Source organism: Aminobacter sp. LjRoot7, from assembly GCF_964252895.1.
Lineage (GTDB): Bacteria > Pseudomonadota > Alphaproteobacteria > Rhizobiales > Rhizobiaceae > Aminobacter > Aminobacter aminovorans_B.
Map to the genome: position 1 here is coordinate 1,057,486 of NZ_CAXUPX020000001.1, position 111,750 is coordinate 1,169,235.

General features: G+C 64.6%; 106 protein-coding genes (2 of these 106 cut by a window edge). 48 read left to right on the forward strand and 58 right to left on the reverse strand.

Annotation, left to right across the window (positions count from 1 at the left end):
- Positions 1-260, reverse strand: partial view of an N-formylglutamate amidohydrolase gene (locus ACSQ3E_RS05120; RefSeq protein ID WP_436121847.1) — the beginning only. 562 nt of this gene lie to the left of the window's left edge; the window shows 260 of its 822 coding nt (coding positions 1-260); it begins with the start codon at positions 258-260; its stop codon lies off the left edge, out of view.
- Between the two features lie 159 nt (positions 261-419).
- Between ACSQ3E_RS05120 and ACSQ3E_RS05125 the strand changes: the two genes are divergently transcribed.
- The 6 genes from ACSQ3E_RS05125 (at position 420) to ACSQ3E_RS05150 (ending at position 7,528) form a co-directional block, all read left to right on the forward strand.
- Positions 420-1,247, forward strand: coding sequence for a MurR/RpiR family transcriptional regulator (locus tag ACSQ3E_RS05125; protein ID WP_310322486.1), 828 nt, complete (start codon positions 420-422; stop codon positions 1,245-1,247).
- A gap of 227 nt (positions 1,248-1,474) precedes the next feature.
- Positions 1,475-2,635, forward strand: coding sequence for an efflux RND transporter periplasmic adaptor subunit (locus ACSQ3E_RS05130; RefSeq protein ID WP_436121848.1), 1,161 nt, complete (start codon positions 1,475-1,477; stop codon positions 2,633-2,635).
- A gap of 14 nt (positions 2,636-2,649) precedes the next feature.
- Entirely contained in the window at positions 2,650-5,778 is a 3,129-nt protein-coding gene (locus ACSQ3E_RS05135; RefSeq protein ID WP_436121849.1) for an efflux RND transporter permease subunit, read from the forward strand.
- 134 nt (positions 5,779-5,912) lie between these two features.
- Entirely contained in the window at positions 5,913-6,398 is a 486-nt protein-coding gene (locus ACSQ3E_RS05140) for a MaoC family dehydratase (RefSeq protein WP_269441453.1), read from the forward strand.
- A 107-nt stretch (positions 6,399-6,505) separates the two neighbouring features.
- Positions 6,506-7,156, forward strand: coding sequence for a TetR/AcrR family transcriptional regulator (locus tag ACSQ3E_RS05145; RefSeq protein ID WP_436121850.1), 651 nt, complete (start codon positions 6,506-6,508; stop codon positions 7,154-7,156).
- A gap of 123 nt (positions 7,157-7,279) precedes the next feature.
- Positions 7,280-7,528 carry a DUF680 domain-containing protein gene (locus tag ACSQ3E_RS05150; protein ID WP_310322495.1) on the forward strand — a complete coding sequence of 83 codons (249 nt, stop codon included), beginning with the start codon at positions 7,280-7,282 and terminating at the stop codon, positions 7,526-7,528.
- A gap of 492 nt (positions 7,529-8,020) precedes the next feature.
- Here the strand turns inward: ACSQ3E_RS05150 and ACSQ3E_RS05155 are convergent, their stop codons facing one another.
- The 6 genes from ACSQ3E_RS05155 to ACSQ3E_RS05180 form a co-directional block, all read right to left on the reverse strand.
- On the reverse strand, positions 8,021-8,236 hold the full coding sequence (locus ACSQ3E_RS05155) for a hypothetical protein (protein WP_436121851.1): 216 nt from the start codon (positions 8,234-8,236) through the stop codon (positions 8,021-8,023).
- 92 nt (positions 8,237-8,328) lie between these two features.
- Positions 8,329-8,877: a sarcosine oxidase subunit gamma gene (locus ACSQ3E_RS05160; protein ID WP_436121852.1), complete on the reverse strand. Its 549-nt coding sequence runs from the start codon at positions 8,875-8,877 to the stop codon at positions 8,329-8,331.
- Positions 8,870-11,863, reverse strand: coding sequence for a sarcosine oxidase subunit alpha (locus ACSQ3E_RS05165; protein ID WP_436121853.1), 2,994 nt, complete (start codon positions 11,861-11,863; stop codon positions 8,870-8,872). Before ACSQ3E_RS05165 ends, ACSQ3E_RS05160 begins: the two co-directional genes overlap by 8 nt.
- Positions 11,863-12,243 carry a sarcosine oxidase subunit delta gene (locus ACSQ3E_RS05170; RefSeq protein ID WP_310322504.1) on the reverse strand — a complete coding sequence of 127 codons (381 nt, stop codon included), beginning with the start codon at positions 12,241-12,243 and terminating at the stop codon, positions 11,863-11,865. The genes ACSQ3E_RS05165 and ACSQ3E_RS05170 overlap by 1 nt, the downstream gene beginning before the upstream one ends.
- Positions 12,244-12,254: 11 nt before the next feature.
- The gene (locus ACSQ3E_RS05175) at positions 12,255-12,689 is read right to left on the reverse strand and encodes a hypothetical protein (protein ID WP_310322507.1); all 435 of its coding nucleotides are present in this window, start codon (positions 12,687-12,689) and stop codon (positions 12,255-12,257) included.
- On the reverse strand, positions 12,689-13,942 hold the full coding sequence (locus ACSQ3E_RS05180; protein ID WP_055979858.1) for a sarcosine oxidase subunit beta: 1,254 nt from the start codon (positions 13,940-13,942) through the stop codon (positions 12,689-12,691). The genes ACSQ3E_RS05175 and ACSQ3E_RS05180 overlap by 1 nt, the downstream gene beginning before the upstream one ends.
- 234 nt (positions 13,943-14,176) lie before the next feature.
- Here ACSQ3E_RS05180 and ACSQ3E_RS05185 point away from each other — a divergent pair, with 234 nt between their 5' ends.
- The 3 genes from ACSQ3E_RS05185 (at position 14,177) to ACSQ3E_RS05195 (ending at position 16,601) form a co-directional block, all read left to right on the forward strand.
- Positions 14,177-14,935 carry an SDR family oxidoreductase gene (locus ACSQ3E_RS05185; protein ID WP_436121854.1) on the forward strand — a complete coding sequence of 253 codons (759 nt, stop codon included), beginning with the start codon at positions 14,177-14,179 and terminating at the stop codon, positions 14,933-14,935.
- Between the two features lie 143 nt (positions 14,936-15,078).
- A complete protein-coding gene (locus tag ACSQ3E_RS05190) occupies positions 15,079-15,705 on the forward strand; it encodes a flavodoxin family protein (RefSeq protein ID WP_436121976.1) in 627 nt (208 codons plus the stop codon).
- Positions 15,706-15,716: 11 nt separating this feature from the next.
- On the forward strand, positions 15,717-16,601 hold the full coding sequence (locus ACSQ3E_RS05195; RefSeq protein ID WP_436121855.1) for a sigma-70 family RNA polymerase sigma factor: 885 nt from the start codon (positions 15,717-15,719) through the stop codon (positions 16,599-16,601).
- A 36-nt stretch (positions 16,602-16,637) separates the two neighbouring features.
- Here the strand turns inward: ACSQ3E_RS05195 and ACSQ3E_RS05200 are convergent, their stop codons facing one another.
- A complete protein-coding gene (locus ACSQ3E_RS05200; RefSeq protein WP_436121977.1) occupies positions 16,638-17,801 on the reverse strand; it encodes an MFS transporter in 1,164 nt (387 codons plus the stop codon).
- 147 nt (positions 17,802-17,948) lie between these two features.
- Positions 17,949-18,776, reverse strand: coding sequence for an AraC family transcriptional regulator (locus ACSQ3E_RS05205; protein ID WP_436121856.1), 828 nt, complete (start codon positions 18,774-18,776; stop codon positions 17,949-17,951).
- Positions 18,777-18,867: 91 nt separating this feature from the next.
- Here ACSQ3E_RS05205 and ACSQ3E_RS05210 point away from each other — a divergent pair, with 91 nt between their 5' ends.
- A complete protein-coding gene (locus ACSQ3E_RS05210; protein WP_436121857.1) occupies positions 18,868-19,278 on the forward strand; it encodes a DUF2000 family protein in 411 nt (136 codons plus the stop codon).
- A 47-nt stretch (positions 19,279-19,325) separates the two neighbouring features.
- On the opposite strand, the gene ACSQ3E_RS05215 is transcribed toward ACSQ3E_RS05210, so the two are convergent.
- The gene (locus ACSQ3E_RS05215; protein WP_436121858.1) at positions 19,326-20,519 is read right to left on the reverse strand and encodes a glycoside hydrolase family 5 protein; all 1,194 of its coding nucleotides are present in this window, start codon (positions 20,517-20,519) and stop codon (positions 19,326-19,328) included.
- A 237-nt stretch (positions 20,520-20,756) separates the two neighbouring features.
- On the opposite strand from ACSQ3E_RS05215, the gene rpsU reads away from it, so the two are divergent.
- The 5 genes from rpsU to ACSQ3E_RS05240 all read left to right on the forward strand — a co-directional run bounded on the left by rpsU (position 20,757) and on the right by ACSQ3E_RS05240 (position 24,003).
- Positions 20,757-21,023: a 30S ribosomal protein S21 gene (gene rpsU, locus ACSQ3E_RS05220; protein WP_067958156.1), complete on the forward strand. Its 267-nt coding sequence runs from the start codon at positions 20,757-20,759 to the stop codon at positions 21,021-21,023.
- A gap of 149 nt (positions 21,024-21,172) precedes the next feature.
- Entirely contained in the window at positions 21,173-22,012 is an 840-nt protein-coding gene (locus tag ACSQ3E_RS05225; RefSeq protein WP_409014602.1) for a tetratricopeptide repeat protein, read from the forward strand.
- Positions 22,013-22,034: 22 nt separating this feature from the next.
- On the forward strand, positions 22,035-22,628 hold the full coding sequence (locus ACSQ3E_RS05230; RefSeq protein ID WP_436121859.1) for an NAD(P)H-dependent oxidoreductase: 594 nt from the start codon (positions 22,035-22,037) through the stop codon (positions 22,626-22,628).
- Positions 22,629-22,696: 68 nt separating this feature from the next.
- Positions 22,697-23,173 (forward strand): DUF992 domain-containing protein, encoded by a 477-nt coding sequence (locus tag ACSQ3E_RS05235; RefSeq protein WP_436121860.1) that lies wholly within the window; start codon positions 22,697-22,699, stop codon positions 23,171-23,173.
- A gap of 197 nt (positions 23,174-23,370) precedes the next feature.
- Complete coding sequence (locus tag ACSQ3E_RS05240) at positions 23,371-24,003, forward strand: LysE family translocator (protein ID WP_436121861.1); 633 nt, start codon at positions 23,371-23,373, stop codon at positions 24,001-24,003.
- On the opposite strand, the gene ACSQ3E_RS05245 is transcribed toward ACSQ3E_RS05240, so the two are convergent.
- The 12 genes from ACSQ3E_RS05245 to ACSQ3E_RS05300 all read right to left on the reverse strand — a co-directional run bounded on the left by ACSQ3E_RS05245 (position 24,000) and on the right by ACSQ3E_RS05300 (position 39,296).
- The gene (locus ACSQ3E_RS05245) at positions 24,000-25,058 is read right to left on the reverse strand and encodes a hypothetical protein (protein WP_436121862.1); all 1,059 of its coding nucleotides are present in this window, start codon (positions 25,056-25,058) and stop codon (positions 24,000-24,002) included. The two genes, ACSQ3E_RS05240 and ACSQ3E_RS05245, sit on opposite strands and share 4 nt — an antisense overlap.
- Positions 25,052-25,495: a hypothetical protein gene (locus ACSQ3E_RS05250; protein WP_436121863.1), complete on the reverse strand. Its 444-nt coding sequence runs from the start codon at positions 25,493-25,495 to the stop codon at positions 25,052-25,054. Before ACSQ3E_RS05250 ends, ACSQ3E_RS05245 begins: the two co-directional genes overlap by 7 nt.
- 131 nt (positions 25,496-25,626) lie before the next feature.
- Positions 25,627-27,024 carry an NAD(P)(+) transhydrogenase (Re/Si-specific) subunit beta gene (locus ACSQ3E_RS05255; protein ID WP_310322543.1) on the reverse strand — a complete coding sequence of 466 codons (1,398 nt, stop codon included), beginning with the start codon at positions 27,022-27,024 and terminating at the stop codon, positions 25,627-25,629.
- 1 nt (position 27,025) lies between these two features.
- Positions 27,026-27,448, reverse strand: a complete 423-nt coding sequence (locus tag ACSQ3E_RS05260; RefSeq protein ID WP_432288986.1) for a proton-translocating transhydrogenase family protein — start codon at positions 27,446-27,448, stop codon at positions 27,026-27,028.
- Positions 27,448-28,785 carry a Re/Si-specific NAD(P)(+) transhydrogenase subunit alpha gene (locus ACSQ3E_RS05265; RefSeq protein WP_436121864.1) on the reverse strand — a complete coding sequence of 446 codons (1,338 nt, stop codon included), beginning with the start codon at positions 28,783-28,785 and terminating at the stop codon, positions 27,448-27,450. Before ACSQ3E_RS05265 ends, ACSQ3E_RS05260 begins: the two co-directional genes overlap by 1 nt.
- Positions 28,786-29,075: 290 nt before the next feature.
- Positions 29,076-29,324, reverse strand: coding sequence for an aa3-type cytochrome c oxidase subunit IV (locus ACSQ3E_RS05270; RefSeq protein WP_310322547.1), 249 nt, complete (start codon positions 29,322-29,324; stop codon positions 29,076-29,078).
- Between the two features lie 417 nt (positions 29,325-29,741).
- A complete protein-coding gene (locus tag ACSQ3E_RS05275; RefSeq protein ID WP_436121865.1) occupies positions 29,742-31,055 on the reverse strand; it encodes an ABC transporter substrate-binding protein in 1,314 nt (437 codons plus the stop codon).
- Positions 31,056-31,102: 47 nt separating this feature from the next.
- On the reverse strand, positions 31,103-31,882 hold the full coding sequence (locus ACSQ3E_RS05280) for an N-acyl amino acid synthase FeeM domain-containing protein (RefSeq protein WP_310322551.1): 780 nt from the start codon (positions 31,880-31,882) through the stop codon (positions 31,103-31,105).
- Positions 31,883-32,038: 156 nt separating this feature from the next.
- The gene (locus tag ACSQ3E_RS05285) at positions 32,039-34,348 is read right to left on the reverse strand and encodes a putative bifunctional diguanylate cyclase/phosphodiesterase (protein ID WP_310322553.1); all 2,310 of its coding nucleotides are present in this window, start codon (positions 34,346-34,348) and stop codon (positions 32,039-32,041) included.
- A 139-nt stretch (positions 34,349-34,487) separates the two neighbouring features.
- Positions 34,488-37,964, reverse strand: a complete 3,477-nt coding sequence (locus ACSQ3E_RS05290; RefSeq protein ID WP_436121866.1) for an indolepyruvate ferredoxin oxidoreductase family protein — start codon at positions 37,962-37,964, stop codon at positions 34,488-34,490.
- 206 nt (positions 37,965-38,170) lie between these two features.
- Positions 38,171-38,704 (reverse strand): hypothetical protein, encoded by a 534-nt coding sequence (locus ACSQ3E_RS05295; protein ID WP_436121867.1) that lies wholly within the window; start codon positions 38,702-38,704, stop codon positions 38,171-38,173.
- Positions 38,697-39,296, reverse strand: a complete 600-nt coding sequence (locus tag ACSQ3E_RS05300) for a CGNR zinc finger domain-containing protein (RefSeq protein WP_310322561.1) — start codon at positions 39,294-39,296, stop codon at positions 38,697-38,699. Before ACSQ3E_RS05300 ends, ACSQ3E_RS05295 begins: the two co-directional genes overlap by 8 nt.
- Positions 39,297-39,389: 93 nt before the next feature.
- Here ACSQ3E_RS05300 and ACSQ3E_RS05305 point away from each other — a divergent pair, with 93 nt between their 5' ends.
- The 4 genes from ACSQ3E_RS05305 (at position 39,390) to ACSQ3E_RS05320 (ending at position 43,665) form a co-directional block, all read left to right on the forward strand.
- Positions 39,390-40,298 (forward strand): branched-chain amino acid ABC transporter permease, encoded by a 909-nt coding sequence (locus ACSQ3E_RS05305; RefSeq protein ID WP_310322562.1) that lies wholly within the window; start codon positions 39,390-39,392, stop codon positions 40,296-40,298.
- A 200-nt stretch (positions 40,299-40,498) separates the two neighbouring features.
- Entirely contained in the window at positions 40,499-41,083 is a 585-nt protein-coding gene (locus tag ACSQ3E_RS05310; protein WP_310322565.1) for a TRAP transporter small permease subunit, read from the forward strand.
- On the forward strand, positions 41,080-42,813 hold the full coding sequence (locus ACSQ3E_RS05315) for a TRAP transporter large permease (protein ID WP_436121868.1): 1,734 nt from the start codon (positions 41,080-41,082) through the stop codon (positions 42,811-42,813). Before ACSQ3E_RS05310 ends, ACSQ3E_RS05315 begins: the two co-directional genes overlap by 4 nt.
- Positions 42,814-43,299: 486 nt before the next feature.
- Positions 43,300-43,665, forward strand: a complete 366-nt coding sequence (locus tag ACSQ3E_RS05320) for a VOC family protein (RefSeq protein WP_436121869.1) — start codon at positions 43,300-43,302, stop codon at positions 43,663-43,665.
- Positions 43,666-43,728: 63 nt separating this feature from the next.
- Here ACSQ3E_RS05320 and ACSQ3E_RS05325 read toward each other — a convergent pair whose 3' ends face one another.
- A complete protein-coding gene (locus ACSQ3E_RS05325; protein ID WP_310322577.1) occupies positions 43,729-44,838 on the reverse strand; it encodes a TRAP transporter substrate-binding protein in 1,110 nt (369 codons plus the stop codon).
- A 297-nt stretch (positions 44,839-45,135) separates the two neighbouring features.
- Here ACSQ3E_RS05325 and ACSQ3E_RS05330 point away from each other — a divergent pair, with 297 nt between their 5' ends.
- A complete protein-coding gene (locus ACSQ3E_RS05330) occupies positions 45,136-45,909 on the forward strand; it encodes a gamma-glutamyl-gamma-aminobutyrate hydrolase family protein (RefSeq protein WP_310322579.1) in 774 nt (257 codons plus the stop codon).
- Positions 45,910-45,964: 55 nt separating this feature from the next.
- Here the strand turns inward: ACSQ3E_RS05330 and ACSQ3E_RS05335 are convergent, their stop codons facing one another.
- The 5 genes from ACSQ3E_RS05335 to ACSQ3E_RS05355 all read right to left on the reverse strand — a co-directional run bounded on the left by ACSQ3E_RS05335 (position 45,965) and on the right by ACSQ3E_RS05355 (position 50,556).
- Positions 45,965-46,948 (reverse strand): 2-hydroxyacid dehydrogenase, encoded by a 984-nt coding sequence (locus ACSQ3E_RS05335; protein WP_436121870.1) that lies wholly within the window; start codon positions 46,946-46,948, stop codon positions 45,965-45,967.
- Complete coding sequence (locus ACSQ3E_RS05340; protein ID WP_115730826.1) at positions 46,945-47,979, reverse strand: LacI family DNA-binding transcriptional regulator; 1,035 nt, start codon at positions 47,977-47,979, stop codon at positions 46,945-46,947. The genes ACSQ3E_RS05335 and ACSQ3E_RS05340 overlap by 4 nt, the downstream gene beginning before the upstream one ends.
- 64 nt (positions 47,980-48,043) lie before the next feature.
- On the reverse strand, positions 48,044-48,982 hold the full coding sequence (locus tag ACSQ3E_RS05345; RefSeq protein WP_436121871.1) for a DMT family transporter: 939 nt from the start codon (positions 48,980-48,982) through the stop codon (positions 48,044-48,046).
- Between the two features lie 131 nt (positions 48,983-49,113).
- Positions 49,114-49,626 (reverse strand): MarR family winged helix-turn-helix transcriptional regulator, encoded by a 513-nt coding sequence (locus ACSQ3E_RS05350; protein ID WP_310322585.1) that lies wholly within the window; start codon positions 49,624-49,626, stop codon positions 49,114-49,116.
- Between the two features lie 198 nt (positions 49,627-49,824).
- Complete coding sequence (locus tag ACSQ3E_RS05355) at positions 49,825-50,556, reverse strand: intradiol ring-cleavage dioxygenase (RefSeq protein ID WP_436121872.1); 732 nt, start codon at positions 50,554-50,556, stop codon at positions 49,825-49,827.
- 184 nt (positions 50,557-50,740) lie between these two features.
- Here ACSQ3E_RS05355 and ACSQ3E_RS05360 point away from each other — a divergent pair, with 184 nt between their 5' ends.
- Both ACSQ3E_RS05360 and ACSQ3E_RS05365 read left to right on the forward strand, forming a co-directional pair.
- Positions 50,741-51,829, forward strand: a complete 1,089-nt coding sequence (locus tag ACSQ3E_RS05360; protein ID WP_436121873.1) for a CobW family GTP-binding protein — start codon at positions 50,741-50,743, stop codon at positions 51,827-51,829.
- Positions 51,830-51,997: 168 nt separating this feature from the next.
- The gene (locus ACSQ3E_RS05365; RefSeq protein ID WP_310322594.1) at positions 51,998-52,972 is read left to right on the forward strand and encodes a WD40 repeat domain-containing protein; all 975 of its coding nucleotides are present in this window, start codon (positions 51,998-52,000) and stop codon (positions 52,970-52,972) included.
- 55 nt (positions 52,973-53,027) lie between these two features.
- Here ACSQ3E_RS05365 and ACSQ3E_RS05370 read toward each other — a convergent pair whose 3' ends face one another.
- Complete coding sequence (locus tag ACSQ3E_RS05370; RefSeq protein WP_436121874.1) at positions 53,028-53,480, reverse strand: hypothetical protein; 453 nt, start codon at positions 53,478-53,480, stop codon at positions 53,028-53,030.
- Between the two features lie 74 nt (positions 53,481-53,554).
- Here ACSQ3E_RS05370 and ACSQ3E_RS05375 point away from each other — a divergent pair, with 74 nt between their 5' ends.
- Positions 53,555-53,986, forward strand: coding sequence for a MarR family winged helix-turn-helix transcriptional regulator (locus ACSQ3E_RS05375; protein ID WP_436121875.1), 432 nt, complete (start codon positions 53,555-53,557; stop codon positions 53,984-53,986).
- A 46-nt stretch (positions 53,987-54,032) separates the two neighbouring features.
- Here the strand turns inward: ACSQ3E_RS05375 and ACSQ3E_RS05380 are convergent, their stop codons facing one another.
- Positions 54,033-54,485 (reverse strand): hypothetical protein, encoded by a 453-nt coding sequence (locus tag ACSQ3E_RS05380; protein ID WP_436121876.1) that lies wholly within the window; start codon positions 54,483-54,485, stop codon positions 54,033-54,035.
- A gap of 154 nt (positions 54,486-54,639) precedes the next feature.
- Here ACSQ3E_RS05380 and ACSQ3E_RS05385 point away from each other — a divergent pair, with 154 nt between their 5' ends.
- The 4 genes from ACSQ3E_RS05385 (at position 54,640) to ACSQ3E_RS05400 (ending at position 60,242) form a co-directional block, all read left to right on the forward strand.
- Complete coding sequence (locus ACSQ3E_RS05385) at positions 54,640-56,022, forward strand: aspartate aminotransferase family protein (RefSeq protein ID WP_436121877.1); 1,383 nt, start codon at positions 54,640-54,642, stop codon at positions 56,020-56,022.
- 30 nt (positions 56,023-56,052) lie between these two features.
- Positions 56,053-57,441 (forward strand): glutamine synthetase family protein, encoded by a 1,389-nt coding sequence (locus ACSQ3E_RS05390; RefSeq protein WP_436121878.1) that lies wholly within the window; start codon positions 56,053-56,055, stop codon positions 57,439-57,441.
- A 114-nt stretch (positions 57,442-57,555) separates the two neighbouring features.
- The gene (locus ACSQ3E_RS05395; protein ID WP_436121879.1) at positions 57,556-58,791 is read left to right on the forward strand and encodes a putative DNA modification/repair radical SAM protein; all 1,236 of its coding nucleotides are present in this window, start codon (positions 57,556-57,558) and stop codon (positions 58,789-58,791) included.
- The gene (locus ACSQ3E_RS05400; protein ID WP_436121880.1) at positions 58,791-60,242 is read left to right on the forward strand and encodes a UdgX family uracil-DNA binding protein; all 1,452 of its coding nucleotides are present in this window, start codon (positions 58,791-58,793) and stop codon (positions 60,240-60,242) included. The genes ACSQ3E_RS05395 and ACSQ3E_RS05400 overlap by 1 nt, the downstream gene beginning before the upstream one ends.
- A gap of 39 nt (positions 60,243-60,281) precedes the next feature.
- On the opposite strand, the gene ACSQ3E_RS05405 is transcribed toward ACSQ3E_RS05400, so the two are convergent.
- From ACSQ3E_RS05405 to ACSQ3E_RS05420, 4 genes are all read right to left on the reverse strand, one after another.
- Entirely contained in the window at positions 60,282-61,547 is a 1,266-nt protein-coding gene (locus ACSQ3E_RS05405) for a glycerate kinase type-2 family protein (RefSeq protein WP_436121881.1), read from the reverse strand.
- An 18-nt stretch (positions 61,548-61,565) separates the two neighbouring features.
- A complete protein-coding gene (locus ACSQ3E_RS05410) occupies positions 61,566-62,072 on the reverse strand; it encodes a heme-degrading domain-containing protein (protein ID WP_436121882.1) in 507 nt (168 codons plus the stop codon).
- Between the two features lie 57 nt (positions 62,073-62,129).
- On the reverse strand, positions 62,130-63,446 hold the full coding sequence (gene guaD / locus ACSQ3E_RS05415) for a guanine deaminase (RefSeq protein WP_436121883.1): 1,317 nt from the start codon (positions 63,444-63,446) through the stop codon (positions 62,130-62,132).
- A 108-nt stretch (positions 63,447-63,554) separates the two neighbouring features.
- Positions 63,555-64,775 carry a urate hydroxylase PuuD gene (locus ACSQ3E_RS05420; RefSeq protein ID WP_436121884.1) on the reverse strand — a complete coding sequence of 407 codons (1,221 nt, stop codon included), beginning with the start codon at positions 64,773-64,775 and terminating at the stop codon, positions 63,555-63,557.
- Positions 64,776-64,922: 147 nt separating this feature from the next.
- Here ACSQ3E_RS05420 and ACSQ3E_RS05425 point away from each other — a divergent pair, with 147 nt between their 5' ends.
- On the forward strand, positions 64,923-65,843 hold the full coding sequence (locus ACSQ3E_RS05425) for a LysR family transcriptional regulator (RefSeq protein ID WP_310322625.1): 921 nt from the start codon (positions 64,923-64,925) through the stop codon (positions 65,841-65,843).
- A 27-nt stretch (positions 65,844-65,870) separates the two neighbouring features.
- Here the strand turns inward: ACSQ3E_RS05425 and ACSQ3E_RS05430 are convergent, their stop codons facing one another.
- Together ACSQ3E_RS05430 and ACSQ3E_RS05435 are read right to left on the reverse strand one after the other, a co-directional pair.
- Entirely contained in the window at positions 65,871-67,217 is a 1,347-nt protein-coding gene (locus ACSQ3E_RS05430) for a serine hydrolase domain-containing protein (protein WP_436121885.1), read from the reverse strand.
- 43 nt (positions 67,218-67,260) lie between these two features.
- Entirely contained in the window at positions 67,261-67,734 is a 474-nt protein-coding gene (locus ACSQ3E_RS05435; RefSeq protein ID WP_310322631.1) for an SRPBCC family protein, read from the reverse strand.
- Positions 67,735-67,855: 121 nt separating this feature from the next.
- Here ACSQ3E_RS05435 and ACSQ3E_RS05440 point away from each other — a divergent pair, with 121 nt between their 5' ends.
- Together ACSQ3E_RS05440 and dps are read left to right on the forward strand one after the other, a co-directional pair.
- The gene (locus ACSQ3E_RS05440; protein ID WP_436121886.1) at positions 67,856-68,371 is read left to right on the forward strand and encodes a winged helix-turn-helix transcriptional regulator; all 516 of its coding nucleotides are present in this window, start codon (positions 67,856-67,858) and stop codon (positions 68,369-68,371) included.
- A 91-nt stretch (positions 68,372-68,462) separates the two neighbouring features.
- Positions 68,463-68,966 (forward strand): DNA starvation/stationary phase protection protein Dps, encoded by a 504-nt coding sequence (gene dps / locus ACSQ3E_RS05445; RefSeq protein ID WP_436121978.1) that lies wholly within the window; start codon positions 68,463-68,465, stop codon positions 68,964-68,966.
- 28 nt (positions 68,967-68,994) lie between these two features.
- On the opposite strand, the gene xdhC is transcribed toward dps, so the two are convergent.
- The 4 genes from xdhC to uraH are packed head-to-tail and all read right to left on the reverse strand — an operon-like array spanning position 68,995 to position 74,097.
- Positions 68,995-69,888, reverse strand: a complete 894-nt coding sequence (gene xdhC, locus ACSQ3E_RS05450) for a xanthine dehydrogenase accessory protein XdhC (RefSeq protein ID WP_436121887.1) — start codon at positions 69,886-69,888, stop codon at positions 68,995-68,997.
- Positions 69,885-72,245 carry a xanthine dehydrogenase molybdopterin binding subunit gene (xdhB, locus tag ACSQ3E_RS05455; protein WP_436121888.1) on the reverse strand — a complete coding sequence of 787 codons (2,361 nt, stop codon included), beginning with the start codon at positions 72,243-72,245 and terminating at the stop codon, positions 69,885-69,887. Before xdhB ends, xdhC begins: the two co-directional genes overlap by 4 nt.
- Position 72,246: 1 nt before the next feature.
- The gene (gene xdhA, locus ACSQ3E_RS05460; RefSeq protein WP_436121889.1) at positions 72,247-73,728 is read right to left on the reverse strand and encodes a xanthine dehydrogenase small subunit; all 1,482 of its coding nucleotides are present in this window, start codon (positions 73,726-73,728) and stop codon (positions 72,247-72,249) included.
- A gap of 3 nt (positions 73,729-73,731) precedes the next feature.
- Positions 73,732-74,097: a hydroxyisourate hydrolase gene (uraH, locus tag ACSQ3E_RS05465; protein ID WP_436121890.1), complete on the reverse strand. Its 366-nt coding sequence runs from the start codon at positions 74,095-74,097 to the stop codon at positions 73,732-73,734.
- Between the two features lie 180 nt (positions 74,098-74,277).
- Between uraH and puuE the strand changes: the two genes are divergently transcribed.
- The 11 genes from puuE to ACSQ3E_RS05520 all read left to right on the forward strand — a co-directional run bounded on the left by puuE (position 74,278) and on the right by ACSQ3E_RS05520 (position 85,538).
- Positions 74,278-75,711: an allantoinase PuuE gene (gene puuE / locus ACSQ3E_RS05470; protein WP_436121891.1), complete on the forward strand. Its 1,434-nt coding sequence runs from the start codon at positions 74,278-74,280 to the stop codon at positions 75,709-75,711.
- A 6-nt stretch (positions 75,712-75,717) separates the two neighbouring features.
- Positions 75,718-76,563 (forward strand): bifunctional allantoicase/(S)-ureidoglycine aminohydrolase, encoded by an 846-nt coding sequence (locus ACSQ3E_RS05475; RefSeq protein ID WP_436121892.1) that lies wholly within the window; start codon positions 75,718-75,720, stop codon positions 76,561-76,563.
- Between the two features lie 22 nt (positions 76,564-76,585).
- Positions 76,586-77,086 (forward strand): ureidoglycolate lyase, encoded by a 501-nt coding sequence (locus ACSQ3E_RS05480; RefSeq protein WP_436121979.1) that lies wholly within the window; start codon positions 76,586-76,588, stop codon positions 77,084-77,086.
- Between the two features lie 4 nt (positions 77,087-77,090).
- The gene (locus ACSQ3E_RS05485; protein WP_436121893.1) at positions 77,091-77,684 is read left to right on the forward strand and encodes a nucleoside deaminase; all 594 of its coding nucleotides are present in this window, start codon (positions 77,091-77,093) and stop codon (positions 77,682-77,684) included.
- 91 nt (positions 77,685-77,775) lie between these two features.
- Positions 77,776-79,776 carry a CocE/NonD family hydrolase gene (locus ACSQ3E_RS05490; protein ID WP_436121894.1) on the forward strand — a complete coding sequence of 667 codons (2,001 nt, stop codon included), beginning with the start codon at positions 77,776-77,778 and terminating at the stop codon, positions 79,774-79,776.
- Positions 79,777-79,918: 142 nt separating this feature from the next.
- On the forward strand, positions 79,919-81,502 hold the full coding sequence (locus tag ACSQ3E_RS05495; protein WP_436121895.1) for an ABC transporter substrate-binding protein: 1,584 nt from the start codon (positions 79,919-79,921) through the stop codon (positions 81,500-81,502).
- A gap of 15 nt (positions 81,503-81,517) precedes the next feature.
- On the forward strand, positions 81,518-82,477 hold the full coding sequence (locus ACSQ3E_RS05500) for an ABC transporter permease (protein ID WP_436121896.1): 960 nt from the start codon (positions 81,518-81,520) through the stop codon (positions 82,475-82,477).
- 10 nt (positions 82,478-82,487) lie between these two features.
- Complete coding sequence (locus ACSQ3E_RS05505) at positions 82,488-83,318, forward strand: ABC transporter permease (RefSeq protein WP_436121897.1); 831 nt, start codon at positions 82,488-82,490, stop codon at positions 83,316-83,318.
- Positions 83,311-84,966 carry an ABC transporter ATP-binding protein gene (locus ACSQ3E_RS05510; protein WP_436121898.1) on the forward strand — a complete coding sequence of 552 codons (1,656 nt, stop codon included), beginning with the start codon at positions 83,311-83,313 and terminating at the stop codon, positions 84,964-84,966. Before ACSQ3E_RS05505 ends, ACSQ3E_RS05510 begins: the two co-directional genes overlap by 8 nt.
- Before the next feature lie 40 nt (positions 84,967-85,006).
- Positions 85,007-85,252, forward strand: coding sequence for a type II toxin-antitoxin system ParD family antitoxin (locus ACSQ3E_RS05515; RefSeq protein ID WP_310322666.1), 246 nt, complete (start codon positions 85,007-85,009; stop codon positions 85,250-85,252).
- A complete protein-coding gene (locus ACSQ3E_RS05520) occupies positions 85,242-85,538 on the forward strand; it encodes a type II toxin-antitoxin system RelE/ParE family toxin (RefSeq protein ID WP_436121899.1) in 297 nt (98 codons plus the stop codon). The genes ACSQ3E_RS05515 and ACSQ3E_RS05520 overlap by 11 nt, the downstream gene beginning before the upstream one ends.
- Position 85,539: 1 nt before the next feature.
- Here the strand turns inward: ACSQ3E_RS05520 and ACSQ3E_RS05525 are convergent, their stop codons facing one another.
- The 6 genes from ACSQ3E_RS05525 to ACSQ3E_RS05550 form a co-directional block, all read right to left on the reverse strand.
- Positions 85,540-86,481 carry an alpha/beta hydrolase gene (locus tag ACSQ3E_RS05525; protein ID WP_436121900.1) on the reverse strand — a complete coding sequence of 314 codons (942 nt, stop codon included), beginning with the start codon at positions 86,479-86,481 and terminating at the stop codon, positions 85,540-85,542.
- A 250-nt stretch (positions 86,482-86,731) separates the two neighbouring features.
- Positions 86,732-87,514, reverse strand: coding sequence for a carnitinyl-CoA dehydratase (locus ACSQ3E_RS05530; RefSeq protein WP_436121901.1), 783 nt, complete (start codon positions 87,512-87,514; stop codon positions 86,732-86,734).
- Between the two features lie 12 nt (positions 87,515-87,526).
- Positions 87,527-89,734 (reverse strand): acetate--CoA ligase family protein, encoded by a 2,208-nt coding sequence (locus ACSQ3E_RS05535; protein ID WP_436121902.1) that lies wholly within the window; start codon positions 89,732-89,734, stop codon positions 87,527-87,529.
- 81 nt (positions 89,735-89,815) lie between these two features.
- A complete protein-coding gene (locus ACSQ3E_RS05540) occupies positions 89,816-90,979 on the reverse strand; it encodes an acyl-CoA dehydrogenase family protein (protein ID WP_436121903.1) in 1,164 nt (387 codons plus the stop codon).
- 3 nt (positions 90,980-90,982) lie between these two features.
- Positions 90,983-92,074 carry a carnitine 3-dehydrogenase gene (locus ACSQ3E_RS05545; protein WP_436121904.1) on the reverse strand — a complete coding sequence of 364 codons (1,092 nt, stop codon included), beginning with the start codon at positions 92,072-92,074 and terminating at the stop codon, positions 90,983-90,985.
- Between the two features lie 36 nt (positions 92,075-92,110).
- Positions 92,111-93,028, reverse strand: coding sequence for a 3-keto-5-aminohexanoate cleavage protein (locus tag ACSQ3E_RS05550; protein ID WP_436121905.1), 918 nt, complete (start codon positions 93,026-93,028; stop codon positions 92,111-92,113).
- A gap of 79 nt (positions 93,029-93,107) precedes the next feature.
- Here ACSQ3E_RS05550 and ACSQ3E_RS05555 point away from each other — a divergent pair, with 79 nt between their 5' ends.
- Entirely contained in the window at positions 93,108-94,088 is a 981-nt protein-coding gene (locus tag ACSQ3E_RS05555; RefSeq protein ID WP_436121906.1) for a GlxA family transcriptional regulator, read from the forward strand.
- On the opposite strand, the gene ACSQ3E_RS05560 is transcribed toward ACSQ3E_RS05555, so the two are convergent.
- The 4 genes from ACSQ3E_RS05560 to xylA form a co-directional block, all read right to left on the reverse strand.
- The gene (locus ACSQ3E_RS05560) at positions 94,085-94,855 is read right to left on the reverse strand and encodes a TIGR01458 family HAD-type hydrolase (RefSeq protein WP_436121907.1); all 771 of its coding nucleotides are present in this window, start codon (positions 94,853-94,855) and stop codon (positions 94,085-94,087) included. The genes ACSQ3E_RS05555 and ACSQ3E_RS05560 overlap by 4 nt on opposite strands.
- A gap of 50 nt (positions 94,856-94,905) precedes the next feature.
- On the reverse strand, positions 94,906-95,139 hold the full coding sequence (locus tag ACSQ3E_RS05565) for a hypothetical protein (protein WP_436121908.1): 234 nt from the start codon (positions 95,137-95,139) through the stop codon (positions 94,906-94,908).
- Positions 95,140-95,250: 111 nt separating this feature from the next.
- The gene (locus ACSQ3E_RS05570; RefSeq protein WP_436121909.1) at positions 95,251-95,736 is read right to left on the reverse strand and encodes an N-acetyltransferase family protein; all 486 of its coding nucleotides are present in this window, start codon (positions 95,734-95,736) and stop codon (positions 95,251-95,253) included.
- Between the two features lie 123 nt (positions 95,737-95,859).
- The gene (gene xylA / locus ACSQ3E_RS05575; protein ID WP_436121910.1) at positions 95,860-97,170 is read right to left on the reverse strand and encodes a xylose isomerase; all 1,311 of its coding nucleotides are present in this window, start codon (positions 97,168-97,170) and stop codon (positions 95,860-95,862) included.
- A 151-nt stretch (positions 97,171-97,321) separates the two neighbouring features.
- Between xylA and ACSQ3E_RS05580 the strand changes: the two genes are divergently transcribed.
- Positions 97,322-97,681: a nuclear transport factor 2 family protein gene (locus ACSQ3E_RS05580; RefSeq protein WP_154386397.1), complete on the forward strand. Its 360-nt coding sequence runs from the start codon at positions 97,322-97,324 to the stop codon at positions 97,679-97,681.
- Positions 97,682-97,692: 11 nt separating this feature from the next.
- On the opposite strand, the gene xylB is transcribed toward ACSQ3E_RS05580, so the two are convergent.
- Positions 97,693-99,144: a xylulokinase gene (gene xylB / locus ACSQ3E_RS05585; protein ID WP_436121911.1), complete on the reverse strand. Its 1,452-nt coding sequence runs from the start codon at positions 99,142-99,144 to the stop codon at positions 97,693-97,695.
- A 331-nt stretch (positions 99,145-99,475) separates the two neighbouring features.
- Between xylB and ACSQ3E_RS05590 the strand changes: the two genes are divergently transcribed.
- A complete protein-coding gene (locus ACSQ3E_RS05590; RefSeq protein ID WP_436121912.1) occupies positions 99,476-99,847 on the forward strand; it encodes a hypothetical protein in 372 nt (123 codons plus the stop codon).
- A gap of 14 nt (positions 99,848-99,861) precedes the next feature.
- Here the strand turns inward: ACSQ3E_RS05590 and ACSQ3E_RS05595 are convergent, their stop codons facing one another.
- Positions 99,862-101,184, reverse strand: coding sequence for a tetratricopeptide repeat protein (locus ACSQ3E_RS05595; protein ID WP_436121913.1), 1,323 nt, complete (start codon positions 101,182-101,184; stop codon positions 99,862-99,864).
- A 10-nt stretch (positions 101,185-101,194) separates the two neighbouring features.
- The gene (locus ACSQ3E_RS05600) at positions 101,195-101,818 is read right to left on the reverse strand and encodes a LysE family translocator (RefSeq protein ID WP_436121914.1); all 624 of its coding nucleotides are present in this window, start codon (positions 101,816-101,818) and stop codon (positions 101,195-101,197) included.
- 178 nt (positions 101,819-101,996) lie between these two features.
- On the opposite strand from ACSQ3E_RS05600, the gene ACSQ3E_RS05605 reads away from it, so the two are divergent.
- The 3 genes from ACSQ3E_RS05605 to ACSQ3E_RS05615 all read left to right on the forward strand — a co-directional run bounded on the left by ACSQ3E_RS05605 (position 101,997) and on the right by ACSQ3E_RS05615 (position 104,771).
- Positions 101,997-102,728 carry a L,D-transpeptidase gene (locus ACSQ3E_RS05605; protein WP_310322701.1) on the forward strand — a complete coding sequence of 244 codons (732 nt, stop codon included), beginning with the start codon at positions 101,997-101,999 and terminating at the stop codon, positions 102,726-102,728.
- 154 nt (positions 102,729-102,882) lie between these two features.
- Entirely contained in the window at positions 102,883-104,049 is a 1,167-nt protein-coding gene (locus ACSQ3E_RS05610; RefSeq protein ID WP_436121915.1) for a diphosphate--fructose-6-phosphate 1-phosphotransferase, read from the forward strand.
- Positions 104,050-104,099: 50 nt separating this feature from the next.
- Positions 104,100-104,771 (forward strand): MBL fold metallo-hydrolase, encoded by a 672-nt coding sequence (locus ACSQ3E_RS05615; protein WP_436121980.1) that lies wholly within the window; start codon positions 104,100-104,102, stop codon positions 104,769-104,771.
- Positions 104,772-105,049: 278 nt separating this feature from the next.
- On the opposite strand, the gene ACSQ3E_RS05620 is transcribed toward ACSQ3E_RS05615, so the two are convergent.
- On the reverse strand, positions 105,050-106,498 hold the full coding sequence (locus ACSQ3E_RS05620; protein WP_436121916.1) for an aldehyde dehydrogenase family protein: 1,449 nt from the start codon (positions 106,496-106,498) through the stop codon (positions 105,050-105,052).
- Between the two features lie 295 nt (positions 106,499-106,793).
- Between ACSQ3E_RS05620 and ACSQ3E_RS05625 the strand changes: the two genes are divergently transcribed.
- Positions 106,794-108,038, forward strand: coding sequence for a TCR/Tet family MFS transporter (locus ACSQ3E_RS05625; protein ID WP_436121917.1), 1,245 nt, complete (start codon positions 106,794-106,796; stop codon positions 108,036-108,038).
- Between the two features lie 6 nt (positions 108,039-108,044).
- Here the strand turns inward: ACSQ3E_RS05625 and ACSQ3E_RS05630 are convergent, their stop codons facing one another.
- The 4 genes in view from ACSQ3E_RS05630 to ACSQ3E_RS05645 are tightly spaced (at most 60 nt apart) and all read right to left on the reverse strand, a layout consistent with a single transcriptional unit that may run on beyond the window.
- On the reverse strand, positions 108,045-109,040 hold the full coding sequence (locus ACSQ3E_RS05630) for an LLM class flavin-dependent oxidoreductase (RefSeq protein WP_436121918.1): 996 nt from the start codon (positions 109,038-109,040) through the stop codon (positions 108,045-108,047).
- Positions 109,040-109,813 (reverse strand): ABC transporter ATP-binding protein, encoded by a 774-nt coding sequence (locus tag ACSQ3E_RS05635; RefSeq protein ID WP_436121919.1) that lies wholly within the window; start codon positions 109,811-109,813, stop codon positions 109,040-109,042. Before ACSQ3E_RS05635 ends, ACSQ3E_RS05630 begins: the two co-directional genes overlap by 1 nt.
- A complete protein-coding gene (locus tag ACSQ3E_RS05640) occupies positions 109,810-110,913 on the reverse strand; it encodes a FecCD family ABC transporter permease (protein WP_436121920.1) in 1,104 nt (367 codons plus the stop codon). Before ACSQ3E_RS05640 ends, ACSQ3E_RS05635 begins: the two co-directional genes overlap by 4 nt.
- 60 nt (positions 110,914-110,973) lie before the next feature.
- A protein-coding gene (locus ACSQ3E_RS05645; protein WP_436121921.1) for an ABC transporter substrate-binding protein crosses the window boundary here: on the reverse strand, positions 110,974-111,750 show its 3' portion. The gene runs 273 nt beyond the window's last position; only the last 777 of its 1,050 coding nucleotides appear in the window; its start codon lies off the right edge, out of view; its stop codon occupies positions 110,974-110,976.

Here is a 111,750-nt window from a genome sequence, read left to right on the forward strand (position 1 = left end):
TCGATGGCGAGCCGCGACACGCAGGATTCGACAAGCGTGGCGTCGAGGCCCTCGGCCATTCGCCGCGATACAGGCAAGGCGCCCGGATCCCAGGCGATGTGGCGCAGCATCTCGGACGCGTCGAGACCGAGCGTGCCGTAGCCTGCGGGGAGCTGATTGGAGGCGTGGTCGCACAGGATGACAAAGGGGCTGCGCCCGGCCCGGTTTGTCACCCGGACGGCATTCGACATTGCACGCGCAGCGGCCTGGCCCGTTCCCATTCAGTCATCCCCGGGGCCGTATCGTATGTTACGTATTTTTGTTCATTGCACCCCTGTGGATGATTTCATACACTTTGCGAGAGTTTGTCAAATGTCATTTCAGGCCTGAACCAGACCGAGCGCTGGGCCAGTGCGGCAACCGATAAAGCAGGGGATGAGATGGTTTCGAGCGTTGCCGAACTGATCACCGAAAAGATCGACACCATGCCGGCAGGCGAGCGCCGGGCGGCACAGACGCTGATCGCCTCCTACCCGCTGATCGGACTGAAGACGGTGGCCGAATTCTCGCAGCAAGCCGGCGTGTCCTCGCCCACCATCCTGCGCTTCGTCGCCAGGCTGGGTTTCCAGAACTATCCCGAATTCCAGTCCGCACTGCAGGACGAGCTGGCCGCCCAGCTGCAATCGCCAGCGTCGCGCACGACGACGACGCCATCGCTGCTGCCCGCCTCGACAGCACCCATTCTCGAAGCCGTGCTCGAAAACATCCGCGAGACGTTCCGGCACATCTCCGACCGGCAGCTCGCCGACATCGTTACCCAGCTGGCCGGGCCGAAGGGGCATGTCTACCTCGTCGGCGGGCGCTTCACCGACCCGCTGGCGCGTTACATGGCCGCCCATCTCAATCTGATTCGGCCCGACGTCACCCATCTGGTCGGCCAGGAAAGCCTGTGGCGCGACAAGCTGATCGACATGAGCAAGCGCGACACGCTGCTGATCTTCGATATCAGGCGCTACCAGGACAGCCTGATCCGTTTCGCCGAGAAGGCCCATGCCAGGGGCGCCACCATCGTCCTGTTCACCGACCAGTGGCTGTCGCCGATCGCGCGTTTCGCCCGCCATGTCATTGCCGGGCGCACGGCGGTGCCGTCAGCCTGGGACTCGTCCTCAGCACTGTTCGTCGCCGCCGAAACGGTCATTGGCGCGTTGACCAGCAAGCTCGAGACGGAAGCGGCAAGACGCATCCGCGCCATCGAGGACCTGCGCTGAGCGCGGCCAATCCTGCAAATATTACGCAGATTTAATGTGCTAGGCGCCGAGAATTGCCCTAAGCCTCGGCTGACGAACTAGGCTATACTGGCGCGCCCTTGCGGGCTTGCGCCCGGTTGCCGACGAACGATCACTTGGCGAGGTGCGGCGACGGCGCAGTGCTTTGCCAGCGATGAGAAGCCACGTGTTCCCGAGCGGAACGAAAAACGCAGCAGACCGGAGTACGCATGGCCGCCTGGAAGCAGATTGTCTTGGCAATTGTCATTGTACTTGCGGCAGCCGCCGGATGGGTGCTGCTGGTGCCAAGCTCGCGCACGGTTCTGGCCAGCTGGGGTATCGACTGGGCCCAGGCTAAGACAGAACAGCCGCAAGCGGCAGCGCGTGGCGGCAGCGGCGGCAACCGCCAAGGCGGCAATCGCGGCGGCCAGCCGCAGACGCCTGTCGTGACCCAGACCGTGGCGTCGGGCACGATCAACGACAGGCTGTCGGCGATCGGTACCGGACGGGCGCTCAACTCGGTCGTCATCAACCCATATGCCTCCGGGCGGCTGACCGAGATCTCGGTCGCTGCCGGCGAGAAGATCACGGCGGGCACCGTGATTGCCCGGCTCGATTCGGATTCGGAAGAGATTGCGCTCGAACGCGCCCGCATCGCCCAGGGCGACGCCGAGGCCTCGCTGGAGCGCATCAAGGCGCTGCGCGCCACCAACACGGCGACGACTGTGCAGCTCAAGGAAGCGGAACTCGCCGTCGAGAATGCGCGCCTTGCCGTGCGCGACGCAGCGCTTGCACTCGACCGCCGCACCATCACCGCACCCATTGCCGGCATCGTCGGCATCCTGCCCGTCGAGGCCGGCAACTACGTCACCAGCCAGACCACCATCGCCACCATCGACGACCGCTCCAGGATCATCGTCGACATCTGGGTGCCGGAGCGCTTCACCGGGCTGATTTCAGTCGGCGCGCCGCTGACCGCAAGCTCGGTCGCGCGGCCCGGCCGGGTGTTCGAGGGTGAGGTCAGCGCCGTCGACAACCGCCTCGACGAACAGAGCCGCACGCTGCGCATCCAGGCGCGCATCGACAATGACGACGACGCGCTGCGCGCCGGCATGTCGTTCCAGGTCGCGATGCAGTTTCCCGGCGACACCTATCCCTCGGTCGATCCCTTAGCGATCCAGTGGGGCGGCGACGGCGCGTTCGTCTGGGCGCTCGACAACGGCAAGGCCAAGCGCGTGCCGGTGCGCATCATCCAGCGCAATACCGACAGCGTGCTGGTGCAGGCAGCACTGACATCAGGCGACAAGGTGGTTACCGAAGGCATCCACACAGTGCGCGAAGGCGCCGAGCTTTTGATCGCCGGCCGCGAAGCCGCCGGCAGCGGCTCCTGAGCGGGGGCGCCGACATGAGCACCATGCAGAACGAGAACGCAGAAAAAGGCATCACCGCACTATTCGTGCGCCGGCCGGTGCTGGCCTTCGTCATCAACACGCTGATCGTTGTTGCCGGCCTCGCTGCCTTCTACGGCGTCGAGGTGCGTGAGCTGCCCGACGTCGACCGGCCGGTCATCACCGTGTCGACCACCTATTCCGACGCGGCCGCCGAAATCGTCGACCGCGAGGTGACGGCGGTGGTCGAGGGTGCTGTGGCGCGCGTCACCGGCGTCAAGTCGATCTCTTCGAGCTCGTCTTACGGCAACAGCCGCGTGACGGTCGAATTCAACGACGGCGTCGACCTCAACGTCGCCGCCTCCGACATGCGCGATGCCGTCGGCCGGGTGACCAATTCGCTGCCCGACGACGCGGACGCGCCGCGCATCGTCAAGGCCGACGCCAACGCAGATGCGGTGATGCGGCTGGCGGTGACCTCCGACACCATGCCTGTCGAGGACATGACCATCCTGGTCGAGGACCAGATCGTCGACACGCTGGCCGCCGTCGACGGCGTCGCCGACGTGCAGACCTATGGCGACCGCGCCAAGATATTCCGTGTCGACATCGACCAGGCCAAGGTGGCAAGCCTCGGCCTGACACTGGCCGACATCTCGAATGCGCTGGCGAGCGTCTCCTTCGACGCACCGGCAGGCTCGCTGACCGTCGGCAACCAGGACCTGATCGTCCGCGCCAGCGCTGCTGTGACGACCCCCGAGGCCTTCGAGAGCATCATCATCAACGGCAAGACCAAACTTGGCGACGTCGCCACCGTCACACTCGGCGGCGACCCCGGCTCGACCTCACTGCGCTCCGACGGCAAGACCGGCATCGGCATCGGCATCGTGCGCCAGGCGCAGTCGAGCACGCTCGACATCTCAAAGGGCGTGCGCGCGGCAGCAGAGAAGATCCAGACCACCCTGCCCGCAGGCATGACTATCCGCGTCACCTCCGACGACGCGACCTTCGTCCAGGGCGCCATCCACGAGGTCGAGATCGCGCTGATCCTGTCGGTGACGATCGTGCTGATCGTCATCTACGCCTTCCTGCAGGACTGGCGCGCGACGCTGATCCCGGGCTTTGCCATGCCGGTGGCGATGATCGGCACCATCGCCGGCATCTATCTCGCCGGCTTCTCGGTCAACATCCTGACACTTCTGGCGCTGGTGCTGGCGACTGGCCTTGTCGTCGACGACGCCATCGTCGTGCTCGAAAACATCGTGCGCCGCCGCAATGAAGGCATGGGCCCGCGCGCGGCTGCCGTGCTCGGCACGCAGGAGGTGTTTTTCGCGGTGGTGGCAACGACGGCAACGCTTGCCGCGGTGTTCATCCCGATCTCGTTCCTGCCCGGCCAGACCGGCGGCCTGTTCCGCGAGTTCGGCTTCGTTTTGGCGATCTCGGTGCTGCTGTCGTCGATCGTGGCGCTGTCGCTGTGCCCGATGCTGGCCTCGCGCATGCTGACCGAAAAGAGCATAGAGCACAGCCATGGCGGCGTGCTCGGCAAGGTCGGCACCAAGCTCGCCGCGCTCTACAAGCGCTGTCTGCATGCCTGCCTCAATGCGCCTGCCATCGTCATCCTGGTGTCGCTGCTGTTTGCGGGTGCTGCCTATGTCGCCTTCGGCAGCGTGCGCCAGGAGCTGACGCCGACCGAGGACCGCTCGCTGGTGATGCTGCGTGTTTCGGCCCCGCAGGGCGTCAGCCTCGACTACACCGCCTCGCAGTTGCGCCGCATCGAGAGCCTGATCGAGCCGCTGCGCAAGTCGGGCGAGATCGAGAGCACTTTCGTTAGCGCCGGCATGGGCAATAACAACAATAGCGGCTTCATGGTGCTGTCGCTGGCACCGTGGAGCGAGCGCAGCCGCACCCAGCAAGAAATCGCTGCCGACATCCTGGCCCGCACCAGCCAGGTGCCCGGCGTGCGCACCACCGTCGGCCAGCCCAACAGCCTGGGCATCCGCGGCGCCGGCAACGGCCTGCAGTTCGCCCTGATCGGCAACAGCTATGCCGACCTCGGCACCGCCGCCACCAAGGTGCTGGCCGAGATGGAGAAGGATCCGCGCTTCCGCCAGCCGCGGCTTTCGACCGACGCCAACCAGCCGCAGCTGTTTGTCACCGTCGACCGCGAGCGCGCCTCCGACCTCGGCATCGACATCAAGGGGCTGTCGCCCGCCCTGCAGGCCATGCTCGACGGCCGCAAGATCACCAGCGTGTTCATCGAGGACCGCAGCTACGACGTGAAGCTGGTCTCGACCACCAACCCGATCAACGATTCGACCGACCTCGAAAATATCTTCATCCGGACGACCGACGGCCGCTTCGTGCCGGTGTCGACGATCGCCACGCTCAGCGAACGCGCCGTGCCGCCGTCGCTGTCACGCGAACAGCAGCAGCGCTCGGTCGCCATCACCGCCGGGCTTGCCGATGACTTCGCGCTCGGCGACGCGCTGAAGGAGGCCGAGCAGATCGCAGCGCCGGTGCTGCCCGCCGGCAGCCGCCTGCTGCCGCTCGCCGAGGCGGCGACGCTGAACGAGACCAGCGGCAGCATGCTGACGATCTTCGGCTTTGCGATTGTCATCATCCTGCTGGTGCTGGCGGCACAGTTCGAGAGTTTCGTTTCGGCGGTCATCATCATGGCGACCGTGCCGCTCGGCCTCGCCTGCGCCGTCTTCGCGTTGATCCTGACCGGCACCTCGCTCAACGCCTACAGCCAGATCGGGCTCGTGCTGCTTGTCGGCGTCATGGCCAAGAACGGCATCCTCGTGGTCGAATTCGCCAACCAGCTGCGCGACCGCGGCATGGGCGTGCGCCAGGCGATCGAGGAAGCGGCGACCATCCGCTTGCGGCCAGTGATGATGACGATGATCTGTACCGTGCTCGGCGGCCTGCCCTTGGTGCTGGCGCAAGGTGCCGGCGCGGAAGCCCGCATCGCGCTCGGCTGGGTGATCGTCGGTGGCCTCGGGCTTGCCACGCTCTCGACCCTGTTCCTGACGCCGGTGGCCTATCTGCTGCTCGGCCGCTTCATCACGCCCAAGGTTGCCGAGGAGAGCCGCCTCAAGCGTGAGCTCGAGGAAGCCGCCTACACCGGCGTGGAACCGGCCGAATAGCAAAATCATCTGCTGATACTGGCCAATCTGCGACTGATTTGCCGCCGCAAGCGATGACATGGCGTGTCTGATTCTGTATCAGTCCTCGCAGTTAACAGCGCCGCATGACTTTTTCTTATGCAGGACAGGATGCAATGAGCCTGAAATCGATCACCCTCGACGAACTTCAGGCCAACCTCGGCAAGGAGGTTGGCGTCTCACCATGGCGCACCGTCACCCAGCTGATGATCGACCAGTTTGCGGACGCCACCGACGACCACCAGTTCATCCATTGCGACCCTGACCGCGCCGCAGCCGAGACGCCCTTTGGCGGCACCATCGCGCATGGCTTCCTGACCTTGTCACTGCTTTCGGCGATGACCTTCGACACGCTGCCCTCGCTCGAAGGCGGCAGCATGGGCATCAACCAGGGTTTCGAGGAGCTGAAGTTCGTCGCTCCTGTGAAGACCGGCTCGCGCATCCGCACCCGCTTCGTGCTGTCGGGCCTGAAAATCCGCCCGTCGGGCTGGATCCAGGCGACGCATGACGTGACGATCGAGATCGAGGACCAGAAGAAGCCGGCCCTCACCGCGCGCTGGCTGACGATGACCTTCGTCGAGCCCAAGCGCGAAACAGCCTGACCCCTCCGTTTTAGTCCCGATGAGCTACGTCGTCGCTCGCCTTGCCGCATCATGGCGCGGCGTATAGACTCGTTCGATCAGATCACGGGAAGCAGTAGGGCGGTTTCTTGTCCAGCAGTGCAGCACAGCGACGCGAACTCCAGAAGGCTGAACTCAGGGCCGAACTGGTGGCGGCGGCCCACGCGCTGGTGCGCGAAGAAGGCTATGAAGGCCTGACGATCCGCAAGCTCGCCACGCGCGTCGGATATGCGCCGATGTCGGTCTATTCCTATTTCGCCGACAAGCAGGAAATCCTGATGGCGCTGGCCGAGGATGCCTTCGTCGACCTGGCACAGCGGATGCGGCAAAGCCAGTCCGACGATCCCATCAAGGCGTTGCGCGCAGCGCTCACCGAATATGCCAAGTTCGGCCTCGGCAATCCGAATGAATACCGCACCGTGTTCATGACCGAAAAGCTGAAGCACCCGCCCGAAGAGTCGTTCGACGAGATGGAACGGGAGAACCCGGCGTTCCAGATCATCATCGAGCTGGTGCGGGCTTGTCTCGCCGCCGGCGTGCTGAAGGGCGACGCCCGCGCCATCTCCACGGCGCTGTGGACCGTCGCCCATGGCTCGGTTTCGCTGCTGATCACCTTCCCTTTCTACCCCTTCGGCGATCCAATGGCCTATGTGATGCGGATGGGCGACCTTGCCCTGGCCGGCCTTGCCGCCAGCGAGACGCCGCCGCTCACCGACGAACCCGGCAAGTGCCCTGGGTAGCAGTGCAGTCAGTGCATCCAAATTAATTTCGTACGCGTACGGTTTACCCCTTGCAAAACGCAAGGTGCGGCCGTATCTGTAAGTTGTATCGTACATGTACGGCAAAAATTTACGGAGATGACAATGCGACGGACTATTCTGGCGCTCGCGGCTCTCGCCGCGACGAGCGGCTTTGCAATGGCAAACGACACCCACAAGACGACGCACGCCCCGGCTGCGTGCACCCAGACCATCTCGGGCCAGAAGCTCGACTGTGGTTCAACCGGCTCCATCAAGGCCGACAAGGGCCCGCAGACGACCAACTCGATCAGCGCGGACAAGCCGCGCATCGGCATCGACGTCAATCCCTGGATCGTGCCGACCTTCAACTGAGCGTTCTCTCAGGACCTCCAGAAAAGCCGCCCATCCCAGGGCGGCTTTTTCGTTTGTGGGGGGTGCTTGTCGGGTACGCAGCTGAGCGGGATCTTCGCTGAGGGGGTTGCAGGCTTTGCTTGGACCGACGCCGCGGCTCGAACGTCACGGCATGGATCCTAGGGTCTCCGCGACGTCGCTGCGCTCCTGCTTCGCCCTAGGATGACGAAGGCATGGAAGCTTGCGGCAGATCTCCAAGGTTTGCACCTGGCAGAAACGCCCGAAGGCTGTTGCCAAGACGATCACCGGCCAAGATGGGTCATCGACGCGACGGGATGATACACTAACGCTACTTGGCAATCTCCGACGTCGGCGACTAGCCGAAGGCCCTCACGCATTCGTCATCCTAGGGCGGAGCAGGAGCGTAGCTCCGTCGCGGAGACCCTAGGATCCATGCCGTGACCTAGCCGCCAGTTGGGTGGTTCGGATGGCGCGCAGCATGGAAGGCAGACCCTAGTGCTTCCCGCCCTTCTCATCGCCAACAGGCGAACCGGAAATCGTCGTCGAGGTGACCGATACGGGATCGCTGGCCGGAAAGCTGTCTTCCAGGCCCTCGTCGAGCTCTTCCTGCAGGACGTGCTGGTCCTTGGGCCGTTCGTCGCTGCGGCGCGCACGCCTTTCGCGCTTGGGCCGCATCTGGCCTGGGCTTGATACGGGCGTGGATGGCATTGCTTTGTCCTCTCGTCAACGTCGAGAACAAACGCCTGCCCTGCCCCGAGGTTCCGGGGCAAGGCGTGTCTTCTGCTGACGGCTCGCGCGGACTAGCCGTCGCGCGCGGCTTCGGACAGGAAGCCCCAGACATAGTCGGAGAACGAGCGCCAGCACTCGACGCGGAAGGCATCCTCGCCGGTCCTGAGCAGCACCATCTCGACCTTGCCGAGCACGGTGCGCGAGGCGGCACCCACAGGGAAAGCCTGAAGCGACAGGTCCTGCGGGCAGCCGGCATTGATGGTGGCAGCGGCATTGGGGCCGACAACCGCGATGCCGACATTGCGGTGCGAGACGTCGACCGCCGAATGCAGGCCCTTGACCGAAGCGCAGTCGGCAACCGGATCGCCGCCGGCCTCGTCGATGACGAGCCATTCGTCCGGGCCGAGCCAGAGCACGGTGCGGCCGGCTTTGGCGGCCGAGCTCTTGGCCTTCTCCGGCAGGGCTATGCCGAGCGCCTTGGACAGCGCGGCGATGGCGGCCGGACGGGCGCGCAGCGACATGCGGTGTGCCGGCTCCAGCACCTTGAGCGAAACACCGTGCCCGCCGAGGCTCTTGCCGGCATGGGCCAGCTGACGGGTTGCGATTGCGACCTTAGCCATTGAGGCGGTCTCCCTTCTCGTCGAAGAACACGGTTCCGGTGACTTCCACCTCGATGACCCCGTCGGGCATCGGCACGTAGAGCGTTTCGCCGATGCGGTCACGCCCACCCAGGACAAGACCCATGGCGATCGAGCGGTCGCAATTGGCCGACCAGTAGCTCGAGGTGACGTGGCCGATCATCTTCATCGGGATGGCCTGCTTGGGGTTCTCGACGATCTGGGCGCCCTCTTCGAGCACCGTGCGCGGATCCTTGGTCTTGAGGCCGACGAGCTGCTTGCGGCCCTTGGCGACGAGGTCGGGACGCATCATGCCGCGAATACCGACGAAGTCGGTCTTCTTCTTGCCGACGGCCCAGTCGAGGCCGGCGTCATTGGGCGTGACGGTGCCGTCGGTATCCTGTCCGACGATGATGTAGCCCTTCTCGGCGCGCAGCACGTGCATCGCCTCGGTACCATAGGCGCAGGCGCCGTGCTTCTGGCCTTCGGCCCACAGCGCTTCCCAGACGGCGCGGCCATAGTCGGCCGGCACGTTGACTTCGAAGCCGCGGTCGCCGGTGAACGACATGCGGAACAGCCGGGTCGGCACGCCGCAGATCTTGCCCTCACGCACCGACATGTGCGGCATCGCCTCGTCGGACATATCGATACCCTCAACCAGCGGCGCGATGATATCGCGCGAGTTGGGGCCCTGGACGGCGATGACCGCCCACTGCTCGGAAACAGAGGTCAGCCAGACGTCGAGATTGGGGAATTCGGTCTGGAGATAGTCCTCCATGTGGTTCATGACGCGGGCAGCACCGCCGGTCGTCGTGGTGACGTGGAAGCGGTCCTGCGCCAGGCGGCCGACCACGCCGTCGTCATAGATGAAACCGTCCTCGCGCAGCATGATGCCATAGCGGCAGCGGCCGACTTCGAGCTTCTCCCACGGGTTGGTGTAGAGCAGCTCCATGAACTTGGCGGCGTCCGGGCCGACGACCTCGATCTTGCCGAGGGTCGAGGCGTCGAACAGGCCAGCAGACTTGCGCACGGTGACGCATTCACGGTCAACGGCGGCGTGCATGTCTTCGCCGGCACGCGGGAAATACCAGGCACGCTTCCACTGGCCGACATCCTCGAACACCGCACCATGGCTCTCGGCCCAGCTGTGGGTCGGGGTCTTGCGCGTCGGGTCGAATAGGCCATGGCGGGCATGGTTGACGATGGCGCCGAAGGTGACAGGCGTGTAGGGCGCGCGGAAGGTGGTGAGGCCGACGGCCGGGATGTCCTTGTTCAACGCCTCGGCCGCGATGGCGAGGCCGTGCATGTTGGACGTCTTGCCCTGGTCGGTGGCCATGCCATTGGTGGTGAAGCGCTTGACGTGCTCGATCGAGCGCATGCCCTCATGCACCGCCTGGCGGATGTCCTTGGCGGTGACGTCGTTCTGGAAGTCGACGAACGCCTTGACCGTGGTACCGGCGCCGGCGCCCGGACCTGAGCCCAGCATACCGCCGGTCCAGCCTTCGGAAGCCTCGACCTTGAGCGCCACGCCCTTGGACGACTTGGCACCGGCGTCACGGGCGGCATTGGCACCCGCTTCGAGCGCCTGCGCGACGGTGTCTTCGAGCGAGTCGGAGCCGTTGCAGGCGCCGACCGAGACGCAATCCTGGGCGTAGGTGCCGGGCAGGAAGCGCTTGGTGGCGTCGTCGAAGGCGACCTTGCCGCGCGACTGCGAGAACATGTGCACCGACGGCGTCCAGCCGGCGGACATCAAGAGCGCATCGACGGCGATCGTGCGCTCGGCGCCGCCGCCCTTGGCCTGCACGGTCATCGACTTGATGCGCTGGCTGCCATTGGCGCTGGTGACCGCACGGCCATGATTGACCTCGATGCCGAGCGCGCGGGCCTCGTCGACGAGGGCGCCGGACGGGTTGTCACGCAGGTCGACGATGGCAGCGACGCCGACGCCGGCCTTCTTGAGGTCGATGGCCGCGGCATAGGCGCTGTCGTTGGCGGTGTAGACGCCGACATTCTTGCCGACGACAACGCCGTAATGGTTGAGGAAGGTGCGCGCGGCGGATGCCAGCATTACGCCCGGGCGGTCGTTGTTGGCGAACACCATGTGACGCTCGATGGCACCGGTGGCGATGACCACGCGCTTCGCGCGGACCTGCCATAGCCGCTCGCGCGGCTCGTCGCGGCCGGGACGCGCCAGATGGTCGGTGACGCGCTCGACGAGGCCGACGAAATTCTGGGCGTAGTAGCCGAAGGCGGTGGTGCGCGACAGCACGGTGACGTTGTCCATGGCGGTGAGTTTCGCCACCGTCGACTGGGCCCAGCTCCAGCCGTCCTGGCCGTCGATGACCGCACCCTTTTCATAGCGCAAAGCGCCGCCGAAATCGGCCTGCTCGTCGCAGATGATGACCCGCGCCCCGGTTTCAGCCGCAGCGAGAGCGGCAGCCAGGCCGGCAGCGCCACCGCCGAGCACCAGCACCTCGCAATGGGCGTAGCGGGCTGAATAGTGGTCGGGATCGGGCTGGTCGGGGGCGACGCCGAGACCAGCGGCCGCACGGATGTTGGGCTCGTAGAACTTGTGCCAGGCAGCCTTCGGCCACATGAAGGTCTTGTAGTAGAAGCCGGCCGAGAACATCGGCGACGCCAGGTCGTTGACAGCCCCGACGTCGAAGGAAAGCGACGGCCAGCGGTTCTGCGAGTTGACGGTTAGCCCGTCATAAAGCTCCTGCACGGTGGCGCGCACATTGGGCGTCTTGCGCGCGGCATCACGTTCGACCGTCACCAGCGCGTTCGGCTCCTCGGCACCGGCAGAGAGGATGCCGCGCGGACGGTGATACTTGAACGAGCGGCCAACGAGATGGACGCCATTGGCGAGCAGCGCCGACGCCACGGTGTCGCCGGCGAGGCCGGTCATCGACTTGCCGTCGAAGGTGAAGCGCGCGGTTTTGGCCGGCGTCAGGCGGCCCTGGCCGGAAATGCGGTACGTACCGGCCATCATGCCTCTCCCTTGGTCGAGCGTTTTGCCTTGGGCTTTTCGTTGAGCTGGTCAGGCGGGCGATTGGCCCAGGCGGCAGGGCCAGCGTCTGCAGCGAGCTTGGTCAGGTCCGGCTTGGGCTCGCCGGCCTTATAGGTCAGAAGGAAACGGTCGGTGATGGTGTCACGGGCCGCATTGAAGAAACGCGCGCAGCCATGGATGTGGCGCCAGCGCTCGAAGATGACGCCCTTCGGGTTCGAGCGGATGAAGAAGAACTTCTCGAAGTCCTCGTCGCTCTCAGCGGCGATGTTGGTCGAGCGCGCGATATGCGCCTCGCCGGCGTTGCGGAACTCGAGCTCGGGACGCTCTTCCTCGCAGTAGGGGCAGTGAATGAGAAGCATCTGGATGATCCCTAGAGTTCGCCGGGGCCGACAATGGTGCCTTGCGGCTGGTCGCAGAGCCGCTGCCCCAAAGCCTCGAACGGGGCGACGCGCTTGATCAGCGCCTCGACGTTGTCGGCCGGCAGGAACAGGTCGCGGCTTGAGATGTTGAGAAAAGTGAGCTCAAACGGATTGGCCGAGACGATGACGTGCCGTCCGGGCGCAGCGTCATGCTCGTCGTCGGGATCGTCGGGCGTTTCGATGAAAGAAACGACCCTGCGTCCGCCGCTCCACACGCAGGCGAGCAGGCCCGAGGCGACCGAGAACGGCCATTCCGCCTCATTGTCGCTACGGCTGATCGTCTGCAGCCGGACCTCGCTGGCATCGGGTACGTGCAGCATGCCCTTTTCGTCGGCGAGGACGAAGGGCGCGGCAACAGCCGCTATGGTGGCGGCGAGCGTTGTCATCAGTGGGCGACGGCCGCGGCTGCCGCCTCGTCGATGAGACGGCCGGTGCGGAAGCGCTCGATGGTGAAAGGCGCGTTGATCGGGTGCGGCTCGTCACGCGCGATGGTGTGGGCAAAGACGTTGCCCGAACCCGGCGTCGCCTTGAAGCCGCCCGTGCCCCAGCCGCAATTGACGTAGAGGCCCGGCACCGGCGTCTTGGCCAGGATCGGCGAACGGTCAGGCGTGACGTCGACGATGCCGCCCCACGAGCGCAGCATCTTCATGCGCGTGAACATCGGGAACATCTCGCAGATGGCGTCGAGCGTGTGGTTGATGATGTGCAGGCCGCCGGTCTGCGAATAGGAGATGTACTGGTCGGTGCCGGCGCCGATGACCAGCTCGCCCTTGTCGGACTGCGAGATGTAGGCATGCACGGTGTTGGACATGACGACACAGGGGAACACGGGCTTGACCGGCTCCGACACCAGCGCCTGCAGCGGATAGCTTTCGAGCGGCATGCGCACGCCGGCCATGTTCATGATGACCGAGGTGTGGCCGGCGGCGACGACGCCGACCTTCTTGGCGCCGATGAAACCCTTCGAGGTTTCGACGCCCGACACCCGGCCGTCCGGCGTGCGGCGCACGCCGGTGACTTCGCAGTTCTGGATGATGTGGACGCCGCGGTCGGACGCGCCGCGGGCATAACCCCAGGCAACCGCGTCGTGGCGGGCGGTGCCGCCGCGGCGCTGCAGCGAAGCACCTACGACCGGGTAGCGCGCCGACGCCGAAATGTTGAGCGGCGGGCAGAACTCCCTGGCCTGCTCGGGCGTCAGCCATTCATTGTCGATGCCGTTCAGCCTGTTGGCATGCACGTGGCGCTTCAGCACCTGCACGTCATGGACGTTGTGTGCCAGCATCATGACGCCGCGCGCCGAATACATGACGTTGTAGTTGAGGTCCTGGCTGAGGCCGTCCCACAGCTTCAGCGCATGATCGTAGATGCCGGCCGATTCGTCATAGAGGTAGTTGGAGCGGATGATGGTGGTGTTGCGACCGGTGTTGCCACCGCCGAGCCAGCCCTTTTCCAGCACCGCGACATTGGTGATGCCGTGCTCCTTGGCGAGATAATAGGCGGTTGCCAGGCCATGGCCGCCAGCGCCGACGATGATGACATCGTATTCGCTTTTCGGCTCGGGCGAGGACCACTGTTCCTCCCAGCCCTTGTGTCCCCGCATCGCCTCACGGGCTATGGCAAAAACCGAATATTTCCGCATTTTTTCAGTGCCTCGCTGATGCCGGAAGCTTGGGAGCGCGAGGTGTAGCACTAGCGAAATCCGACGACCAGCCTTGCACTGTTTGCGACGACGCCTGCCGTTTTGCGCCACCTATTTACGACAGCAGTTTTGCCGCCGATCTTGCCGGCACGTATCGGGTGGCTGGCGGTCACGCGAATTGCGACCTGTGCGTCAGAGCCGGACACCCCGGCCGAAACGCCCACAGGAGTAGACATGTTCGATCTGAATGGAAAAACCGCAATCATCACCGGAGCAAGCTCGGGCATCGGCCGCGCGACGGCGAAGCTGTTTGCGCGGCAAGGCGCGCGCCTGGTGCTCGCGGCACGTGGCGCCCCCGCATTGGAAGCGCTTGCCAAGGAAATCCGCGCCGAGGGCGGCCAGGCGGTGGCACTTGCCGGCGACGTCAGGGACGAAGGCTTTGCCCGCGCCCTTGTCGAGAAGGCGGAGAGCCAATTCGGCGGCCTCGACATTGCCTTCAACAATGTCGGCCTCGTCGGCGAGATGGGCCCGATCACCGGGCTGGAACTGGCAAGCTGGACCGAGGTGATGGAGACCAACCTGACCAGCGCCTATCTCGGCGCCAAGTACCAGATCCCGGCAATGCTGGAGCGTGGTGGTGGCTCGCTGATCTTCACCTCGACCTTCGTCGGTTACACCGCCGGCATGCCGGGCATGGCAGCCTATGCCGCGAGCAAGGCCGGGTTGATCGGACTGACGCAGGTACTGGCGGCGGAATATGGCGCGCAAGGCATCCGCGTGAATGCGCTGCTGCCCGGCGGCACCGACACGCCGATGGCGACCTTCAAGACTGCCGACGAGCGCGCCTTCGTCGAGGGGCTGCATGCGCTGAAGCGCATCGCCCAGCCCGAGGAGATCGCCCGCTCGGCACTCTACCTCGCCTCGGAAGCTTCGAGCTTCACCACGGGTGCAGCACTTCTTGCCGATGGCGGGGTGTCGATCAACCGGCTCTGACAGAGCCGGCCGCAGGCCGCGCCAAGGCGCGCGGCCTGAACGGTGGGCGAGTGCAATGCCGCCGCCAATTTCACCCGGCATGTCACGTTTTGCGACCCTGCCTTGTCATGACTTCTGTAACCAGCATCACAGAGGACATGGTCATGGACAACATTGCTGCCGCCAACGGCTCGACGCGCATCGCGATCGTCTACCACAGCGGCTTCGGCCATACGCGGCGCCAGGCAGAGGCCGTCGGAGCCGGCGTGCGTGAAGTCGACGGGGTCGACGCACTTGTGCTTCCAGTCGAGATCGTCGAGCGGCATTGGGACGACCTCAAGGCCGCGCAAGCAATCATCTTCGGCGCGCCGACCTACATGGGCGCCGCCTCTGCGCCGTTCAAAACCTTCGCCGAGGCAACCTCGAGGACCGTGATGGCCGAGGGCTATCTCTGGAAGGACAAGCTCGCGGCAGGCTTTACCAATTCGGGCGCACGGTCCGGGGACAAGCTGTCCACGCTGATCCAGTTGGCGCTGTTTGCCGCACAGCATGGCATGCACTGGATCAATCTCGACCTGCCTCCGTCAAACAGCTCCTCGACAGGATCGGAAGCCGACCTGAACAGGTTGGGCTTCTGGCTCGGAGCCGGTGCGCAGTCGAACACCGACGAAGGCCCGGATACGGCGCCACCCGAATCCGATCTCGCCACCGCCCGCCATCTGGGAAAGCGGGTCGCCAAGGCCGCACTGCAATTTGCGCGCGGGCGTGACGCCGTCCTGGCGCCGGCCTAGTTTGGCGCGCGATGAACGAGATTGCGTTGAGCACAACCTTCGCCGACCAGCGGCCGGGCCTTGTCCGGCTCGCCTATCGGATGCTGGGATCGATCGCCGATGCGGAGGATGTCGTGCACGACGCCTGGCTGCGCTGGCTCGCCGCTGATCGCAGCATGGTGGAGGAGCCGGCGGCCTATCTGCGCACCATCGTCACGCGCCTGTGCCTCAACGAGCTCAAGTCGACGAGGCGCCTGCGCGAGACCTACATCGGCCCCTGGCTGCCGGATCCCATCTTCGATCCCGACGACGGCGAGGCGGCGGACGACATCACGCTGCCCTTGATGATCGCGCTGGAACGCCTGTCGCCTCTGGAGCGGGCGGCGTTCCTGCTGCACGACGTGTTCGGGCTGAAGTTCGAGGCGGTGGCGGAAGCGATCGGGCGCGAAGCCGCCACCTGCCGCAAGCTCGCCAGCCGGGCGCGGACGCATATCCATGACGCCAGGCCACGCTTCACGATCCCCAGGGAAGAAGGCCTGCGTTTCGCCGCCGCCTTCTTCGATGCATCGAGGACAGGCGATCTCGCGGCATTGCGGACAATGCTCGCCGAGGACGTCGTTACCTACGCTGATGGTGGCGGCCAGGTTGCGGCGCCGTCACGACCCTTGGTCGGCATCGACGCCGTCATGGCACGCCATGCAAGCCTTGCGCGCCTGTTTGCCGTGCGTCCGTCACAGCTGATCCGCTACGCGATCATCGACGGCCTGCCGGGCTTCGTCACCATGGAAGAGGGAACGACGGTCCAGACGACGGCGCTCAACATCGAAGACGGAAAGGTCGTCGCGATCTATGTGACGCGCAATCCCGACAAGCTGCGCAATGTTCCTGATGTCGGCCAGCAGATCGCTGGAGCATGACCCGCGACCGGGATCATGCTCCAAACGCGATTGGCCTCAGGCCTTGCCCAGGCGCGCCGCTTTCATGTTGGGCAGGAACACGGTCAGCAGGCCCAGCATCGGCAGGAACGAGCACAGCTTGAAGACGTATTCGATGCCGCGCGAGTCGGCGATCACGCCCAGCACCGCGGCAGCAATGCCACCGATGCCGAAGGCGAAGCCGAAGAAGATACCGGCGATGAGGCCCACGCGGCCGGGCACCAGCTCCTGGGCGAAGACGACGATGGCCGAGAAGGCCGAGGCCAGGATCAGGCCGATGAGCACCGTCAGCACCTTGGTCCAGAACAGGTCGGCATAAGGCAGCATGATCGTGAACGGCAGCACGCCGAGGATCGAGAACCAGATCACCGTCTTGGCGCCGAAGCGGTCGCCGATCGGGCCGCCGAGGAAGGTGCCAAGCGCTGCCGCGCCGAGGAACAAGAACAGCAGGTACTGCGATTCTTGCACCGACACGCCGAAGCGCTCGATGACATAGAAGGTGTAGTAGCTCGACAGGCTGGCCGTGTAGGCCTGCTTGGAGCAGACCAGGATGGCGAGCACGACAAGCGCCGATATAACCTTGTTGCGCGGCAGCGGGTTGAACAGCGTGGGGGCCGCGCGCTTGGCGGCGCTGACGATGTGGCGGCTGTACCAGACGCTGACGCGGATCAGGACGACGATGCCGACCATGGCGGCGATGGAGAACCAGGCGATGCCGCCCTGCCCCAAAGGCACGACGATGAAGGCGGCAAGCAGCGGCCCGAGCGCCGAGCCGAAATTGCCGCCGACCTGGAACAGCGACTGGGCAAGGCCGAAGCGGCCACCAGAAGCGAGGCGCGCGACACGCGAGGATTCGGGATGGAAGATCGCCGAGCCAAGGCCGACGAAGGCCGAGCCGACGAGCAGCATCTCATAGCTGTGCGCGAAGGCCAGCGTGAGCAGGCCGATCAGCGTCAGGCACATGCCGACCGGCAGCGAGAACGGCAGCGGCTTCTTGTCGGTGTACATGCCGATGACCGGCTGCAGCAGCGACGCAGTGACCTGGAAGGTGGTGGTCAAAAGGCCGATCTGCCAGAAGTCGAGCTTATAGTCGTCCTTCAGCATCGGATAGAGCGACGAGATCAGCGACTGCATGACGTCGTTGAGGAAATGGCTGAAGCTGACCGCGAGAAGAATTGCCATCACCGTGCCATCGGCGGACGACGAACGGGCGGGCATGGCTGTATCGGTCACGGCAAAAACTCCGGGCGCATTTCAAGAGACAGGCTGACATAGACCCGCGGGGCCGCGCTTTCATGGTGCACGCGGCGGTACTGTGGGGGCCAGTTGTCAGCTGCTGCCGGCACCGGCAAGGGCGGCGAAGCGGCCTGGCGTGATGCCGAAACGGGCACGGAAATGACGCGTCATGTGGCTCTGGTCGGCGAATCCGGAGGCCGCAGCGACCTCGGCCAGCCCCTCGCCCGCAGCCATGCGGGAACGCGCGTGCGCCAGCCTGCGCCCGACGAGATAGCGATGTGGCGAGGTGCCGAGAAGCCGGCGGAAGGCGCGGGAAAGCTCGAAGCGGTCGAGGCCGGTGATGCGCTCGAGATCATCTGATGTCACCTGCCGGTCGAACTCCTCGGCGAGGAACGAACGTGCCGCGGCAATCTTTTCGACGGGCAACGCCGCCGCGCGCTGCGGCCTGGCATCGTCGCTGCGCCGGGCGAGGTGTGCTGCAACATCTGATATGAAGGCATCGGCCTGCAGCGGCTCCATCGGATTGGGGAAATCGGCGAAGGCGTCGTCGATCAGGGCGGCAAGCCCGGCGTCGCGCTCGACCACGCCCGGCACGAAGGGCAACAGGCTGTCGCGGCCGAGCGCCCGGCAGACGAGCCATGGCTCGATGTAGAGCATGCGGTAGGAAAAGCCCTCGGGCGCGCCGGCGTGGCCGTCATGCACCTCGTCGGGGTGGATGACCATGCACTCGTCCTGGACGCTGATCCTGTCGCTGCCGCGATAGCGGAAGGCCTGAGCGCCCGACAGCGTGTGGCCGACGGCATAGGTCTCGTGGCGGTGCGGGTCGTAGGCGTGGCCGCCGAAGCGCGCGACCAGGCGCTGCAGCCCGTGGACCGGTTCGTCGGTGGCGATGAAGTCTTCGGTCTTCGAAGAGGGGGACATCAAGCGGGGTCCGCGCTGGCTGAAACCGCAATGTCGTGGTCCCTGCACAAACGTTCAAGACCCCGGTGTCGGACACGGCTAGCCTTGGGCCATGATGTACCCGACCAAGACCGCCCTCATCCTCCTCGACGAACTCGCGCCCTGGCAGAAGGTGAATGTCGCAGCCTTCCTGACCGGCGGGCTGATGCACGGCTATCCCGAGATGGCCGGCGAACCCTACAAGGACAATGACGACAACTTCTATCTCGCGATGATCCGCGAGCCGGTCTTCGTCTATGGCGCGGACAGCCAGACGATACGGCGGACCTATGAGCGGGCGCGTTCGCGCGGCATGGCGTTTTCGATCTACACGCGACCGCTGTTTGTCACCAGCAACGACGCCGACAACCGCGCCTCGGTGGCGGCGACGCCGGCCGCCGAGCTCGACATTGTCGGCCTCGGCCTGCACGGCGACCGCAAGCTCGTCGACAAGGTCGTCAACGGGCTGAAGTTTTTGGCCTAGCGCAATTCCGGGAAAAGCGAGCCGCGGTTTTCCGTCCGGAATTGTGCTTAAGACGGCTGCTTGCCCGCAGCCAGTCGCTTGGAGATCGGCTCGAACTCCGATGTCGACTTGCGCTTGACCGGATCGGGCTCGTTCTTTTCCTGGGCTTCCCAGTATTTCCAGTTCACCTTGCCGGCGCCGAGCTCGTAGTCCATGCCGTCCCAGGCGTCCTCGCGGAAGCTGTAGAAAGCCCAGTGCAGCTTGTCCTCGTCGAGGTTGGTCAGCACGTCCTCGAGATATTGCTTGCAGAGCGGCAGGCGGCGCATGCAGCCGAACTCGCCGGCAACGACTCGGTTGCGGGCGATGCCGCGGCTGTCGGCCCAGTCGATCGGCTGGTCGAGATAGGCGCGGACGCGCTCGGCATCCCATTTCTCCTCGCCTTCGCCGTAAGGCACCTTGCCCGGATAGGCGTAGGGCTTGTCGCGCTTCATGTTGGGGGCGCTGGTCGCTGCATAGGGCTCGTACATGTGGAAGGAATAGAGCACGCGCTGGTCGGCGAGGCCCGCCGGCCAGTAGGAGAAAGCATCGGCCGCGCCATACCAGCCGGCGTCGGCCATGACGGGGGTCGTCGGGTCGACTTCGCGGATCGCCGCGATGACCGTCTCGTAGAAGGCCTTGAGGTCGCGCGAACTGCCGGCATTCCTGGTGTACCAGGCGCGCATCTCGGCGACGTTGGCGTGCTCGGCAAGCCCGCCTTCCTTTTCCGGCGCCGGCTCGTTGACGATGTTGTAGGCGGCAACCGCCGGATGGTCCTTGAGCTCCTTCGCCAGGTCGCGCCAGAAGTCGGCTGCCTGGGTCCAGTATTCCTTGTCGGCCCACAGGCGGCCGTCGAACTTCTTGTCGTTGTTCTGGGCCCAGCGCATGCCCGGCAGCGACAGCGGCGCGATCACCACCTTGAGGCCGGCCTTGTCGGCGCGGTCGAGCACGTCCTTCAGCGTCTTCACGTCGGAGGCGACGAGGCCGTCATACCTGTCGGCGGTGCCGATCAGGAAGTCGCGCTTTTCCGGCTTCCACTTGTCATAGGACAGCCGCACCCAGGTGGCGCCATAGCCGCGCAGCGCGTCGAAATAGGCCTGATCAGGCGGCAGCCGGTTGAAGCTGTTGCCGCCATGCTGCGGCTTGTCCCAGAAGCCGATGAGATCGGCCGCCTGGGCATGCGGAATGGCGGCGGCAAGCGCCAGGGCGAAGATCAGTGAGCGCATGGAATGCCTTGCATGTCGGGTCGGAAGATGGGAGAGGCTTCCTCGGCGACGAATGCGGCGGAAGTGCGCACCGCGGGCCGCCCGTTTCCCACAGTTCTCAGGAAACGCGGCCTTTGGAGTGGACAAGCAGGGCTGATTCTGCTATCTGCCGCCGACAATTCCCGGTGGAACCCATCGCGAAGGCATTCTGGCTATGGCCGGAACCTTCAGATTAGAACCCGAAAGACAGGATCACACGTGCAGGTACTCGTCCGCGATAACAATGTTGACCAGGCGCTTCGCGCGCTGAAGAAGAAAATGCAGCGCGAAGGCATCTTCCGTGAAATGAAGATGCGCGGTCACTACGAGAAGCCTTCTGAAAAGCGTGCTCGCGAAAAGGCTGAAGCCGTTCGCCGCGCCCGCAAGCTGGCCCGCAAGCGCGCCCAGCGCGAAGGCCTGCTGCCCAGCACGCCGCGCCCGGCAGCTGCTGCTGGTGCAGGCGCTGGCGCACGTCCGGCACGTTGATCTGCCAATCTTTGGTCCTTTTCGAAGGATAACGACAAGGTGGGGCGACCAAAAATCGCCGCCACCTTTTTGTTTTGTCCGGACGTCACCGGACGCGGCGCTCAAGCCGTAGAGGCGCAAGCGAGGGACACGCAGCGATGAATGCAGTCATGAGCAACCGCAACTCCGTGCTGCGCGGCGGCGCCATGACAGCTCTCGTGCTGGTCGCCATGGCCGTTGCCGGCTGCCAGTCGTCCGGCCCGGCCGGCGAGCTGACGCGCATCGACACCATGCAGGGCTCGAGCGAGAACATCTCGTCGCTGAGCGCCGTCATCTCGAGCAATCCCAACGATCCCGAAGCCTACAACGTGCGCGGCTCGGCCTATGGCCGTGGCGGCAAGTATCGCGAGGCTTTGGAGGACTTCGACCGGGCGCTGCAGCTCAACCCGAACTTCTACCAGGCCTATTCGAACCGGGCGCTGATCTACCGCTTCCAGGGCAACCAGGCCGCAGCACTGGCCGACTACAACAAGGCGATCCAGCTCAACGCGTCCTACGACGCCGCCTATATCGGCCGCGGCAATCTCTACCGCAAGGCAGGCCGCACCCAGGACGCCTTCGCCGATTTCCAGAAGGCGATCGAGCTCGACACCACCGACCCGCGCGCCTACCACAATCGCGGCCTGATCTATCAGCAGCAGGGCCAGCACGCCTTTGCCATCGAGGACTTCTCGAAGGCGATCTCGCTGTCGCCGGATGCCGCCGAGCCGTATAACGGCCGCGGCCTGTCCTATCTCGCCACCGGCGACGACGACAACGCCTTCGCCGACTTCAACATGGCGATCAAGCTCGATGGCAAGATCGCCGAGAGCTGGGCCAACCAGGCGCTGATCTACGAGCGCCGCGGCGACAAGGCCAAGGCCGCCAAGGCTTATGCCGAGGCAGTGCGCCTCGACCCCAACTACAAGCCGGCGGTCGACGGTCTCGCCCGCACGCGCGGCGGCGCCTGACCTTCTCCGACGAGGCACAGCCGTGAACTGCCTCGTCGTCCTGTCGCATCCGCTGCCCGAGAGCCTGAACCGGCACTTCGCCGACACGGCGATTGCCGCGCTCACCAGTGCCGGCCACAAGGTCGAGCTGCTCGACCTCTACCGCACAGACTTCGACCCGCGCCTGACGCCCGCCGAGCGTGGCTCCTATTATGGCGAGCGCTTCGACGCGGCCGCACTCGAGGCCCATGCTCAAGCCCTGCGCGAGGCGGCGGTGTTGGTGCTGGTGTTCCCGACCTGGTGGTTCGGCCTGCCGGCGATGCTGAAGGGTTGGGTCGATCGGGTGTTCGCCCCCGGCATCGCCTTCGACCACGCCACTGATTTCGGCCCGATCAAGCCGCTGCTCGGCAAGCTGCGCCATGTCGTGGCCATCACCACGCTGGGCAGCCCGTGGTGGATCGACCGGCTGATCATGCACCGTCCGGTGCGCCGCATCCTTAAATGGGGTGTGTTCAAGGCCTGCGCGCCGAAGGCCCGCTTCGCCATGCTGTCGTTTTATGCCGCAGAAAAGCCGCAGCCAGAGCGCGTGATGCGTTTCGCCGACGAGATTCGCCGGCGATTGCGTGAGATCGGCTAGCCGCCCCGGAGGGAACCTTTCAGCGGCTATGCGGTTGATATCGCTTCATGCCTGAAAGGATTCCGCCCATGAAAAAGCTTGCCATCCTCGCCCTTGCCCTCGTGCCGTTTGCGGCACCTGCCCACGCGCAGTTCGGCGCCAAGCTCGGCATGCTCAGCTGCACCGTGAACGGCGGCACCGGCTTCATCATCGGCTCGAGCAAGGACATGCAGTGCACGTTCACGCCGGCCTTTGGCAACCGCGCGCAGGAGATCTATTCCGGCCGCATCAACAAATATGGCGTCGACATCGGCACCACGACCGGCGGCGCGCTGGAGTGGCTGGTGCTGGCCCCGAGCCGCGACGTCTATGACCCGGGCGGCCTCGCCGGCAACTATCTCGGCGCAACGGCCGAAGCGACAGTCGCCGTCGGCCTCGGCGCTAACGTGCTTGTCGGCGGCTCCAGCCGCTCGATCGCGCTCCAGCCCGTCAGCCTGACCAACCAGACCGGCCTCAACGCCGCAGTCGCCATCGGCGCGCTGCAGCTGACGGCGCCGCTGAAGTAACAGCCGTCTTGACACCTAGACATGCCGGGTGCGGGAGGACTTTCCCGTGCCCGGCATTTTTGCGCCGCCAATCTCAGAGAAGGCGAGGCACAGGGTCCCGCTGTCGCAATCGTTGGCCCTCGCCTGCCCTCTTTCAAGCCAGGCAATTTCCCGGCATCTCTTCGCCAGCTGGACGGCCAGCTCCGGAGGGAACGCGCATGCCCGAGACAGCCAGCCTCATCGCATTTGCCGCCATTGCCCTTGGCATGGTGCTGACACCAGGCCCCAACATGATCTACCTGGTGTCGCGTTCGCTCAGCCAGGGTCCTAGGGCCGGCCTGATCTCGCTCGGCGGGGTGGCGCTCGGCTTCGTCGTCTACATGCTCTGCGCCGCCTTCGGCATCACGGCGCTGATATTCGCCGTGCCCTATGCCTATGACGCCATCCGCTTCGCCGGTGCCGCCTACCTGCTCTGGCTCGCCTGGCAGGCGATCCGCCCGGGCGGCCGCTCGCCGTTCCACGTCCGTGCATTGCCGAAGGATAGTCCGCGCAAGCTGTTCGCCATGGGCTTCTTCACCAACCTGTTCAATCCCAAGGTCGCGGTGTTCTATCTGTCGCTGCTGCCGCAGTTCATCGACCCGGCGGCCGGCAACGTGCTGGCCCAGTTGCTGCTGCTCGGCACGATCCAGATCTGCATCAGCGTCTCGGTCAATGCGATGATCGCGCTGTCGGCGGGGTCGATCTCGACCTTCCTCGCCAACAATCCCGGCTGGGTCGCGGTGCAGCGCTGGCTGATGGGCACGGTGTTGGCCGGCATGGCCGTGAAGATGGCAACCGAAGCCCAGCGCTAGACTGTCGGGCTCGCAGGCTTCCCGCGCCGGCGGACAGTCGGCTTTGGCGCGGGCGGAACGGGGTCAGCCTCGCGGCCGAGGTCGACGGCGTCGCGCAACACGTCGAGATGGCTGCGCGGCCCGCGTTCGCCCGATGGCAACACCTCCCAACCCTCAGCAGCGGTCGACCAGTAATTGGTGTGGGTGAAGATGCGACCGAGCGCCCAGTTCAGGCTGACCTGGACGTTGAGGATGCCGGGGCCGAAATTCTCGACCAGTGGGCCGGAGATCGGATCGCCGGTCAGCCAGCCATTGCCCTTGTCGTGGATGTTGGTCCAGCGCGTGGCGGAAAAGACCGCCGCGTGATGCGGGTATTTCGGTGAGCGCGAGGGATAGAGGATGTTGGGGTTCTTGCCCTCCGACACCGGTGGGCAGGTCGACAGCAGCCGCTCGTCGACCGCCTTCGCGAAGTCGGCGGCATTGTGGGTGACCAGGAATTCGGCATGGGTGAGCGGGCTGCCGAAGGTGACGAAGTCGCTGACCTTCCAGCTGTCGAGCTTGTCCGACGGGGCGGTGCGCAGCTGCCGGTAGAGCTGCCATTGCAGGCCGCGAAATTCAGCCAGCTCTGCGGAATCCATCGTGACCTTGGCCCGCTCGGCGCTGTCGATCGGGAGCGCCTTCTTGCCGACCGCGCGGAATGCCTTGAGCAGCTCCGGCTCGGTGCGGTTGTTGCGGCCGCTCGGCGCGCGCTCAGCCCACAGCAGCTGCAATATGTCATAAGCGACGATGGTGCCCAGGCTGTGGGCAACGACGACGATGCGGTCATAGGCCGGGTCGTCGTTCAGCCCGCGCAGCAGCGCAAGCCCCCTCTCCCGAACCTCGGTGCGCTTGGCGATGGTGTCGGGCTCGGCCCGGACGTAAATCGCGACGTCGCCGAAATAAGGCAGCAGGAACTGGCTGACCAGCCAGCCGACGGCGACAGCGGCGATGCTCCACACCCAGCCGGGGAAGAGCACCTTGCCCAGCCCGAACCACTCGATCAGGTTGGGCACGATTAGTAGCGTGGCGATCAGCACTGCCCCCCCCAGGCGGCGATGTAGAGCCGCCGCGCGTCCACGGGCACATCGGACCATTTGCGCAGCAGAAGGCCCTTCACCCAGGCCACAAGGCGCTGGACGGTGGTGCCTTGGGTGATGTCGGACCAGTAGAGCTCGTAGAACTCGGTGCGCCGGCCGTTAACGTCATCGGGTGTGGTGATGCGGCGCAGCTCGTAGGAGCGCGCCCGCCTGTCGGGATGCACCCAGCTCTTGTTGATCAGGCCATCACCGTCGGGATCCGGCTTGCGCGCGCCGAACTTGCCTTCCGTCCGGCTGAGGTCGGAGCTCCAGACGGCACTGACGAAGCTGCGGATGGTGTCCATCGGACGCTGCTCGCCCATACCGTGGACGATGACCACTGCCTGGCGCGCATTGTCGCTGGCCGCAGGCCGTTTTGGTGCGGGGCTGACATTCATCGCAATTCCCCCTGACAAGAGCGAAGACTATTCAGCAGACAGCGTCAGGGTATGCCAGTTCAGGGCAACAAAAAAGCCCGGGCTATGCCGGGCTTTTGTTTGTCTTGGGTGTGGATGGTTGAGCTGTTGGCTCAGTGATCCATGGCCTTGACGATTTCTTCGGTCATCTTCTTGGCGTCGCCGAGCAGCATCATGGTGCCGTCCTTGTAGAACAGCGTGTTGTCGATGCCGGCATAACCTGAACCGAGCGAGCGCTTGACGAACAGGCAGGTGCGGGCCTTGTCGACGTCGAGGATCGGCATGCCATAGATCGGCGAGCTCTTGTCGTCACGCGCCGACGGGTTGGTGACGTCGTTGGCGCCGATGACGTAGGCGACGTCGGCCTGCGAGAACTCGCTGTTGATGTCTTCGAGCTCGAAGACCTCGTCGTAGGGCACGTTGGCCTCGGCGAGCAGCACGTTCATGTGGCCGGGCATGCGGCCGGCGACAGGGTGGATGGCGTATTTGACTTCGACGCCATTGGCCTTGAGCTTGTCGGCCATCTCGCGCAGCGCATGCTGGGCCTGGGCCACAGCCATGCCGTAGCCCGGCACGATGATGACCTTCTGGGCGTTCATCATCAGGTACGCCGCGTCGTCGGCAGCGCCCGTCTTGACCGTGCGCTGGATGCCGTCGTCGACAGCTGCCGCCGTCTCGCCGCCGAAGCCGCCAAGGATGACCGAGATGAACGAGCGGTTCATGCCCTTGCACATGATGTAGGACAGGATCGCACCAGACGAGCCAACCAGCGCACCGGTGATGATCAGTGCGAGGTTGCCGAGCGTGAAGCCGAGGGCTGCTGCCGCCCAACCCGAATAGGAGTTGAGCATGGACACGACCACCGGCATGTCGGCGCCGCCGATCGGGATGATCAAGAGCACGCCGAGGACAAGCGAGAGCGCCACGATCAGCCAGAAGATGGTGGTCGACTGGGTGGTGACCAGCAGCACGATCAGCACGACCAGGCCGATGCCGAGTGCTGCGTTGATCAGGTGGCGGGCCGGCAGCATGATCGGCTTGCCCGACATGCGGCCATCGAGCTTGAGGAAGGCGATGACCGAGCCGGTGAAGGTGATGGCGCCGATGGCAACGCCAAGGCTCATCTCGACCAGCGCCTGGCCATGGATGGCGCCGACGGCACCGATGCCGAAGCTTTCGGGTGCATAGATCGCGGCGGCGGCCACCATGACGGCGGCCATGCCGACGAGGCTGTGGAAGGCAGCGACCAGCTGCGGCATCGAGGTCATGGCGATGCGCCGTGCGGTAACCGCACCGACACCGCCGCCAATGGCGAGGCCGAGCACGATCAAGCCGAGGCCGGTCGCGGACGGCTTGGCCAGCGCCAGCGTGGTGACGATGGCAATACCCATGCCAACCATGCCGTAGGTGTTGCCCTTGCGGGACGTGGTCGGATGCGACAGGCCGCGCAAGGCCAGGATGAACAGGATGCCGGAGACGAGGTAGAGGAAGGAAGCGAGGTTCAGGGTCACGTCACTTGTCCTTCTTCTTGTACATCGCCAGCATGCGCTGGGTGACGAGGAAGCCGCCGAAGATGTTGACCGAGGCCAGCACCAGGGCGACGAAGCCGAAGCCGGTGGCAAGGCCGGAGGCGGCGATGCCGACGGCGAGCAGCGCACCGACGACGATGACCGAGGAGATGGCGTTGGTGACGGCCATCAAAGGCGTGTGCAGGGCCGGTGTCACCGACCAGACGACGTAATAGCCGACGAAGATCGCCAGAACGAAGATGGCGAAGCGGAACACGAACGGGTCGATCGCACCGCCTGACACAGCATGCGCCGCATTGCCGGCAGCTTCCGCCGCACCTTCTGATGTGGCGAGATCCTGGACGCCGAGCCGGACGGCGGCGACCGCCTGGTCGAGCTGGTCGAGGGCTTTTTGAAGACCTTCCATCACGCGTCTCCCTCAGATGACGTCTTGGCGCCGGCGCTTGAGGCCGGCTTCTTGGCAGCGGGCTTTTTCGCAGCGGCCGGTTTGTCCGATTTGGCGGCGGGTTTCTTCGCTGCTGCCTTGGCAGGTGCAGCACCATCGCTCGCCGGATCGTCGCCGCGGTTCTGGCCGGCAACGATCGGTTTTGGCTTGTCCGCTGCCGCAGCCGCATTGGCGAAGTTCGGGTGCACCACCTTGCCGCCGTCGGTCAGCATGGTTGCCTTGACCAGCTCATCATCGCGGTTGATGGCGATCTGCTTCGAGGTCTTGTCGACCATGGTCTCGAGGAAGGCGAACAGGTTCTTGGCGTAAAGCAGCGAGGCGGACGCCGCGACCCGTCCCGGCACGTTGAGATGGCCGACGATCTTTGCCCCATTGGCTGTGGTGACGACCTTGCCCGGCACCGCACCCTCGACATTGCCGCCGCGCTCGACGGCGAGGTCGACAAGCACCGAACCCGGCTTCATCGAGGCAACCATCTGGGCCGACACCAGCTTCGGCGCCGGACGGCCCGGGATCAGTGCGGTGGTAATGACGATGTCCTGCTTGGCGATGTGCTCGGCGGTCAAAGCCGCCTGCTTCGCCTGGTACTCCTTGGACATCTCCTTGGCGTAGCCGCCAGCGGTCTCGGCGGCCTTGAACTCCTCGTCCTCGACGGCGAGGAACTTTGCGCCGAGCGAGGCGACCTGCTCCTTCACAGCCGGACGCACGTCGGTGGCAGTCACGATCGCGCCCATGCGGCGGGCCGTGGCGATCGCCTGCAGGCCGGCAACGCCGACGCCCATGATGAACACCTTTGCTGCCGGCACCGTGCCGGCCGCCGTCATCATCATCGGCAGCGCCCGGTCATATTCGGCGGCACCGTCGATGACTGCCTGGTAACCGGCGAGGTTGGCCTGCGACGACAGCACGTCCATCACCTGGGCACGGGTGATGCGCGGCATGAACTCCATGGCGAACGCCGTCACACCGGCCTTGGCCATCGCCGCCACAGCGGCCTCGTTGCCATAGGGATCCATGGTGGCCAGCACGGCGGCACCTTGCTTGTAGCCCTTGACCTCGGCCTCCGAAGGACGGCGCACCTTCAGCACGACATCGGCCTTGGCGGCATCGCCGGCTTTGCCGATCACCGCCCCCACCGCCGCATAATCGGCATCGGGAATGCGCGACAAGGTGCCAGCCCCCGCCTCGACAACAACGGCAAAACCAAGACCCACAAGGCGTTTCACCGTATCCGGCGAAGCCCCTACACGGCTCTCAATCGCATCCAACTCTCTGGGTATGAATATCGTCTGGCCCACCGTGACGTCCTTTCGGTTGGAACCTTACCAAACGTAAAGTGCCGGACGCACACAGACGCGTCGGCGCCTTACCAACGAAATCTACTGGGGTAGTGACGAAAGAGACCGCCGACGCACCCGTACCAAAAACTTATCAGGACCATGCCCTGCCGGGCGCTTCGCCGGCAAGGTTATTGCGTGCAGCCGCTTTTGGTCCACGCTCTTCGCAGGAAGATCGTCGGTTCAGCTTCGACCGGAAATTGGCCGTGACACGAACCGGCGCGGGAACCCGGCGGCTGCCAGGAAATCAATCAGCGAATGTGGGTCGGTACGTCACGCAGCAGGAAGCCGCCGACGCCGCAGATGATCAGGAACAGCACGAGGCTGGAGAAGAAGCCCGCCGGCGTGAAGAAGCCGAATGCCATGGCGATCATCAGCGCGACGCAGAACAGCGTGCCGTATTTGGACAGCATAATGAACATCGAATAGGTTTTCTCGTGCTCGGCGTAGTCCATCTGCGCGCCAAGTTCGATCGGGCCGGTCGGCGTGGTATCAGCCATGAGAGTCCCCTCCGGAAAACGAGTTCAAGGGCACATACCTAAATGCGCGCTGCAGGGCAATGGAAAGATTGCCCCTTTGGCTGCGACAAGATTATCAATCCCCAACGGGGAAATAAATGCTCATTTGATCAAATGCAGCCGTTTGTGGCGAAAGCGATGACTGAAATCGCGATGTCGGGATGGCGATGGCGGCGAAAGCTGGACGGCTGGTTGCGCGGAGTGATGCCTGGGCGCGGGCAAAAGGCTGGAACGGGGTCCGTTCACGGTGGTTCAGGCCAGAGCCTGCGGATTTCCGACAAGAGCGGCGCCGGGCTCCGGGCTGTCCGAGGATGGCGAGAACAAGCGCCCTGCCCCACCAAGCCCGGGGAACGCCACAGCGATCGTCAACGCCGATCACCGCCTGCGGGAAACAGGGCGCTAATTCTTGCAGGCTTCGTTGAGCGGCCAGGGCGCATGCGCGGCTGCAAACTTGCTGGCTTCCTGGTCGACCAGAGGTGCCACCATCTCCCGGTCGGCAGTCAGCGGGTGCGATGCCTTGACGAAGCGGCTGCCGTCCCAGTGCAGCAGCCAGGCACTGCCATTGCCGGCGTGGTTGGCGCAGGAAGTTGAGAATGGGCCGATCATGCCGGTCATGCCGAGCGCCGCCAGCCGGGCGTCGTCGATCTTGAGGTTCTCGAGGCCCCAGCGCATCTGCTCGCCGCTGATCAGCCTTTTGTCGAAATGCTCTTGCGCCGCCTTGATCGCCTCGGCCGAGAGCATCGAGATCAAGACGCCGCGCTGATAGAACAGCTTGTCGAGCGCCTCGACCGGTGTCTGCGACTTGCCCGCGTCGATGACGTATTTGCGGATGTCCTTCATCGCCTCGGCATCCGGCGCGGGCAGGTTCCATGACAGGGCGCGATAGCCCTTGGCCGCCTCGCCCACCGCCTTCAGGTCGTCATCATGGGCCGACCACCAGATACCGACGAGCTTGTCCATGGCAAAGCCCGATTTCACCGCCTCGGCCAAGGCACCCGCGTTCATCGCGCCCCAGCCCCACAGCAACACGAAATCCGCGCGTTCGGCCTTGATCTTTGCCCATTGCGCGGACTGGCTCTGCATCTCCTTGGCCGCTACCGGCACGGGCAGCAGCGTGAAGTCAAAACTGTCGGCATAGGCCTGGAGAAGCGGGATCGGCTCCTCGCCATAATGACCATCGAGATGCAAAAGCACGATCTTCTTGCCGCGCAGAGTGTCGAGGTCGTCGCCCGATATGCCCTTGAGCATCATCGAGGCACCGTCCCAGTAGCTGACTGGCGGATTGAAGGCCCAGGGAAAACGCTTGCCGTCCGCCATGGCCGAAAAGCCGTAGCCCGGGGCCAGCAGAGGCACCTTGTCGGCGCTGGCCTTCGGCAGCAGTTCAAGCGTGATGGCGGGCGACCAGGGCTGGGTGACCAGGCTCGACGCCTTGGCCTTGTCGTAGCACTCCACCGCCTTGTCGACGCTGAAGCCGGTCTCGCACTCGTCATAGTTCAGTTTGATGCCGTTGATGCCACCGTCGCGCTCGTTGAGCATCAGCATGTAGTCGCGCTGGCCGTCCATAAGCGGCACACCCGCATCAGCGAACGGCCCGGTGCGGAAGGTCATGTTGGCGATGGCGAGCGTGTCTTCGGCGGCATGCAATGGTGCGGGCAGGATCAGCCCGAGCAGCAGCGCGGCCCGCAACAGGTGCTTGATAACAGTCGTCGTCATTGTGCCCGCAGAGTCCGGATTACAGTGCCGCCGACCTTACGCGAAGCTCAGGCGGCTTCGCGAAAATATTTTGCCGTCGGCAGGATGGTCAGCGGGGCGAGCTCGCCCATCGGCTGCCTGCCGAACATCAGCCGCTGTTCCATCGGCGTCGACTTGAAGAAGGGGAAACGCTGGAAGGAGCGCTCGCGAATGCTGTTGACGTCGGCGCGGTAGAGCACGACCTGGTAGTTGAGGCCGGGATAGTCGCGCAGTTCGCCGATCTGCTCAGACTTGTAGATGCGGCGGTAGAAGCCGGCATGCTCGGGGCGGATGGTCGACAGGCAGTAAGGCGCGTCGAAATAGAAGCAGGCCATGCCGGCAAGACGCAGCGTGAGATAGGGGATCTGCGGATAGACACGCGACCAGTCCGGATCGGCAGCGAAGCGGCTGGGGTCGACGAAATTGGCGCCTGCTGCCAGTTGGGGACGCAGGATGTCGCCATAGACGGTCGTCGACGGCGACGCCGGCGTTTCGCGGCAGGCATGATGGATGCGCAGCGTGCTGACAAGTTGGCCATCGATGTAGATGCCGAACTTGTAGCAGTTCTCGGCATCGTCGAGGTCGTCATGGATGATGTGGTTGGGGTTTTCCGACACCATGTCGCTCAGCCGGTACGACTTGTAGCGGAGGCGGTAGATGTCCTCGAGGTCCTCGCCCTTGTCGCAGCGCCGGTATTCGGCCCGCTCGAGCAGACTTGAGACGTGGCTCGCGAAACTCGAGCCCTCACCGGACACACTGCTGCTCTGAACGTCGGCGTCACCGCCGGACGTCGCTTTATGGATCGTCATGGTATTCCCCGTACTTCCGCCCAATCGAAGGGTAGCGGAGGCCGGATTGATGTAAAGATAAAATTCAAAATGTTCCTATTTACCTTCCATTAAGGTTAACAATTAATGGATAAACAAGCGTTTTTGCCAGTTGGGCAACCTGCCCTTCCGCTTACTTCAACGACGGGCTGAAATGCGTGCGAGACCGATGTCCTTGGCAAATGGCCAGACGGTGTTGGACATGGTTTCAATGCCGGACGACGACAGCGCCGAACCGAACAGGAAGCCCTGAACGAGGTCGGGATGGACCTCGACGGCGAGGATCTTGAGCTGCTCGAAGGTCTCGACGCCTTCGACGGTGACCGACAGGCCGAGCGGGCGCGACAGGTCGACGATACCCTTCAGGAGCTTCAGCGAACGCGGGTTCTGCGCGACGTCAGCCAGGAAGCTGCGGTCGATCTTGACCTTGTCGAGCGGCAGCTTGTGCAGATAGCTCAGGCTGGAATAGCCGGTGCCGAAATCGTCGAGCGCGATGCGCACGCCGAGCGCCTTGAGTTCCTCGATGTAGCTGCGCGTCGACGACTTGTCGTCGAGCAGCGCCGTCTCGGTGACCTCGATTTCGAGGCGATGTGGTGCGAGGCCTGAAGCCGAAAGCGCGTCCCGCACCTTCTCGACGACATCGCGGTCGCGGAAATCCTTGGCGGACAGATTGACCGACACGCCGATCGGCGCAGGCCATTTGGCGCATTCGGCGCAGGCCGCCTGCAGTACGAAGGTGCTGATGTCGGAGATGATGCCCATCTCTTCGGCCAGCGGAATGAAGGTTGCGGGCGAAACCGGGCCGAGTTCGGGATGATCCCAGCGGCACAGAGCCTCGCAGCTGGCGATGCGCATCGTGCTCATCGACACGATCGGCTGGTAGACGACGCGCAAGGCGCGTGCCTCGACCGCATTGCGCAGATCGGCCTTCATCAGCTGGCGGTTGCGGAAGGCGGCATCCATCACCGCCTCGAACAGCTGCCAGCTGTTCTTGCCGGATTCCTTGGCCTTGTAGAGCGCAAGGTCGGCCTTGACGATCATCGCGTCGACGTTGGATTCGCGCACCTTACCGAGCACGGCGCCACCGCTGGCCTGGATGCGCAGAACATGGCCGGCGACATCGACCTCGCCCTGCAATTCGGCGAACATCCGGTCGAGCATCAGCCTGAGATGGCTCTCGTCGTCGACCTTGTCGAAATAGATCATGAACTCGTCGCCGCCGAAGCGGCTGACCTTGACGGTGTCGGAGGCGAACGCCGCCAGGCGCTCGGCGACGGCGTAGATGAGGCCGTCGCCGACAGGATGGCCAAGCGTGTCGTTGACGCTCTTGAAGTCGTCGAGATCGAGCACGGCAAGCGCGCAGAGCCGCTCGCGGTCGCCGGAGAGAACGCATTCGGCCGCCACTTCATGGAAGTAAGCGCGGTTGGGCAGTCCGGTCAGGCCGTCATAGCGGGCCATGAAACGGATCTTCTCCTCGGCGGCGACACGCGCCGTGACGTCCTCGAAGGTGATGACGCCGAGTTCCTGGCTGCCTTCGCGCGCCGAGAACTCCAGGCACTGGCCGTTGGCGAGCGAGACCAGGACCTTGCGGTCCCGGCCCTCGCGCAGCGCGCGCGTTAGCTGTGCCTCGATGTAGCGGCAGTCCTTGAGCGCAAGCTGGCCACCGGCGACGCCGCGCATCAGCAGGCCGTGGATCGAGCGGCCGAGCAGCGCTTCCGGCGACTTGACCGACATCAGATGCGCGGCTTCCGCATTGGCAACGGCCACGCGACCGTCGGGGCCGAGCATGACCAGGCCGTGCGACATGGTGTTGAGGGCGCGGTTAAAGCGCTGGGCGAGCCGGTTTGCTTTCTTCTCCTCCGACACTGCAGTGAACAGCACGTCGCGCACAGTGTCGGCGAATTTGCGGATGGCGTAGAGGAACGGCGCCGACAGCAGGCCAAGGAAGACGTGGTAGAAATCACCTCGCAAAAGGAAGCCGAGCGAGATCGCCCAGGTCATGGTGACGGTGAAGATCATCACCATGCGCGGCGAGCCGTAATTGCGGCCGGCAATCGAGGTCGCCGAGGCCAGCGTCACGCAGACGGAGGCGATTTCGGCGAAAGGATCATACGCGAAATAGATGCCGGCCAGGCAGAACGAGCCCAGCGCCATGCCATGCAGGGTGCCGTAAAGGATGTAGTCGTTTTCGCGCTTGTGCGCTTCCTCCCACGTCGTGGCAGCCGGCAAGCTGTTGTATTTGCGGAAGTTTCGCATGCGCAACGTGGCGACGAGCACCATGAACAGCGCAACGACGAGATAGAGCGGGTGAGCGGTTTTCCACCAGACGACGCCGATCAGGACGGTCTGCGCAACCATACCAACAGCCAACGTCGCGCCATCGCGGAAAAGCGTTTCCACGAAGGGGATGTAGACGTCGACGGGTATCTCGTTGTTTCTTCTGCGCATCCGAGGCCTGCCTAGGAGGCCAAGGACTGCCACATCCACCTTAAGAAAGGCTTAGAAAGCCCGCACTTATGTGCCCGGAACGCTGCTCAATCGTGCACCACAACTTCTAATTTAGGTTCAGGTAAACAAGTCGTATCACCTATTCGGCAGCCTGGAGGGTTGGGCTTGCCGGCGCGGCGTTCAACCTTTTGACCAGCCGCTCCCGTTCCCCCGACGCCTTGTCGACGCTCACATGCTTGACGTGTCCGTAGCCGCGGATCAGCTGCGGCACCGACGCCAGCGCTGCCGCAGCGTCAAGGTTGTCGCTGGAGAGCGAAGCGCGGATCAGTTCGAGATCGGCATCGTAGCGGTCGAGCAATGCGCGCTCCATGCGGCGCTCGGCGGTGTAGCCGAAGACATCGAGAGCACCGCCGCGCAGGCCCTTCATCGCCGCAAGCAGCTTGAAGCCCTTCATCATCCACGGACCGAAGCTCGACTTGCGTGCAACGCCATCGGCGCCCTTGCGGCCGAGGATCGGCGGCGCGAGATGGAATTCGAGCTTGTCGTAGCCCTGGAACTGCTTTGCCAACTCGCGCTGGAACGAGCCGTCGGTGTAAAGCCGGGCAACCTCGTACTCGTCCTTGATCGCCATGAGTTTGAAAAGCGAACGCGCCGCCGCTTCGGTGACGATTGTCGAGCCCGGCTTTGCCCTCTGCTCGGCGGCACGGAGGGCGGCGATGCGGCCGGTGTAGCGCTCGGCATAGGCGGCATTCTGGTAGGCTTTCAGGAACTCGGCGCGGCGAGCGATCACCTCGTCGAGCGTCTGGGCCACAGCAGGCTCGTCGCCACGGCTGGTCCGGCCGATCATGGTGCGGACGAATTCCGGCTCGTGAGCGGCGCGGCGACCCCAGCGGAAGGCGGCGACATTCATCGCGACCGCCTCGCCATTGAGCGCGATCGCCTTTTCGACCGCCTCGGCCGACAGCGGCAGGCCACCATGCTGGAAGGCAAAGCCGAGCATGAACATGTTGGCGCCGAGCGAGTTGCCGAACAGGGCCGACGCCGTGCGGGTGGCATCGAAGAAATGCGCGTTCGCCTCGCCTGCCGCCTCGCGGAGGGTCTTCTTCAGCCGCTCCGTCGGCAGCGAAAAATCGGCAGAGCGCGTGAACTCTCCGGGCATGATCTCAGCGGTGTTGGCGACGAAGATGGTATGGTTTTCGCGAACCGAAGCCAGCACCTTCTTGGCGCCCGACACGACGAGGTCGCAACCAAGGATCAGGTCGGCCTTGCCGGCCGAAACGCGGATGGCATTGATGTCGTCTGGCGAACGCGCGATGCGGACATGGGTGAACACCGAGCCGCCCTTCTGGGCGAGGCCGGCCATGTCGATCATGCCACAGCCCTTGCCCTCGAGATGAGCGGCCATGCCAAGCACAGCGCCGACGGTGACGACGCCGGTACCGCCAACGCCGTCGATGATGGCGGCCCAGCCGTCGCGGTCGAGCGGGAACTGCCTTGGCTCCGGCACGCCCTGCAAGGCGTCGCTGGTGCCGGCAATGCCTTCGGCCTTGCGGATCTTGCCGCCATGCACCGTCACAAAGGACGGGCAGAAGCCGTTGACGCAGGAAAAGTCCTTGTTGCAGCTCGACTGGTCGATCTTGCGCTTGCGGCCGAACTCGGTTTCGACCGGCTGGATCGAGACGCAGTTGGACTTGACGCCGCAGTCGCCGCAGCCCTCGCAGACCAGTTCGTTGATGAAGACGCGCTTGTCGGGATCGGGGAAGGTGCCGCGCTTGCGGCGCCGGCGTTTTTCGGCAGCGCAGGTCTGGTCGTAGAGCAGGACTGTAACGCCCTTGATGTCGCGCAGCTCGCGCTGGACGAGGTCGAGATCGTCGCGGTGATGGAAGGTCGTGCCGGCAGGAAACTGCGAGCGGCCGCCATATTTGTCCGGCTCGTCGGTGACCACGGCGATGCGCTCGACGCCCTCGGCGCGGACCTGGCGGGCGATCATGTCGACTGTCAGGCTGCCTTCGTGCGGCTGGCCGCCGGTCATCGCGACCGCGTCGTTGTAGAGGATCTTGTAGGTGATGTTGGCATCCGAGGCGAGCGCGAAGCGGAGCGCCAGCGTGCCCGAGTGGTTGTAGGTGCCGTCGCCGAGATTCTGGAAGATGTGCTCGCGCTTCGTGAACGGCGCCTGGCCGACCCATTGCGCGCCCTCTCCGCCCATGGCGGTGAAGCCGAGCGTGCTGCGGTCCATCCACAAGGCCATGAAGTGGCAGCCGATGCCAGCACCGGCGATCGAGCCCTCCGGCACCTTGGTCGAAGAATTGTGCGGGCAGCCGGAGCAGAAGAACGGCGTGCGCGAGGCGACGTCCTTGGTGTCGGCCAGCATTGCCTGGTACTGGCGCAGGCGGCTGACCCGGGCAGCGATCTCCTCCGACGGGCCGATGACCTTGAGCACGCGCTCGCCGATGGCAATTGCGATGTCGTTGGGGTCGAGCGCGCCCTTGGCCGGGAACAGCCAGTCGCCGCGCTCGTCCTTCTTGCCGACGACCTTGGGCTGCATCGAGGTGCCGTAGAGCTCCTCGCGCACCTGGACCTCGAGCAGCGAGCGCTTTTCCTCGACGACGACGATCATCTCGAGGTCGCGGGCAAAATCCCTGATGTGCTCGATGTCGAGCGGCCACGGGCAGCCGACCTTGAACAGGCGGATGCCGAGCTGGTTGGCGCGGCTCTCGTCGATGCCGAGGTCGTCGAGTGCCTGGCGCACGTCGAGGAAACTCTTGCCGACGGTGATGATGCCGATCTTTGGCTTGCGGCCGCCGGAGTAGATAATGCGATTGATGTTGTTGGCGCGGATGAAGGCCGACGCAGCGGCGCGCTTGTATTCGTGCAGCCGCGCTTCCTGGCCGAGCTGGTCGAGTTCGTGGCGGATGTTGAGCCCGCCAGGAGGCATGTCGAATTCGGGGATGACGATGTTGAGCCGGCCGAGCGAGGCATCGACGGAGGCTGTCGATTCGATGTTGTCCTTGACGCATTTGATCGCCGCCCAGGTGCCGGCGAAACGCGACAGGGCAAAGCCGTAGAGGCCGTAGTCGATCAGTTCCTGGACCCCGCCCGGGTTGAGGATCGGGATCATCGTGTCGACGAACAGGAACTCGGTGGCATGCGCGTTGGTCGAGGATTCGGCGGTGTGGTCGTCGCCCATCAGCGCCAGCACACCGCCCTTCTTCGACGAGCCGGCGAGATTGGCATGGCGGAAGACGTCGCCCGAGCGGTCGACGCCTGGGCCCTTGCCGTACCAGACCGAAAAGACGCCGTCGTGCTTGCCTTCGCCGAGCAGCTCGGCCTGCTGCGAGCCCCAACAGGCGGTGGCGGCAAGCTCCTCGTTGAGGCCGGGCTGAAAGACGATGTTGGACTGCGCCAGCTGCTTCTTGGCTTTCCACAGCTGGAGGTCGAGCCCACCGAGCGGCGAGCCGCGATAGCCCGAAACGAAGCCTGCGGTATCAAGGCCGGCGAGCCGGTCCCGCTCGCGCTGCATCAGGAGCATCCGGATGACGGCCTGGGCGCCGGAGAGGAAAATCCGCTCCTTGCCCAGATCGAACTTGTCGTCGAGAGCGACGTCGTGAAGCGTCATCAGCATTTCCTGTGCCCCAACCACCCTCGATTCGGGCGGCTGACCTTGGGTAGCCTAGCGATAGCTTTTCCGGGCGCGGCTGTCGCGTCAAACGAATTTCTTTGCTTGGGGAAAAGAACAATCGAAGGCGTGTATGGCCGTTGGCCACGCACGAATCCGCAAGCGGGAGCCGTCCACGCAAACGAAAATTGCCGCCGGAGGAAAGCTCAGGCGGCAGGCGGACAGGTTATGCCGCGGCCTCCGGGAAGATGCCCGTCCGGATGGCCCTTCAGCTCGGGATTGGGCTCGTATAGCGGCCCGACGACGAGCGGCTTGTCGGGCAGCACCGACTGGTCCTGCGACGAGACCATCGTCGTCTCCAGCGCCTGCATCAGCCCACCCTTTGCATTCTCGATGCGGATCGACACCTTGTAAGGCTTGTCCTTGACCACGCATTCGAGCGGCGGGCTGTTGATCGTCACCTTGTCGTTGAGCGGCCATATCTTCTGGCGCACGACGATCGCCTCGCCGCCGGCGGGGTTTTCGAACGTCGCAACCGCAGTCTCGCCCTCGCCGATCGGCTTCAGCGGCCGCAGCGTCACCAGATATTGGACTGTCGCGAGCCGGTAGTTGAAGACGAATAGCCGGCCGGACAGCTCGAAATGCTCGCCCTCGCTGCCGCTTTCGCGGCAGCCGGCCAGTGCCAGAAATGCCAACGCCGATAAAGCAAAGGCTGTGCGCAAAAATCTCCGCTCAACCATTCAGCACCTCCTCCTTGCGCCTGCTGTAGTGGCGCTTCGCCTTCTGGCGGTTGCCGCAGACGGCCATGTCGCACCACAGCCGGCTGCCGTTGCGGCTGCGGTCGACGAACAGCCAGTTGCAGTTCGGGCAGATGCGCAGCCGCGACATGGTGCCGGCCGACAAGAGCGAGAGCGCGGAAACAGCGAGTGCGGCCTCGAAATCCAGCGGTTCCGGCGCGGCACCGAAGGGCGCTTCGGCGCTCAGGCTTTCGCGCGCACCAGCGAGCCCGCCGGCACAGGCGCTGAGGAAACCGGGCATGTCGACTGTCGCAAGCACGCCCTCGATGACGCTGCGCCGCATCAGGCGGTCGGTGGTTTCGCGAATGGAAATGACCTTGCCGGCAATCGCCTGTGGGTCGGGCGCGGCAAGCGCCCTGCCCTTGAGCTCGTCGGCGCGAAAACCGCTGGCGGCCACGGCAAAACGGGCGATCTCCACCGGATCGTCGAAACGGTCGAAGCTGCGCTCCGCATCACCGCGCAACACCACCGTGTTGGCGGTGTCGAGCGCGAGCACGCCGCCGGAGAAACGATGCCGGGTCCAGGAAACTGCCATGCCTCAATCTAACTGGTAAACGCAATTTGACAAGTTAGTATTGCGAGCGCAGTCTTGCGGCACGGGACAGCTACCCGCGCCGCCGGACAACGCATGCTCTATTTCCTGCAACAGCTTCTCAACGGCGTGCATTCGGCTGCGGTCTACGGCCTGCTGGCCTTCGGCTATGCCTTGGGCAACGGCCTGCTCCAGCGCACCAATCTTGCCTATGGCGGCATCTTCGCCTTTTGCGGCCAGACGATGATCCTGGCGGCCGTCTACGGCTACCAGGCGCTATGGCTGACGCTGCCGGCGACAATCGCTTTCGGCATGGTCGTGGCGCTCGCCTACGCCGCCCTCTTGAGCCGGGTCCTGTCCAAGGCCGTCTTCGCCCCGCTGGCCAGCCGTTCGCCCAACGCCATCGTCGCCGCCACGCTCGGCGTGATGATCGTGCTGATGGAGATGAGCCGCATTGCCGCCGACACTCACGACTACTGGCTGCCGCCGATGCTGGCGACGCCGGTGGTCTTCGCCTCAGGCGGCAATTTCGTTGCGACGCTGACGGTGATCCAGCTGATCAACACGGCAGTGGCGGTCGCGGTCATCATTTGGGGCGCGGCCACTTTGGCGCGATCGAATTTCGGCCGGCATTGGCGGGCTGTCGCCGACGATCCCTTCGCCGCAAGACTCTGCGGCATCGACACGGCACAGGTGTTCCACCGCGCCTTGCTGTTCGGCGGCTTGTGCGCTGGCCTAGCGGGTGTGCTGGCGGCACTTTACTATGGTAATCTTGGCTTCGGCGCCGGCCTCGTCTACGGCCTGAAGATCCTGTTCATCACTGCGGTCGGCGGCTACTACGCCCCTGGAAAAGCAGCCCTGGGTGCTGCCGCCTTCGGCATCGCCGAGTCTCTCTGGGCCGGCTACTTCCCGATCGAATGGCGCGACGCCTGGATGTATGGCCTGCTCGCGGCGATGCTGGTTCTGACCGGCGACCGCAAGGACGCGCCAAGCCCGGCCACCTGACCGCAAAATCGCCTTCGACTTTGGTCGCATGCCGCACGGCCTTCCGGCCTTTTCCCTTGTTTTGCTACCTTCGCAGCAATTGACGTGCACCGCGCGTTATGTTGACGCCGCACCCATGACCGGCATACCCATGAGCATTGGGAGTGCCGAAAAAGAACGTAGGGGAACAACGGCTGCCCCACACAACCTGGGAGGAATGCATGGCAGGGCTTCTCGCTCTATCCAGAGCCATTGACCGTATCAACGAGGCAATCGGCAAGACGGTGGCGTGGGCGATCCTACTCGCCATCCTCGTCAGCGCCGGCAATGCGGTGATCCGCAAGGCATTCAACATGTCGTCCAATGCCTGGCTGGAGCTTCAGTGGTACCTGTTCGGCGCCGCTTTCATGCTGGCAGCCGCCTACACGCTGAAGCAGAACGAGCACATCCGCATCGACATCGTCTACGGCATGTTTTCACGCCGGGTGCAGCACTGGATCGACCTGCTTGGCCATGTGCTGTTCCTGATGCCCTTCGTCATCCTGATGATCTTCTACTTCATCCCCTATGTCAGCCTGTCGTTCCGTTCCGGCGAGATGTCGTCGAGCGCCGGCGGCCTGATCCTGTGGCCGGCAAAGGCGCTGCTGCTGATGGGCTTCATCCAGCTCGGCTTCCAGGGCATTTCCGAGATCATCAAGAAGATCGCCATCATGCGTGGCGACATGGAGGACCCGACACCGTTCATCTCGGCACACGAACAAGCTGAACTCGAAGGCAAGGCTCTGGCCGACGAGGTGCGCCCATGATCGAGTTCATCGCCCAGAACATGGCGCCGATCATGTTCTTCTCGCTGATCGTGTTCATGCTGCTTGGCTACCCGGTAGCATTCTCGCTTGCCGCCAACGGCCTGCTGTTCTTCTTCATCGGCGTCGAGCTCGCGCCCTATTCGAACGGCTCGATCAACCTTTCCTGGCCGTTGCTCTACGCCTTGCCCGAACGCTTCTGGGGGGTGATGTCGAACGAGACGCTGCTTGCGATCCCGTTCTTCACCTTCATGGGCATCGTGCTGGAACGGTCCGGCATGGCCGAAGATCTGCTCGACACCATCGGCCAGCTGTTCGGCCCGATCCGCGGCGGTCTCGCCTATGCCGTCATCTTCGTCGGCGCGCTCCTGGCCGCAACCACCGGCGTGGTTGCCGCCTCGGTCATCGCCATGGGCCTGATATCGCTGCCGATCATGCTGCGTTACGGCTACGACCGCCGTCTTGCCTCCGGCGTCATCGCCGCGTCAGGAACCCTGGCTCAGATTATCCCGCCCTCGCTCGTGCTCATCGTGCTCGCCGACCAGCTCGGCCGCTCGGTCGGCGACATGTACAAGGGCGCGCTGATCCCCGGTCTCGTGCTCACCGGTCTGTACATGCTCTACATCTTCCTGATGTCGATCTTCCGGCCGAAGTCGATGCCGGCGCTTCCGCTGGAGGCTCGCACGCTGGGCCATGGCGTGACCTCGCTGTTCGTGGCCCTGGCCGTGGCAGCAGTCATCGCCTATGCGGCGCATGTCTATCTCTCGCCTACCCACGGCGCCAATGCCGACATCCTCGGCGCCTGCGTCGGCGTCATCGTGATCTATGTCGTCGCCATCGCCGACCGCGGCATGAAGATCAATATGATGTCGCGACTGGCCCAGCAGGTGATCATCGTGCTGATCCCGCCGCTGGCACTGATATTCCTGGTGCTCGGCACGATCTTCCTCGGCATCGCCACGCCGACCGAAGGTGGCGCGATGGGTGCCGTCGGCGCACTGATCATGGCCGCCGCCAAGGGCCGCCTCAATCTCGAGGTGATCAAGCAGGCGTTGGCCTCTACCACCCGGCTGTCGTCCTTCGTGCTGTTCATCCTGATCGGCGCCCGCGTCTTCTCGCTGACCTTCTACGGCGTCAACGGCCACCTCTGGGTCGAACACCTGCTGGTGTCTCTGCCTGGCGGCGAAGTCGGCTTCTTGATCGCCGTAAACGTGCTGGTGTTCCTGCTGGCCTTCTTCCTCGACTTCTTCGAGCTGGCCTTCATCATCGTGCCGCTGCTGGCGCCTGCCGCCGACAAGCTCGGCATCGACCTGATCTGGTTCGGCGTGCTCTTGGGCGTCAACATGCAGACGTCCTTCATGCACCCGCCCTTTGGCTTCGCGCTGTTCTACCTGCGTTCGGTGGCAGCACGCGTGCCCTATCTCGACCGCATCACCGGCAAGAACATCCAGCCGGTGACGACGGGCCAGATCTACTGGGGTGCGGTGCCGTTCGTCTGCATCCAGATCATCATGATCGGCCTGACCATCGCCTTCCCGCAGATGGTGATGCACTACAAGGGCAAGACGGTCGATCCATCGACGATCGAAATCAAGATGCCCGACATGCCCGGGCTCGGCGGCGGCCTCGGCCTGCCACCGCTCGGCGCGCCGGCTCCCGGCACGGCACCAGCACCGGGCACTGCCCCGGCAGCTCCAGCCAACGATCTCTCGAAGCCACCAAGCTTCAACTGATCCACAAGCAGAAAGGGCGCCCATGTGGCGCCCTTTCTTTGCCCGCAAAGGCCCGCGTGACGCCAGCGCATCGACGGACCGCAACTTCCATCCCTCCGAAGCGCCACCGCACGGCTGAGATAACAGGCTGTCTTGGGGCAAGGACAATCTGCGGCCAAGCCAAGAAAATTGGCCGGACTTGTTTCTTGGCGTTGGCATGAAGGGGCGGATCACAGCGATGGATGCACCATTCGCCGTGCCAAGATTGCCTTTGCCAGGAAATCGCAATTCTGCTATCTGGCGATCGCCGAAAAAGACATGGCCGGTTCGGTAAGTCCGGTCACTTCCCAATGGAAGCCTGCCCACCGCATTGCGGGAGGACCCACGGCCGGACCGCGATGGCATTTGCCGCGCGACCGGCGGGTCTGTGGCAAATGCCCTTGAGGCACACGATCTCCGGTCGGCTCGGCACATCCTGTCCGCACTTGAACCGAACAGGAGACCAAAATGAAACTCAACCACGCCAACCTCACCACGACAGACGTCGCCGCATTGGCCGGCTTCTTCGCCGACCATTTCGGCTTCAGGCTCGACGCCATGCGCGGCAAGGACGCCTTTGCCGTGCTGACCGGCAGCGATGGCTTCGCCCTCAACCTGATGAAGCCCGCAAGCGACGACGGCCCCTACCCCTCGGGCTTCCACGTCGGCTTCTTCGTCGACAGCCCGGAGATCGTCCGCGACAAGCAGGCCGAACTTGCCAGTGCAGGCTTCACACCGGGTGAAGTCCAGGAACTGACCCGCGGCGGCATCAGGTCGACGACCTTCTACTGCAACGCCCCCGGCGGCGTGCTGGTCGAAGTCGCCTCGCATTGAAGCCAAAGAAAAGAGCCCCGGAGCTATGCTCCGGGGCTCTTTTGAACCAGGCGTTTGGGAAGCTTAGAGCTTGCCGTTGCGCTGCTGGATCATCATGAAGGTGTCGTAGTTGTATTCGGCGATCTGCGCCCACAGATAGTGGTCCTTGCGGAACGCCTTGATCGAATCCCAGATCTTCTTGAAGCCGGGATTGCTGGCTTCCATCTCGGCATAGACCTCGTTGGCCTTGTCGAAGCAGGCCGAGAGGATTTCCGGGCTGAACGGACGCAGCTGCGCGCCGTTGGCAACCAGGCTCTTGACTGCCGTCGGGTTCAGGAAGTCGTACTTCTGCAGCATGTTGGCGTCCGCAGCCTGGGCAGCGGTGCGCAGCAGTGCCTTGTAAGCGGCTGGCAGTTCTTCGACCTTGGCCTTGTTGAACATGAAGTGGACCGTCGGACCACCTTCCCACCAGCCGGGATAGTAGTAGTAGGGCGCGACCTTCTGGAAGCCGAGCTTCTCGTCGTCATAGGGACCGACCCATTCGGCCGCGTCGATAGTGCCCTTTTCCAGCGCCGGATAGATGTCGCCACCGGCGATCTGCTGCGGCACGACGCCGAGACGCTCGACGACCTTGCCGGCGAAGCCGCCGATGCGCATCTTCAGGCCCTGCAGGTCGGCGACCGTGTTGATCTCCTTGCGGAACCAGCCGCCCATCTGCACGCCGGTGTTGCCGCCGGGGAGGCCGTAGAGACCCTGGGTCGCCAGGAACTCGTTGAACAGGTCAATACCGCCGCCATGATAATGCCAGGCGTTCATGCCGCGCGCATTGAGCGCGAAGGGAACGGCCGCACCCAGCGCCCACGTGGGGTCCTTGCCCCAGTAATAATATGCCACCGTATGGCAGGCTTCGACCGTACCGGCGGTCGTGGCGTCCGCAGCCTGCAGGCCGGGCACGATTTCGCCGGCCGCAAAGACCTGGATGGTGAAGTTGCCGTCGGTGGCTTCCGACAGATGCTTCGACAGGACTTCAGCGCCACCAAAGATGGTGTCGAGCGACTTCGGAAAGGACGACGCGAGCCGCCATGTGATCTTGGGATTGGACTGGGCAATTGCCGGTGCCGCAAGCGTCGCTGCGGCGGCAGCCGCACCTACGCCGGTGGTTCCGGCCTTCCTGATAAATGAACGGCGATCCATCAAAATCCTCCCATAGTGGACCGAAAGACATACGACGCTGGGGAAATATTTGGCCTCCCACCACTCACGCCGACCGCGACAATACACGGCGAAGGGTATGAGTAAAGCGCGCCCGAGGGGGCGGCGAAGCTTTGGCCGCGCAAAACGCTACGGCAGCGCAAGCATCTAAAACTATAGTCTAATCCCGCCCGTCTGGCACATACGAGATATGCAAACTTGTGTTGGAAAAGCGCCACGGGATCGCCTATTTTATAGGCAAGGAAACAGCCTGCTTTCCACAAGGATTCGAACCCGATCATGCACCAGCCGCTCGTCGCCGTGTCGTCAGACGTCAAGCAGTTCGAGAACTACACCTGGCATGCGGCGCCCCAGCAATATCTTGAGGCGGCGATTTCGGGTGCCGGCGTGCTGCCAGTGCTGGTTCCCAATTTCGGCGACCGCCTCGACCTCGACGAACTCCTGTCCTCCGTCGACGGCGTGATGCTGACCGGCTCGAAGTCCAACGTCGATCCGCGCCTCTACGGCGAGGAAGCGACCGAAGCCAACGGCCCTTACGACTTCGCTCGCGACTCCACCACCATGCCCTTGATCCGCAAGGCGATCGAGCGCGGCGTGCCCTTGCTCGCCATCTGCCGCGGCATCCAGGAATTGAACGTCGCCCTCGGCGGCTCGCTCGCCACCGAGATCCAGGAGCGCGAAGGCATCGCCGATCACCGCGCACCCGTCAGCGACAACCAGGACGAACGCTTCGCCATCCACCAGGTGGCGACCATCAAGCCGGGCAGCTGCCTAGCCGGCGTGTTCGGCCCGGGCGACATCCTGGTCAACTCGGTCCACCGCCAAGCGGTCGAACGGCTCGGCGCGAAGCTGCAAGTCGAGGCGGTGGCGCCCGATGGCACTGTCGAAGCGGTATCCGTCCGCGACTCCCGCGCCTTCGCCGTCGGCGTCCAGTGGCACCCGGAATACTGGGTCAAGTCGGACGACGTTTCGCAGCGCATCTTCAAGGCTTTTGGTGATGCCGTACGCGCACACGCGGTCGCAAGGCAGGCCGCACGGACGGCAGCGGAGTAAGGTCCTGACACCTCCCCTCGCCGGGGAGGCCGCTCATCGCAGCCGGACTGGCCTGCTACGCCTTGGCCGTCACATGCGCCGTCTCAGGTACGGGCGTCAGCGCTCGCCGCTCTTTTGAAAACCACGAAAAGATGTTGTCGGCCGCAAGGTCGGCCATTGCCTGTCGTGTTTGGATCGTGGCGGAGGCGACGTGCGGCAGCAGCGATGCGTTGGGCAGGTCGATGAGCGCCTGCGGCACGTTGGGCTCGTCGGCGAAAACGTCGAGGCCGGCAGCCAGGATCGTGCCTTTTGAAAGAGCCGCAACCAGAGCTGCCTCGTCGACGGTAGCGCCACGGCCGACATTGACGAAGACGCCGTTGGCACCGAGCGCTTCGAAGATGCCGGCGTCGACGATCTTTTCGGTGTGCGGCGTGGCGGGAGCTACCGAGACCAGTGTGTCGACGGCCAATGCCAGCTCCTTCAGTGTCGGATGGTAGGCGTAGGCGACACCCTCGACGGGACGGCGGTTGTGATAGGCGATCGGCAGCCCGAAGGCTTCGAGCCGGCGGGCGATGGCAAGGCCGATACGGCCCATGCCGAAGATGCCGACACGGCGGCCGCGCAGCGTGCCCGGCGTCAGCCGATAGCCGCCCTCGCTGACCCAGCGCCCGTCGCGCAGCCAGGCTTCGGCCCGCGGCAGCTCGCGCACCGTGTTGATGAGCAGGCCGACAGCGGTGTCGGCAACCTCCTCGGTCAGGACGTCAGGCGTGTTGGTGACCATGACGCCACGCGTGCCGGCATGGCGCGCGTCGACACCATCGTAGCCGACGCCGAAATTGGCGATGATCTCGAGCTTGGGCAAAGCGTCGATAAAGGCCGCATCGACGCGCCCTGCCGAGGCTATGCCGCGCACCTGCGCTTTCATCTCATCTGTCAGCAGCGCCGGATCGCCCGAGATGATATGAACGAGCGGAAATGCCGATTTGAGCCGCTCGGCGACGCGCGGATGCAACGAGCCGGGGATCAGGATCGCCGGCGTTTCGGAATTCGACACGGTCATGTGCGTTCTTTGGGCTTTCCGGTGGACTGCCTGACATGCAGCTCGGGCTTGATGAGTTCCTGGGACGGCCGCACCGACTGGCCGTTGAGCTTGTCGAGCAAAGCGCTTGCGGCGCGTCGGCCGACTTCGCGCTGGCCGTTCCACACCGTGGTCAGCGCCGGCGTCGCGATCTGCGCTTCCTCGAGATCGTCGTAGCCGGTGACGGAGACATCGATGCCGGGCACGAGGCCAGCACGCGCGATGCCGTTCATCAGGCCGATGGCGACGAGGTCGTTCCAGCAGCAGGCAGCTGTCGGCTTGTCTTTCAGCGCCAGGAACTGGCCCGCCGCCTCGAAGCCGCCCTGCTTGGTGCGCGGGCCGGCGATGCGCCAGGTCGGCAGCACTTCCAGCCCCGCCGCTTCCATGGCGTTGAGATACCCCTGGTAGCGGTGGCGGCCGGTCGAGGTCTGGTCGGTGCCGCCGATCATGGCGATGCGCTTGTGGCCGAGCGAGATCAGGTGATTGGTGGCAAGTGCGGTGCCATAGGCGTCGTCCCCTCGGAACACAGGTACTTCGGCGCCCTCGACCGAACGGGCGATCAGCACGGCGGGAAGGCCATTCTCCTCGGCCATGACGATGTCTTCCGCCGGCGTGCCGATGGCGGGCGACATGATCACCCCGTCGGCGCCGAGCTGCAGCAGCGTGTCGACGAAGGTGCGCTGCTTCTCCAAGTCGTCATAGTGGTTGGAGAGGATGAAGGTCTGCCGGCTGCGGTCGAGCTCGCTCTCGATGGAGCGCAGGATCTCGGCGTAGAACGGGTTCATGATGTCGTGGACGACGACGCCAACGATGCCCGAGCGCGATGTGCGCAGACTGGCGGCACGGCGGTTGTAGATGTAGCCGATCTCGCGGGCATGCTGCTTGATGCGGTCACGGGTGACGTCGGCGACAAGCGGGCTGTCGCGCAAGGCGAGCGACACGGTCGCGGTCGAAACGCCGAGCGCGTCGGCAATCGTCGAAAGCTTGATCTTCTGAGCCAGCGGGCCCTCCATCCGCAAGCGTGAACGGACGGTCTTTTAAACCGTTTAAAGCCGTATGCCATTGTTCAACGGCAAATCAAAGCTTTTTTGCCAGCTCTTCGGTTTCGGCACTTGGCGCAGCACGGTTCCGGACCCTCAACGTGTGCTCACGATGGATGATGTAGAGGCCGCTGGCGACAATGATCGCAGCACCCGCGAGCGTCCAGCGGTCGGGCAACTGGTCGAACACCAGCCAGCCCAGGATGATCATCCAGACCATCTGCAGGTAGGGGTAAGGCGCAAGTGCCGTGGCCGAGGCACGCTGATAGGCCTTGATCAGCAGCCAGTGGCCGAAACCGCCGAAGACGCCGAGCCCAAACAACACCAGCCAATCATAGAGATGGGCCGGCAACGAACCGGCGAGCGGCACAGCCGGCAGCATGCCGATCGCCGGAACCACCGCCGAATAGAGGATCAGGCTCTCGGCCGTCTCCCGCCTGCCCATCTGGCGCGTCATGATGGTGTAGAGCGACGAACTCAGCATGGCGCAGAGCGAGAAGATGTGGCCGATGCCGAAGCCGCCGAAGCCGGGCCGGGTGATGACGATGACACCGAGGAACCCGACGCCGACGGCAAGCCAGCGCCGCCAGCCGGCCCATTCGCCAAGCAGCGGCCCGGCAAGTGCGGTGATGACCATCGGGCTGGCGAAATTGATCGACACCGTTTCGGCAAGCTGCAGCGTCTGCAGCGCCAGGAAATTGAAGATCGTCGAGCCGAACATGAAGACGGCACGCAGGATCTGCAGCCACAGGCTTTGCGGCACCAGGCGCTCCGGCCGTTCCCAGGCCCTGAACAGCACCAGCACGATCACCGCATGCACGGCGAAACGCACCCAGGTGACGAAGGGTGCCGCCATGCCTGATGTCACGAGATGCTTGGCGCTGGTGTCGAGGAAGGAAAACACGAGGCCCGAGGCAAATATCAGCAGGATCGCCGATGAGGGCGTTGCGATTTCTGCTGGTTTTTGAGGAGACACGCTGGCAGGCCGGGCAAATGACGAGGGGATGATTGGCTATTGCGCCTATCGACGCCGCCCGGCAAGGCAAAAGAGGTGGACCAGGACATTTTCCATCCCTGGGACGGGATGGAACGCCTTTGCCGATGCGGCTACTCCGCCGCTTCGGCTTCCACTTCGGGCTCGACCTCGACGGCACCTTCGACGTCGGCGGCTGCCTCGTCGTCGATCAGGGTCAGGTCGGACAGGTTGGCCTCGATGCGCAGCAGGAGCTTGGACAGCTGCTTGACGTCCTTCTTGTCAAAACCCTTGAGCGCCTGCTTCTCGGTCTTCTTGACCGACTTCTCGACGGCGCGGATGGCGTCGCGGCCCGTTTCGGTGAGGAAGATATGGGCCTGGCGGGCATCGGTTTCGGACGCGCGCTTTTCCAGGAAGCCCTGGGCCTGCAGCCGGTTGATGGTCTTGGTGATGGTCGGCGGGCGCACGCCGAGCCGCGAGGCGAGCTGGCCGGGCGTCTGGCCGTCATCGTCGTGCAGCGACAGCATGATCTGGTCCTGGCCGGCATAGAAGCCATGCGCCAGAAGCCGTGCGGCCAGCGAGGTGCGCGCCAGCCGGGCGACCTGGTGAAGCCGGCTCATCGCCGCGCCTTTGTTGGACTTGGACATCCGCATCTCCTGCGCCACGCCTCGTACCGTGATGGCCGAGAATAGTTGCTGCGTGGCCCTTTGCAATCGACTGCGCGGGAGATTGTTGCCTGCTCGTTTTGCCGGCAACCGACCACCTGCACGAGCGCTCTGTGCCAGACGCATGTTACAGTTCGATGACAGATACGTTTCGCCGGCAAATCTTCCCGCAAGGGAAGGTCATCCAGCTCGCTGAACAGCAACGATCATAAGCGCCTCATAGGCGGAGGCGGCTTCGCGCACCGCACTTTGCACGCCCGACCCTGCGCGGCGCAGGATGCCGTCGTCGGCGTTCATCGTGTCGCGCTGTCCGTCGCGCTGGTTGTAGGGCGCCCTGGTCGAGAAGATGTGCTCGCTGAGGTCATCGGGAAAGAACATCTGCCCGGTCATGGCCCTGCCCTCCTCCGGAAACGCCTTGAAGTGGATGTGGGTGGTGCGGCCGCGGTACCAGCCGGGATAGATGGTCTGGAAAGCGACGATGCCGGCCTTGTCGGCCCGCTGCCAGCCGCGCAGGAATTTCTGGCCCGTGGTGTCGACGTCGCGGCCGTCGCCCTGGCCGGGGTAACCGGAATAGTGACCGGTCGCGTCACAGTGCCAGAGGTCGACGCGGGCACCCTCGATCGGGTTGCACGCCTCGTTGACGATCTGCAGGCGCACGGTGAGGCCGACGCCTTCGCGGCCCTCGGTGATTTCGCTGCGCTCGAGCTCCGGGTCGAAATAATAGGGGCCTTCGGTAGTCTCCGGCGTGATCGAGCAGACGCCGGCTTCCGGCAAAAGCAGCGAGGCTGTTTGCGGCGAGGCCTGCTGTGCGAACAGTTGCACCGGCACGAGCGCGCTTCCGCCGGCCGTCACCGCGATCAGGCCCAGCGCCCGGCGGCGGTTGAGTTTGCTGGGGAATGATGCCTTGCGCATGGCTGGGAATCTCCGCGAATTGGGTCGGCAAGCCCTTGCCTGGCCATCAATCTAGGTGCGGTCGCACCTCCGTCCCAATGAAACTTCCGTAATGTGCGTTAGGTGGCACCATCATGCCGTTTGAGACGTGCAAAAGCTTGGCCGGCATCCTATATGGAGCCTCTATCCGATCCCGAGGACGACCATGACCGAAGCTCAGACCCAAATCCCCGTTACCGTGCTGACCGGCTATCTCGGTTCCGGCAAGACGACGCTGCTCAACCGCATCCTGTCGGAGAACCACGGCAAGCGATATGCGGTCATCGTCAATGAATTCGGCGAGATCGGCATCGACAACGACCTGATCGTGGAATCCGACGAGGAAATCTACGAGATGAACAATGGTTGCGTCTGTTGCACCGTGCGCGGCGACCTGATCCGCGTCGTCGAGGGCCTGATGCGCCGTCCGGGCCGTTTCGATGCCATCGTCGTCGAGACCACCGGCCTTGCCGACCCGGTACCGGTGGCCCAGACCTTCTTCATGGACGACGACGTCCGCTCCAAGACCAAGCTCGACGCGGTCGTGGCGCTGGTTGACGCCAAGCACCTGCCGCTGCGCCTCAAGGATTCTCGCGAAGCCGAGGACCAGATCGCCTTCGCCGACGTCGTCGTGCTGAACAAGACCGACCTGGTGACAGCTGACGAATTGCGCGACGTCGAAGCCGCCATCCGCGCCATCAACCCGTCCGCCAAGATCCACCGCACTACCCGCGCCGGCGTTGCGCTCGACCAGGTGCTCGACCGCGGCGCCTTCGACCTGAAGCGCGTGCTGGCCGACGACCCGCATTTCCTCGATGCCCACGATCATGACCACGACCACGATCATGAGTGCGGGCCGAACTGCGACCACGACCACCACCATCATCACCACGATCATGACCATCACCACCATGATCACGACCACCACGAGCATGGCGCGGTGTCACCGATCCATGACGTGACGGTGCAGTCGGTGTCGCTGCGCGGCGGCGAGATGGATTCCAAGAAGTTCTTCCCCTGGATCGAGAAGATCACCCAGATGGAAGGCCCCAACATCCTGCGCCTCAAGGGCATCATCGCCATCAAGGACGATCCGGACCGATACGTCATCCAGGGCGTGCACATGATCATCGAGGGCGACCACCAGCGCGCCTGGAAGGACGACGAGAAGCACGAGAGCCGGCTGGTCTTCATCGGCCGCGAGCTCGACGCCGAACGTCTCAAGCGCAGCTTCGAGGCCTGCCAGGCGGCGTAACCTGCCAACACAGTCACCGGATACCCTGCCCCTCATCCGCCTGCCGGCACCTTCTCCCCGTAAAGACGGGGAGAAGGAACAAGCGGCAACGTCGATGCCCCCCTCGCCCCGTTTACGGGGAGAGGGTAAGGGTGAGGGGCAGCTGAAATTTCGAATGGAATAGTCTTTATGCCTACAGTCGCCCCGTTTGATCTCGAAGGCCATTGCATCACAGCGGCCTTCCTCGACAACATTCCCTTCTTCGCGCTTGCCGACGGCATGGTGCACTGGCTCGACCACGGCCAGAAGTCGGTGAAGCTGCATGACGGGCTGCTGTCGGCGACGACGACGGCCAAGAACGACCTGATGATCTCGGGTGGCGAGGACGGTAAGGTGATGACGCTGACCTCGGCCGGCGTCACGGCTGAACTGGCGAGCGTCGGCAAGAAGTGGGTGACATCTGTCGCTTCAGGCCCGCAAGGTGCCGTGGCTTACGCCAGCGGACGCAATGCCTGGGTGCGTTTCGCCGACGGCAAGACCAAGGAATTCGCCCACCCCCGCTCGGTCGAAGGCGTAGCTTTTTCACCCAAGGGCATGCGCATCGGCGTTGCCCGCTACAATGGCGCGACGTTGCATTTCCCTGCCGCCGATGGCACCCCGACCGAACTGCAATGGGATGGCGCGCATACCGGCATCACGTTTTCTCCCGACGGCGCCTTCCTGGTGACCACCATGCAGGAAAACGCCCTGCATGGCTGGAAGCTCGTCGATGCCAAGCACATGCGCATGACCGGCTATCCCGCCAAGGTGAAGAGCCTGTCGTGGAGCGCCAAGGGCAAGTGGCTGGCGAGCTCCGGCGCGCCGGCGGCGATCGTCTGGCCCTTCAGTGGCAAGGATGGCCCGATGGGCAAGGCGCCACTGGAACTCGGCACCCGCGGCAACACCATGGTGACCTCGGTTGCCTGCCATCCGAGCGAAGACATCGTCGCCATTGGCTATGAAGACGGCATGGTGCTGGCGGTGCGTTTTGCCGACGCCAAGGAAGTGCTGCTGCGCCGCCCCGGCAAGGGCGCCATCACCTCGATGGCCTGGGACAAGGAAGAACGCCGCCTCGCCTTTGGCAGCGCCGCCGGCGATTGCGGCGTCATCGACATCACCGGCTAAGGCAAACTCCAGGGATCGTTGAAGCGGTTTCCCCTGGACTTGCTTCCCTCGAAACTCAGCCTGCGCGCACGGCCCTCGCCGGCTTGCGCCGAAGCGCCAGGCCGTCGCGCATGTTGAGCGACAGAAGCGTGATGTTGACGGAACCTGCGGTCAATTCCAGCGTCTGCACGATGATGAAGGCGATGTCGAAACGTCCCTCCGCCGCCCAACCGGCAAGCACATAGGCCGACGGCAGCAGCACAAGCAGACCGTTGGCGGCGATGATGCGCATGCGGCGCTTCTTGTGCTGGACGACAGGGCTCTTCCAGCCCTTGCCAAGCGAAAAGCCCGAGGCGCCGGCGATGATCATCGCCGGGATGAGCACCGCCATGCCCGCGAGAATTGTAGCCTTCACCGTGGCGATGATTTCGGCGCTGCCGGTCAGTTCGGCAGCAACGGTGGAAATCCAGAAACAGCTGACCGTGAGCAGAGCGACCCCACCGGTCGCGGCATGAAGTTTCGCTTTCATCGTCGAACCTCCAGTTTATATAGCAAGCTATATATCATTGCATAGCATGCTATTCAACGGTTATTTCTGCGGCCATGGCCTTTCAGAAAGAACGTTCCGCCGGATACCTCGCCAACCAGATGGCACGCCTGTTCGCCAAGGGCCTGCATGAGCGCATCCGCCCTCTCGAACTGGCCCCGGCACAGTTCATGACGCTGCTGGCATTGTGGGACGAGGACGGGCTGGCGCAGAGCGAACTGGTGCGGCGCCTCGATGTCGAGCAGGCAACGATGGCCAATACGCTGACCAGGATGGAGCGTGACGGACTGATCGAGCGACGCGCCAACCCCGACGACGGACGCTCGCAGGCAATCCACCTGACGCCAAGGGCAAAAGCGCTGCGCGACCCGGCGACCACCGCCGCCCGCGCCCAGAACGAGGCGGCGCTGGCCGATTTTTCCCAAGAGGAACGGGAAACTTTCCTGGCGCTGATGCGACGCGCCATCGCCGCAATGCACAAGGATTGACCGCCAGTTTGCGCGGCAAGCGCAACCAGTGCCCTGTCCGGCTGGACTATTCGACCAGGCAGGTGGCGCGGCCGGTGAAATTGTAGGTCTTTCCGTCGCCGCCGGTGGCGTCGGTCATTTCGAAGACGGTGACCGAGTACTGGCCGATGTAGTCGCCTTCGTCGCCGGACTTGGTCCGGACAGTGACCTCGACATAGCCGTGCGGCTTGTCGGCTTCGCGCTCGCGATAGACGACCATGCGCAATTCCTCGCCATCGAGCCAGTATTGCGCGAGATGGTCGCGCTCGAAGCTCATCTTGCGCAGGTCCTGTGAAATCGCCTTGCTGGAAATCTCGATCTCGCCGCGGAAATTGAACACCGGGCTGCCCATGCCACGAGTGACGCCACTCTCGATGGTCAGGTTCACTGCCTCATCCTTGGCACCGCATGAGAGCCCGCCAGAGGCACCGGCCGGGCCCGCCGCTAGCAGGATCGACATGGCAGTCATGATAGCACGCATCGGTATCTCCCCCCAAAGCACAGTCTGATGATCGCCATTGCAACGGGCGGGTCAAGACGGCCGCACTGAGCCAATAGACACCTGCACAACGGCCAGTTGCCGTTTGACGGGGCGGCTGGCTAGAGTGGCGCCCGTCTGTCCAATGGGAGCCATGATGAACCGCATCGAACGACCCGAAACCACCGAAGGCGGCGTGCCTTTGTCGCGCATCGCGGAGCTTGCAGCGACGGAGGCGGAAATCTTCCGCCGCGCCCGCCCCAAATCGGAAGCTGCGGTGGGCAACGGCATGGCAGGGTTCTTCAACGGCGTTCCGATGCACTGGATGAAAGACTGGCCGACGCCCTTCCCCATCCTCGTCGACAAGGCGAACGGCGCGACCATCACCGACGTCGACGGCATCAGGCTGGCCGACTTCTGCCTCGGCGACACCGGCTCGATGTTCGGCCACTCGCCAGCTCCAGTCGCCCGTGCCATCCGCAGGCAGGCGGCGCGCGGCCTGACCTACATGCTGCCGTCGGAGGATTCGCTGACGCTTGGGCTGCTGCTGGCAAAGCGCTTCGGCCTGCCGCACTGGCAGATCGCCACGACCGCAACAGACGCCAACCGTTTCGCACTGCGCGTCGCGCGCGCCGTCACCGGGCGCGACAAGATCCTCGTCTTCAACGGCTGCTACCATGGCGCGGTCGACGAGACGATGGTGCGGCTCGACGACGGCAAGCCGATCAACCGCCCCGGCCTCGCCGGCGAGTTCCGCGACCTCACCCAGCGCACCCGCATCGTCGAGTTCAACGACCTGCCGGCGCTCGAACAGGCGCTGGGCTATGGCGACGTCGCCTGCGTCATCACGGAGCCGGTACTGACCAACTCCTGCATGGTGCTGCCCGAGCCCGGCTTCCTCGAAGGCGTGCGCGCGCTGACGCGGCAAGCCGGCACGCTGCTTTTGATCGACGAGACCCACACCATTTCGACCGGCCCGGGCGGCTACACCCGCAAGCACAATCTCGAGCCCGACCTGTTCGTGCTCGGCAAGCCAGTCGCCGGTGGCGTGCCGGCGAGCGTCTGGGGCATGAGCGAGGAGCTCGCCACCCGTTACGCCGCCTACAACGCCACCAAGGAGCCGGGCTATTCCGGCATGGGCACGACGCTGTCGGCCAATCCCCTCCAGTTCGCGGCCATGCGCGCCACGCTAGATGAGGTGATGACCGAAGAGGCCTACGCCCATATGGAAAAGCTGGCCGAACGGCTGGCGAACGGCCTCGACAAGGCGATCCGAAAACGGAAGCTGCCCTGGCACGTGATGCGCGTCGGCGCCCGTGTCGAGTTCATCTGCGCGCCTGGCCCGCTGCGCAATGGCGGCGAGGCCGAGCATGCGCATGCCTCCCGGCTGGAGGCTGCCATGCATGTGGCACTGGTCAATCGCGGCGTGCTGATCGCGCCGTTCCACAACATGATGCTGGTCTCGCCAGTGACGGCAGCGCGACAGGTCGACAGACTGGTCGCAGCTTTCGGCGATATTGCCGCCCGTCTTGCGGCATGAGACAAGGCACAAGGACAATCGAGTGACATCATGACATCACCTTCCGGCTCGACCGTCGATGAGGCCAGAGCCTTTCTCGACGCGAACCCAGATATCGAAGCCTTCGACATCGTGCTGACGGACGCCAATGGCGTTGGCCGCGGCAAGATCATCCGCCGCCACGAGCTGATGGGGCTGTATGAAGGGGGGCGGCACCTGCCCATCTCCATCCTTGGCCTCGACATCACAGGCGAGGACGTCCACGAGACCGGCCTGATCTGGGACTCCGGCGACGGCGACATGCGCGCCTGGCCGATCCCCGGCACGTTGAAGCCTTTGCACGGCACCAGCCCGGCCCGCGGCCAGGTGCTGATGTCGATGTTCCACCTCGACGGCGCGCCGATGACCTCGGACCCCCGGCTGGCGCTGAAGCGGCAGGTCGACAGGCTGGCCGAAAAGGGTCTCTACCCCGCCGGCGCCTTCGAACTCGAATTCTTCCTGCTGTCCAACGAACGCGACGGCGACGGCAAGGTCCAGCCGGCCCGCGCCGTGCTCGACGGCCGCGCCTCAGGTAAAACAGAGGTCTATTCGGTCGACCATCTGCATGGCATGGAGCCGCTGTTCTCCGACATCTACGCCGCTGCCAAGGCGCAAGGCATCCCCGCCGAAACCGTCATCTCGGAATACGCACCGGGCCAATACGAGCTCACCTTGCGCTACCGCAAGGACGTGATGCAGGCCGCCGACGACCTGCTGATGCTGAAGCGGCTGGTGCGCGCCCAGGCCCGCCGCCACGGCGTCACTGCCTGCTTCATGGCCAAGCCGATCGAGAAATATGCCGGCTCGGGCATGCATTTCCACGTCTCGCTGCTCGACAGAGACGGCAACAACGTCTTCACCGAAGCCGAGGAAGGCACCTGGGAGCCGAAGCTGCTGCACGCGCTCGGTGGCCTCGCCGAGACGATGGCGGAATCGATGCTGGTGTTTGCGCCGCACGCCAACTCGTGGCGCCGCTTCGTTTCGCAGTCCTATGCGCCGGTGGCGCCGACCTGGGGCGTCAACAACCGCTCGGTGGCGCTGCGCGTGCCGGCGGGCGACGCCAGGAACCGCCGCATCGAGCATCGTCCTTCCGGCGTCGATGCCAACCCCTACCTCGTCGCAGCGACCATCCTGGCCGGCATCTCGAAGGGGCTGGAGGAACAGCTCGATCCCGGCCCGGAAACGTCCGGCAACGGCTACGAACAGGCCGAAGGCACCGAAAGCGTGATGCCGCCGGACTGGCGCTCGGCCATCGAGGCCGCCAAGGCCTCGGAGTTCCTGCGCGAGGCACTGGGCCACGACCTGCACCACACCTTCACCGCGATCAAGGAAAGCGAATACCTGCGCGTCGCCCGCACGGTGAGCGAACTCGACTACCACCTTTATTTGCATGAGGTGTGATCCCCTTGGGGTGGCGGACAATCGCCCGCCCCCTCCCCCTAGGTTCCGATCACATTTCGCCACGTAGCGGCGAAGCCTCTGGCCTTGCCTGCCAAAAGAACATATCATGAACAAATGGCAGTTCTTTCGACCCGCGAGAAACTCGCGATCCTTTCCGACGCCGCGAAATATGACGCTTCCTGCGCCTCGTCGGGCGCCGGCGGACGCGACTCGCTTGCGTCGCGCGGCATCGGCTCGACCGAGGGCATGGGCATCTGCCACTCCTACGCGCCCGACGGCCGCTGCATCTCGCTGCTCAAGATCCTTCTGACCAATTTCTGCATCTACGACTGCAGCTACTGCATCAACCGCTCGTCCTCCAATGTCCGCCGCGCCCGCTTCACGGTCGACGAGGTGGTGCGGCTGACCATGGATTTCTACAAGCGCAACTACATCGAGGGGCTGTTCCTGTCCTCGGGCGTCATCCGCTCGCCCGACGAGACCATGGGCGAGATGGTGGAGGTGGCGCGGCGGCTGCGGCTCGACGAGAAGTTCGGCGGCTACATCCATCTCAAGACCATTCCCGAAGCCTCGGCCGATCTGATCGAGAAGGCCGGGCTCTATGCCGACCGGCTGTCGATCAATGTCGAGTTGCCGACCGATGAGGGCGTGAAGCGGCTGGCGCCGGAGAAACGGCCAGAGACGATCCGCGTCTCGATGGCCAAGCTGCGCTCGAAGATCGAGGAGAAGGCGGAGCCGACGCTGCGGACGAAGACGCGCGAACGCTTTGCACCGGGAGGCCAGTCGACACAGATGATCGTCGGCGCCGACGCCACACCAGATGCCGGCATCCTCAAGACCAGCGCCCGGCTCTATAGCAGCTACCAGCTGCGGCGCGTCTACTACTCGGCCTTCAGCCCGATCCCCGACGCCTCCTCCGCCCTGCCCCTCAGGAAGCCGCCGCTGATGCGCGAGCACCGGCTCTACCAGGCCGACTGGCTGATGCGTTTCTACGGCTTCGAACAGGGCGAGATTCTCGACGGCCAGCCCGATGGCATGCTCGACCTGGAGATCGACCCCAAGCTCGCCTGGGCCCTGCGCAACCGCGCCTCGTTTCCCCTCGACGTCAATCGCGCCGACAAGGAGAGGCTGCTGCGTATTCCGGGTTTCGGCACGCGCGCCGTGGAGCGCATCATCGAGACCCGCCGCTTCAAGCGGTTGCGGCTCGAAGATGTCGGCCGGCTCTGCCAGTCCATCGCCAAGGTGCGCCCGTTCATCGTCGCCGACGGCTGGTCGCCGGGCACTTCCACCGATGCAGCACGGCTGCGCGAGACGATCGCGCCGAAGCCGCGGCAACTCGAGCTGTTCTGATGGCCAACCAGCCTGCTTTGTCACTTGCCGCCTACGCCGTGCACCTCGCCGGCCCGACCGACTTCGACGGCTGGCGCGATGCCGCGCGCAGGCTTAGCACCAACGAGGTGAAGCCCGAGGACATCGAGTGGCATGTCGGCGGCGAAGGCGACGAGCTGCCGGCGCCAACCCCGGGTGTCGAGCTCAGGGTCTCGCGAGAGTTCGTCGAGCGCGCGGCTATCGTCGCCTGCCACTCCGACAGCGAGCGTTTCGCCCTGCTCTACCGGCTTTTGTGGCGGCAGCGCAGCGCACCGCATCTGCTCCGCATCGCCTCCGACCCCGACGTGCGCCGTTTCGAGGCGATGGAGAAATCGGTCAGGCGCGACGAGCACAAGATGCATGCCTTCGTCCGCTTCCGGAAGATCGGCGATGGCGACAATGAGCGTTTCGTTGCCTGGTTCGAGCCCGAGCATTTCATCCTCGAACTGGCGGCACCATTCTTCGTGCGCCGCTTCACCGGCATGCACTGGGCGATCCTGACGCCGCACGGCTCGGCTGAATGGGACCGCGAAAGGCTGGCGCTCGGCCCCGGAGCCTCGAAGGACGACGCGCCTGCCACCGACCAGTCGGAGGAGATGTGGCGGACCTATTTCGCCAACATCTTCAATCCGGCCCGTCTCAAGGTGAAGGCGATGCAATCGGAGATGCCGAAGAAGTACTGGCGTAACCTTCCCGAGGCGTCGCTCATTCCGGGACTGATCGCCAGAGCCGACGAAGCTGCCCGGGAGATGATCGCGAGGATGCCGACGATGCCCGCACCGCATCATCAAGCGATACAGGCCAGGCATTGGCCGGCCGCAGAAGAACAGGCAGCGACTGAGGCGCAATCGATCGATGCCTTGCGCCAGCAGGCGAGCCAGTGCCGGCGCTGCCCACTGTGGAGCGAGGCGACGCAGACGGTGTTCGGCGAAGGCCCCGACGATGCCGAACTGGTGTTCGTCGGCGAGCAGCCTGGCGACCAGGAGGATCTGCAGGGCCGGCCCTTTGTCGGCCCCGCCGGCAAGATCTTCGACGCAGTGCTCGGCGAAGCCGGCATCGACCGCACCGCAGTCTACGTCACCAATGCCGTCAAGCACTTCAAGTTCGAGCCGCGCGGCAAGCGCCGCATCCACAGCAAGCCCAATGCCGGCGAGGTGCAGGCCTGCCGGTGGTGGCTGGCGCAGGAGCTGACGCTGCTGAAGCCGAAGCTGGTGGTGGCGCTCGGCGCGACTGCGGCCCAGTCACTGCTGGAGGCGCCTGTCACAATCACCCGGCAGCGCGGCCAATCCATCAGACGCGACGACGGTCTCACTGTTTTCCTGACGATCCACCCGTCCTACGTCCTGCGCATCCGCGACCCGCAGGAGGCGGCAGCCGAACGCGCCCGCTTCGCCGAGGACATCAGGGCAGTGCGGGCAATGATGACAGGCTAGCGCAAGGCCGGGATTATTGCCCTGCCCCCGGAGAAACCGCTATCGGATCAGGATCGCCCTAAGGTCGTTGACATTGGTGCCGGTCGGCCCGGGGACAAAAAGATCGCCCACCGAATTGAACGCCGTCCAGGCATTGTTGCCGGCAAGCATTGCCTTGGCGTCGACGCTGGCGCCATGCATGCGCGACACGGTCGAACCGTCGGCGAAGGCGCCGGCATTGTCTTCGGAGCCGTCGATGCCGTCGGTGTCGGCGGCCAGAGCATCGATGCCCTGAATACCATCGATGCCGATGGCGAAGGCGAGGAGGAACTCGCTGTTGCGGCCGCCCTTGCCCTTGGCGCGGAGCGTAACCGTGGTCTCACCGCCGGACAGGATCAGCACCGGCTTGTTGAACGGCCGGTTGCGGGTCGCGACCTCGCGGGCGATGGCCGCATGCACGCCACCGACCTCGCGCGCCTCGCCTTCGATGGCGTCGGAGAGGATGACTGTCTCGACGCCCTGCTTGCGCGCGGCTTCGGCGGCGGCGTCGAGCGACACGGCGGCGGAGGCGATGACATGCACCTCGTTGCGGGTAAAGCGCGGGTCGGACGGCTGCGGCGCGTCGGCGGCGGCCGAGTTGATATGCGCCATGACATTGGCCGGCAGCACGATGCGATAGGTCTCGATCATCCTGAGCGCGTCAGCGCGCGAGGCCTCGTCAGGTACCGTCGGACCCGAGGCGACCAGCGCCGGGTTGTCGCCTGGGATATCGGAGACCACAAGCGAGACGACCCGTGCAGGCCAGGCGGCAGCGGCGAGACGGCCGCCCTTGATGCCCGAAATGTGCTTGCGGATGGTGTTCATCGCCGAGATCGGGGCGCCGGAAGCGAGCAGCGCCTCGTTGACGGCGATTTCGTCGGCAAGGGTGAGTGTGCCGGCCGGCGACGGCAGCAACGCCGAGCCGCCGCCCGAGACAAGTGCGACGACGAGGTCGTCCTCGGTCAGGCCAGCAACGGTCTGAAGCAAAAGCTTCGCCGCCTCGAGACCGTTGGCGTCGGGCACCGGATGCGACGCCTCGACGATACTGATGCGCTCGCAAGGAGCAGCAAACCCGTAGCGGGTGACAACCACGCCTTCCAGCGGTCCGTCCCAGGCTTTTTCAAAAGCAGCTGCCATCTGCGCCGAGCCCTTGCCGGCGCCGATGACGATCGTCCGCCCCTTGGGCTTTTCCGGCAAGTGGCGGCGGATGGTGAGTTCCGGGTCGGCTGCCGCGACGGCGGCCTCGAAAATGCTGGTCAGAAACTGCTTCGGGTCGGTCATGGCCATCGGGACGTTCAAACTCTTTCAGCTGTTCGCAACGGGGGGCAAGGCGAGTTCGCGGCTGGGAATGCCGAGATGGTCGGCGATCGCCGTGACGACCACCTCATGGTCCTGGCGCTCCGGCAGGCCTGAAACGGCAATGGCGCCGATGACACCGACGCCCTTGACCTTGATCGGGAAGCCGCCGCCGGCCAGCACGTAATCGTCGATCGGCAAGGCATCTCCGACAGGAAAGGTGCGGTCGCTTCGTGCCTTCTGCAGCACCATGCGATAGCTGCTGCGATGGAAGGTCCTGACGACGTTGATCTTGCGCCGCGCCCAGTCGGTGTTGTTGACGGTCGAGCCGGGAAGCGCGCTGTAAAACAGCGCGCGGTCCCACAGGCGAATGTCGACAATGATGGGAAAATTCTCGGCCAGTCCGCGGGCGCGGATGGCCGAGCCGATGTCGAAGGCAACCGCCTCGTCGAAGCGGTCGAAGACCAGTCGGTCCTCCTGCTCGGCGATCTTTTCCAGGTCCTCGGCTGCTGCCATCGTCCGTTCCTCCGTCAGACACGGCTCACATGGCAGACGCGGGCGAATGACGCAAGGTCAGGCGGCCTGATCCATCGTCGTCTTGGCGGCTTTGCCCGCGACATAAACCTCCACCACGGCGCGGTCGTCACCGAGCGTCTGCAGCAGGAACAGCTCCTCGGCCAGCGTGCCGGTGCGCTCCATCCTGAGCCGCATGCCTGGCGTGGCGCGCGCGTTGAGCACGACGATGTCGGCATCGGTGCCAACCTCCAGCGTGCCCACCTTGTCCGAAATCGACAGCGACTCGGCATTGCCGCGTGTCAGCTGCCAGTAGGAAGCCAGCGGGTTCAGCTTCTCGCCATTGAGCGCGATGACCTTGTAGGCCTCGTCCATGGTCCGCAGCATCGAATAGTTGGTGCCGCCGCCGACATCGGTGGCGGTGGCGATCCTGAGCGGCTTGTCGCGCTTGCGGTAGCGCTGATAGTCGAACAGGCCCGAGCCGAGGAATAGGTTGGAGGTCGGGCAGAACACGGCGATCGAGCCATGCTCGGAGATCGCGTCGGATTCGCGCTCGCCGAGATGGATGCAGTGGCCGAGCAGCGTGCGCTTGCCGAGCAGGCCATAGTGTTCGTAGACGTCGGTGTAGTCGCGCGACCAGGGGTAGAGTTCCTGGGTGAAGGCGATTTCGGCGTGGTTTTCCGACAGATGCGTCTGGATATGCAGGTCGGGATGCTCGCGCGCCAGCTGACCGGCCATCTCCATCTGCTCGGGCGTCGACGTGATCGCGAAGCGCGGCGTGATAGCATAGTGCTGGCGGCCCTTGCCGTGCCATTCCTTGATCAGCGCCTTGGTGTCGTCATAGCTCGCCTGCGGCGTGTCGAGCACGCCCTCCGGCGCATTGCGGTCCATCATCACCTTGCCGGCGATGTTGAGCATGTTGCGCTCATGCGATTCGGCGAAGAACGCCTCGGCCGACTGCTTGTGCACCGAGCAATAGGCAGCGACCGTCGTCGTGCCGTGGCGTACCATCTCGTCGAGGAACAGCCGCGCGATGCGGCGGCCATGCTGGGTGTCGATGAAGCGCGTTTCCTCGGGGAAGGTGTACTTATTCAGCCATTCCAGCAGCTCGGCGCCGTAGGAGGCGATGATCTGCATCTGCGGGATGTGGACATGGCCGTCGATGAAGCCGGGCAAGATCAGATGCGGACGATGGTCGATGACCCTGGCGTCGCCGGCCTGGGCCGCAACCTCCGAATAGGCGCCAACGGCCGCGATCTTGCCGTCGCGCATCAGCACCGCACCGTCTTCCTCATAGGCATAGGACGCATGGTCGTCGGCGCTGTCGGGCCAGCGCAGGAAGGACAAGGTACGGCCGCGAAGAAGTATGGTGGTCATGATCGGACTCTACAGGCTTTCTGGCGTGGCGAAATCGCGGCTGTCGCCGCGCGTCGAATTGGGCGCGACGAGCGCGCCCCCGAACTTTCAATCCATATGTCGCAGGCGCTACTTGCGCGCCTGTTCGTACCAGGCGACCAGCAACGCCCGCTCCTCGGGCGTGATCTGGGTCACATTGGCCGGCGGCATGGCATGGCTGCGGCCGGCCTGCAGGTAGATCTCGCGCGCATGCAAAGCGATCGCGTTGTCGGTCTCCAGCACCACGCCCTTGGGCGCATGATAGACGCCTTCGTAGGAAGGTTCGTTGGCATGGCACATGGCGCAGCGGCCGAGCACGGTATCACGAACCTTGGGGAACTGGGCGGCGGCGATGTAGGGCTCGGTGGTGACGGAGGCGTTCTTGTCCTCGCCGGTCAGCACCTTGGGCACCGTCGACAGCCACATGATGACGACGAACAAAAGGGCGGCGGCGAGCCAGGTCCAGTGCGGATTGCCTTCGCGCTTGTGAACCGTGTTGAAGTAGTGGCGGATCAGCACGCCGATGATGAAGATCAGGGCGGCGATGATCCAGTTGAACTCGGTGCCGAAGGCCAGCGGGTAGTGGTTCGACAGCATCAGGAACACGACCGGCAGGGTCAGGTAGTTGTTGTGCGTCGAACGGGTCTTGGCGATCTTGCCGTATTTCGGGTCGGGCTTGCGGCCGGCGATGAGGTCGGCGACGACGATCTTCTGGTTCGGGATGATGACCATGAAGACGTTGGCCGACATGATCGTCGCGGTGAAGGCGCCGAGATGCAGGAAGGCGGCGCGGCCAGTGAACAGCTGCGTATAGCCCCAGCTCATGAAGACGACGACGACGTAGAGGATGATCATCAAAAGCGTGTCGTGGTCGCCGAGCTTCGACTTGCAGAGCAGGTCGTAGACGACCCAGCCGAGGCCGATCGAGGCCAGCGAGATGGCGATGGCGACGGGTGCCGACACGTCGAGCACGTTGCGGTCGACAAGGAACAGCTCGGCGCCGCCATAATAGACCAGGCAGAGCAGCGTGAAGCCGGAAAGCCAGGTGGCGTAGGATTCCCACTTGAACCAGGTCAGGTGCTCCGGCATCTGGGCCGGCGCCACCAGGTATTTCTGGATGTGGTAGAAGCCGCCGCCATGGACCTGCCATTCCTCGCCATGGGCGCCGACGGGCAGGTTGTCATGCTTCCGCAGCCCGAGGTCGAGGGCGATGAAGTAGAACGATGAGCCGATCCAGGCCATGGCGGTGATGACATGCAGCCACCGCACGGCGAAGCTCGCCCAGTCCATGAAAAACGCCAAGTCGTACATCCGCCGTCCCTTTTTCGCAGCGTGCCGATCTTACGATGCCCGATGCATTGGGGAAGTGAAAGGATTCGCGATGACTTTCAAAAAAATCTGGAAAATACTAGCGTAGCGCTGCACGGCACAAGCCGGCTATGGAACCATTGGTCTCGCATGGCATATCTCGACAACATCGCTGTCTTCGTCCGCGTCGTGGAACTCGGCAATCTTTCCGCTGCGGGCCGCGATATGCGCATTTCGCCGGCGGTTGCCTCCAACCGCATCAAGGAGCTGGAGAAGCACCTCGGCGTGCGCCTGTTCAACCGCACGACGCGTCAGCTGATGCCGACCGAGCACGGCAACGTGTTCTATTCCGGCGCCAAGCAGGTGCTGGAGGCGATCACCGAGGCGGAGGCCGCCGTCTCGGCACTTTCCGGTCAGCCGCGCGGCACCATCCGCGTCACCGCTCCGCTTGGCCTTGGCCGCCGCCTCGTCGCCTCGGGCATCCCGGAATTCCACGACAAGTATCCCGACATCGAGGTCAGGCTCAGGCTTTCGGACCACAATGTCGACATCCTCAAGGAAGGCCTCGACGTCGCCTTCCGGTTGGGCGTGATCGAGGATTCGAGCCTCCGGATGCGCGGCATCATGGAATGCGAGCGCGTGCTGGTTGCAGCACCCAAATATCTCGAAAAGCGCGGCGAGCCGGAAAGCCCCAACGAACTGATCGGCAAGAAGCATGACTGCTTGATGCTGCGCTATCCCGGTTCGCGCGAGTATTTCTGGACGCTGGAGACGCCCAACGGGCCGACCAAGTTCGAGGTCCACGGCCCGTTCGATTCCGACGATGGCGACGTGTTGACCGGATGGGCATTGGCCGGGCGCGGCATCATCAACAAGCCGCGCTTCGAGGTCGAGCCCTTCATCCGCGACCAGCGGCTGAAGATCATCCTGCCGCAGACGCCGCCTACGCCGGTGCAGTTTGCCGCCGTCTATCCGCACAAGAAGCTGCAGGACCCGAAGGTCCGGCTGCTGCTCGACTTCATGGCGGAGCGCTGCCACAAGCTGATCAAGGACATCCTCGCCGGCAAGTGAGGCCGACTGGGGTGTGTGGTTAGCGCCTCACCCCTCGATCGCCTGGTAGGCCGACGTCCAGAAGTCGACATAGTGCTGGGGCGCCTCGGGCGAATCCATCAGCTTCTGGGACAGCAGGATGCCGGCGAAGTCATTGGCCGGATCGGCATAGGCAGAGGTGCCATAGCCGCCGTCCCAGCCGAACCGGCCCGGCGTCATCCAGAGATTGTCGCGCTTGAGCGCCACCGACATGCCGAGGCCCCAGCCGGAATTGCCATTGAAGAACATCGCGGCACTCACCTTCTGCTCGTCGGTGAGCTGGTCCGTCGTCATCAGCTCGACCGAGGCGCGCGACAGGATGCGCTCGCTGCCGAGCTTGCCCTTGCCGAGCATCATGCGCAGGAACGCGAGATAGTCATCGGCCGTCGAGACAAGCCCGCCGCCGCCCGATTCGAAGATCGCAGGCTTGGCGAACAATCCGCCCTTGGCCTCGTCGTAGACGCCGAGCTTGCCGGTCTGGAAATCCCGGGAGTAAGCGGTGGCGAGCCGGTCGACCTTCTCCGCCGGCGCGTGAAAGCCGGTGTCCTTCATGCCAAGCGGGGCAAAGATGCGCTCCTGCATGAAGGCGGATAGCGGCTGGCCGGCAGCGCGCGCGATCAGCACGCCGGCGAGGTCGAGGCCGGTGTGATAGAGCCAGCCCTGGCCCGGCTGATGTGCGAGTGGCAGGGAGCCGACGGCCTTCATGAAGGCGTCGGGCGAGCCGCGATACAGGTCGGCACTCGGCGCGATGCCGGCCTCCGCCATCGCATGCTGCACCGGATAGGCGAACGGATAGACCATGATCGCGCCGACGCCGAAGCGCAGGGTGAGCAGGTCGCGCAGCGTGATCGGCCGGTTGGCCGGAACGGTGTCGGTGAGCTGGCCGTCGATGCTCTTGAGCACCTTGCGGTCGGCAAGCTCGGGCAACCATTTGTCGACAGGATCGTCGAGGCGCAGCCGCGATTCCTCGACCAGGATCATCGCCGCCACCGCTGTGACCGGCTTGGTCAGCGAGGCGATACGGAAGATGCTGTCGCGTTGCATCGGCGCGGGGCCGTCGAGCGCAAGCACACCCGCTGCCTCGACGTGGGTCTCGCCACCACGGCTGACCGCCCAGACAAGACCTGGCACGTCGCCACTTTCGACATGGCCGGCCATGACCTTGCGCATCCGCTCGAGCCGGTCCGTCGCGAAATTGCCAGTGTTCATCGGCGTGCTCCTTGTTGCCGCAGTCGTGGCCGAAGCCGTTTTCGCCGGCGCCTCATGGGCGCCGGCTGGTGTCGGCGCGGCAAGCGCGGCCGACACTGCCAATCCCTTCATCAGGCTACGACGATCCAACCCCGAAGACATGCTCATCTTGGCCTCCCTGCGTTGGCTGTTGCCCATGACTGCCGCCGCCTTACGCGGCAGCAGGGACCTTCTCGACTTCGCCGGCCAGGATATCGAGCAGTCCCCTGCAGCCCGCCTCGCGGTCGGCGGAGCCGTACTGGCCGTCGAGGAACGAATCCTGCTCGACATAGGTCAACCTCGTGCCATTGCCTTCGGGCTTGAACTCGATTGTGGCGAGCGACGCCGAGAAGCTGACACCGGCAAGCGCCATGACATAGGCAATCACAATGCGCTGGTCGGCTACGATATCGAGATAGGTGGTGTCGTTGGAAATTTCGGGGCCGCCCTGGAAGCGGAAACGGCTGCGCTCCGAGCCGCCGATACGGAAATCGAGCGAGAATTCGTCGACCTCCCAGCCCTCGCCTTCGGCGAACCAGCGGCGCTTGAGCTCGGCGTTGGAAAAGTGGGCGAATACCTCTGCGGGCGGGGCCGCGTAAAACCGGTCGATGCTGAAGCTGGCCTGAATTGCTGAAGTCGCAGTCATGTCTCTCTCCATCAATAAGGCCGCGAGCCGTTCGGCGTTCACAACCAGTTGCATTAATTAACCGGTTGCAAGATAGGCAGACTGATTTTATATTGCAACTGGTTTTTTGGAGTTGCATTGCATGAACCAGCAGCATCGGTCGGGCTGTCCGATCAACCTCACCCTTGAGGTGGTCGGCGACAAATGGAGCCTCATCGTCCTGCGCGACATGATGTTCGGCAATCGCAGGCACTTCCGCGAATTGCTGACCCAGTCGGAGGAAGGCATCGCCTCGAACATCCTGGCCGACCGGCTGCGGCGGCTGCTCGACGACGGGCTGATCAGCAAGGCCGACGACCCCAGCCACAAGCAAAAGGCGATCTATTCGCTTACCGAGATGGCGATCGAGCTGCTGCCGGTGTTCGCGCAGATCGCCGCCTGGGGCCGCAAATGGCTGCCGGTCAGCGAAGAGCTCAGCATCCGCGCCGAGCTTTTGGAAAAGGGCGGGCCGGAAATGTGGGAGCGGTTCATGGAGGAGTTGCGCACCGACCACCTCGGCGAACCCTTGTCCGAGGCAGCGCAAAAGCGGCTTCCCGTACGCTTGGAACTGCAGGACGCCTATCTCGAAGTCGTCGCCCGCAACGCCGCATCAGGCTGATTATCAACTGGGCCAGCCCGGAACCGAACTGTCATACGGCTGTTGTAGCCTGCGTGCGCCGCCCGGCAGTCACCCGTCGGCGCGACCAGCCATCAAGGAGCAGGCAATGATTTCCCATCCGACGCGCAATGATCTTAAGTCCAACGCCAAGAAGGTTTCGATCGAACTTCTCAACGCACGGCTCGCCGATGCGATCGACCTGGCGCTGATCACCAAGCAGGCGCACTGGAACGTCAAGGGCCCGCACTTCATCGCCATTCACGAGATGCTGGACGGCTTCCGCAAGGATTTGGACGAGCACGTCGACACCGTCGCCGAACGCGTTGCCCAGTTGGGCGGAGCGGCTCTCGGCACCTCGCAGGTCGTCGTCGAGGCCAGCAAGCTGAAGCCCTATCCGACCGACATCGCAAAGACCAGGGATCACATCGCGGCCCTGATCGACCGCTATGCCGATGCGGCGAAAAGTGTGCGCTCGGCCATCGACGAGGCGGGTGAGGCAGGCGACGCCGACACGGCCGATATCTTCACCGCCTATTCGCGCACGCTCGACAAGTCGCTGTGGTTCCTCGAAGCCCACATCCAGGAAAGCGAGTAGCCGCCGGGCCTGATTGAGGCCGCGCCGGTCACTTCGCCCGGAGAACCAGCGCGGTCATGATCTCGGCCGCGGCGAGCGCGGCAATGACGGCGGGGCGTTTGTCCTTCACGGCGTCGCCGCCGATCGGGCAGATCAGTCCCGCGAACTGCCCGTCGCTGCCACCAGCAGTCTTGAGGAACCAGCTCTTGAACGTGGCCTTCTTGGTCTTGGAGCCGATCATGCCGACATAGCCGGTGTCGTCGCGCTTCAGCGCCTCGGCGACGATCAGGAAATCGAGCGCGTGGTCATGCGTCAGCACGACGAAGGCTGCACCCGCCGGCGCCTCGCGCACCATCTCCTCGGGCATTGGCGTCAGCCGCGTCACAACATTGTCGGGCATGCCTTCGAGCGCATCGGAGCGAGTCTCGACAACGACGACATTGAGCGGCAGCAGCGCAAAGGCCGATGCGAGTGCGTGGCCTACATGGCCGCCGCCGAAGACATAGACATGCGGACGCGCCGCGTCGGATGCCTCGGCGCTGGCCAGAAGATCGGCGCGCATCGCGTCGTCGACATTCCTGACGGCGACCTCGACGCGCCCGCCGCAGCACTGACCGATCTCTGGGCCGAGCGGAATGTCGAGAGTGAGGCTGTCCTTGGTTTCATTGGCATGGTCGAGATAGCGCGCCGGGACGGGATCGCCGGTGACGTGCTCCATGACAGTACTGCGCTTGGACGAACCGGCAAGCATCGCACGGGCCGTGTCGATCGCCATGAATTCAAGCTGGCCGCCGCCGATGGTGCCGAAGATGCGCTGCGGCGACACCAGCATCCACGCGCCTTTTTCGCGCGGGGTCGAGCCCTTGGCCTCGGCCACCTCGACCAGCGCTACCGCAGGCGCTGCGCCGAGGAAGGCCCGCAGGCTCTTGGCGGTCGCGGTCACTTCGCCTGGGCCGCCTCGGCCCGGAGGCGTTCGATCGCCATCAGCACGCGCTCGGGTGTGGCCGGAGCGTCGAGACGCGGACAGATCTTGTGGTCGGCAACGCTCGCCACCGCATCCGACAGCGCGTGCAGCACCGCCATGCCGTGCGGCAGCGGCGGCTCGCCAACTGCCTTCGAGCGATGGATCGTCGGCTCATAGGCCTCGGACCAGTCGGTCAGCGCGACGTTGAAGACCTTGGGCCGGTCCGAAGCGAGCGGAATCTTGTAGGTCGACGGCGCATGCGTGCGCAGCCGGCCCTTGCCATCCCACCACAGCTCTTCCGTGGTCAGCCAGCCCATGCCCTGGATGAAGCCGCCCTCGACCTGGCCGATGTCGATGGCCCGGTTCAGCGAACGGCCGGTGTCGTGCAGGATGTCGGCGCGCTCGACGACATACTCGCCGGTCAACACGTCGACCGAAACCTCGGCACAGGCCGCGCCATAGGCGTAGTAGTAGAAGGCGTGGCCCCTGCCCTTGGCTCGATCCCAGTGGATCTTCGGCGTCTTGTAGTGGCCGGCCGCCGAAAGCTGGATGCGGTTGAGATAGGCCTGCTTGACCAGATCGTTGAACGCAATCTCCTGGTTGCCGACACGCACGCGGTTGGGCAGGAAGACCACCTGATCCGCTGGCACCTGGTACTTCTCGGCGGCGAAGTCGGTCAGCCGCTTGCGAATCTGGCGTGCCGCGTCCTGCGCCGCCATGCCATTGAGGTCCGCGCCCGACGACGCTGCCGTCGGCGCGGTGTTCGGCACCTTGGCGGTGGTGGTCGCGGTGATCTTCACCCGGTCGAGGTCGATCTGAAACTCTTCCGCCACCACCTGCGCCACCTTGAGATGCAGGCCCTGCCCCATCTCGGTGCCGCCATGGTTCATGTGCACCGAGCCGTCGGAATAGACATGCACAAGCGCGCCGGCCTGGTTGGACTCGGTCTTGGTGAACGAGATGCCGAACTTGACCGGCGTCATCGCCAGGCCGCGCTTGACGAAGCGGCTGTTGGCGTTGAACGCCGCGATCTCGCGGCGGCGGCGGGCATACTGCGCGCTTTCCTCGAGCTCGGCGACGATGCGCTGGATGATGCAGTCCTCGACCTTCTGGTGATACGGCGTGAGGTTACGCTCACCTGGGGTGCCCATCGGGTCGTAGAAGTTCAGCTTGCGGATTTCGAGCGAGTCCTTGCCGACGGCAAAGGCGACCTCGTCGATGACGCGTTCGGCCCCGACCATGCCCTGCGGGCCGCCGAAGCCGCGGAACGCCGTGTTCGACACCGTGTTGGTGTAGAGCGGCGCCGACTTGGCATGCACGTTCGGATAGAAATAGGCGTTGTCGCAATGGAACAGCGCACGGTCGCCCACCGGTCCCGAAAGATCGGCCGAGAAGCCGGCATTGAGCGCGAACATGTAGTCGACGCCAAGGATGCGGCCCTCGTCGTCGAAACCGACCTCGTAATCGATGGCGAAGTCGTGGCGCTTGCCGGTTGCGGTCATGTCCTCGTCGCGGTCGAGGCGGACCTTGACGGCGCGCTTGTGCTTCTTGGCCGCGATCGCTGCGATCGCGGCGCACTGGTTGGCCTGGGTTTCCTTGCCGCCGAAACCGCCGCCCATGCGACGTACCTCGACCTGCACCGCGTGGCTCGGCACGCCGAGTACGTGGGAGACGAGGTGCTGGGTCTCGCTCGGTCCTTGCGTCGAGCAATAGATGGTGACCTCGTCATCCTCGCCGGGCACCGCCAGCGACACCTGGCCCTCGAGATAGAAATGGTCCTGGCCGCCAAGCTTCATCCGTCCCTTAACCCGGCGCGGAGCAGCGGCGATCGCTGCCGCCGCGTCGCCGCGGTTGAGCGTCAGCGGCGTGGTGACCTGCTTGTCGTTTTCGGGATCGAGATCCCAGATGCTGAGGACAGCCGGCAACTCTTCATATTCGATCTTGCCGAGGCGCGCGGCCTGGCGGGCCTGCTCGCGAGTCGTGGCGACGACGGCGAAGATCGGCTGGCCATGGAACTGGACCTTGCCCTCGGCAAGGACCGGGTCGTCATGCATACCGCTCGGCGACACGTCGTTCTCGCCCGGCACGTCGGCATAGGTCAGAACGTCGACGACGCCGGGAGCTGCGCGAACAGCCGCGAGGTCGACCGATTTCAGCGTGCCATGGGCGACGTTGGACAGGCCGAGGCCGATATGCAGCGTGCCTGCCGGTTCCGGCATGTCGTCGATATAGACGGCCTCGCCGGCGACATGCTTGTGGGCGGAGTCGTGGCGCTGGTCGGTGTGCACGCCGCCGGAGATCTTGGCGGCCTTGAGGTTCGGTTGATGCTGGGTCATGTCACGCAGCCTCGTATCTCGACACCGTCAACGGTGCCTTGGTGCCTGTCGTTTCCATGTAGAAACGCAACAGCAGGTTCTTCGCTGCCAGCGCGCGGTATTCCGCGGTGGCGCGCATGTCGGTCAGCGGCGTGAAGTCTTCGGCATATTTCGCCATTGCCGCCTCGACCGTTGCTTCGGTCCAAGGCTGGCCGACGAGAGCCGCCTCGACAGCGCTGGCGCGCTTCGGCGTCGCCGCCATTCCGCCATAGGCGATACGGACTTCGGCGACGGTGCCATCCTTGGCAAGGCTCAGCCAGAAGGCGCCGAGTGTTGCGGTGATGTCCTCGTCGCGGCGCTTGGTGATCTTGTGGACGGCGAAATGCACGCCCTTCGCCGGCACCGGCACATGCACCGCCTCGACGAACTCGCCAGGCGCGCGGTCCTGCTTGCCATAGGCGATGAAGAAGTCCTGCAGCGAAATCGTCCGGCGCGTCTTGCCCTTGCGCAGCGTGAGCGTCGCACCGAGCGCGATCAGCGGCGGCGGCGTGTCGCCGATCGGCGAGCCGTTGGCGATGTTGCCGCCGATGGTGCCCATGTTGCGCACCTGCTCGCCACCGATGCGGTCGATGAGCGGGCCCAGCGCCGGAATGTGCTTCGACAGCGTCTCGAAGGCTTCGGTGTAGGTGACGCCGGCGCCGATCGTGATGACGCCCTTGTCGTGCGACAGGCCCTGCAGCCCCTCGATGTTGGCGATGAAGACGACCGGCGCGATCTTGCGCATGTGCTTGGTGACCCAGAGGCCGACGTCGGTCGAGCCGGCAACCACGGTTGCGGTCGGCTCGGCTTCGAGCACATCGGCGAGATCATCGACGCTGGCCGGGATGACGAAGCGGTCCTTGCCCTCGCCAACCTCGACACGGATGCCGTCCCGGAAGGCCTCGAGCCGCGCTGTGATCGCCTTGCGCTCAACCAGCAGCGGGTCCTTGGTGGCCTTGCCGTAGTCGGAAATGGCACGCGCTGCGCGCATGATCGCCTCGTAGCCGGTGCAACGGCAGAGATTGCCCTGCAGCGACTTTTCGATCTCGGCGTCCGACGGTTCCGGCGATTTCATCCACAGCCCGTAGAGCGACATGACGAAGCCCGGCGTGCAGAAGCCGCATTGCGAACCGTGGAAATCGACCATCGCCTGCTGCACTGGATGCAGCTTGTCGCCGCCACCGGCGAGATGTTCGACTGTCACGACATGGCAGCCATCGAGCGAGCCCATGAAGCGGATGCAGGCATTGACGCTTTCATAGACCAGCTTGCCGCCGGAGAGCCGCCCGACCAGCACCGTGCAGGCGCCGCAGTCCCCTTCGGCGCAACCTTCCTTGGTGCCGCGCAGCGTGCGCTGGAGACGGAGGTAGTCGAGCAGCGTGGAATCAGGCGCGACATTGCCCAGCACGACATCCTCGCCGTTGAGGATGAAGCGGATGTGGTTGCGTGTCTTGACCGTCGCCATGGCTCAGCTCCCCCTATAGGTGGAATAGCCGAAGGGTGAGATCAACAGAGGCACATGATAATGCGTCCGCTCGGCCATGCCAAAGCGGATCGGCACGATGTCGAGGAAGGCCGGCTTCGGCAGGTCGGTGCCCAGACCGCGGAGATAATCGCCGGCAGCGAAGATCAGTTCGTATTCGCCGGTCACGAACTCGTCGCCGGCGAGCAATGGCGCATCGCAGCGGCCGTCGGAATTTGTGGCGACCTTCTTCAGCAGCGTGCGCGCGTCGCCTTCGATCCGGAACAGCGAGATCGCCAGGCCTTCGGCAGGCTTTCCGGTAGCAGTATCAAGGACATGGGTGGTGAGGCGTCCGCCTTCGGCCTTTGTCATTCGCTCTCCCTATTGGCGCTGAACGCCATCGATATAGATTTTGCGCCATTTAAGGCCATTGCATAAGGTGTGGTCGAGCAGAGCACTACAAAAAGACTTTCAAAATTTTTCGAGGGAATGTCTGACACACCTTTCGCTATTCTGCTCAAGTGCCCGGCAAGAATCCGGTTTTGAGGGAACATGCGTTACGTAAGAGATATGCGCGGCTACGGCGCAAACCCACCCCACCCGCAATGGCCTGGCAACGCGAATGTTTGCGTGCAGTTCGTAGTCAACTACGAAGAGGGTGGCGAAAACAACATCCTGCATGGCGACGCCGCTTCGGAAGCGTTCCTGTCGGAGGTGGTCGGCGCGGCCCAATGGCCGGGCAAGCGCCACTGGAACATGGAATCGATCTATGAATACGGCGCCCGCGCCGGCTTCTGGCGGCTCCACCGCATGTTCACCGAAGCCAATGTGCCAGTGACCGTCTATGGCGTGGCGACCGCCCTTGCACGCTCGCCCGACCATGTCGCGGCGATGCAGGACGCCGACTGGGAAATCGCCTCACATGGCCTGCGCTGGATCGACTACCGCGATCACGCCGAAGCCGACGAGCGAGCCGACCTGATCGAAGCCATCCGCCTGCACACCGAAGTCGTCGGCGAACGCCCCAAGGGCCTCTATCTCGGCCGCACCTCGGTCTATTCGGTGCGCCTTGCCGCTGCCGAAGGCGGTTTCGAGTGGATTTCCGACACCTATGACGACGAGCTGCCCTACTGGCTCGACCATGACGGCCACGGCAACGCGATTTCGCCGCAGCTGGTGATCCCCTACACGCTCGACGCCAACGACATGCGTTTTGCGACCGCGCAAGGGTTCAATTCGGGCGACCAGTTCTACGCCTATCTCAAGGACAGCTTCGACACGCTGTACCGCGAAGGTGCCGCCGGCCTGCCGCGCATGATGAGCATCGGCCTGCACTGCCGCCTCGTCGGCCGTCCCGGCCGCGCGGAAGCACTTCGCCGCTTCATCGAATATGTGCAGGGCCACGACAAGGTCTGGCTGGCTCGCCGTCAGGACATCGCCCAGCATTGGCGCGACACCCACCCCTACCAGCCGCAGGAGCTGCGTCCCTCGCGCATGGAGCGCCAGGAATTCGTCCAGCGTTTCGGCTCGATCTTCGAACATTCGCCCTGGATCGCCGAGCGTGCCTTCGAATTCGAGCTCGGACCAGCGCATGACAGCGCCGGTGGTGTGCACAATGCGCTCTCCCGCGCCTTCCGCTCGGCGAGCGAGACGGAGCGGCTCGGTGTTTTGACCGCCCACCCCGACCTCGCCGGCAAGCTGGCCCAGGCCAAGCGCCTGACCGAGGAGTCGACCAAGGAGCAGGCCTCCGCCGGCCTCGACGCGCTGACCGACGCCGAGCGCACCCGCTTCACCGAACTCAACACGGCCTATGTCGAGAAATTCGGCTTCCCCTTCATCATCGCCGTGCGCGACAATGACAAGGCGAGCATCCTCAAGGCATTCGAGACCCGCATCGCCAACAACCGCGACCAGGAGTTCCTGACCGCCTGCAAGCAGGTGGAACGCATCGCCTGGTACCGACTTCACGACCTCCTTCCAAGCTAAGAGACCATGGCAAACCGCTCCTACTACGCTCCGAAAGGCGGCTTGCCGCCCCAGACCGACCTGATCACCGACCGCGCCGTCTTCACCGAGGCCTATGCGGTGATCCCGAAGCGCGAGTTTTCGGACATCGTCACCAGCTTCCTGCCCCACTGGGACAAGACGCGGGTCTGGGTCATCGCGCGACCGCTGTCGGGCTTCGCAGAGACCTTCTCGCAATACATCATGGAAGTGCAGCCGGGCGGCGGCAGCGAACGGCCGGAGCCGGACGCGGGCGCGGAAGGCGTGTTCTTCGTCGTCGAAGGCGAAGTGACGGTCACGATCGCGGGCAAGAGCCATGTGCTCACGCCGGGCGGCTATGCTTATTTGCCGCCGGCGAGCGGCTGGACCATGCGCAACACCGGTTCGGAAACCACGCGTTTCCACTGGATCCGCAAGGCCTATGAATATGTCGACGGCCTCGATGCGCCCGAGCCGCTGTTCCTCAACGACAACGACATCGCGCCCAACCCGATGCCTGACACCAACGGCGCTTGGGCGACCACGCGCTTCGTCGACCCCAACGACCTGCGCCACGACATGCATGTCACCGTGGTGACCTTCGAGCCGGGCGGCATCATCCCCTTCCCCGAAACCCACGTCATGGAGCACGGCCTCTATGTGCTCGAAGGTAAGGCGGTCTACCGTCTGAACAACGACTGGGTCGAGGTCGAGGCTGGCGACTTCATGTGGCTTCGCGCCTTCTGCCCGCAGGCATGTTATGCCGGTGGCCCCAGCAAGTTCCGCTACCTGCTCTACAAGGACGTCAACCGCCACATGCAGCTCGGCGCCTTCAACGCCACGCGCCGCCGCTGAGGACTAAGCCATGTCGGGTGAGATGAAGCGGATCGTCGCCAAGCCGCTGACGCGGGAGAACTTCGCCGAATTCGGCGAGGTGATCGACACCAACTGCGACACGCATTACCCGATCAACGCAGGCAAATGCGAGCGCTACCATGCGCTCGCCCGCGCCGAGGCCGCCGGCCCCGATGGCCACGTCATCATCAACATCTTCAAGGGAACGCCCTACGACTTCCCCTTGAAGCTCTCGATGGTCGAGCGTCATCCCTTCGGCAGCCAGGCCTTCATTCCGCTGACCCCGCGCCCCTATCTCGTCGTCGTCTGCCATGACATCGGCGACGGCCCAGGCGAGCCACATGCCTTCATCACCGCACCCGGCCAGGGCGTCAACTACCCGCGCAATCTCTGGCACGGCGTGCTGACGCCGATCGGCGAAAGCCAGGATTTCGTCGTCGTCGATCGTGGCGGCACAGGCCCCAATCTCGAAGAGTTCCATTTCTCGCACCCTTACGAAATCGTCCTCCCGGAAGGCTTCTGACACCATGGCCGAACTTTCCCTGATCGAACGCCTCTTCGACGTCATCGAACACGACATCGTGCCCAAGACCGCCGAAGGCGTGACGAAAGGCAACAAGCTGTTCGGTGCCGCTTTGCTCGCCAAGGACGACCGCTCGCTGGTCATTGCCGAGACCAACAACGAGCTCGAAAACCCGCTCTGGCACGGCGAGATGCATTGCCTGAAGCGTTTCTACGAGATGCCCAAGGCAACCCGCGCCGACACCAAGGACCTGATCTTCCTGTCGACCCACGAGCCCTGCTCGCTGTGCCTGTCGGCGATCACCTGGGCCGGCTTCGACAATTTCTACTATCTCTTCAGCCACGAGGATTCGCGCGACAGCTTCGCCATCCCGCATGACCTCAAGATCCTGAAAGAGGTCTTCACGCTGGAGCCAGGCGGCTACAACGCCGAAAACGCCTACTGGAAGAGCTTTTCGCTACGCAAGCTGGTGCGCGAACTGCCCGAAGCCGACCGCAAACGGCTGGAGGAGCGCGTCGCCAAAATCTCGAAGCGCTATGACGAGATGTCGGAGACCTACCAGGAGAGCAAGGGCGACAACGACATCCCGCTGAACTGACGCGAATTGGCCAGTGAATTCCGTTCGCTGGCCCACGCATAACTCTTGCTTCAGCCACCCTGCGTCGTACTGATGGCGCAGGGAGCCTAGCATGAAAACCATCACCGAATTTCCGCGCGACATCGTTGAGTTTCCCGACATGGGCATCGTCATGCCCGATGGCTGCCGGCTGTCGGCACGGGTGTGGATGCCGGCCGATGCCGACCAGAACCCGGTGCCCGCCATCCTCGAGCACCTACCCTACCGCAAGCGCGACGGCACGACGACGCGCGACTGCCTGACCCATCCCTATTTCGCCGGCCATGGCTACGCCTCGATCCGCGTCGACATGCGCGGCAACGGCGATTCCGAAGGCCTGATGGAGGACGAATACACCGAGCAGGAGTGGCAGGACGCTTGCGACGTCATCGCCTGGGCGGCGGCCCAGCCATGGTGCAACGGCAAGGTCGGCATGATGGGCATTTCCTGGGGCGGCTTCAACGGCCTGCAGGTGGCGGCCAAGCAGCCAAAGGCGCTGAAGGCCATCATCACGCTGTGCTCGACCGACGACCGCTACGCCGACGACATCCACTACAAGGGCGGCCTGCTGCTCAACGAAAACATGGGCTGGGGCGCCACCATGCTGTCCTACTCCTCCAGGCCGCCGGATCCTGCACTGGTCGGCGACGCCTGGCGCGAAATGTGGCTCGACCGGCTGGAGCACGAGCCGTTCCTGCCGGCAGTCTGGCTGAAGCATCAGACCCGCGACGCCTACTGGAAGCGCGGCTCGGTCAATGAAAATTTCGCCTCGATCAAGGCGGCGGTGCTGGCCATTGGCGGCTGGGGCGACGCCTACAAGAATGCGGTGTCTCGACTGGTCGAAGGCGTGCAGGCGCCGGTCAAGGGCATCGTCGGCCCCTGGATCCACAAATACCCGCATTTCGCTGTGCCGAAGCCGGCCATCGGCTTTCTGCAGGAAGCGCTGCGCTGGTGGGACCACTGGCTCAAGGGCATCGACACCGGCGTCGAGGACGACCCAGCGATGCGGCTCTACGTCATGGATTCTGAGCCGCCGCGCGACTGGTATCTCGAACGACCGGGCCGCTGGATTGCGGAACAGCAGTGGCCGTCGCCCGGCATTACCGCCAGGCAGCTCAAGCTCGGCAGCAATGGGCAACTGTCGGAAACTGCCACGCTGACGGAGAACCTGACGATCAACTCGCCCCAGGACTGCGGCATGGATGGCGGTGAATATTGCGCCATCTGGCTCGGGCCGGAACTGCCGGGCGACCAGCGCGTCGACGACGGCAAGTCGGCTTGCTTCGACGGCGCCGTGCTCGACACTCCGCTCGACATTGTCGGTGCCCCGGTCATAAGGCTGAAGCTCGCCGCCAACCGCAGCCGGGCGATGGTTGCGGTGCGCCTCTGCGACGTCCAGCCTGATGGCGCCTCGACGCGCATCACCTATGGCGTGCTCAACCTCTGCCACCGTAACAGCCACGAACTCCCCGACGACGTTGTGCCAGGCGAGACGATGGAGATCACCGTCAAGCTCGACGACATCGCCTACCGCGTGCTGCCAGGCAACAGGCTGCGTGTCGCCATTTCCTCGACCTACTGGCCACTGGTCTGGCCGTCGCCTGAGGACGTGACGCTGACGCTGCATGACGGCGCAATCGAGCTGCCGGTGCGTCCATCGGGCGACGGCGACGAATGGACATTCGAGGAGCCCGAAGGCGCAACGCCCTGGCAGACCGAGACGTTGCGCGAGAGCTCGAACAGCCGCACGGTCGAACGTGCCAACGGCAAGGTGACCTTGAACATCGTCGACGACTTCGGCGAAATTCGCGATTCCGACCATGGCCTTGTCATCGGCGATGTCGCCCGCGAGCACTGGACAATCGACCCGTCCAACCCGCTTTCTGCCCATGGCGAAACCCACTGGACGCAGACTTTGTCGAGAAACGACTGGGCCATCCGGACGGAAACTTTCACGACAATGCGTTCCGACGGCCAAAACTTCCAGTTGACGGGTCGCATCGAGGCCTATGAAGGCGACAAGCTCGTCTTCGAGCGTGATTTCGACGAAATCATCGCGCGTGGCCACATCTGACACGAAAGCGGCTTAGTCCAATTGCGACATGGAGATTGCGCCACTCGATGTCGCATTCGGCCTTGCTGATGACCTTACGTTACGGTCAATATTGCCACCAGAAGTCGAGCAATAACGACCGCCAGAGTGAGGAGCCTTTCCAATGTCGAATGAACTGGAATATCTGAGCCGCCTAGTCGCTGCGGGCAAATTGAACCGTCGCGATTTCCTGGGCCGCGCTGCGGCCCTGGGCGTCGCGGCAACCTTCGCAAACTCGTTGCTGGCCAGCGCCGCCAGGGCCGAGGGGCCCGTCAAAGGCGGCATCCTGCGCGCCGGCATGCAGGGTGGTGCAGCCACCGACAGCCTCGACCCGGCATCCTGGTCGAGCCAGGTGCCTTATTTCTTCGGTCGCCAGTGGGGCGAGCAGCTGGTGCAGATCTCGGCTGAGGGCGAGCCCAAGCCGGCACTGGCCGAGGAATGGGGCGCGTCCGACGACGCCAAGACCTGGACCTTCAAGATCCGCAAGGGCGTGCAGTTCCACAACGGCCAGGAGATGACGCCGGCAGACGTCGTCGCCACCATCGAGCGCCACTCCGACGAGAAGGCAAAGTCCGGCGCGCTCGGCCTGATGGGCGGCATCGCCTCGGTCAAGGCCGACGGCCAGAACGTCGTCTTCGAGCTCAAGGACGCCAACGCCGACCTGCCGTTCCTGCTCGACGACTACCACCTGATGATCCAGCCGAACGGCGGCAAGGACAAGCCAGACGCCGGCATCGGCACCGGTCCTTACAAGGTCACCGTCAACGAAGCCGGCGTGCGGCTGGGTGGCGAGAAGTTCGCCAACTACTGGCGCGACGACCGCGGCTTTGCCGACCAGATCGAGATCATCGTCATCAACGATGCCACCGCCCGTACGTCAGCACTTCAGGGCGGGCAGGTCGACATCATCAATCGTGTCGAGCCGAAGATCGTCGAGCTGATCAAGCGCGTGCCGGGCGTAGTCATCCGCAACGTCGCCGGCCGCGGCCACTACGTCTTCATCGCCCACTGCAACACCGCTCCCTTCGACAACAATGATCTCAGATTGGCGCTGAAATACGCGCTCGACCGCGAGGAGATGCTGCAGAAGATCCTGATGGGCTATGGCTCGGTCGGCAACGACACGCCGATCAACAAGGCCTATCCGCTGTTCACCGAAATGGAACAGCGCAAGTTCGATCCGGACAAGGCCGCCTTCCACTACAAGAAGTCGGGCCATTCCGGCTCGGTGTTGCTGCGCACCTCCGACGTCGCCTTCCCAGGTGCTGTCGATGCCGCCCAGCTCTACCAGCAGAGTGCCGCCAAGGCCGGCATCACGCTCGAGGTCAAGCGCGAGCCCGGCGACGGCTACTGGTCGGAAGTCTGGAACAAGCAGCCCTTCTCGGCCTCCTACTGGGGCGGGCGCCCGACGCAGGACCAGATGTACTCGACCGCCTATTATTCGAAGGCCGAGTGGAACGACACGCGCTTCCAGCGCGAGGACTTCGACAAGATGCTGTTTGCCGCCCGTTCGGAACTCGACCCGGAGAAGCGCAAGAAGATCTATGCCGACATGGGCCAGATCGTGCGCGACGAAGGCGGCGTCATCACGCCGATGTTCAACGACTTCATCGACGCCACCAGCGCCAAGGTCGGAGGCTGGGTCGATGACGGCAACCAGGAGATGATGGGCGGCTACGCACTGTCCAAGTGCTGGCTCAACGCCTGATAGGGCATTGAGCGCATGTCCAATCCAATCCTGAAACTGATAGCCCAGCGCATTGCGCTGGGCCTTCTCCTGCTTCTGGCCGTTTCGGTCCTGATCTTCGCCGGCACCCAGATCCTGCCCGGCGACGTCGCCCAATCCATTCTCGGCCAGTCGGCCACGCCGCAGGCGCTCGCCAATCTGCGCGAGGAACTCGGCCTCAACGCGCCCACCTATGTCAGGTATTTCCGCTGGCTCGGTGGTGTACTGACCGGCGATCTCGGCACGGCCCTGTCGAGCCGGCAGGATATCGCCACCGCCATCGGCGGGCGGCTGTGGAACACGCTGTTCCTCGCCTTCTGGGCGGCAATCGTGTCGATCCCGTTGGCGATCATCCTCGGCCTGCTCGCCGTGCGCTACCGCAACGGCTGGATCGACAAGACCATCTCCGGCCTGGCGCTGGCCTCGACCTCGCTGCCGGAGTTCTTCGTCGGCTATCTGCTCGTCTACTTCTTCGCGGTGAAATGGCAGATCTTCCCCGGCATCTCCACCGTCTATGACGGCATGCCGTTCCTCGAACGCATGAAGGCCATCGCCCTGCCGGCGACCGCACTCACCTTGGTGGTGCTGGCCCATATGATGCGCATGACGCGCGCGGCGATCCTCAACGTCATGCAGTCGGCCTATATCGAGACCGCCGAGCTCAAGGGCCTTTCGCCCTTCGAGATCATCCGCAAGCACGCCTTCCCCAATGCGATCGCGCCGGTCATCAACGTCGTCATGCTCAACCTCGCCTTCCTCATCGTCGGCGTCGTCGTCATCGAGGTGATCTTCGTCTATCCCGGCATGGGGCAATATCTCGTCGACCATGTCGCCAAGCGCGACGTGCCGGTGGTCCAGGCCGTCGGCTTGATCTTCGCTGCCGTCTATATCGGCCTCAACATCATCGCTGACATTGCCGCCATCGTGGCCAATCCGCGCCTCAGGCATCCGAAGTGAGGGGCGCGCCATGCTTGACCTGAAACGTATTCCCCTTGGCGCCGCGATCGGGCTGGTCCTGACCGCATTGTTCCTGATCGCGGCGATCTTCGCGCCGCTGATCGCACCCTATGGCCTGGGCGAGATCGTCGGCGACGTCTGGGCACCGATGTCGTCGCAGTTCCTGCTCGGCACCGACAATCTCGGACGCGACCTGCTCTCGCGCATGATCTATGGCGCGCGCACGACCATCTTCATCGCCGTGATGGCAACGGCCCTGTCGTTCTCGCTCGGCGCGATCCTCGGCTTCACCGCGGCCGTCGTCGGTGGCTGGTTCGACACCGGCATGTCGCGTTTCGTCGATCTGCTGATGGCGATCCCGACGCTGATCTTCGCGCTCGTCGTGCTCTCGGTGCTGCCCTCGACACTGGTGACCCTGATCCTCGTCATGGGCATCCTCGACGCCACCCGCGTCTACCGCCTGTCGCGGGCGGTGGCCGTCGACATCAACGTCATGGATTTCGTCGAAGCGGCCAAGCTGCGCGGCGAAGGCATGGGCTGGATCATCTTCCGCGAGATCCTGCCCAATGCCCTGTCGCCGCTGATCTCCGAACTCGGCCTGCGCTTCATCTATGCCGTGCTGTTCTTGTCGGCGCTGTCCTTCCTCGGCCTCGGCGTGCAGCCGCCGGACGCCGACTGGGGCGGCATGGTCAAGGAAAACAAGGACGGCATCGTCTTCGGCATTCCGGCAGCCCTGATCCCGGCGGCCGCGATCGCGGCACTCGCCATCTCCGTCAACCTCGTCGCCGACTGGGTGCTCAACCGCACCACCGATCTCAAGGGAGGGCGTGGCAATGGCTAAGGCACCCACTGGTTCCGGTCCGCTTCTCGACATCCGCAACCTCAGGATCGAGGCCAAGGTCTACCCGCCTGGCGAAGCGCCGCGCACGGTAACGCTCGTGCACGACGTGTCGCTGACGCTCGAAAAGGGCAAGGTGCTCGGCCTGATCGGCGAATCCGGCGCCGGCAAGTCGACGATCGGCCTGTCGTCCATGGCCTATGGCCGCGGCGGCGTGAAGATCACGGGCGGCGAGATCATCCTCAACGGCCGCGACATCCGCAAGGGCGGCACGCAAGGCATCCGCGCCTTGCGTGGCCGCGAGGTCTGTTATGTCGCCCAGTCGGCGGCAGCCGCCTTCAACCCGGCGCACCGGCTGATGGACCAGGTCGTCGAAGCCTCGATCCTGCACGGCGTGTCGAACCGGGCCGAGGCGGAACGGCGCGCGGTGGCGCTGTTCAAGAAGCTCAGCCTTCCCGATCCGGAAAACATCGGCAAGCGCTTCCCCCACCAGGTCTCGGGCGGGCAGCTGCAACGCGTCATGACGGCCATGGCACTATGCTCCGAGCCGGATCTGATCGTCTTCGACGAGCCAACGACAGCACTCGACGTGACCACCCAGATCGACGTGCTCGCCGCCATCAAGGATGCGATCCGCGACACTGGCGTGGCAGCACTCTACATCAGCCACGACCTTGCCGTCGTCGCCCAGGTCTCCGACGAGATCATGGTGCTACGCCACGGCAAGCTGGTCGAATGGGGCGGCACGCGCCAGATCATCAAGGAGCCGCGCCAGGAATACACCTCGGCGCTGGTCTCGGTGCACGAGATCGCGCACGAGGAAAAGAAGCCGGGCGCCGCCCCGTTCCTTTCGGTCCGGAACGTGACGGCCGCCTATGGCGGCGGCAAGATCAAGGTGCTGAAGAACGTCTCGGTCGACATCCTGCCCGGCCAGACGCTGGCGGTTGTGGGCGAGTCCGGTTCGGGCAAGTCGACGCTGGCCCGCGCCATCACCGGCCTGTTGCCGCCTGAGGAGGGTAGCATCACCTTTGCCGGGCGCACGCTCGGCAACCGCCTCGCCGACCGCAGCCGCGACGACCTGCGCGAATTGCAGATGATCTACCAGATGGCCGACGTGGCGATGAACCCGCGCCAGACCGTCGGCACCATCATCGGCCGCCCGCTTGAGTTCTATTTCGGCATGGGCGGCAAGGAGCGCGACGCGCGCGTCGCTGAACTGCTCGACAAGATCGAGATGGGGCGCGGTTTCATCGACCGATACCCGGCCGAGCTTTCGGGCGGGCAGAAGCAGCGTGTCTGCATTGCCCGTGCGCTTGCCGCCAAGCCGAGGCTGATCATTTGCGACGAGGTGACGAGCGCGCTCGACCCGCTGGTCGCCAACGGCATCCTCAAGCTGCTGCTCGGGCTGCAGGCCGAGGAAGGCGTCGCCTATCTGTTCATCACCCACGATCTGGCGACGGTGAAGTCGATCGCCGACTCCATCGCCGTCATGTACCGCGGCGAGGTGGTGCGCTACGGGCCGAAGTCGGACGTGCTGAAGCCACCCTTCGACGATTACACCGACCTGCTGCTGTCGTCGGTGCCCGAAATGGAGATCGGCTGGCTGGAAAAGGCGATCGGCGGCCGCAGGATGGCAAGCGCTGGGAATTGAGCGATTTGGCAAGGATACCAATCTTTGGTATCCTTGCTGCATGAACAAGAACACTTCCATCTCGCTCGGCCAGCATTTCTCCGAGTTCGTCGACCGACAGGTCGAGGACGGCCGCTACAGCTCGGCCAGCGAGGTTATCCGCGCCGGCCTTCGGCTGCTGGAAGAGCATGAGCTGCAGGTGGCACAGCTGCGCGCCGCCATCATCGAAGGCGAGGAAAGCGGACCGTCCGCACCGCTTAACATCGAGAACTTCCTGGGCCGGATGCGCGCCGGCCATGGCCGCTAAGCGGCTGATCTTTTCTCCGGCAGCCGAAGCGGATCTCGGGCAGATCTGGCGCTACACCGCTGAAACGTGGAACCCGGATCAGGCCGACGAGTATATCATGCAGATACATAGCTCATGCACCGAACTCGCCACGGGCCAGGGTCGCTCGCTCGCGGACATCAGGGCCGGTTATCTAAAGCTGAGCATCGGCTCGCATTTCATCGTCTATCGCATCGTAGAGGAAACCATCGACGTGGTGCGCATTCTTCACCAGCGCATGGACATCGGCCCACGCCTCGAAAAATAGCTCACCAAACCCACTCGCCACGCCCCAGCACCGCTACCGCATCGACGATACGTGTGAAGCTTTCGCGAGCACGGGTGACGGTGTGGCGGGCGCGCAGGTAGCCATGCACCAGCCCCGGCTCCTCGCACCAGAACGCCTTGCCACCGGCAGCGACGATGCGTTCGCCATAGGCCTCGCCATCAGACGACAGCGGGTCACATTCGGCCGTAATGACGACCGTCGGCGGAAGGTTGGCGAAATCGCCGTCGGCCAGCGGCGACAGCGTGATGTCGCCGGTGCGGTCCTCGCCGCCGGTGCGGATGTCTTTGTAGAATTCGAGGTCGCGCATGGTCAGCATCGGCGCCTCGGCATGGCTGACGTAGGAGCCCTGGCTGCGGTCACCACCGAGGCCCGGATAAATCAACAGTTGGCCGACCGGGCGCCTGACGTGACCGCGCGTCGCGTGACTGACGGCGGCAGCGATGTTGCCACCGGCGCTGTCGCCGGCGAGCGCGATGGGCTGGCTGTATTTGCCAACCGCCCATTCGAAGGCGGCCATGGCGTCGTCGAAGGCAGCCGGATGTTTGTGTTCGGGCGCCAGCCTGTAGTCGACCGACACGACCTCATGGCCCGTCCGCCCGCAGAGTTCGGCGCAAACGTCGTCATGGCTGTCGAGCCCGCCGAGGATGAAGCCGCCGCCGTGGAAATAGAGCACCACCGCCTTCGGCGCCTTGCCGGCGAGGCGGTAGATGCGGATCGGCACGTCATCGGCCGGAGCCGCAATGGCCGTCGTCTCCGCTGACACGCCTGCAGGATAGCCAGCGAAGAACTCCCGGCACATGCGGTCGTAGATCTCGCGCTGCTGGGCGATCGAGTAGTCGATGGTATCGGGCGGATAGTAGGAGTTGGTCCGCTCGATGAAGGCCCAGGTCTCGGCGTCGATAAGCTTTGTGTAGTCGGTCATTGGCGCAGGCCCCGGCAAAGATGGCGCTCTGTCGCGCCCCCCTCTGGCCTGCCGGCCATCTCCCCCACAAGGGGAGAGATCAGTCTCGTCGGCACCACGCCATTTCCTGCAGCATAAATCTGTCCCGACTGGCGGTAAAATCTGCGATTGGGCGCGACGCCTATGGCAGGCTGATCTCCCCCCTCGTGGGGGAGATGGCCGGCAGGCCAGAGGGGGGTGCGAAGGAACTCCACCATGACGTTAGGCTGCCCTACTTCCCCTTCCAGACAGGATCGCGCTTCTCGGCAAACGCCTTGAAGCCCTCGAGATTGTCCTCCGAGGCGTAGAGTTCGTCCACCGTTGGGAATTGGCGCTTGGTGATGCGGTTCATCGTTTCCTGGAAGCCCATCACCTCGGCCGCGCGCGCCACCTCCTTGATGGCGGCGAAGACCAGCGGCGGGCCGCCGGCGAGCAGCCGGGCGATCTCCCAGACGCGGTCCTCGAGCTTGTCCGCCGGCAGCACCTCGTTGACCAGCCCCCATCGATGCGCCTCGGCCACGTCCATCCAGCGGCCGGTGAGCAGGAGGTCCATCGCCACGTGATAAGGAATGCGCTTGGGCAGCTTGATGGTGGCGGCATCCGCCAGCGTGCCCGCCTTGATCTCGGGCAGCGCGAAGCTCGAATGCTCGGAGGCGTAGATCAGGTCGCAAGACAGCGCCAGCTCGAAGCCACCGCCGACTGCCATGCCGTTGACGCAGGCGATGACCGGCTTGTTGAGGTCGCGCAACTCCTGCAGCCCGCCGAAGCCACCGACGCCATAGTCGCCATCGACCGCATCGCCGCTGGCGGCTGCCTTCAGGTCCCAGCCGGCCGAGAAGAACTTTTCCCCCGCCGTCTTGACGATGGCGATGCGCAGGCCGTCGTCGTCGCGGAAAGTCTTGAAGGTCTCGCCCAGCAGGCGCGAGGTGGCCAGGTCGATGGCATTGGCCTTGGGCCGGTCGAGCGTGACCTCAAGGATCACGCCCTCCCTGCGGGTTTTCACGACGTCGGACATTTTTCTCTCCCTCTACGCCGTCACCAGCAGCGCATCCGCAATCCAGGCGCCCTGCCCTTCAGCACAGACGATTAGCGGATTTATGTCGAGTTCCTCGATACGGTCCGCATGATCCGACACGAAGGCTGCGATCCCCATGACCGCGTCGACGGCCGCGCCGACATCCGCCCTGGCACGGCCACGATAGCCGTCGAGCAGCGGGTACATCTTGAGCCCCTTCAGTGCCGCCTCAACTTCGCCGCGCGAAGCGGGCAGCAGCAGCGTGGCGCTGTCTTTCATCAGCTCGACCAGCACACCGCCGGTGCCGATGGTCATGACGGGCCCGAACAGCGGATCGCTGGTGACGCCGACGATCAGCTCTGCCACGCCGCCCGAGACCATCTTCTCGACATAGAGGCCGGAGCCGAGCGACAGGAGGGCAGCCGCTGCCTCTCCAACATCTTCGGCGTTTTTCAGGTTCAGTCTGACGGCGCCAAGCTCGCTCTTGTGGGCAACGCCGAGTGCCTTGAGCGCCACGGGATAGCCCAGCGCTTCCGCCGCCGCCATGGCCTCGGCGACGCTCGCCGCGCGCTGGCCGGTCGGCACGGCTAGGCCGGCATCGCGGAGGAGCGTCTTGGCGGCGGCTTCGTCGAGGGTTCCACCCTCCCCCATGTGGGGCTCCGAAGGACGGGCGAGACCCGCGGCTCGCCCCGGCATGTCGGCGCGCAGCGCCGTGGTGGGGGTATTGGTGATTGCAAGGTTACCCCCACCCGCGCCTTCGGCGCGACCTCCCCACAAGGGGGAGGTAGAAGGTTTGCGCCACGCCTCGCCAATCGCCGCCGCGGCCTCCGCCGCGTCCATCGCTTCCGCAATCCCCTGCAACGGCACGATGCCGCGCGCGAAGAGATCAGCGGCGTGGTCCTCGGTCAGGTTCTCCGACATCGACGCCACCACGGCGCCGCACGCGCCATTGGCCTTCAGCGCCGCCTCGAAGGCGCGCACCGTCGGCCACCAGTCGGCATCTGAGCAGCGGTCGTTGCGCGGGAAGTCGAGCACCAGCATGTTGAGGTCGAAACCGCCCGACGCCATCGCCGTGAAGGTGGCCGTCATCGCCGGTTCGTCGTTCCAGATGAAGGTATGGTAATCGAGCGGATTGGCGACCGCCACGAAGGCGCCGAGCGTCGACTTGATCCTCGCATAGTGGTTGGGCTCAAGCGTAGGAAAGCGCAACCGCCGGCCCTCGGCGCTGTCGGCCATGACCGATGCCTCCCCGCCCGAACAGCTCATCGACGACAGCGTGAAGCCGGGCAGTGGTCCCAAGGCGTGCAGCAATTTCAGCGTTTCGAGCAGCGACGGGATGGTGTCGACGCGGGCGATGCCCAGTCGTTTGAGGAAGGCATCCGATGCGGCGTCCGAACCGGCGAGCGACGCGGTGTGCGAGATCGTCGCCTTGCGCGCCTGCTCAGAGCGGCCGACCTTCATCGCGACGATCGGCTTGTTCAGCTCGCGCGCCCGCGCCGCCAGCCGCTCAAAGCCGTCAATCGTGTCGAAACCCTCGATGTGCAGGCCTAGGCACGACACACGCTCGTCCTCGATCAGGCCCAGCGCCATCTCGGAAAGGCCGGTCTGCGCCTGGTTGCCGGCAGTCATCAGGAAGGCGACCGGCAGGCCACGCTTCTGCATGGTCAGGTTGCAGGCGATGTTCGACGATTGCGTGATGATGGCGACGCCGCGCGTGCCCGAGGCGAGCCGCTGGCCGCCATGCTGGTCGGGCCACAACAGCGCGCCATCGGCATAGTTGATCAGGCCGTAGCAATTGGGTCCGATGACCGGCATCGTGCTGGCCGCCGCAACAAGTTCCGCCTGCAGCCGCTCGCCATCGGCATCGTCGTTGCCAGCCTCGAGGAAGCCTGAGGCAAAGCAGATCGCCCCACCCGCACCACGCGCGGCGAGTTGAGCAATCACCTCGATGGTCAGGAAGCGGTTGACGCCGACGAAGGCGGCGTCGGGGGCTGCCGGCAGCTCGGCTACCGAGCGAAAGGTCCTGATGCCTTCTACCTCATCCTTGGTCGGGTGCACGGGCCAGATGTCGCCGGCAAAGCCCATCTTCAGGCACTGCTTTACCACGGCGGCGGCCTGCGAGCCGCCAAACACGGCAATCGACTTCGGCCGCAGCAGGCGTTCGAGGCGCGTCCGCCCTGAAAGCTTCGGGGTGGGGGTGGTCAAAGTCGAGCTACTCATTTCCACCCCCACCCGGCCCTGCGGGCCACCTTGCCCGGAGGAGCAAGGTCAAACTTGTCTGCCGCCTCCGCAGCCGCAACATCATCCGCCCACTGCCCTCAGCAGCGCGCGCGAAATGATGTGGCGCTGGATTTCCGACGTGCCTTCCCAGATGCGCTCGACGCGGGCGTCGCGCCAGATGCGCTCCAGCGGCAGGTCGTCCATCAGGCCCATGCCGCCATGGATCTGGATCGCCTCGTCGGCGACGAAGGCCAGCATCTCGGTGGCCTTGAGCTTGGCCATCGCCATGTCCTGGTCGGTGACCGTGCCCTGGTCGTACTTCCAGCCGGCTTCCATCACCATCAGTTCGGCCGCCTTGAGCTCGGTCGCCATGTCAGCCAGCTTGAACGACACCCCCTGGAACTTGCCGATCTGCTGTCCGAACTGTTCGCGCTGGGCCGCGTATTCGACGGCATGATTCAGAGCACGTTCGGCGCGGCCGAGGCAGGTGGCGCCGACCTGCAGGCGGGTGGCGCCGAGCCAGCTGTTGGCGACCTCGAAGCCCTTGTGGACCTCGCCCAGAACTTGGGCTCCCGGCAGGCGGCAATCGTCGAATTCCAGCACCGAATTGGTGTAGCCGCGATGCGAGACGTTGCGATAGCCATCACGCACGGTGAAGCCGGGCGTGCCCTTGTCGACGAAGAAGGCGGTGATCTTCTTGCGTTTTCCGCGCGGCGACTCCTCCTCGCCGGAGGCCATGAAGACGATGGCGAAGTCGGCGATGTCGGCGTGCGAAATGAAGTGCTTGGTGCCGTTCAGTACCCAGTCGCTGCCGTGCTGGACGGCACTCGCCTTCATGCCGCGCAGGTCGGAACCGGCGCCCGGCTCGGTCATCGCCAGACAGTCCGATTTCTCGCCGCGAATGCAGGGGAAGAGGTACTTCTCGCGCTGCTCAGGCGTACCCGCGAGCAGGATGTTGGACGGACGCGCCACGCAGGTCCAGTGCAGTGCGTAGTTGGCGCGGCCGAGCTCCTTTTCGTAGAGCAGCCAGGTCAGCGTATCGAGCCCGGCGCCACCAACATCGGCCGGCATGTTGGCGGCATAGAGACCGGCGGCGATGGCCTTTTGCTTGATCTCCTCGATCAGCTCGCGGCGGAGATGACCCGTGCGCTCGACCTCGCGCTCATGCGGATAAAGCTCGTTCTCGACGAAGGCGCGCGTCGTATCGACGATGAGCTGCTGTTCCTCGGACAGACCGAAATGCATGGCTTAGCCCTTCTTCTTGGCAGCTGCCTTCTTCGGCGCCTTCTTCACCGGCTTGCTCGCCTTGGCCTTTTCGGCGGCCTTCGAGACCTTGGGCTTTGCCTGGGCCGCCAGCTGCTTGGTGTAGTCCTTGTAGAGCGCGCCTGCGCCCCAGCCCTTGCCCTTGTTTTGCTTGGACAGCGCATCCATGATCGCGACGAGATTGTCGTCGCGGATCTTTTCCAGCTCGCGGATCGACCATTTGTCGGACTGCTCGTCGGACTGGGTGGCGATGAGGTCGACAAGCTCGTCATTGAACTCGGGCACGTCCATCAGCTTGGTCCACGGCCATTTCAGGCACGGCCCGAACTGCGCCATGAAGTGGCGCATGCCAGCCTCGCCGCCGGCGACACGGTAGACCTGGAACATACCCATCTGGGCCCAGCGCAGGCCAAAGCCGTAGCGCATGATGTCGTCGAGTTCCTCGACGCTGCAGATGCCATCCTTGATCAGCCACAGCGCCTCGCGCCATGCCGCCTCAAGCAGGCGGTCGCCGACGAAGGCCTCGATCTCCTTGCGGATGACGACGGGTTTCATGCCGATGGAGGAGTAGATCTCCTTGGCCACCTCGATCGCTTCGGGGAAGGTCTGGGCGCCACCGACGATCTCGACGATGGGCAAAAGGTAGACCGGGTTGAACGGGTGGCCAACGACCAGTCTTTCAGGGTGCTTCTTCATCGCCACCTGCATGTCGGACGGCTTGATGCCCGAGGTGGACGAGCCGATGATCGCATTGGCGGGCGCATGCATGTCGATCTCGGCCAGCACCTTGTGCTTGAGGTCGAGCCTTTCGGGCACGCTTTCCTGGATAAAGTCGGCATCGGCCACTGCTTCGGCGATGGTCTTGGCGAAAGTCAGCTTGCCCTCCTTGGGCAGGCCGCCTGGCAGCATCTGCTTGTAGGCGCGGCGCGCGCCCTTCATCACTTCGCCGACCTTGCGGGACGCCTCCGGGTCAGGATCGAAGATCGACACATCGATGCCGTTGAGCAGCAGCCGTGCCACCCAGCCAGCGCCGATAACCCCGCCGCCAATGGCGGCTGCTTTGGAAATTGTGCTCATGAAAATGCCCCTCTCGGCAGATTGAACGTGCAGCGATCAGGCCGCCAGCGGTGCGCGCTTGACGAGGTTGAGCTTCTTGCGCACCTCTTCTGGGCCGATGACCCGGGCACCAAGGGTCTCGACGACGGTCACCGCCTTCTCAACCAGCTGCGCGTTGGTGGCGAGCACGCCCTTGTCGAGCCAGAGATTGTCCTCAAGGCCGACGCGCACGTTGCCGCCGGCAAGCACCGCTGCCGCGGCATAGGCCATCTGGTTGCGGCCAAGCGAGAAGGCCGAGAAGGTCCAGCTCTTCGGCACGTTGTTGACCATCGCCATGAAGGTATTGAGGTCGTCGGGCGCACCCCATGGCACGCCCATGCACAGCTGCACCAGCGCGTCGGGCGCGAGCACGCCCTCCTCCACCAGTTGCTTGGCAAACCAGAGGTGGCCGGTGTCGAAAGCCTCGATCTCGGGCTTCACGCCCATCGCCGTCATCATGCCGCCCATGGCGCGCAGCATGCCCGGCGTGTTGGTCATGACATAGTCGGCCTCAGCGAAGTTCATCGTGCCGCAGTCGAGCGTGCATATCTCAGGCAGGCACTGGCGCACATGTTCGACGCGGTTGGTGGCACCGCCCATGTCGGTGCCCGCTTCCTTGAGCGGCAACGGATTCTCGACGCCGCCGAACACCATGTCGCCGCCCATGCCGGCGGTCAGGTTCAGCACCACGTCGACATTGGCCTCGCGGATGCGCTCGGTCACCTCGCGGTAGAGATGGATGTCGCGGCGCGGCTTGCCGGTCTCAGGGTCGCGGACGTGGCAGTGCACGATCGCCGCTCCCGCCTTGGCCGCCTCGATGGCCGAGTCGGCAATCTGCTTTGGCGAACGCGGCACCAGGTGGCTGCGATCCTGCGTGCCGCCGGACCCGGTCACGGCACAGGTAATGAAAACCTCGCGGTTCATCTCGAGCGGCATCGCATTCCTCCCTGTAAGCAACTCCGGCATGATCATCGCGCCGCTTGCGTCGTCTTGTTTTGCGTTTTACGAAAGCCAAATGGCAAAAAGCGAAAAAACGACAATCTTTCGCGAGGAGCGCTCGCCGCTCAAGGTGACGATGCTGGTCTTCTCCGGCGCGTCCATCATGTGCGTGGCATCAGCCGTCGACCCGCTGCGCGCCGCCAACCGCATATCAGGCGAGACGCATTTCGACTTCCGGCTGGTTTCCGCCACCGGCGAACCGGCAATCACCACCTGCGGCCTGCCGGTGGCGGTCTCCGGCGTCTTCGATCCGGACGAGGCCTGTGACGTGCTGATGGTCATCGCCGGCTTCGGCACGCAGGGCTACACCACGTCGAAATTGCTCGGCGGCATCAGGCGCTGCGCCCGCCAGGCGCGTGCGGCCGGTGGCATCGAGGCCGGCACCTGGCTGGTCGCCCGCGCCGGGTTGCTGGAAGGCCGCGCCGCCACCACTCATTGGGAAGACATGGAGGATTTCGCCGCCGCCTTTCCCGAGGTCGAGGTCCGCCCCGACCGCTACATCATCGACGGGCCTGTGTTCACCTCGGGCGGTGCTGCGCCCACCTTTGACCTGATGCTGCATCTGGTGCGCTCGCGGCTCGGCATGGCAACCGCCCTCGATGTCGCCAGCGTCTTCATCTACGACCAGTCGCGCGCCGCAACCGACGCACAGCCGCTGGTCTCGCTCGGCCGGCTCGACGGCTATGACCCGCGCCTCGCCCAGGCGATCCGGCTGATGGAAGCACATGTCGACCAGCCGCTGACCATCGCGGCGATTGCCAAACGTGCCGGGGTGACCGCGCGGACGCTCGAAAGCATCTTCCGCACCTCGATCGGCGAGACGCCCGGCGCCTATTATCTCAGGCTGAGATTGAACGCCGCGCGACGGCTGGTGGTCGACACCCGCGTCAGCATGGCCGAAGTGGCGGAGCGCACCGGCTTCTCATCGGCCGCCTCATTCTCCCGCAGCTTCTCGCATGCCTTCGGCACACCGCCGGTCAGGATGCGCAGGGGTTAGCCGCGACGGGCGAGGATCCAGTCGACCGCCGCAGCGAGGTCATCGACGACAGCGCTCGGGTGCGGCGCGTGGCGGCTTTCGTCACCGGCGCGATATTTGCCGGTGCGGACCAGAAGGGCCGAGCCGATGCCCGCCTTCAAGGCGCCGGCGACATCGCTTTCGGCGTCATCACCGACCATCACCGCCTGTCCCGGAATGCAGTCCAACCCGGCTAATGCGGCGTGGAAGAAGTCCCGCGCGGGCTTGCCCAGCACCGTCGCCTGTTTGCCGGCGGCGAATTCAAGCGCTGCGACGAAGGCGCCGGCATCGAGGCTGAGCCTACCGTCTGCGTCCTTGAAGGTGCGGTTGACGGCAAGCGCCAGGAACTCGGCACCATCGATCAGCTGCCGGAACGCGGCGTTCATCGCTGCATAGTTGAAGGCCTCGGCGGCATCGCCAACCACCACCGCCTTCCTGTCGCCGAACGCATTGCCAGCGAATTCGGGCACGAGGTCGGGGTGCACGAGAAGATGCGGCGCGCAGCCTTCGCGGGTGAGCCATTCGACCGCGGCACGCGCCGGCGTGAACAGCTCGTCGCGACCAACGGCAATGCCAAGTCCTGCAAGTTGCGCAACGATTGTCCGGTGCGGCGAGCGTGTCGTGTTGGAGACGAAGCGGATCGGCAGGCCCTCGGCACGGAGCCGCCCGATGGCTGCGGCCGCGCCCGGTATAGGCGTGTCGCCGTCATAAATGACGCCCGAGAGATCGAGCAGCGCCGCGCGTATCATGCAAGGAGCATGGCGGAGCGTGCTCCGCGCGTCAAACCACGCTGTCGGGATCAGGCCGCGGCGCGGCTGTCGGTATCGATATGTGTCCGTATGTTCCGGGCAAGCACGGCCTCAAGCCGCATCGTCACGACCCGCGTCCACTCGTCTGAAAGCTCTGGCTCCAGCGGAGGAGGTGGCAGCGCCATCAGGCGATCGACGAACGAGACGTCGCCGGCCTTGCCGAGCAAGGCTTCGATTGCCGGATCGTGGGTATCCCTGGTGAAAGTCTTTTGTTCCCGTCTCATGGGGCGCTAAGTCCCTGATTCGACGGGCGTCTTGAGGGCGAGAAAGAGGCAATTCGGGGGCAGACGTGTGTGCTCTCGCCCGCTTCAATCAGGCCGAGTCCCGGGTGCTCCTCAGCGCTTGGCCAACGGCTTTTCGAACAGTACCGTGGTCAGGCCACTGTCCCACTCCTCGTCTGGATACTGCCCCATCTCCGCATAGCCCATGGCGCGATAGAAGGCCTGGCTCTGCTGGTTGAAGGTGTCGGTTTCGAGCCGCACCTTTGGCAAACCGGCCTTGACGATTTCCTGCTCGGCCCTGGCCAGCAGCAGCCTGCCGAGACCGAGGCGCTGATAGGTGCTGGCCACATGCAGCGCCTCGATGAAGTCGCCGCTCCAGTGCACCATGCCGGCAACATGGCCGTCGACCTCGGCCACCCAGAAGGCGAGGCCATATTGGTCGACATAACGGCCGCCGACATCAGATGTGAGGTAGCGCTCGGCAGCCGCTTCGGTGATCTCGGGCCGCCAGGTGCTCTCGAACGTGTCGGCCAGCACCTGCTTCACCTCGGCGAAATCAGTTGTTTTTGCCGGCCGCACCGAAATGTTGCGCTTGTCCATGCTGTCGCTCCTGCTCTCGAAGCGCCCGTCTAGCAGCAGGCCTTCGTTTGGACATCGGACAGCAAAGACAAAAAATGGCGCCAGCCCTGGGGCCGGCGCCATCGTTCATCGCGTGCGAAGCCGTCAGACGTAGCGGTTGACGACGTTCTCCAGATATTCCTGCCGGCCCGACTTCGGTTGCGGCTCGATGCCATCGGCGACGACGCGCGCGGCGATCTGCTCCAGGCTGCGCTCGCCGGCCAGCATTGCCTTGGCTTCGGCAGAATTCCATCCGGCGTAGCGGGCGTCGAGCGGAGCCGACAGCGCCTTGTCCTCGATCATCTTCGCCGCAGCCTTGAGGCCGCGCGCGCAAGCGTCCATGCCGCCGACATGGGCGATCAGCAGGTCTTCCGGGTCGAGCGACTGGCGGCGCAGCTTGGCGTCGAAATTGGTGCCGCCGGTCTTGAAGCCGCCGCCCAGCAGCACCTGGTAATAGGCCAGCGCCATCTCGGGCACGTTGTTGGGGAACTGGTCGGTGTCCCAGCCCGACTGGTAGTCGTTGCGGTTCATGTCGATGGAACCGAATATGCCGAGCGCATTGGCGGTCGCCAACTCGTGCTCGAAGGAATGGCCGGCCAGGATCGCGTGCCCCTGCTCGATGTTGACCTTCACCTCTTTCTCCAGCCCGTACTTCCTGAGGAAGCCGTAGACGGTGGCGACGTCGTAATCGTACTGGTGCTTGGTCGGCTCCTGCGGCTTCGGCTCGATCAGGATGGTGCCCGTGAAACCGATCTTGTGCTTGTAGTCGACAACGAGGTTGAGGAAGCGGCCGAGCTGGTCGAGCTCGCGGCCCATGTCGGTGTTGAGCAGCGTCTCATAGCCTTCGCGCCCGCCCCACAGCACGTAGTTCTCGCCCTTGAGCCGCTTGGTGACGTCGATGCAGTGCTTCACCGTCGCCGCCGCATAGGCAAAGACATCCGGGTCGGGATTGGTCGCCGCACCCGACATGAAACGGCGGTTTGAAAACAGGTTCGCCGTGCCCCACAGCAGCTTGACGCCGGTCTTCGCCATCTTGCCTTCGAAGTAATCGGCGATCTCGTCGAGGCGCTTGGCGCTTTCGGTGAAGGTGGCGCCTTCGGGCCGCACGTCGGCGTCGTGGAAGCAGTAGTAGGGAACCCCAAGCAGCGAGAACAGCTCGAAGGCGACATCGGCCTTCAGCTTGGCGTTCTCCATCGTCTCGCCAAACCACGGCCGCTCGAAGGTCTGGCCGCCGAATGGATCGCCGCCCGGCCAGGCGAAGGTGTGCCAATAGGCGACCGCGAAGCGCAGGTGGTCTTCCAGCCTTTTGCCCAGCACCACCTCGTCGGCATTGTAGTGGCGATAGGCCAGCGGATTGGTGCTGTCGGGGCCTTCGTAGCGGACGGGCTTGATGTCGCCGAAATAGCCGGTGCTCATGGGAGAACTCCTTTCAGTGAGTACGCATGACCGCCCGTTTCAGGGCGGTCGCCGAATTTCCGTGTTCGATTACCTCAGGCGTAATTGGTTTCATTCGAGCCTGCTGCGAAAAGGGTGGCGTCAACCAAGACGCAACCGACGGAGAGCAGAAATGACCGACTACAACGCCATCGCCGAGGCCTACTTCGCCGCCTGGAACGAGACCGACGCCGCCGCCCGCAAGGGACTTGTCGAAGCTGCCTTCGCCACCGGCGTCAGCTATCGCGACCCGATCATGCAGGGCGACGGCCATGCCGGCATCGACGCGCTGATCGCCGGCGTGCACGGCCAGTTTCCCGGCTTCCGCTTCAAGCTGAAGGGCAAGGCCGACGGCTTCGGCGACAACATCCGCTTCTCCTGGGGCCTTGGCCCTGATGGCGCGGAAGCCGTGATTGAAGGCAGCGACTTCGCCACCATCAAGGACGGCCGCCTGAGCCTCATCACCGGCTTCCTCGACAAGGTGCCGGGCTGATCTATCGCCGTTCACATCGTCCCCCGGATCGCCGGATAGAGCTTGCGATAGCGCTGGTAGGCCTCGTCATAGGCGCCTGCCAGCGCTGCCACTGGCTCGATGGTTTCGGCGGTCGCAGGAAGCGTGCAGACCTGATGCGGGTCGGCGGCTTCGGCGGCGATGAGACCGAGGCGCGCGGCGCCGAAGGCCGCGCCAAAATCGCCGTCGGCAGGAATGTCGACCGGCAGGCCGAGTGCCGTGGCGATCGACTTCAGCCAGTAGCGCGAGCGCGAACCGCCGCCGATGGCGGTCACGCGCGTCAGCGTCGTTCCGGCAGACGCCAGCGCTTCAAGGCTGTCGCGGAAGGCGAAGGCGACGCCCTCGAGCACGGCCTGGGTCAAGCCCGCGCGGTCGACCTCATGGGCGAGACCGGTGAACGAGCCGCGGATCGCGGCATCGTTATGCGGGGTCCGCTCGCCCGAGAGATAGGGCAGGAAAGTCACGCCCGTTGGCGCCCGCAGTTCGTCGCCGAGTTCGCCAGTCAGCTCGCCCGCGTCCTTGCCCGTGATGGTGCTCAGCCAGTTGAGCGAATCCGTCGCCGACAGGATGACGCCCATCTGATGCCAGGCATTGGGCAGCGCATGGCAGAAGGTGTGCACGGCACTTGCCGGGTTGGGCAGATAGGCACCGTTGGCGGCAAACAGAACGCCCGATGTGCCGAGCGACACGAAGGCAGCACCCGGCTTGACCGTGCCCATACCGCAGGCCGAAGCGGCATTGTCGCCGGCGCCGCCTGCGATCACCACGCCCTGCCCCATGCCCCATTTCGCCGCAAGTTCGCCGCGCAGCGTACCCGCCTTGTCGGTGCCCTCGGCCAGCGACGGCATGTGTTCGGTGCCAAGGCCTGTCGCGGCAAGCAGCTCCGGCGACCAGCGCCGTGCCGCAACGTCGAGCCAGGAGGTGCCGGCGGAGTCGGACATTTCGGAGATGTATTCGCCCGCCAGCCAGAGCCGCAGGTAATCCTTGGGCAGCAGCACCTTGGCCACCTTCGCAAAGATGTCGGGCTCGTTGGCCTTGACCCAGGCGAGCTTGGGCGCGGTGAAGCCGGGGAAAACGATGTTGCCGGTGATCTTGCGGAAGCGCGGATCGGCATCGAGGCTGGCTGCCTCGGCAAAGCTGCGGGTGTCGTTCCACAGGATGCAGGGACGCAGCACCTTGCCCGCGGCGTCGAGCAGTGTCGCGCCATGCATCTGGCCGGACAGGCCGATGCCGCGCACGGCGGAGAGTTCATTTGGGTGCGCGGCCTTGAGCTCGGCGATAGCGTCTTCGGTGGCGCGGATCCAGTCGCCAGGGTCCTGCTCGGACCAGCCGTGGTGCGGCCTGGAAACGTCGAGCGAACCATGGCCGGAACCAATGATCTTCTGGTCGGCGTCCATCAGCAGCGACTTGACGCCTGACGTGCCGAGATCGAGCCCGAGATACATGCCATTCCTCCCGAATGAGCGACGCGGACGCAAGCGTCCATCCTCTCACGTCACTGGCCGGCCTTCATCGCCAACAGGCAGAAACGGCCAGGCCATCGTCCCGTTCCTCCGACGGACGCTGCTTATTAGCAAACATTCCGGGGTCGGGTCGACATTTATTTCGGAACTCGCAAAAAATAATCGGACGTTCGACCCAGCGGCTTTGTAAGCAGCGTCGGAGGCCGCCGGACTAATTGCCAACTCTGGGCACAAAAGCTCCGGAAGGCGGACGAAGTACTGCCTCTGGTGCAGTCGATCGCAAGGTGGTCTTATCAAACCGAGGAGACGTTGAATGGTTGTGAAGACATTCGTCATAGCGCCAGAATACGTCAGCTTTTACGCTGCTGGCAGGCGCGAGGTCGCGCCTGTAGTTGACCACGACTATGGGCGTATCGCGGCAATACGTGATTGTATCACCGTTCCATCTCTCTATTCGAACGACGGGGATACCACGGTGGTTGTCGGGCCACTCTCGGAATTGAACCAGACGTTAGCGCCGGACTACGACGGTTTAATCGACACCCCTCACCGGCTGCTGATGCTGTCGGATGCCCTCACTGACTTCGCAGACATCCCGGTTAGCAGCAAAAGGACGCACATCCGCATCGGGGTCAACCATCCGACACAGCCTGACCATGTCGTTATCGGCTGGGCGGACGGCTAGATCCGCCGGGCGCGTCAGCCGTGCGCGAGCAGCGCCGCGCGCTGGACGAACAGGCCCGACAGAGGGCTTGCCGGCCGCGCATGGTTGCGCGCGGAGGCGAGCTTCACGGCGAGCGCATCGTCGCCGCCGCGCAGGGCCGCCTCGATCAGCGTCAGTTCGATCACGTCGCGCTGGGCGTGGCTGCCGCCGAAGCGGTGGGCCATGGCCCGGACAGGTTCGAGCAGCCGCACCGTCTCGCCATAACGCCCCTCTCCGAAGGCTTTGATCGCCAACGTGACAGGATGGCCGACGTCGCGGGTGAAGGCGGCGTTGTCGTCGTCGCGGGCAATCGCCTCGCGCTGGGCATCGAGCATCGCTTTGGCCGGAGCTTCGAGCCCGGCTCCGACGAAGGCCATCATCGCATGCGCGTCGTTAAAAGCGTAGTTGCCGGCGGCCGCCTTGGGCGCCCAGTTGGCCGCGAGGCTGGCCCAGCGCGCGCCGACATCGACGCCGCCGAGATGCAGCCGCCACAGGATCGCCGAGGCGTCGACCATGTTGAGCGCCAGCTTCGACTGCGCCCCATAGATCGGCCCGTCATACAGAGCCAACACCTCGTCGGTCTCGCCGAGATCGTAGTGGAACAGCGCCAGGTGCCACCAGTTGTGGACCTGGAGAAAACTCTCCTTCGTCCAGGCGTCGGTATTGTCGCGCATCCAGGCGATGCCGTCGCGTTGGCGGCTCTGCATCTCCATCACATGCGCCACCGCATGCTGGGCCCAGCCGTCGCGCGGTTCGAGCCCGACCGCCTCGCGGCCCAGCGCTTCCGCCCTGACATAATCGCCCATCTCCTCGAGACCGAAGGCCTGCATGCCGAGGATGGCGTGATAACCGGGCATACCCTTGCCCCATGACGGCATCGCCCTGCCGATACGGTCGCGCAGCATCGGGGCATTGCCGGTGAAGAAGTCGATCTGGTGCCCGGCCTGCAGCGCCAGCGCGTCGAGCGGATGCTCGGCCGTCAGTTCTCCGAGGATGTGCCCGGCCTCATGCCAGTGTCCTGTCGCAAGGCGACCGAGGGCCGCGACATGCGCCTTCTCGCGGGCCGTTGCCACTAGGCCTACGACGGCGGCATGGCAGTCGGACGCGACCGCCATCGCCTCGCGCTCGGTGGACAGGCCGTAGAGCCAGCCCTTCAGCACATGCGCCATGACGAAGTCGGGCGCGGCAGCGATCGCCTTGTCGGCCGAACCGACCGGGTCGCCGACGAAGCGCTGGAGTTCGCTCACCCCGCGCTCGTAATGCGCTGCTGCCGCCTCGTCGGCGCCACTCAGCGCAAGACCGAGCCCATCCTTCACCATCGCGGCTTCCTCAGTGCCCCGGGCGCGCGACCGCCGCAGCAATACCGGCGCCGACCAGCAGCGTTCCGCCGGTGCGGTTGAAGATGCGGATGGCACGAGGGTTGGACACGACGCTGCGGGCACGAGCGGCCACCAGCGCGTAACCGAAGGCATTGGCGAAGGCGAGCGTCAGGAAGGTCAGCTCGAAGATCACCATCTGCGTCCAGAAATCGCCGTTGCGGTCGAGGAACTGCGGCAGGAAGGCAACGAAGAAGGTGATGCTCTTGGGGTTCAGCGCGGTCACGATCCAGGCATGCGCCATCATCTTGACGGCAGACGCGGCATCCGTGCGCGGCTTGGCGTCCAGCGACCCTCCGGCGCGGAACAGCTTGATGCCGAGATAGATCAGGTAGGCCGCACCGATCCACTTCACGATGGTGAAGACGGTGGCGGAGGCGGCAAGCAGCGCGCCGATGCCCAGCATGGACAGCGTCATAGCGGTGAAATCGCCGAGCGCCACGCCGACGGCCATCGGCAGGGCGGTGCGCCAGCCTTGGCCGAGCGCGTAGGATACGACAAGCAGGATCGTGGGCCCCGGAATGACGAGAAGCACCGCGGACGCGGCGGCAAAGGCGGCCCAGCTTTCAAACGACATGGCAACTCTCCCTCTTTGGAAGCGGGATCAAGCTCCGGCTCCGCGCTGATGTAAAGCCCTTAACGCGCGCCATGTGGCGTTCATGCTTTTTCAACCATGAATGGTGAAAATACGCGCGATCCACAGCCGGGGTTCGCTCCGGTGCCTGGCCGCCCCGCGTATAGAGTGGAATTGTGCCGTGTCGAAATCGCCTGCTCAAAAGACCGAGTTTTCGAAACTTGCCTCGCGCCGCAGCGTGCTGTTCGGCCTCGGTGCCGCTGGCCTCGTCGCCGGCTGCAGCCGCGCCATGGACTTCGAGATGCCGGCGATGGGCCTGGACAACACCGTCACCGGTTCGGTCCGCCCGCAGATCAGCGTCGACAAGCAGGTCACCAGCCCCAATGTGATGTATGCGTCGTTCACCGACGAAGGCTACCAGCTGCCTGAAATCCCCTTCGCCAAGGTCGATCCAAAATTCCGCCGCCAGATCGTCGTCGACCCGACCGGCGAAGCCCCCGGCACCATCGTCGTCAAGCTGCAGGAACGTTTCCTCTATCTGGTGCAGCCCGGCGGCGAAGCCATCCGCTATGGCGTCGGCATCGGCCGCGACGGCTTCTTGTGGAATGGCCGCGCCAATATCCAGTACGGCAAGAAATGGCCGACCTGGACGCCGCCGCGCGAGATGATCGCGCGCAAGCCGGAGCTTGTTAAGTGGGCCGGCGGCCAGCCAGGCGGCCTCGACAATCCGCTCGGCGCACGCGCGCTCTACATCTTCAAGGACGGCCAGGACACCGGCTATCGCGTCCATGGCTCGCCCGAATGGTGGACGATTGGCCAGGCGATGTCGTCGGGCTGCGTGCGCATGATCAACCAGGACGTCATCGACCTCTACAGCCGCGTCAACGGCAAGACGCCGATCGTCGTCGGCTGACAGCGAGCCGCCGGTGCCTGCGGCGCCGGCCCCGACTTTCGAAACCTTCCAAACCGATTGAATCTCCCATTGCGTCCCTTAGCCAGAAGGGCGAATGTGCGGGAAAATAGCGCCGTATCGGCAGCCATTTTCCGCACCCCTGGGGAGGACGACCATGCCCTCGACATTCGTGATTGCGCAAGGCGGCGGACCGACCGCCGTGATCAACCAGACGATGGCGGGCGCTGTGCTCGAAATCCGCCGGCGCCACCCCAAGGCGCGGGTTCTGGGTTCGCGGCATGGTGTGCGAGGCATACGCGACGGCGACTATGTCGACCTAACAGATATCCCTGAGGAGCAGCTGCTGCGCATTGCGGCGACCCCAGGTGCAGCTCTCGGCAGCACGCGCGACAAGCCCGATGCCGCCTACTGCGATCTGGTGCTCGAAGGCCTGAAGAAGGCCGACGCCCGCGCCTTCATCTATATCGGCGGCAACGACACCGCCGGCACCCAGCAGATCCTGACCGATGCGGCCCAAGGCAGCATGGCCTTCGTGCACGCACCCAAGACAATCGACAACGACCTCGAGGAAAACGACCACACGCCGGGCTTTATCTCGGCGGCGGAGTTCGTCGCAGGCGCATTCCTCTCGGTCGACCTCGATTTCCGTGCCTTGCCCGGCATCTATGTCGGCATCGTCATGGGCCGCCACGCCGGCTTCCTGACCGCCGCAGCGGCTGCCTGGCGCGACGAGGACACTGACGGGCCGCACCTGATTTATGTGCCCGAGCGCGCCTTCTCGGTGCCACGCTTCATCGACGAGGTGAAGGAGACGCTGGCCCGCCATCGCCGCTGCGTCGTTGCAGTTTCCGAGGGCGTCAGCACTGCCGACGGCAAGGCGCTGGTCGAGAGCATCGTGCCCGCCGCCAAGCTGGAGCGCGACGCCCATGGCAACATCAAGCTGTCGGGCAGCGACCTGAGCCGGGCTTTCGAGAACGCGCTCGCCGAAGGCCTGCCGGGCAAACGCGCCCGCGTCGACGCGCTCGGCTACATGCCACGCGGCTATATCGGCGCGGTCAATGCCGTCGACGCGCAAGAGGCCTTCGACGCCGGCGTTTTCGCGGTCGATGCAGCCGACAAGGGCGGTGGTTCGGTGGCGCTGAAATATGAGGGCGGCAAGACCGTGCTCAAGCTGGTGCCGCTAGCCAATGTCGCCGGCAAGACCCGCCACATGCCCGACGACTACATGCTGCCCGACGTCAACCATCTGTCCGAAAAGGGCATGTACTATCTGCGCCGGCTTGTGCCCGGCCGCTTCAAGATCGGCAGGCCGTTCGTGTGAAGCCCCGTCCCGGCTGGTTTTCGAAACGCATCGTCGACGCAACGACGACGATGCTGACCGAGCCATTCGTCACTGAATATTGCCGCGCCAACATGTGGCTGGTGCGCGGCAGCGATTGCGACATGCTTGTCGACACCGGCATGGGCATCTGCGCGCTGGCGCCCGAAATCGACATCACGCCGGGCAAGCCGCTGCTTGCCGTCGCCACCCACGTCCATCTCGACCATGTCGGCTCGCTGCACGAATTTTCCTGGCGCGCCGGTCCGCGCATCGAGGCAGAATTCTTCGAGACGATGCCCGACGAGGCCACCTACGCCAACATGTTCCGCAACTTTCCCGGCGCGGTGTCGGAGCTGCCCTGGCCCGGCTGGAGCTCGGCCGATTACGCGATCGCGCCCGCGCCGCTGCACCGCCTGCTCGACGAATGCGACGTCATCGAGCTCGGCGACCGCAGCTTCACCGTGCTGCATTTGCCCGGCCATTCGCCGGGATCGATCGGCCTGTTCGACGAGCACGACGGCACGCTGTTTTCGGGCGATGCGATCCATGGCGGGCTGCTTGTCGACGACATGCCGGATTCGGATCGCACCGCCTATTGCGCCACGATGCGGCGCCTCATCGGCCTGCCGGTGCGCATCGCCCTTGGCGGCCACGCCGACAGCATCGATGGCGCCAAGATGCGCGAAATTGCGGGGGAGTATCTGAGAAGGAATGGGGGCTAGGGGCCAGCAGCATCTGGTGCCTCACCGCCGTGCGGCAAGTCCCCTCACTGCCTAACAACAAGTCCCCCTCACCGTCACGGCTTCGCCGTGCTACCTCTCCCCCACTTCGTGAGGGAGAGGAAACGCCAATCGCGTTCACCGGGTCGTTAGGCTCGGGTGTTGCTAGGTCCGATCTCGCAGGACGTGGGTTCCTCGCCCCCACGAAGTGGGGGAGAGGTGGCTCGGGCGAAGCCCGAGACGGTGAGGGGGAACCTCTTGAGGCTATGAAACGCCGACGCTCAGCCCAGCCCTTCCTCGAACCCGCTGATCGCCTTGACCTCGAGGAAATCCTCAAGCCCCCACTTGCCACCCTCGCGGCCGAGGCCCGACTGCTTGTAGCCGCCGAAGGGGCTGCCATAGGGACGGTCGGTGCCGTTGATCTGGACCATGCCGGCGCGGAGCTTGCGGGCCACGCGCTGGGCGCGCGCCTTGTCGCCGGTCTGGACATAGGCCGACAGGCCGTAGGGCGTGTCGTTGGCAATGGCGATGGCTTCTTCTTCCGTTTCGAACGGGATCATCGCAACCACCGGCCCGAAGATCTCCTCGCGAGCGATGCGCATATCGTTGTTGGCATCGGCAAATACCGTCGGGCGCACATAATAGCCACGATTGAAGCCTTCGGGTCGGCCGAGACCGCCGGCAACGACGCGCGCGCCTTCCTTGATGCCGGCGTCGATCATGGCCTGCACCTTGTCGAACTGTACGTCAGATGACAGCGGACCGATATGGTCGCCATCCTCGGCCGGGTTGCCGACCTTGACGGTTGCCGCATATCTGGCCGCGATGTCGACCGCTTTGGCATAGACCGGGCGCTGCACCAGCATGCGCGTCGGCGCGTTGCAGGACTGGCCGGTGTTTTCGAAGCAGTGCGCCAGCCCACGCGTCACCGCGTCGGTAAGGTCGGCGTCGTCGAAGACGATGTTGGGCGACTTGCCACCCAGCTCCAGTGCCACACGCTTGACCGTGTCAGCGGACGCCTTGGTGACGGCCACGCCGGCGCGGGTCGAACCGGTGAACGACATCATGTCGATGCCGGGGTGGCGCGACATCGCCTCGCCGACGGTGGGGCCGTCGCCATTGACCATGTTGAACACGCCGGCCGGGAAGCCTGCTTCCTCCATCATCTCGGCAAACACGATCGACGACATCGGCGCGATTTCCGACGGCTTCAGCACCACCGTGCAGCCGGCGGCCAGCGCCGGCACGACCTTCAGCGCCACCTGGTTCATCGGCCAGTTCCAGGGCGTGATCAGCCCGCAGACGCCGATCGGCTCGCGCACGATGCGCTCCTGCGGGTTCTTCTCATTGAGCGGCTCCTCGAATTCGAAGCTTTTCAGCACGTCGATGAAGCTCTTGATGTGGCCCGAGCCGCTGGCAGCCTGCGACTCCAGCGCCAGCTTGATCGGCGCGCCCATCTCCCAGGAAATCGCCTGGGCCATGTCGCCCACCCGCCGCTTGTAGGCGGCGAGCAGCTTTTCGAGCAGCGTAATCCGCTCTTCGCGGCTGGTCGCACTCCATACCGGGAAAGCGCGCTGCGCTGCGGCAACCGCCTTGTCGACATCGGCGGCGGAGCCCAGCGAGATCACCGCGAAGGGCTGCTCGTCGGCCGGGTTGATGACGTCGAGCTCTTTCGCGACAGTCGGCGCGACCCACTTTCCATCGATGAAGAAATCCGTCTTGCGCAGCATGGCAGGCTCCTTGGTGCATGACCCGAAAATCGGGATTTCAAAATGCTACAGCGTCTTTGCGCGTCCAATTGGATGCGCGGCGCTGTAGCGTTGGCAGTCTTGTAGAACGGCGCACGGCACGTCCGTGTCTCGAATCCGACCGCATTTGTAGGTCGGCTTTGCCTCAGCGGGAAGACTTGGTTCAGCGCTTGGCTGCTCTTGCCCCAATTGTCAGTAGGTTTGGGTAATATTGCCCGCCACGGCTGGATCGCGCGTCAGCTTGTTTTTATAAGGCACGTCCATCGAGGCCACCACCATGTCCATCACAGGTTCGCGGCGCCAGGCGGCAATCGCCTTCATCTTCGTCACCGCCGTTCTCGACATCGTCGCCATGGGCATCATCATTCCGGTGCTGCCTTCGCTGATCGAGGAGTTCGCCGGGTCCAACGCCGATGCCGGCTGGATCAACGGCGTCTTCATCGCGCTGTGGGCCTTCATGCAGTTCGTCTGCTCGCCGATCATCGGTTCGCTGTCCGACCGCTATGGCCGCCGCCCCGTCATCCTGTTGTCGACGGCAGGCCTTGCCGCCGACTACGTGCTGATGGCTCTGGCGCCCAACCTGTGGTGGCTGGCGCTCGGCCGCATCGTCGCCGGCATCACCTCGTCGAGCTTCACCACCGTCTTCGCCTACATGGCCGACATCACCCCACCCGAGGGCCGCGCTCGCGCCTATGGCCTGATCGGTGCTGCCTTCAGCGCCGGTTTCGTCGCCGGTCCGCTGATGGGCGGCTTCCTCGGCGAGATCTCGCCACGCGCTCCGTTCTGGGTGGCAGCCGCAATGAGCGGGCTCGCCTTCCTCTATGGCGCCTTCGTACTGCCGGAATCGCTGCCGCGCGAAAAGCGCATGTCGTTTTCCTGGCGCCGCGCCAATCCGTTCGGCGCGATGATGCTGCTGCGCTCGCACCCGGAGTTGACCGGTCTCGCAGCAGTGACCTTCCTGCTGCACTTCGCCCATCACGTCTTTTCGGCTGTGTTCGTGCTCTATGCCGCCTACCGCTACAACTGGCATGCCTGGGAGGTCGGCACGCTTTTGGCGATGGTCGGCGTGCTCGACATGATCGTCCAGGGCCTGATCGTCGGCCCCGCCGTCCAGCGCTTCGGCGACCGCGCGACGATGGTGTTCGGTCTTTTTGCCGGTGCCTTCGGCATCGCCTGCATGGGCCTCGCGCCCACCGGCTTCTGGTTCTCGCTGGCGATCATCCCGAACGCGCTCTGGGGCCTTGCCATGCCGACGACGCAGTCGCTGATGACCCAGCGCGTCTCGGAGTTCGAGCAGGGCCAGCTGCAGGGCGCCAATATGAGCGTGGCGAGCATCGCCGGCGTCGCCTCGCCGCTGTTCTTCGGCGCTGTCTATGCCTGGACGGTGCGCGACGGCACACCGCTGCCCTACCCCGGCCTCTCTTTCTATCTTGCCGCAGCCGTGCTGTTTGGCGCGGCCCTGCTGGGCTGGGTGGTGGCGCGCAAGGCAGACCGCGCCGACGCAGCCGAGAAGGCCGCTTGAGAAGCCTCAGGCCGGCCGCAACGCGGGCAGCACCTCGCGTCCGAAAAGCTCCATGTCGGCGAGCGCCGCCGGCATGCCGGCGATGCCGTTGCCGTTGAAAACCAGACGGACAGCGTCGATACCCGTGCTGGTGGCCAGTGCTTCCAACTGCGTCACGCAATCGTCGGGCGAGCCTGCAATCACCTGCCGTGCCATCGCGGTTTGCCGGTCGGGCATGACGATCTGGTCGGTGGAGCGCCCCGCGGCCTTTGCCGACGCCACCCGGCGTTCGAACAGTCGCGGCACAAGCTCGTCAAGCTTGCCCATCGCCTGCGCCGTCGTCGGTGCGATGCAGACATAGCGGGACAGTTGCGACGCCCGCAAGCAGCACGCATGGCCCTCCTCCTCGAGGATTGTCCGGTAGGTGGCGAGCTGCCCGACCTCAGGCGGATCGAGGCTGAGCAAAAGCGGCAGTCCCTCGCGGGCTGCGAAGCCAAGCGTGTCGCGCGAGGTTCCCGCGAGATAGACCGGCACTGTCTCGCCGGCGAGAAGCGGCCCGACCGAAACCTCCGAAGCCGGCCAGCACGCGCCCTCCCCGATCGTGGCGCCAGTCGTCCAGGCATCGCACATGATCCGATAGGACAGTTCGAAACGATCCCGGGTGCTCTCAGCAGGAACGCCCAACGCCGCCAGCGTCGACGGATGGGTGCCACGACCTATGCCGAGGTCGAAGCGGCCGCCGCTCTGCCAGTGCAATTGCGCCACCTCCTCGGCCAGGAGGAACGGATGATAAAGCGGCGTCACGACGATGGAGGTGCCGACCCGCAGACGCTGCGTCCGGGCAAGGATCGCGGAGGCCAGCATAAGCGTCGAAGGATAGGCCTGCGGCGGGTTCTGGAAATGGAACTCGTTGAACCAGATGCCGTCGAAGCCCATGCGCTCGACATCCTCGCAGAGTTGCAGCATCGATGCGTGGCTTTCAGCCCTTCCCCCTCGTGCAAAGCCTGAAATGTCGAGGCGCATCAGGTCAGCTCGTGCGGGGCAAAGACGGGAATGTCGCGCAAAAGCCCGATCTCGACATTGACGCCATAGACGTCGCGCACCGTCGCTTCGGTGAGCGTGCTTTTCCAGTCGCCGTGGGCGACGACGGCACCCTTGTCAAGCAGGAGCAGGCTGTCGGAGAAGCGAGCGGCGAGCGACAGGTCGTGGATGGCAACGAGTGCAGTCACGCCTCGTTCGCGTGCGATCTCCGACACCACGCGCAGGGTGAAAAGCTGGTTGCCGATGTCGAGCGCGCTTGTCGGCTCGTCGAGCACCAGCACGTCGGTTTCCTGCGCCAGCGCACGCGCCAGCATCACACGCTGGCGCTCACCACCGCTGAGCTCCGACATCGGGCGAAAGGCGAAATCCTCCAGCCTCAGCCGCCTGAGCATATCCTCGACAACGGCAAGATCCCCACGGCTCGGTCTCGCGCCCATATGCGGCGTGCGGCCGAGCAAGCAGGTCTCGAACACCGTCGCCGGAAAGCTGAGCGGCGAGGATTGCGGCACATAAGCAATGCGGCGGGCGCGTGTCTTGGGCGACATTGGGCGGATGTCGTGGCCGTCGAGCAGGATCCGCCCCGACGACGGCGCGGCGAGCCCGAGCACCGTCCGCACCAGCGTCGACTTGCCGGCACCGTTCGGGCCGATGAGGCCGAGTATGTCGCCCTTCTTCAGGCCGACGGAGACCTCGCGCAGCACGGGGCGGCTGCCATAACCGAAGCTGACCTTGTCGATCGAAAGATAGTCGCTCATGAAAAATACTCCGAGCGTCTGGACAGGATCAGGTGCAGGAACAGCGGCACGCCGACGAAGGCGACGACGATACCGACCGGGATGACGGTCGGGCTGAAGGCCATGCGCCCGACGGTGTCGGCCAGAAGCAGCAGCATGGCGCCGCAGATCGCCGAAAATGGAATGAGATGGCGATGGTCGCTGCCGATCATCAGGCGAGCGACATGCGGGCCGATCAGCCCGACGAAGCCGATCACGCCGGTGAAGCTGATCACCACCGCCGACACCACCACCGACAAAACGACGGCGATGCCACGCAGCAGCGCGACATTGATGCCGAGCGAGCGCGAGACGTCGTCGCCGGCGCTGGTCAGCGCGTTGAACTGCCAGGCTTTCGACTGTGCCAGCGGCAGGGCGACCAGCAGCGCCGCGCCAGAGACGGCGACCGCATCCCAGCCGATGCCGTTGAGGCTGCCGAAGGTCCAGTGCACGACCCGGGCGAGCTGTTCCTGGGTGGCGACGAACTGCACCGCGGCGGTCATGGCGGAAAACAGGTACATCAGGGCGATGCCGGTCAGCACCATAGTCTGCGCCCCCATGCCACGCAGCCAGGCCATGGAGAACACCAACATGGCGCAGCCGAGCGCGAAGAGGAATGCCGTCAACGGTACGAAATAGAGCCCGGCGGCGCTGAAACCTATGCCGAACATGATGGCGATCGAGGCACCGAAGGCCGCAGCCGAGGACACGCCGATCGTATAGGGGCTGACCAGCGGGTTGCGCGTGATCGCCTGCATCAGCACGCCGGCAAATGCCAGCGAGCCGCCCGCCACCATCGCCATGACGACGCGCGGCAGGCGGAGATGAACCAGCACCCGCGCCTGCTGCGGATCGACCTCGGCGACGAAATGGCCGAACGAGACCTTCTGCAGGATGACCATGAGCAGCGTCACCAGCCCGGTCTCGGCGATGCCGACGATGGCAACGCCGCCGGCGACCAGCAGCAAGACGAGCAGCGAGCACAGGATGACAGCCGCCTTGCGATAGCCGGCTCGGCGGTAGCGGCTGGAAATGCCGTCGGATTGGCCGCGCGCGAAACCGGCACTGCTTGCGATGTCCATGGTCTAGGGCTCCCGGATTGAGGGTGCACGCCGCCTCGCTGGCAGCGGCGTGCCGGTCGATCAGTTGGAGGCTGTGCCCTGGTAGGTCATGCCGCCCTGGAACGGCAGCCCCTGGTAGATCTCGATCCATTCCTTCATCGCCGCCTCGGGATCGACGTCGGCTAATTTTTCAGGATAGAGCCATTTGGCGACCTGCAGCGCCCCTGTGACCTTGGACGAACCACCGGCGAGGTAGTAGTTGATCAGGCGCACGTTGCCCGCCTGCCCGGCCGGCGTGCCCGATATCTCCTCGCGGGCGACGATCGCCTTCCAGCTCTCGGCGAACTTGGCCACGGGGATGGTCTGGTAGGAGCCCGGCTGCAGCTTGATCACCAGGTCGGGCTTGCGGGCGATAATCTCCTCGGGATCGACCGTGAAGCTGTTCTCGTTGCCGCGCGAGGACGGCTCCTTCTTGATGTCGATGTCGCCGAAGACATTGATGCCGCCACCGGCCTCGATCATGTCGTGCCAACCCGAGCCGGGCGTGACGGTCACGAGATCGCGGACCTCTTCAAGATAAACCTTCTTGCGCTCGACGCCCTTCAGCCGCTCGGTCAACAGGTCCATGTACCTGGTGTAATAGGCGTTCAGTGCGTCGGCCTTTGCCTTCTCGTCGAACAGCTTGCCGAACAGCGTGACGTTGTCGACATGCTGCAGCGTGTCCCAGGCGGTGACGACGATCACCGGAATGTCGAAGGCCTCGAGCTGCTTCGCGGCCTCCTCGTAGACGCCGTTGCGCGGGATGATCACAACGTCGGGCTTGAGCGCCACGATCGCCTCGTAGTTGGGCTGCGTCTG

Bases quoted from the DNA above. Each gene is read 5' to 3' on its own strand.
- ACSQ3E_RS05125 (WP_310322486.1), top strand. From the start codon at position 420: ATGGTTTCGAGCGTTGCCGAACTGATCACCGAAAAGATCGACACCATG.
- ACSQ3E_RS05130 (WP_436121848.1), top strand. From the start codon at position 1,475: ATGGCCGCCTGGAAGCAGATTGTCTTGGCAATTGTCATTGTACTTGCG.
- ACSQ3E_RS05135 (WP_436121849.1), top strand. From the start codon at position 2,650: ATGAGCACCATGCAGAACGAGAACGCAGAAAAAGGCATCACCGCACTA.
- ACSQ3E_RS05140 (WP_269441453.1), top strand. From the start codon at position 5,913: ATGAGCCTGAAATCGATCACCCTCGACGAACTTCAGGCCAACCTCGGC.
- ACSQ3E_RS05150 (WP_310322495.1), top strand. From the start codon at position 7,280: ATGCGACGGACTATTCTGGCGCTCGCGGCTCTCGCCGCGACGAGCGGC.
- ACSQ3E_RS05155 (WP_436121851.1), bottom strand. From the start codon at position 8,236: ATGCCATCCACGCCCGTATCAAGCCCAGGCCAGATGCGGCCCAAGCGC.
- ACSQ3E_RS05160 (WP_436121852.1), bottom strand. From the start codon at position 8,877: ATGGCTAAGGTCGCAATCGCAACCCGTCAGCTGGCCCATGCCGGCAAG.
- ACSQ3E_RS05165 (WP_436121853.1), bottom strand. From the start codon at position 11,863: ATGGCCGGTACGTACCGCATTTCCGGCCAGGGCCGCCTGACGCCGGCC.
- ACSQ3E_RS05170 (WP_310322504.1), bottom strand. From the start codon at position 12,243: ATGCTTCTCATTCACTGCCCCTACTGCGAGGAAGAGCGTCCCGAGCTC.
- ACSQ3E_RS05175 (WP_310322507.1), bottom strand. From the start codon at position 12,689: ATGACAACGCTCGCCGCCACCATAGCGGCTGTTGCCGCGCCCTTCGTC.
- ACSQ3E_RS05180 (WP_055979858.1), bottom strand. From the start codon at position 13,942: ATGCGGAAATATTCGGTTTTTGCCATAGCCCGTGAGGCGATGCGGGGA.
- ACSQ3E_RS05185 (WP_436121854.1), top strand. From the start codon at position 14,177: ATGTTCGATCTGAATGGAAAAACCGCAATCATCACCGGAGCAAGCTCG.
- ACSQ3E_RS05190 (WP_436121976.1), top strand. From the start codon at position 15,079: ATGGACAACATTGCTGCCGCCAACGGCTCGACGCGCATCGCGATCGTC.
- ACSQ3E_RS05195 (WP_436121855.1), top strand. From the start codon at position 15,717: ATGAACGAGATTGCGTTGAGCACAACCTTCGCCGACCAGCGGCCGGGC.
- ACSQ3E_RS05200 (WP_436121977.1), bottom strand. From the start codon at position 17,801: ATGGCAATTCTTCTCGCGGTCAGCTTCAGCCATTTCCTCAACGACGTC.
- ACSQ3E_RS05205 (WP_436121856.1), bottom strand. From the start codon at position 18,776: ATGTCCCCCTCTTCGAAGACCGAAGACTTCATCGCCACCGACGAACCG.
- ACSQ3E_RS05210 (WP_436121857.1), top strand. From the start codon at position 18,868: ATGATGTACCCGACCAAGACCGCCCTCATCCTCCTCGACGAACTCGCG.
- ACSQ3E_RS05215 (WP_436121858.1), bottom strand. From the start codon at position 20,519: ATGCGCTCACTGATCTTCGCCCTGGCGCTTGCCGCCGCCATTCCGCAT.
- ACSQ3E_RS05225 (WP_409014602.1), top strand. From the start codon at position 21,173: ATGAGCAACCGCAACTCCGTGCTGCGCGGCGGCGCCATGACAGCTCTC.
- ACSQ3E_RS05235 (WP_436121860.1), top strand. From the start codon at position 22,697: ATGAAAAAGCTTGCCATCCTCGCCCTTGCCCTCGTGCCGTTTGCGGCA.
- ACSQ3E_RS05240 (WP_436121861.1), top strand. From the start codon at position 23,371: ATGCCCGAGACAGCCAGCCTCATCGCATTTGCCGCCATTGCCCTTGGC.
- ACSQ3E_RS05250 (WP_436121863.1), bottom strand. From the start codon at position 25,495: ATGAATGTCAGCCCCGCACCAAAACGGCCTGCGGCCAGCGACAATGCG.
- ACSQ3E_RS05260 (WP_432288986.1), bottom strand. From the start codon at position 27,448: ATGGAAGGTCTTCAAAAAGCCCTCGACCAGCTCGACCAGGCGGTCGCC.
- ACSQ3E_RS05270 (WP_310322547.1), bottom strand. From the start codon at position 29,324: ATGGCTGATACCACGCCGACCGGCCCGATCGAACTTGGCGCGCAGATG.
- ACSQ3E_RS05275 (WP_436121865.1), bottom strand. From the start codon at position 31,055: ATGACGACGACTGTTATCAAGCACCTGTTGCGGGCCGCGCTGCTGCTC.
- ACSQ3E_RS05280 (WP_310322551.1), bottom strand. From the start codon at position 31,882: ATGACGATCCATAAAGCGACGTCCGGCGGTGACGCCGACGTTCAGAGC.
- ACSQ3E_RS05285 (WP_310322553.1), bottom strand. From the start codon at position 34,348: ATGCGCAGAAGAAACAACGAGATACCCGTCGACGTCTACATCCCCTTC.
- ACSQ3E_RS05290 (WP_436121866.1), bottom strand. From the start codon at position 37,964: ATGACGCTTCACGACGTCGCTCTCGACGACAAGTTCGATCTGGGCAAG.
- ACSQ3E_RS05295 (WP_436121867.1), bottom strand. From the start codon at position 38,704: ATGGTTGAGCGGAGATTTTTGCGCACAGCCTTTGCTTTATCGGCGTTG.
- ACSQ3E_RS05300 (WP_310322561.1), bottom strand. From the start codon at position 39,296: ATGGCAGTTTCCTGGACCCGGCATCGTTTCTCCGGCGGCGTGCTCGCG.
- ACSQ3E_RS05305 (WP_310322562.1), top strand. From the start codon at position 39,390: ATGCTCTATTTCCTGCAACAGCTTCTCAACGGCGTGCATTCGGCTGCG.
- ACSQ3E_RS05310 (WP_310322565.1), top strand. From the start codon at position 40,499: ATGGCAGGGCTTCTCGCTCTATCCAGAGCCATTGACCGTATCAACGAG.
- ACSQ3E_RS05315 (WP_436121868.1), top strand. From the start codon at position 41,080: ATGATCGAGTTCATCGCCCAGAACATGGCGCCGATCATGTTCTTCTCG.
- ACSQ3E_RS05320 (WP_436121869.1), top strand. From the start codon at position 43,300: ATGAAACTCAACCACGCCAACCTCACCACGACAGACGTCGCCGCATTG.
- ACSQ3E_RS05325 (WP_310322577.1), bottom strand. From the start codon at position 44,838: ATGGATCGCCGTTCATTTATCAGGAAGGCCGGAACCACCGGCGTAGGT.
- ACSQ3E_RS05330 (WP_310322579.1), top strand. From the start codon at position 45,136: ATGCACCAGCCGCTCGTCGCCGTGTCGTCAGACGTCAAGCAGTTCGAG.
- ACSQ3E_RS05335 (WP_436121870.1), bottom strand. From the start codon at position 46,948: ATGACCGTGTCGAATTCCGAAACGCCGGCGATCCTGATCCCCGGCTCG.
- ACSQ3E_RS05340 (WP_115730826.1), bottom strand. From the start codon at position 47,979: ATGGAGGGCCCGCTGGCTCAGAAGATCAAGCTTTCGACGATTGCCGAC.
- ACSQ3E_RS05350 (WP_310322585.1), bottom strand. From the start codon at position 49,626: ATGTCCAAGTCCAACAAAGGCGCGGCGATGAGCCGGCTTCACCAGGTC.
- ACSQ3E_RS05355 (WP_436121872.1), bottom strand. From the start codon at position 50,556: ATGCGCAAGGCATCATTCCCCAGCAAACTCAACCGCCGCCGGGCGCTG.
- ACSQ3E_RS05360 (WP_436121873.1), top strand. From the start codon at position 50,741: ATGACCGAAGCTCAGACCCAAATCCCCGTTACCGTGCTGACCGGCTAT.
- ACSQ3E_RS05365 (WP_310322594.1), top strand. From the start codon at position 51,998: ATGCCTACAGTCGCCCCGTTTGATCTCGAAGGCCATTGCATCACAGCG.
- ACSQ3E_RS05370 (WP_436121874.1), bottom strand. From the start codon at position 53,480: ATGAAAGCGAAACTTCATGCCGCGACCGGTGGGGTCGCTCTGCTCACG.
- ACSQ3E_RS05375 (WP_436121875.1), top strand. From the start codon at position 53,555: ATGGCCTTTCAGAAAGAACGTTCCGCCGGATACCTCGCCAACCAGATG.
- ACSQ3E_RS05380 (WP_436121876.1), bottom strand. From the start codon at position 54,485: ATGCGTGCTATCATGACTGCCATGTCGATCCTGCTAGCGGCGGGCCCG.
- ACSQ3E_RS05385 (WP_436121877.1), top strand. From the start codon at position 54,640: ATGAACCGCATCGAACGACCCGAAACCACCGAAGGCGGCGTGCCTTTG.
- ACSQ3E_RS05390 (WP_436121878.1), top strand. From the start codon at position 56,053: ATGACATCACCTTCCGGCTCGACCGTCGATGAGGCCAGAGCCTTTCTC.
- ACSQ3E_RS05395 (WP_436121879.1), top strand. From the start codon at position 57,556: ATGGCAGTTCTTTCGACCCGCGAGAAACTCGCGATCCTTTCCGACGCC.
- ACSQ3E_RS05400 (WP_436121880.1), top strand. From the start codon at position 58,791: ATGGCCAACCAGCCTGCTTTGTCACTTGCCGCCTACGCCGTGCACCTC.
- ACSQ3E_RS05405 (WP_436121881.1), bottom strand. From the start codon at position 61,547: ATGGCCATGACCGACCCGAAGCAGTTTCTGACCAGCATTTTCGAGGCC.
- ACSQ3E_RS05410 (WP_436121882.1), bottom strand. From the start codon at position 62,072: ATGGCAGCAGCCGAGGACCTGGAAAAGATCGCCGAGCAGGAGGACCGA.
- guaD (WP_436121883.1), bottom strand. From the start codon at position 63,446: ATGACCACCATACTTCTTCGCGGCCGTACCTTGTCCTTCCTGCGCTGG.
- ACSQ3E_RS05420 (WP_436121884.1), bottom strand. From the start codon at position 64,775: ATGTACGACTTGGCGTTTTTCATGGACTGGGCGAGCTTCGCCGTGCGG.
- ACSQ3E_RS05425 (WP_310322625.1), top strand. From the start codon at position 64,923: ATGGCATATCTCGACAACATCGCTGTCTTCGTCCGCGTCGTGGAACTC.
- ACSQ3E_RS05430 (WP_436121885.1), bottom strand. From the start codon at position 67,217: ATGAGCATGTCTTCGGGGTTGGATCGTCGTAGCCTGATGAAGGGATTG.
- ACSQ3E_RS05435 (WP_310322631.1), bottom strand. From the start codon at position 67,734: ATGACTGCGACTTCAGCAATTCAGGCCAGCTTCAGCATCGACCGGTTT.
- ACSQ3E_RS05440 (WP_436121886.1), top strand. From the start codon at position 67,856: ATGAACCAGCAGCATCGGTCGGGCTGTCCGATCAACCTCACCCTTGAG.
- xdhB (WP_436121888.1), bottom strand. From the start codon at position 72,245: ATGACCCAGCATCAACCGAACCTCAAGGCCGCCAAGATCTCCGGCGGC.
- xdhA (WP_436121889.1), bottom strand. From the start codon at position 73,728: ATGGCGACGGTCAAGACACGCAACCACATCCGCTTCATCCTCAACGGC.
- uraH (WP_436121890.1), bottom strand. From the start codon at position 74,097: ATGACAAAGGCCGAAGGCGGACGCCTCACCACCCATGTCCTTGATACT.
- puuE (WP_436121891.1), top strand. From the start codon at position 74,278: ATGCGTTACGTAAGAGATATGCGCGGCTACGGCGCAAACCCACCCCAC.
- ACSQ3E_RS05475 (WP_436121892.1), top strand. From the start codon at position 75,718: ATGGCAAACCGCTCCTACTACGCTCCGAAAGGCGGCTTGCCGCCCCAG.
- ACSQ3E_RS05480 (WP_436121979.1), top strand. From the start codon at position 76,586: ATGAAGCGGATCGTCGCCAAGCCGCTGACGCGGGAGAACTTCGCCGAA.
- ACSQ3E_RS05485 (WP_436121893.1), top strand. From the start codon at position 77,091: ATGGCCGAACTTTCCCTGATCGAACGCCTCTTCGACGTCATCGAACAC.
- ACSQ3E_RS05490 (WP_436121894.1), top strand. From the start codon at position 77,776: ATGAAAACCATCACCGAATTTCCGCGCGACATCGTTGAGTTTCCCGAC.
- ACSQ3E_RS05495 (WP_436121895.1), top strand. From the start codon at position 79,919: ATGTCGAATGAACTGGAATATCTGAGCCGCCTAGTCGCTGCGGGCAAA.
- ACSQ3E_RS05500 (WP_436121896.1), top strand. From the start codon at position 81,518: ATGTCCAATCCAATCCTGAAACTGATAGCCCAGCGCATTGCGCTGGGC.
- ACSQ3E_RS05505 (WP_436121897.1), top strand. From the start codon at position 82,488: ATGCTTGACCTGAAACGTATTCCCCTTGGCGCCGCGATCGGGCTGGTC.
- ACSQ3E_RS05510 (WP_436121898.1), top strand. From the start codon at position 83,311: ATGGCTAAGGCACCCACTGGTTCCGGTCCGCTTCTCGACATCCGCAAC.
- ACSQ3E_RS05515 (WP_310322666.1), top strand. From the start codon at position 85,007: ATGAACAAGAACACTTCCATCTCGCTCGGCCAGCATTTCTCCGAGTTC.
- ACSQ3E_RS05520 (WP_436121899.1), top strand. From the start codon at position 85,242: ATGGCCGCTAAGCGGCTGATCTTTTCTCCGGCAGCCGAAGCGGATCTC.
- ACSQ3E_RS05525 (WP_436121900.1), bottom strand. From the start codon at position 86,481: ATGACCGACTACACAAAGCTTATCGACGCCGAGACCTGGGCCTTCATC.
- ACSQ3E_RS05530 (WP_436121901.1), bottom strand. From the start codon at position 87,514: ATGTCCGACGTCGTGAAAACCCGCAGGGAGGGCGTGATCCTTGAGGTC.
- ACSQ3E_RS05535 (WP_436121902.1), bottom strand. From the start codon at position 89,734: ATGAGTAGCTCGACTTTGACCACCCCCACCCCGAAGCTTTCAGGGCGG.
- ACSQ3E_RS05540 (WP_436121903.1), bottom strand. From the start codon at position 90,979: ATGCATTTCGGTCTGTCCGAGGAACAGCAGCTCATCGTCGATACGACG.
- ACSQ3E_RS05545 (WP_436121904.1), bottom strand. From the start codon at position 92,074: ATGAGCACAATTTCCAAAGCAGCCGCCATTGGCGGCGGGGTTATCGGC.
- ACSQ3E_RS05550 (WP_436121905.1), bottom strand. From the start codon at position 93,028: ATGCCGCTCGAGATGAACCGCGAGGTTTTCATTACCTGTGCCGTGACC.
- ACSQ3E_RS05555 (WP_436121906.1), top strand. From the start codon at position 93,108: ATGGCAAAAAGCGAAAAAACGACAATCTTTCGCGAGGAGCGCTCGCCG.
- ACSQ3E_RS05560 (WP_436121907.1), bottom strand. From the start codon at position 94,855: ATGATACGCGCGGCGCTGCTCGATCTCTCGGGCGTCATTTATGACGGC.
- ACSQ3E_RS05565 (WP_436121908.1), bottom strand. From the start codon at position 95,139: ATGAGACGGGAACAAAAGACTTTCACCAGGGATACCCACGATCCGGCA.
- ACSQ3E_RS05570 (WP_436121909.1), bottom strand. From the start codon at position 95,736: ATGGACAAGCGCAACATTTCGGTGCGGCCGGCAAAAACAACTGATTTC.
- xylA (WP_436121910.1), bottom strand. From the start codon at position 97,170: ATGAGCACCGGCTATTTCGGCGACATCAAGCCCGTCCGCTACGAAGGC.
- ACSQ3E_RS05580 (WP_154386397.1), top strand. From the start codon at position 97,322: ATGACCGACTACAACGCCATCGCCGAGGCCTACTTCGCCGCCTGGAAC.
- xylB (WP_436121911.1), bottom strand. From the start codon at position 99,144: ATGTATCTCGGGCTCGATCTCGGCACGTCAGGCGTCAAGTCGCTGCTG.
- ACSQ3E_RS05590 (WP_436121912.1), top strand. From the start codon at position 99,476: ATGGTTGTGAAGACATTCGTCATAGCGCCAGAATACGTCAGCTTTTAC.
- ACSQ3E_RS05595 (WP_436121913.1), bottom strand. From the start codon at position 101,184: ATGGTGAAGGATGGGCTCGGTCTTGCGCTGAGTGGCGCCGACGAGGCG.
- ACSQ3E_RS05600 (WP_436121914.1), bottom strand. From the start codon at position 101,818: ATGTCGTTTGAAAGCTGGGCCGCCTTTGCCGCCGCGTCCGCGGTGCTT.
- ACSQ3E_RS05610 (WP_436121915.1), top strand. From the start codon at position 102,883: ATGCCCTCGACATTCGTGATTGCGCAAGGCGGCGGACCGACCGCCGTG.
- ACSQ3E_RS05615 (WP_436121980.1), top strand. From the start codon at position 104,100: ATGCTGACCGAGCCATTCGTCACTGAATATTGCCGCGCCAACATGTGG.
- ACSQ3E_RS05620 (WP_436121916.1), bottom strand. From the start codon at position 106,498: ATGCTGCGCAAGACGGATTTCTTCATCGATGGAAAGTGGGTCGCGCCG.
- ACSQ3E_RS05625 (WP_436121917.1), top strand. From the start codon at position 106,794: ATGTCCATCACAGGTTCGCGGCGCCAGGCGGCAATCGCCTTCATCTTC.
- ACSQ3E_RS05630 (WP_436121918.1), bottom strand. From the start codon at position 109,040: ATGCGCCTCGACATTTCAGGCTTTGCACGAGGGGGAAGGGCTGAAAGC.
- ACSQ3E_RS05635 (WP_436121919.1), bottom strand. From the start codon at position 109,813: ATGAGCGACTATCTTTCGATCGACAAGGTCAGCTTCGGTTATGGCAGC.
- ACSQ3E_RS05640 (WP_436121920.1), bottom strand. From the start codon at position 110,913: ATGGACATCGCAAGCAGTGCCGGTTTCGCGCGCGGCCAATCCGACGGC.